We start from the raw sequence: 115,343 nt of genomic DNA, 5'->3' as shown, positions 1-115,343 counted from the left end.
CATTTAATCCCGCGCCGATGAATGAGTCTGTCAAGTCACTGCCCCTGGATTGCGTCGATTTGCTTATTGTGAATGAAACGGAAGCCGAAGCAATATCCGGCCAGTCCGGCACTGACGCAAACATTGCCTGGTTCAAAGAAAACTGGCAACACGGCGAAGTTATTCTCACGCTGGGCAAAGATGGCGTCATGATGATCCGCAAAAGCGGCGAAATAATCACCGTGCCTGCATTTTCCGTCGAGGCCATCGATACCACAGCCGCTGGCGATTGCTTCATTGGCTATTTCCTGTCGGCATACAGTCAGCATGCCGATGCCAAACAAGCCCTTACAAGAGGATGTGCAGCCTCCGCCATTGCGGTTACCCGCGAAGGAGCTGCACAATCTATTCCGGACCAAAAAGAAGTTGACCGCTTCCTTGCCAAACAGGGTAAATAGCGAAAGGAGCTATCATGACACATAAAATTATTTTAGATACCGACCCGGGCATCGATGATGCTATGGCTATTTTTTTCGCCTTTCAGCACCCCGAAATAGATGTGTTGGGGTTAACGACTGTATTTGGCAACGTGCCGGTTACTATGGCGGCGCGCAACGCCGTAACACTGTGTGATATTGCAGGACAGGATATTCCCGTTACCCAGGGTGTTGGAATGCCATGGGTGGGGCCTGAGTCTACCTACGCTCACTTCGTACACGGCGACGACGGCTTCGGCAACACGTTTCCTAAAGCCTCTGAAAAACCCCTCGACCCGCGCAGCTCGGCACAATTTATTATAGACATGGCAAGGCAATATCCCGGTGAAATCACACTTGTAGCCATTGGTCCACTGGGAAACCTGGCGCTGGCATTGCGATTAGAACCTGACCTGCCAAAATTGGTGAAAGGCGTAAGTATTATGGGGGGCGCGGCGTTTGTACCGGGTAATGTCACTCCCGTGGCCGAGGCCAATATCTGGAACGATGCTCATGCCGCAGCCATTGTGTTTGCGGCCGATTGGAAACTTACCATGTTTGGTCTCGACGTGACCTTGCAAACCCCTTTTTCTCCCACCTTTATGGACAAACTGGCGGATAAAAACAGTACCTTGGGCGGATTTGTGAAAGATGCCTCCCAGTTCTATATGGATTTCTATTCACAAAATCGAGACGACAAAGTGTGTTTTTTCCACGATGCTTTCCCGTTGGCACACTTAATTCATCCTGAGTTGTTCACCGTTACAGAAGGGCAGGTTCGGGTTGGCACAGGCGAACTTGACCGCGGTCAGACGGTGGTAGCCCCTGCTGGCACAACAGCGAGTCCATTGTGGACAGAAGCGCAAACAATTAACGTCGCCACCAAAGTAGAACACGATAAACTGGAACAATTGTTTATAGACGCCTACGCTTTGTAATAGTCCATTGGCATAAAAGAAGCATCGGCGGTGCTTCTTTTCACGTTGCAGAGCGCTATGATTCAACCACCGATACCACCGGAAGAAGAAGCCAGACTGGCTGAGTTACTCAGTTACAACGTAATCGACACAGAAAGCGATGCATTGCTGGACGATATTACGCTGCTCGCTTCTCAAATTTGCGATACGCCTATTGCGTTAATAAGCCTGGTAGATCCTGACCGACAGTGGTTTAAATCCAGGGTGGGCATTGACGCTACGGAAACGCACAGAAATATTTCGTTTTGCGGCCACGTGGTAGCCAATAAAACCATGCTGGAAGTCAACGATGCCCTTTCCGATGAGCGCTTTTTTGACAATCCTCTGGTTACAGAAAACCCCAATATACGTTTTTATGCCGGAGCCCCGCTGATAACCGAAAAAGGGTATGCCTTGGGCACGCTGTGCACTATTGATCAAAAACCTAAAGTACTCTCTCCCTCTCAACGTACCGCCCTTAAAACCCTTGCCGACAGCGTAATGGCGCATCTTGATTTGCGTAAAAAGAATGAGGAGCTTATTAAAATCAACAGGATGAAAACCCATTATCTGTCTGAATTAAGTCACGATCTCAGAACGCCTTTAAACGCCATTTGTACCTTTGGAAAATTACTGGAACAAGAAGCCCGAGTTGTAAAACTGCCTGCGCTGTTTCGGGATGCCCTTGGCCATATAACCACCAGCAGTAGTATATTACTCAAGACTGTGGATGCCGTACTTGGCGTTGAAGACACTGAAAAGGCGAATGCACCAGGTAAGAAAAAAGCCATTTCTACCCGCTCTTTTTTTCACCATATCTTTCACATTATCGATCAGCAGCTCCAAAAATATCACATTGAGCTCAGAAGCAACGTTGAGGACTCAATTCCCGAAACGCTCATTTTTGATGACACCCGCTTTTGCAAAGTGTTGCTTAAAATTTTAAGCCACGCTCTTATCCGAGCCGAAGGCGATGCCTTCGTTGACGTCATGATTTGTTACCAAAGCGGAAATCTTGTGGTGTTGTTTAAAGACAATGGCCCTGGCATTAGCCAAGAGCAACACCAAGCGCTGTACGACGATGACAAACAGGATGAGAACAACCCTCTCAGCGGCCTTCGAATAATGACAGATGAGCTGAACGGTCACCTGAAAGTAAAAAATGGGCCTTCGGACGGTATAATAATCATTTTCTCTGTCCCGGCTACAGTAGACACCCATGACAACACCGATGTGCCGGAGACAGGATTAACATACACAAAACAGAACCCCAAAATTCTACTGGTGGAAGACAACGAAATAAATCAGGAAGTAATGCGATCATTGTTCGGCCGCAACGGGTTGAGCATCGACATCGCAGATGACGGGGAAACCGCGCTGAAAATGGTCGACCAACAAGTCTACGACATCATTTTTATGGACATCAACCTGCCTGGCATTTCAGGGGTGGAAACAACTCGCCGTATTCGCGAAACCCAGCCCGCTATCCCTATCATTGCCGTCACTGCCGATGTTATTATTGACAAACAAGTGCTACGGGCGTCCGGCATGGATGCGGTAGTGACCAAACCAGTCGACATTAACGAGCTAAACCGCTTACTCAACCTATACTTAATTACCGACAGTGTCTTTAACTGAATTGCAAACACAACGCGCCCGGCTCAGAAAAACCTTGCGACAACGCCGCAACAGCCTTTCTGAGGCGGAACAACGCAGTGCGAAAGAACGCATCGTTGTTAAGTTACAATCGTTGTCACAATGGTCTGAAAGCAGCACGTTGGCAGGCTACTTAACCAATGACGGCGAGGTAGACTTAGCTGCGGTGATGGCCCTTGCCTGGCAACAAGGTAAAAAAACCACGTTGCCGGTGATCCACCCGTTCAATCCGCGTACCCTACTATTCTTAGATTACACCACCGACACGCAGATGCGCGTTAATCGCTTTAATATTCATGAGCCTGAACCACACTGTACAGGTGTGATACCCATTGCTACCCATGACATCATCTTAATGCCGTTAGTAGGTTTTGATGCGAGAGGTAATCGGCTGGGGATGGGCGGCGGCTTTTACGACAGAACACTGGCTGGTGTGTTGCAGAATAATAACCGTCCCCTACTGGTTGGCACCGCTCACGATTGCCAACAAGTAGACGCTATACCCATTGCCGGTTGGGATATTCCCCTGGATATAATTGTTACCCCCTCACAAACCCTGTTTCCTGGTTAAAATTTATCTGCAATAGTTGCCCGGAACGGCTACAAATCAGTTAAAATTCCCAAAAGCCTGGAGAACGAATCATGGATCAAAACGCAAAGAAAAAAGCAGTGGCCAATGCCGCTGTGAAATACGTTGAAGCAGACAGCCTTGTTGGCGTTGGCACCGGATCTACGGTGAACTATTTTATTGATGCCCTCGCTGACATTAAACATACCATCCAAGGAGCAGTGTCCAGCTCTGACGCCTCTACAGAGAAGCTCAAAGCCCATGGCATTGAAGTGTTTTCATTAAATGAAGTCGACAACCTTTCTGTATATGTTGATGGCGCTGATGAAATCACCGAACACAAACATATGATTAAGGGCGGCGGTGCGGCACTGACCCGCGAAAAAATTGTCGCGGCGGTGGCCAAGAAATTTGTTTGCATTGTAGACGACAGCAAACAAGTACCTGTGCTCGGGGGTTTTCCATTACCGGTAGAAGTGATTCCAATGGCCCGCTCTTACGTAGCCAGAGAATTGGTTAAACTGGGCGGCGATCCAGTTTACCGGGAAGGCGTGGTAACAGACAACGGCAACGTGATCCTTGATGTCCACAACCTTACAATCCTCAACCCCCGGGAACTGGAAAACACCATCAACGGGCTTGCTGGTGTGGTCACAAACGGCATTTTTGCCAACCGGGGCGCAGATACAGTGCTCGTTGCCACCAACGATGGCGTTGTAACGATTAACTAAGCCATATTAGGGGGCGCCAGTTGAGGCTAGTTGCGCCCCTCTCAGATTGAGACCGGACGAAAATAGCGCTTTTATCCACCTGTATAATCTGTTATTTTGCCCATATAGACGTCCAGATGTCTTTTCCCCAACCCCTAACTTGAGATGCGAGGCAATGAGTAAAGTATCACTACCCAAGGACAAAATTCGGATCCTTCTGCTGGAAGGCGTTCACCAAAGTGCGGTAGAAACGCTGAAGAATAATGGTTACACCAATGTCGAGTATTTGAAAACGTCACTATCGGAAGACGATTTGATAGAAAAAGTGAAAGACGTTCATTTTATCGGTATCCGTTCCCGCACGCAGATCACCGAATCCGTGGTAGATGCCGCGCAAAAACTGGTTGCTATCGGTTGCTTCTGCATCGGCACCAACCAGGTTGATTTAAAAGCCACGCAAATCCGCGGAATTCCGGTTTTCAACGCACCATTTTCAAACACCCGTTCGGTGGCAGAATTGGTGCTTGGTCAACTTATTTTGCTATTGCGTGGTGTGCCGTCTAAAAACGCTAAGGCGCACCGTGGTGAATGGGAAAAAAGTGCAGTGGGTTCCTATGAAGCCAGAGGTAAAACTCTGGGTATTATCGGCTACGGCCACATCGGTACACAGTTGAGTATTCTGGCCGAGCATCTTGGCATGCGCGTACAGTTCTTTGATATTGAAGACAAGCTGGTACTGGGCAACTCAGTGCAGGTAAAATCTCTTGATACCCTGCTTGCGACATCTGATGTTGTGTCGCTACACGTACCGGAAACCGTATCGACAAAGGACATGATTGGCAAAGCTGAGCTGGAAAAAATGAAAAAAGGCGCCATCCTTATCAATGCCTCACGGGGTACGGTTGTGGATATCGATGCCTTAGTGGAAGCCATGGAAAAAGAGCACCTCGCCGGTGCTGCCATTGATGTATTCCCGGTTGAGCCAAAGTCGAACAGTGAAGAATTTCAATCGCCTTTACGCAAATTCGACAACGTGATCCTCACGCCTCATGTAGGCGGTAGCACACAGGAAGCCCAGGAAAATATAGGTATTGAAGTAGCTGGTAAACTTGCTAAGTACTCTGATAACGGCTCTACGTTATCTGCCGTTAACTTCCCTGAAGTATCACTGCCTGACCACCCTGGCCGCTCGCGTCTGCTTCACATTCACGAAAACCGCCCAGGCGTACTGAACCAGATCAACCAGACATTTGCAGAAAAAGGCATCAACATTGAAGCACAATACCTGCAAACTACGGCAGATATCGGTTACGTGGTTGTAGATGTAGAAGCCAATAAAGCTGATGAAGGTTTAGCGCAATTGCAAAATATTAAAGGCACAATAAAAACCCGTCTGTTGCATTAATTACGCCGTTGATTAGCATAGTTTAAGCATAAAAAAGCCCGTCAATGACGGGCTTTTTGTCGTACAAGCAAAATACTCTACGCTTAGAAGAAGTTGTAAACCAGCGTAACCGCGGTAGCGGTATCCAGTTTTTCCACACCATCGTTAACACGAGAGTTATGGTCAAGACGCACAGACAGTTTCATTGACAAGTTACCGCTGATAGTTGCCGTTAACGCTGACTCTGCACGTGATTTAGTGTTCTCATTACCCACTTCCGTACTCATTGTTTGAGAGAATTTAGCAGTATCGGAAATCAACCAGCTAAATTCACCTGATGCACGAACGATGAAGCTGTTTTGCTCTTCGTCTTGCTGTGTTTCTGCCCACGAATAACCCGGACCAATTGAATACTCAAGACTCGTGGTTTCGTTGTCCCATAGCTTGTGGTTCCAACCCGCCGCCAATGTAGACTGGTAGTTATAACTGCTGAAACGGTCATCTTCATATGACGCGAATCCAAACAAGCGATAATCGGGATTTTCCAGTTTGTAGTTACCCTGAGCAGATGCAAAGAATTTCTGCGCAGAAGTGCGTTCAGTTTCACCGCCGTCATCGTCGTCTACAGTTTCTTTCTTATACAAACCTTCGAGATTGTAATCGTTGCTCCACTTTTCCAATTCCTGATGGCCAACCAAAGAAGCGTTGATAGACGTTGTCTCTGTATTACCTGAAGTGAAAATGAACCCCAGCCCACCTTCCAGAGTAAATGGCTTTTCGTTGTCCTTGGCTTGGGCCGTCGATACACCGGCAGCAGTAATAAGTGCAATTGCGAGAACTTGCTTCTTCATGTGTCTTCCTATTTGTATTTTAAATTCGTTTGTCACTTGCGCTGCGCTGCACCAGGCAACCGAGCGCTTTTTTACCCTAATTCCGGGGCGTTCCATATTAAAAATGCGCCAGGCGTTCATTTAGCCAGGCGTAATGCGCGCTGTCTGTCAGCGTCGTCAGGTTATGATTATTCTTTAGAAAAAACGATAAACGATAGATACCGTGGTTTCTGTATTGAGTCCTTTGGCGCTTTCCAGCGGTTCAGTTTCATACGCCAGGTTAAACGCCAGCTTCATAGCCAGAGAATCGAACAAACTTGCTGACAACGCAGTTTCAGACCGGGTTTTTACGTTATCCGGCCCAACTTCTGCACTCATAAACTGCCGCAATCTGGCTCCGGTGTGCCATTCGTAGTGATATTCCCCTGAAGCCCGAACGATAAAGCCATTGTTGATATTGCTTTCTGTGCCTTCTTCCGGTGCGACAAACGCATAGCCCGGCCCCACACTGTAGCGAAAGGAACTATCTTCTTCATTCCACAGTCGTTGCGACCAACCTGCTGCCAATGAGGCGCGATAATCGTACCCGTTGAACCGATCATTTTCATAATCGCCGTATATGAAAGTACGCTGTCCCGGGGTCATCAACTTATAATCGAGTTGGGCATAACTAAAAAACCGTTGTGCAGTAACCGTACTAACCTCATTGCCGTTGGCATCGTCTGCACGACTTTCTTTGTAAAATATCTCAGTAGAATAGTTGTTTGCCCAGTTTTGCGTTTCGTGTTCTGAACGCAATGCCCCTTTAAAGGTGGTGGCATTGGTATTGCCCGTTGCAGTAATAATTCCCACCTCACCATCGAGGGTAAAGCGGGGTTGGCCATTTTCACCATTCCTATCAAAATCAGAATGGTACAGGGTTTTTATCAGATTGCGGTCGGCTGCCATGGCCGGCAGTACACTGCCAAGCAGACAAACACATACCAGCAATCTCGCTTTAAACGGATTCAACATGATTCTTTTTTTTTTAAACTTTTAGCGCAGTGTTAGCCATCCATGGAGATACTTTTATATTATGTCGAAAGCTATTTTATCAGTTTCGCTATTGGCGTAACTGATAACGTTAGCCAGATCGTCTCCACTTACCTTCAGTTTATTGGCCGAATCTGACGACAAAAGTTCAATATTGCCGTAAGCGACCGGATTTTTCTCGCGAATTGTAACGCGCATCGCATATGCCAACAAACCAATATCCACATCAGCGGCCTGTTTGTCCAAATCGTGAACATGGCTCACCGGATAGAACAACGGCATTGGCAACTGCCACTTTTCCATAATCGCGCCCGAGCACTGTGCAAAGGAAAAACCGAAAACCGCTTGCTGATTTTCCCATGGCAGTAATGCCGGAGAACGTTGTATATAGTCCAGATACTTTTCCGGTGCGTGCTTCGCAATAACCAACTCGCTTAAGTTGTGAAGGATCCCCATTACAAAGAAACGTTCACTCCCCCGTATATGACAAAGTTTGGCTATATTTTTCGCCACTAACCCGTTATACACGGATTGCACCCAATGATTATCCAGCCGGATATGCTCACTGTTAAAGTGCTTGAACGCGGTGCTGGCTGTTTCTGCCATCACCAAATTGTAGAGCGCTTCACCGCCAATAACACTGATGGCTTTGGTAATGGAATCAACCTGCGCGGGAAACCGAAACAATGCGCTATTAGCCATCTTCAGAATTTTTGCAGTAAGAGATGGGTCTATGCCAATCAGTTTGGCGAGATCGTCCATGTCAGAACGGTTGTCATCGAGCACATCACGCAGCCTTATACATATATTGGGCAGTGTAAAAGACTGCGTTGCATACTCAACATACTTTTCCATGAACGTTCCCATACGCTTAATTGTTGTCGCTATCAAATAAACTGCCTTGCACTGGCAAAGCTATATTCTCGTCTCCCCCGGCACCGGGCTTTCTCAATGCCTGAGCTTTTCTGCGCTGACAGGCACGAATGATCGTTCTTTTCGCTGCGTCATCGATTTTCAGCCAGTACAGTCTTTCATCTCTGGTACGGAAGCACCCCAGACACAAACCCTTAGGCCCCGACTGACACACGCCAATGCACGGACTGGGAACATCAAAAAACTCCATCTGATCGGGATGACTAGCTTTTACCGCCATAACACCTCCTTCAGATTCGCCTACTGCACACCTGGATGCCGCCATAATAACACTGAACGCGGGGTGATTTTAATCAATCATTCGTAGGGTGCACCTGGTTACAACTGCACCTCCAGCCCGCGCTCGTCAACAACGGCACAAAATAAAGGGTTTTGTAAACAATTACCACCCTTTCACGCAGCTAATCGATAAGTGTGTACTCGATGGTAGAGACCACACGGACTTTCTTGATGTAAGGGTGGTGACCGTCCCTGTCACTAATGGAGAACTGCCCCTGATTTGCACGTTTTATTTTGCCAAGCTGACTTTGTGAGTCCCTGGCAAACTTTTCGGCCACTTCCCTGGCATTGACTGTCGCCTCTTCTATCATTTCAGGTTTTACGTCATTTAACCGACTAAACACAAACTGAGGCTTGGTATCCCACTGCTGTGCTGAAAACACAATACCTTCCTTTAGCAGGTCAGTAATAGCCGGCATTATAGCCCGCACCTTCTCCACATCATCAGAATAGACCGTAATGGTTTGACTTGCCCTGTAGCGATATTTTACGTTCTCACCACCGCCGTATTGTTGTGCCAGTTTATCGGTAACTTCCGGTTGGTTTACCGTAACTTCACCTCCGTTAACGCCGTGTTCGGTTAAAAAGGCTTTAATAGTAGCAGCGTGTCCCTCAAGGGTACGATAAAGAGCCGGCAAATCATTGCTTGCTTCTGTGTATTGAATAGGCCAAATGACATGGTCAGCGGGATATTCTCTTTCAGACAACCCTTTTACCGTTACTACCCTGTCCCATGTTTTAAAAGCAATCAATGCATCTGATAATTGCGCACCTAACAACCCCAGTGCGGCAATCAGCCCTACGCCCACAATTGCTGCTGAAGATTTCGTCATAGTGTGTACCGCCTCCTTGTTCTGTCTACGGTTTCGTTCGTGGCCGTCAAGTGTATGCCAACACAGATAAAGTAACGGAAAAATAAGGCGATATAACGGTAAATTGTGACGAATTGTGGCAAGTTATTTACCACGAGGCTGCGTGCAAAAAAAAAGCCGCTCAGAGAACAGAGCGGCTAAAGGCAGTTCCACTTGGGTCTAAGCTTGTGGGAACTGCGCCTGACCAGACTGCTTATTCGCCGTCCTCTTGCGTCTGAGCAATGAATAGAAAACCGGTGTGAGAACGAGGCCAAAAAACGTCACGCCAATCATGCCGGAAAATACCGCCACACCCATTGCCTGACGCATTTCCGCTCCGGCACCAGTGGAAATAACCATAGGAAGTACACCCATAATAAATGCTATTGATGTCATTAGAATGGGCCGCAAGCGCAATCGACAAGCTTCTTTTACTGCTTCCAGCGCCGTGCGCCCTTCTTCTTCCAACTCTTTGGCAAATTCAACAATCAAAATGGCATTTTTTGTCGCCAATCCCACCAGTACAATTAAGCCTATTTGGGTGAAAATATTGTTGTCACCGCCGAAAATTCCCACCCCAATCAAGGCACTCAACAAGGTCATTGGGACAATAAGAATAATGGCCAGGGGTAAAGACAAACTTTCATATTGTGCAGCAAGCACCAGAAATACCAGTAACACCACCAGCGGGAACACATACATCGATGCATCACCTGCCAGAATTTGCTGATATGTCAGTTCTGTCCATTGGTAGCTCATGCCAATGGGCAATGTGTCGTCAAGAATCTTCTCAATGGCCACTTTCGCTTCATCTGAACTAAAACCTGGCATAGGCGCACCGTTTATCTCTGCAGTGACATAACCGTTGTAGTGCATAACGCGATCAGGGCCTGCGGTATGCTCCACGGTAAGAAATGCACCTAACGGGATCATGTCACCCTGATTATTCCTCACTTTAAACTGGCTTATCTGTTCCGCATCCTGCCTAAAAGTTTCATCGGCCTGTACATTCACCTGGTAGTTTCTGCCAAACAGGTTGAAATCGTTCACGTACACCGAGCCAAGGTAGGCCTGGAGCGTATCAAACAGCGTATCGATATTCACACCCATGCTAATGGCCTTGGTGCGATCAACATCAATATCCAGCTGCGGAACACTGACCCGGTAACTACTGAAAGTATCCGTCAGTACAGGGTCTGCCCACGCTTTTTGTACCACTTGCTGGGTAATCGTGTTCAGCGTTTCAAAGCCGAGATTTCCCCTGTCCTGAATTTGCAGTCTGAACCCCCCAATGGTGCCTAACCCAAGGACCGGCGGAGGCGGAAACACTGCCACATAAGCCTCTTTTATCGCTGCGAATTTCATGTTCAGTTGTTGTGCTATGGCGCCTGCAGACAACCCTTTCGCTTCTCTGTCTTCAAACGGCTCAAGAGGGAAAAATACCACGCCGGAACTCGGGCTGTTGGTAAAGCCATTAATGTTCAAGCCGGGAAAGGCAACGACGTCGGACACCCCATCCTGCTCCAATGCAATGGCAGACATTTTGCGCACTACAGCTTCCGAACGCGATAGTGAAGACGCATCCGGCAATTGGGCAAACCCAATCAGATACATTTTATCCTGCGCTGGTACATAACCCGTAGGCGTGGTACTAAACTGCTGCCACGTAAGCCCAAGCATGGCCACATAAAGCACCATGATGAGACCGGATTTGCGTATTAGCGCGCCAACCCCCTTGGTGTAACTGTTGGCCCCCCGATCAAACAGACGGTTAAACGGCGTAAATAACCAACTGCCAAACAGTTTGTCCATGACCTTCGTAAGTCTGTCTTTTGGTGCATCGTGGCGCTTTAACAGCAATGCAGATAAGGCCGGACTCAACGTAAGTGAATTCACAGCCGATATTACTGTAGAAATCGTGATAGTAAGCGCAAACTGTCGGTAAAACTGCCCAGTAAGGCCAGACATAAATGCCGTAGGTATAAACACCGCAGCCAAGACCAGGGTTGTGGCAATGATTGGCCCAGTGACTTCTTTCATCGCAATCACGGTGGCATCAGCAGGCGAATGACCAGCCGCAATGTTACGCTCGACGTTTTCAACCACGACGATGGCATCATCCACTACAATACCAATTGCCAGCACCAAACCAAAAAGCGATAACGCGTTTAAGGAAAACCCCATCATTTGCATAAAAGCAAAGGTACCCACCAGCGATACCGGTACGGCAACTAATGGAATAACTGATGCGCGCCAGGTTTGAAGAAACAACACAACCACCAACACAACCAGCAGTACAGCTTCAAAAAGTGTATTTACCACCGCTTCGATAGATCCGCGCACAAACACAGTTGGGTCGTATACAATGTCGTAATCCAGCCCTTGCGGGAAACTTTTCGATAGTTCAGCCATGGCGGCACGCACATCGTCACTGATCTGAATAGCGTTAGAGCCTGGGGCCTGAAATACGGGTAATGCGGCCGCGGGTTTGTTGTTTAACAATGAACGAAGCGTGTAATAGTCGGCCCCTAATTCAATACGAGCAACGTCTTTTAAACGGGTGATTTCTCCGTTGCTTCCCGTTTTGACAATAATATCGCCGAACTCTTCTTCGTCGAGCAAACGCCCCCGAACGTTAATTAAAAGCTGAAACTCGCTGATACCCGATGGTTGTGCTCCAAGACTGCCCGCTGCTGCCTGTTGGTTTTGTGATTGAATTGCAGCAACAATATCGCCCGGATTCATATTTAGCGCGGCCACTTTATTTGGATCAAGCCATACGCGCATACTGTACTCACCAGCGCCGAAAAGGCGTACTTCACCCACACCGGTAATGCGCTTGAGTTCATCTTTAACGTTTTGATCGGCGTAGTTTGACAAATACAACATGTCGTATCGACTATCTGGCGACGTCAAGTGAACCACCATGGTGAGGTTCGGTGATGACTTCTCCGTGACTACGCCCAAACGTTGTACTTCCTGTGGCAGACGAGGCAAGGCCCGGTTTACCCGGTTTTGCACCAAGGTTGTGGCATTGTCGGGATCAGTGCCAATGGCAAAGGTAATGGTAAGCGTCATACGACCATCGGAATTGGCCTGAGACGACATGTACAACATATCTTCCACACCATTAATCTCCTGCTCCAATGGGGTTGCCACAGTTTCCGCGATTACTTTTGGATTAGCACCTGGATAATTGGCCGTTACGACAACGGTAGGTGGTACAACGTCGGGATATTCGGTTATGGGCAATTGCCACACGGCAATAGCGCCGCCGATAAAAATCAACAGCGACAATACACCGGCAAAAATCGGCCGGTGAATAAAAAAGCGCGATACATTCATTAACGACTTCCTTTTGTCGCAGTGAGTGTTGCGGCAGTTAAATCACTGTTGTCAGTGATATAGCGCTGCCAGGCCTGTAGCTGTTTGAACGCGTCGCTGTCTTGCATTGACACTTTAGTCGGCGCGATGGTGGCACCGGGGCGAACCCGTTGCAAACCGTTCACTACTACAATGTCTCCGGCAACAAGACCGGCGTTGATAAACCGCAGGGCACCTACTTTGTCACCCAATTGTACAGCGCGATAACTCAACACATTATTCTCATCTACCACCAGCACAAACTTGTTGTTCAAATCAGTGCCAACTGCGGTTTCGTCAACCAAAATTCTGTCTTTAGAATCTCCACTGGCCAAGCGCAAGTGTGCAAACAAACCGGGGACCAATCTGCCCTCAGCATTGTCAAATACAGCTCTGACTTTAATGGTGCCGGTATTCGGATTTACGCGGTTGTCTACAAAGTCCAGCTGGCCCCAGTAGCCATAATCTTCTTCATTGGCAAGTTGCATGGCAACGGGCAAACGGGCCAGTGATTTACTTGCACGTTCAGCACTGTTCACATAATTGAGGTAAGTATTTTCATCAATATCAAAATACGCGTACAAACGGTCGGTTGACACAATCGATGTCAACACACTTTGTCCCGCAGTAACAAAGTTACCTGCAGTGATGTTTGCCCGGGAAATCCGGCCAGAAATAGGCGCTTCCACCCGCGCAAATCCGCGGTTGAGTTCAGCGACATCTAATGCCGCCTGTGTAGATGCTACATTCGCTTTCGCCTGTTCAACGGCGGCGAATCGGGCATCTGCCACTTCTGATGATATTGCGTTGGTGCGGCGTAAAGATACCGCTCTGTCAGATTCCTGTTTTGCCAGGCGCAAGCGACTCTTTGCGTCTTCCAATTGCGCAGACAACCGCTCGACCTCTGCGCGAAAGGCGCGATTGTCAATGAGAAACAAGGTTTGACCTTGCTCGACCCACTGCCCTTCTTCGAAGGCTACAAAATCGATATAACCTGACACCCGAGGACGTAACTCTACAGTCTGCGGCGCTTCGAGACGACCGGTGAAGGTGTCCCATTGGGCTATTCGTCTACTGATAACTGACGCTACATCTACCGGGATCCCCGGAGGGGCATTGGCGGCCATATTTTCAGGACGGACTTCATTTCCACCACACGCCGTGAGGAAGACGGTTATCCCTATAGCCATAGACAATTTAAGCAGTGATTTCATGTTTTGGCATTCTCATTCAAGTTGATTTGCGGGCATTATGCACAGCCAAAACAAATAAAAATAATTATATATTTATATACAACACATCACCCTATATTATATATTAAATGAAAGTACCGAGAGGAATACGCACGTGAAAACCCAAGATCTGAGCCTACTTATGATATTTGACGCCATTATGACAGAAGGCGCCATCACCCGGGCAGCTGACCGCTTAGCCATGACCCAGCCGGCTGTATCTAATGCGTTATCACGCATGCGTACGGCTTGGGGCGATGAGCTATTTGTTAAAGATGGGCGAGGAATTCAACCCACTACGTTTGCAAGAAACTTATGGGGGCAAATCCAACATCCGCTCAGCGAACTGGAAAATGCGGTGAACCCAGCCATATTTGAACCCGGCACATCCCGTCGTACGTTTCGCATTGCTGCCACAGATACACTAGTCAATATGGTATGGGGGCCGTTGCGTCAAATTATCGAACGTGAAGCGCCGGGTATAAATATCCACGCGATTCCAAACTCCAACCTCGACTGTGAAAAAATCTTAAAAGACGCAGAAGCTGAGCTTGCCATTACCAAATTTGTGCAACCCAGTTCCGTGATCCGCAATGAACATCTGATAGATCCACAATATGTTGTTGTTATGCGTCCAGGTCATCCTCTAGCCAATGAACGACTTACATTGGAAGACTTTGTGAAAGCCGATCATCTGCTGGTATCAATCACTGGTGACATAAACGGGCCAACGGATCAGGTACTTAACAATCTTGGACTGAGACGGCGCATCGCCATGACCGTTAACGACTTTTACAATGTCCCCCCTCTGCTGGAACAAAGTGATCTCATTTGTGTCGCACCATCACTGGTAGTTGAAGACGATATATTTTCCGGGCGATTAGCCGTTTTTGAAACCCCGGTAGAAATTCAGCCTACACCTTTAGCAATACTATGGCACAAGCGTCAGGACATCGATCAGGGTTTGCAATGGCTTAGAAAACACGTCGTGCGCATTATTCTCGAACGCTGTGCCCAACACGAAGCGAGATTAGCCCAATGCTGCCGTAAAGGATACTGCCCGGAAACCGTTAAATCAATGAAGGCGAAACAGGTAAGCAAACAGTGTGAGAGCAACCTGACAGTTACGCCTAAACCTGTTCCAACGGCAAAAATCAACTAAAACGTGAGACATAAAAAAACGAGGCAATGCCTCGTTTTTTTATGTTAGCGTATACTTACTTTTTCTTTGCCTTGGGGTTAGGCAGGTCAGTAATACTGCCTTCGAAGATTTCAGATGCCAAGCCAATAGACTCGTTAAGTGTTGGGTGGGCGTGAATAGTTAATGCAACATCTTCTGCATCAGCACCCATTTCGATAGCAAGGCCTATTTCGCCCAGCATTTCACCGGCGTTGGTTCCTACCATAGCACCACCAATCACACGAGCGGTGTCTTTTTCGAAAATCATCTTCGTCATACCGTTCGTGGCATCAGAAGCAATGGCACGACCAGATGCAGCCCAAGGGAACACTGCTGTTTCATAGGCTATGCCCTGTTCCTTTGCTTCTTTCTCAGTTAAACCAACCCAGGCAACTTCTGGCTCAGTGTAGGCAACAGAAGGAATACAGCGCGGGTCGAAGAAGTGCTTCTTACCGGCAATAACTTCAGCGGCAACATGACCTTCGTGAACGGCTTTGTGCGCAAGCATAGGCTGACCAACTAAATCACCAATGGCGTAGATGTGGTCTACGTTGGTTTTCATTTGCTTATCAACATTGATAAAACCACGCTCATCAACGGCAACGCCCGCCGTTTCTGCGCCAACCAGTTTACCGTTAGGACGACGACCCACCGCAACCAGGACTTTGTCATAGCGAACAGGTTCTTTAGGTGCGTTTTTGCCTTCAAATGATACATACAGACCATCGTCTTTTGCTTCAACCGCAGTAACCTTAGTCTCCAGCATGATGTTGAACTTGTCTTTATAGTCTTTCATAAAGACTTTCATGATGTCTTTGTCTGCAGCCGGGATCAGTTGATCGAGGAATTCTACAACATCAATTTTTGAGCCCAACGCTTCGTATACGGTACCCATCTCAAGGCCGATGATACCACCACCTAAAACCAGCATTTTCTCTGGAATATCTTTCATTTCCAGTGCACCGGTTGAATCGATTACACGGTCATCCTCAGGAATGAAAGGCAGCGACACTGGTTCTGAGCCTGCGGCAATAATGGCCTTTTCGAAGGTAATGGTTGTTTTGCCATCTTTCCCTTCTACTTCCAGCGTATTCGCACCGGTAAACTTACCGTAACCCTGAATATGCTTGGTTTTACGCATTTTAGACATACCGCCCAGGCCACCAGTAAGTTTGGCAACCACACTGTCTTTGTATTCGCGGATTTTGTCTAAATCGATGGTCGGCTCGCCGAACGTAACACCGTGACTGGCTAAGTGCTTCGCTTCTTTCATCACTTTAGCAACGTGCAGCAGCGCTTTTGAAGGAATACAACCTATGTTAAGACACACGCCACCAAGTGTATCGCGTGAATCGACAATAACTGTCTCTATACCTAAATCTGCAGCACGGAATGCCGCTGAGTAACCGCCAGGGCCACCGCCCAGTACCACCAATTGCGTTTTAATTTCGCTCATTGTGACCTCAAATCTGTCCAAACATTTGAATAATATACGTTACCGATTGTAACGAGGGCTTGTAACCCCGTAAAGCCAACACGGCTTTATATCCAATAAATATCACAAAGGGGAGGCTTACAACCTCCCCTTTACATTATCGCTAAAGCAGCATTTGACGCATGTCTTCCAATACTGCTTTTAAGTGTACAGCAAACCTCGCTGCTACCGCGCCGTCAATAACACGATGGTCGTATGACAGCGATAATGGCACCATCAGACGAGGTTCAAACTCTTTGCCGTTCCACTTAGGCTTAATATCGCTTTTCGAGACACCTAAAATAGCCACATCAGGTGCATTTACAATAGGCGTAAACGCTGTACCACCGATACCGCCTAAGCTTGAAATGGTGAAACAACTGCCCTGCATGTCGGCAGCTTTTAACTTACCATCACGGGCTTTCACACTGATTTCCATAAGCTCTTTGGAAATCTCTATGATGCCTTTCTTGTCAACATCACGCACTACAGGTACAACCAGGCCTCCTGGCGTGTCTACTGCAATACCGATATGGTAGTATTTTTTCTGAATTAAAGACTCACCGTCCGCCGAAAGCGATGTATTAAATACAGGATAGGCTTTCAGTGCATCGGCGACAGCTTTCATCATAAATACCAGCGGCGTGATCTTCACACCCAGCTTTTTCTTCTCAGCCAGCTTGTTTTGATCCTTGCGGAAAGCTTCCAAATCAGTGATATCCGCTTCTTCGAATTGGGTAACGTGTGGAATAGTTACCCAGTTGCGATGCAGATTCGGTCCGGATATTTTCTGAATACGCGTCAGCGGCTTCTCTTCAACCTCACCGAATTTAGAGAAGTCTACTTTAGGCGGCGCAATAACCTGTAAACCGCCGCCGCTACCTTGGGCAACAGCACCTGCAGTTGCTTTCGGACGAGCCAGTTCATGTTTCACGTAAGCCTGTATATCTTCTTTCAGAATACGGCCTTTACGTCCGGTTGCATCAACCTGAGTCAGGTCGACTCCGAATTCACGGGCCAGACGACGAACCGACGGAGATGCATGTACTTTACCGCTCTTAGGCTTGTTGCCTGCAGACGGATGATGAGGAACCGGCGGCGCTTTTTGCTGTGGTGCATTGCCGGCAGGCGCCGGAGCAGCAGGCTTACTTTCAGCTTTAGGTGCAGCAGGTTTGGCCGCGCCTTTTACTTTCAGCATAATTACCGGCGTACCCTGAGAGGCTTTGTCACCCTGCTTAATCAGCAGTTTAGTCACGGTACCCGCTTTAGGGGCAGGTACGTCCATGGTGGCTTTATCCGTTTCCAGGGTAATCAAACCATCTTCCGCTTCCACGGTATCGCCTTCGGCTACCAAAATTTCAATGACGTCTACGTCAGTATCGCCACCGATATCAGGTACCTGTACTTCAATTTCTTCTTCCGCAGCTTCTTCAACCGGCGCGTCTTCTGTGACCGCTGCTGACCTGGCAGCAGGAGTTGATGCTTGAGTTGTTGCAGAATCCTCGGCTGGCGCAGCGACTTCGCCACCACCCACTTCCAGAGTTAGCACCAAAGAACCTTCGGATACCTTGTCGCCTTCTTTGACTTTCAAACTGACGACCTTACCTGCTTGCGGCGAAGGTACGTCCATGGTCGCTTTATCAGTTTCCAGTGTGATCAGGCCATCTTCCGCTTCAACGGTGTCGCCTTCGGCTACCAGAATTTCGATCACATCTACGTCAGCGGCATCACCAATATCCGGTACAGTGACATCAATCACAGAGCTACCACCTGAAGGCGCTGCAGGAGCAGCTTCCTGTTTCGGCGTTTCAGCCTGCGGCGCGGATTCTGCTGGCTTTTCCTCAGCAGCAGGCGCACTGTCAGCAGCACCCGCCGCTTCCAGTTTCGCCAGCAGATCGCCTTCAGAAATCTTATCGCCGACGCTGACATTCAGCGCAGATACCTTACCGGCAAACGGCGCAGGGATGTCCATGCTGGCTTTGTCACTTTCTACCGTGACCAGTGCGTCTTCTGCTTCTACAGAATCGCCCACTGCCACGCAAATTTCGATTACTTCTACCGAATCTTCACCCAGATCCGGTACGAGAACGTCTTTAATATCTGCCATGTTCGTTAGTCTCCCTTTCCTTAAGCGTAAAGTGGGTTAACTTTCTCGGCATCAATACCCAGATCAGTCATTGCTTTTGACAATGTCTTGGCATCAACGTCACCCGCTTTGTACAGTTCGTACAGCGCAGCGTAAGTTACGTATGCAGCATCAACCTCAAAGTGACGACGCAGGTTTGCACGGCTGTCTGAACGGCCAAAGCCATCAGTACCCAGCACGCGGTATGCACCTGGTACAAAATCACGTACCTGCTCAGCGTAGTTTTTGATGTAGTCTGTTGCCGCGATAGTCGGGCCATCGTTTCCGTCGTTCAACACTTCGGTGATGTATGGCACTTTCGCCTCTGCATCTGGATGCAACATGTTGTAACGGTCACAGTTCTGACCATCACGGGCCAGTTCGTTAAACGACGTTACGCTGTATACCTCTGCTTCTACACCGTAATCTGAAGACAGCTTCTCGGCTGCTTCGCGAACCTGTTCAAGAATGGTCCCCGAACTCAGCAGTTTCACTTTCTGCTTGCTCTTGCCAACGGTGTCAAGCTTATAGATACCTTTGACAATACCTTCTTCAACACCCTTAGGCATTGCCGGCTGCTTGTAGTTTTCGTTCATTACTGTGAGGTAGTAGAACACATCTTCCTGTTCTTCCAGCATGCGTCGCAAACCATCCTGTACAATCACAGCCACTTCATAACCGTATGTTGGGTCGTAGCTGACACAGTTCGGGATGAGCGCAGCCTGAGTATGGGAATGCCCATCCTGGTGCTGTAAACCTTCACCGTTCAGCGTGGTGCGTCCGGCTGTGCCACCTACCAGGAATCCACGGGTACGGGAATCGCCTGCGGCCCACGCCAGGTCTCCGACGCGTTGGAAACCAAACATGGAATAGTAAATATAGAACGGAACCATTGGCAAATCGTTGGTACTGTACGAGGTACCCGCTGCCAGCCAGGATGCCATCGCGCCCAGCTCGTTGATGCCTTCCTGCAGAACCTGACCTTTTTTATCTTCGCGGTAATACGCCACCTGATCGGAATCCTGTGGTTCGTATTTTTGACCTTGTGAAGAATAAATACCTACCTGACGGAACAAACCTTCCATACCAAATGTACGGGCCTCATCAGGAATAATAGGTACGATGCGCTTACCAATTTGCTTGTCTTTAAGCAGTGCAGTAAGGACGCGAACAAATGCCATAGTGGTGGAGATTTCACGATCTCCCGAGCCTTTTGTCACCGCCTCAAAGGCTTTCATCGCTGGTGCAGGCAACTCTTCTGATGCTTTGGCGCGACGCACCGGCATGTAGCCGTGAAGTGCTTCACGACGGGCGCGCAGATATTTCATCTCTTCGCTGTCTTCATCGAACTTGTAGTACGGTAAATCAGCCAGCGCTTCGTCAGATACTGGAATATTGAAACGGTCGCGATACTGTTTTACGGCCTCAGCATCCATTTTCTTAACCTGGTGGGCAATGTTTTTACCTTCACCAGATGCGCCCATACCGTAACCCTTAACAGTTTTCGCTAAGATTACCTGTGGACGGCCTTTGGTTTTTGTTGCGCGGTCATATGCCGCGTAAACTTTAACCGGGTCGTGACCACCGCGGTTCAGACGCCAGATGTCTTCATCTGACATATTCGACACCATTTCTTTCAGCTCTGGGTATTTACCGAAGAACTTCTCGCGCGTGTAGGCTCCGCCTTTCGCTTTACAGTTTTGGTATTCGCCGTCAATGGTTTCATTCATGAGGTCCAAAAGCTTGCCAGAGGTATCGCGGGCGAGCAGAGGATCCCAGTAACGCCCCCATATAACCTTGATAACTTCCCAACCAGCGCCGCGGAACGTACCTTCCAGTTCCTGAATGATTTTGCCGTTACCACGCACAGGGCCGTCAAGGCGCTGCAGGTTACAGTTAATCACAAACGTCAGGTTGTCCAGGCCTTCACGGGCAGCAAGACCGATAGCACCCAGGCTTTCCGGCTCATCACACTCACCGTCGCCCATGTAACACCACACACGTTGCTCAGAGCAATCTTTGATACCACGGTCAGTGAGATACTTTAAGAAACGGGCTAAATAAATGGCCTGCATAGGACCAAGGCCCATGGAAACAGTAGGAAACTGCCAGAAGTCTGGCATCAGTTTAGGGTGTGGGTAAGAAGAAATACCTTTACCGTCTACTTCCTGACGGAAGCCGTCCAATTGCTCTTCTGTTAAACGACCTTCGATAAACGCACGGCTGTAGATACCCGGTGCCACGTGCCCCTGATAAAACACATAGTCACCACCGTCTTTTTCGTTAGGGGCCCGGTAGAAGTGATTAAAGCCCACATCGTAAAGCATCGCCGACGACGCGAAACTGGAAATGTGGCCACCCAATTCAAGGTTTTTCTTGGACGCACGCAAAACCATCATCAGGGCATTCCAACGCAGTGCGTTACGGATTTTTCCTTCAATAGTCTGGTCACCAGGCATGGTCGGCTCTTGTCCTGGTGGAATCGTGTTGATATAGGCCGTAGTGGCGTCATACGGCAAGTGAGCACCATTTCTGCGTGCTTTTTCAATCAGTGATTCAAGTAAAAAGTGAGCACGCTCAACGCCCTCTTCTTCTAATACTGACTCTAACGACTCCAGCCATTCTTGTGTTTCTTGCGGATCCACATCTTGGTGCATCATTTCAGTCATGGTGCCATCCTATTGTTGCTGATAGTAAAAACCATCCTGACCGACGCTTATCGGTGGATGGAAAGACTAAACTAGGTTGTACTGTGTATGAGCCTAACCGGCTCACCGTTTTTCTTCTCTTACCTTTATAAACCGGCAAGTATTTCTTTGCTTAAGGCCAGGCCTTAAATCTCCAGACGTCTTAATGCGCGCTGCACACGTGTGTCGCGCTGATTAATCGCCAGGAGGGTTTTCTCAATTAGCGCAAGGTGGGCGTTACACGCCTGACGGGCGGCTTCCGGATCTCTCGAAGCAATAGCCGCCAGTATTTCCTTGCGTTGTCGCGTCACTTCGGCATTGATGTCTATCTCATCGTTTTGATGCAAGGTAAACATCTCGAAGTTGCGTTCAATATTCTCAACTAACATGGTTTGCATGGTACTCATAACGTGCAACAACACCATATTATGGGAAGCACGCGCCATCACCATGTAAAACTCACCCACAGCCTCGGCGAGGGGGCGTTTACTTTCCCCAGGGCCTGGTTGTGGCAAGTTATCAAGCGCTGCCTGCAATGCCTGATAGTCTTCCGGCTGTCCGCGAAGCGCAGCGTAGTACGCTGCCATTCCTTCCAGGGCGTGCCGAAACTCCAGTAAATCAAATTGTGTTTCAGGGCGGCGGCTAATCAGAGCCATCAGAGGGTCTGTCACGGCGGCATTGAGATTGTGGCTGACAAACGTGCCACCTCCCTGCTTACGCTCTACCAACCCCCTGGCCTGAAGGTTACCTATGGCTTCCCGAAGCGAAGGACGAGACACATCAAACTGCGTTGCCAGCTCCCGCTCGGGGGGCAGTTGCTGACCAGCCAAAAGCGTGCCGTCCAGAATCATCGATTCCAGTTGCTCGGTAATCACATCTGACAACTTTTTGCGGCCCTGGCGCATACGCGTTATGCCTCTCCACTTACGAAAAGGGGCGGCCAAATTGTAAACAACTTTGATTGCCACCCGCATATTGGTAATACCATTTTACCTATCTAGTTTAGGCCAGATCGAAATTGAGGTAAATAGTCACCCGTCGAAACTAATTTACATTTTGTCGGGTATGACTTCTAAATGTTGAATTTGTTGAAAATTTTTAACAAGTCGATCTGGTCTGATGAGCGAAATACGAATGATTTTCGCGGAAATAAACCTGCCCAAAGGAAACGTGCCACCCGCCTACAGGCCTTATGCTGCGGCGCAGCAGGTGAATAAACTGACGTCAAAGTATCCATCCGGTTATGGTTAACAAGGCAGTGACTACCAACAAAAACAGCACATTGCGTTTAGCTAATTTTACGCCAGCCAACACGTGGATACAGGCTGTCATCTTGCTACACGTTTTACAATCGTCAGGTTCTATCAATTCTGCTTGTCTGCCAACCCGCCAAAGTAATTCGTGAGCCGAAATGCGGGTTCTTGTTAACATATCAACCCAAACTGGAAATGCGCGGGTGAAATGGCCAACAACCAAATACCCCAGTGCCGTGAGCCTTACTGGTGCCCAGTCGAGAATATGCATGAGTTTTCGGGTATGAACCGTATTTTTACTGCTGTGAGGGCAAAAATAACGGTGGGTTTCCCGAGCGCATACATAAAGCAGCACGCCTGGCGCGCCCAGAAAAATAAAGAAAATAATCACCGCCGCGTAAAACTGGTAGTTTGCCAATAAAAGTAACTGCTGCATCATTGTGCCATCGTCTGGCTCTGAGGCCTTATCCTCTTTACCCAGCATGGCCAGATACAACTGACGCTGGAATAAATCGCAGGCTTCGTTGTCTTCCCGATTTGCCGCCTGCAACCAGCTTTTATACGTATCGCGTACCACAGTACAACCCAAGGCCAGATAAAGTACAGCGGTTTGAATAACAAATGTCAGTAAGTGGCCTATGACGAAGCATTCCAACATTAAAAGGATTAACGCCGGCAATACCACGGCTGACCACAGTTTCCAACTCGCGTACTGTTTAGTCCGCTTCACGGATAGTTTTATCAGCATCATGCGGGCAACCCACGCTGAACGCCATTTTTCAGGCCGGGTAAATACCCTGTCGAGGGCCAAAGCGATTAATAAACTAATTAAAATCACGATAATTCCTGTGTTAGTAACCGACGCGAAGCGCAGCAAAGGGGAATAATCAGCCCCTTTTCATTAATACAATGACAAGTTTGACATCTGCCATTGCCTTACTCAAGGATAACCCTATTATCAATAAATGAATAACGGCATAACAGTGGTGCGATGAGTAGTCATTCTAAAGCGGGAAACTGGATGTATATCCTGGCATGGATTTGTGGCCTGGGACTGCTGACATTTGTATTTAGCGACTTGCTAGACAAGCAGCACAATCCCAACTCCGAGCCCGAATCGGTTCGTATCGACAATAAAACAGAAGTGCGTTTAAAACAAAACCGCGCTGGCCATTACATCACCACAGGTACGATTAACAATGTGGCAGTGGAGTTTCTTGTCGATACTGGCGCCACCGATGTGGCCATACCCGCCCATATGCAAGGGAAACTCGGCCTCACGGTAACGGGCAGTGGGCTGGCTCAAACGGCCAATGGTGTAGTCAGGGTAGCGCGAACCGAATTGCGCAGCGTGTCTATTGGCGACATAGTCGTCAATAATGTGCGTGCGAACTTAAACCCGGGCATGACCGGCGAACAAATATTGCTGGGAATGAGTGTTTTGAAACAACTGGAGTTTACTCAGCGCGAAGATTGGTTAATATTGCGAACCCTTTGAGAAAAGACACGAAACGATGAATAACAAACCTTCCCAACTTGCGATCCGCGAGCAAGTGTTAATGGCGCTGTCGGAAGATCTCGGCGGCCAGGCCGATCCCTCTTTAGACATTACCGCCAACCTTATAAACAGAGAAACACAGGCAAGCGCCACTATCATTACACGGGAGTGCTGTATTGTATGTGGCACGCAATGGGTGGATGAAGCCTTTGCGCAAATCGACGATACCATTTCCCTCACCTGGCATGTCAATGATGGCGATAAAGTAGAAGCCAATACCGTATTGCTTTCTCTGCAAGGCCCGGCGCGGGGTATTCTTACCGCGGAACGCACTGCGCTCAACTTTTTGCAAACGCTATCGGCAACGGCAACGGTGGCAAATCACTACGCCAGCGTACTTGCCGGCAGTGGTACGCGCATTCTCGATACGCGCAAAACCCTGCCCGGTTTGCGCCTCGCACAGAAATATGCAGTGTCATGCGGTGGCGGATCAAATCATCGGTACGGTCTGTTCGATGCCTTTCTTATAAAAGAAAACCATATTTTTGCTTGCGGATCGATTCAAAAGGCAGTTGACACCGCCAGATCCCATCACCCGGACAAGCCCGTTGAGGTAGAAGTAGAAAGTCTGGAAGAGCTTGCCAGCGCACTGGCGGCGGGGGCTGACATCATTATGCTGGATAATTTTACCAACGATCAGATCCAAAGCGCAGTCGACATGAATAACGGGAAAAGTAAACTTGAAGTATCCGGCAATATCACGGAAGAAAGGTTGCGATCGTTATCAAAATTAGGGGTTGACTTCATATCTTCAGGTGCTTTAACCAAACATGTTAACGCGATAGATCTCTCTCTTCGCGTGACGATGAAAAGCTAGAAACCACTTAATAATCAATAACGTGGGTATCTTGCTCTAAACACCAAAAGGTATCCGCGTCCATCCTCTTACCCTTTTAAAACCTATTCATATGTATACTTCTGGATACTTGTCAGTTGGCTCGCTCTGCCTATACTGAGCATCAAGTACCGGGGACGTTGAAACGGACGACTCAGGTATAAATCGTAACTTTGAATGATCAAATTTAATTTAGCGCATTATACGCACACCCGGAGAGATACCATGAAAAATGTTAATACATCTAACCAAAAAGGTTTCACACTAATCGAACTGATGATCGTTGTTGCTATCATCGGTATTCTGGCCGCCGTAGCGTTGCCGGCTTATCAAACATATACTGAAAAGGCGCGCTTCGCTGAAGTAATAAACGCGTCATCTGTCGCAAAATCGTCTGTTGAAGTTTGTGCTCAAACAGCTTCGGGTGCCGACGCTGCAGCAGTGCTTGCCAATTGTGTTCAAGGAACAAATGGCATCCCTGCAACTATCGCGGCAGGCCCAGGTATTCCTGGTGTTGATACGGCTGCAGGTGGTATTGTAACAGCAGTAAAACCTACCGATTCAGCGATTCAAGGTACTGGCTCATACACTCTCACACCTTCAATGCCTAACTTTGCTGCAGGTTCTCGTCAGGTAACATGGGCAGCAGTTTGCGACCCAGCAACACTTTGCTAATAGTGTAAAATAGCCGAAAGCCCAGTTGAATCTGGGCTTTTGTGTTTTTAACATCTGTATTTTCATACCGAGAACCATTATGGCAAAAGCAGCAGAAACATTCGTTTGGCAGGGAAAAGATAAACGAGGCGCGAACAAGAAAGGTGAAATTTCAGCGCTTAACTTAGTTGAAGCGAAAAACCTTCTTCGACGACAAGGGATCTCTGCTCATAAAGTCAAAAAAATGAGTCAACCATTATTTGGTGGCCAGAAGAAAATTGACGCCAAAGATATTTGCGTAATTTCTCGACAACTTGCCACTATGCTCAGTGCAGGTGTAACGCTTATTCAATCATTGGAAATGATTGCAAAGGGGCATGACAAGCCAAGTATGCGGAAACTACTTGGCGAAATAACAGATGAAGTAAAAGCAGGTAACCCGCTTTCAACCGCATTGCGGAAACACCCACTCTACTTCGACGATCTCTACTGTGATCTCGTAAAAACCGGCGAACAATCAGGCGCGTTAGAAACCATTTACGACCGTATTGCTACTTATAAAGAAAAAGCAGAAGCACTGAAATCCAAAATCAAGAAAGCCATGTTCTACCCTATTGCTGTAGTTGTGGTCGCTTTCATCGTCACCACAGTCCTATTAGTATTTGTTGTGCCGCAGTTTGAGGAGATTTTTAGTAGTTTCGGCGCCGAACTCCCCGCGTTTACCCAATTTGTTCTCGGCATATCCAGATTTGTTCAAGATTATGGTATTTTCATCGGTGCAGGCTTAGCCGTTGCGATGTTCCTGTTTGTCCGTGCACATAGAAAGTCGCCCAAACTGAGGGATAAGGTAGACGCATTGACATTAAAAGTTGCCATTGTTGGCGACATTCTGAAAAAAGCCTCTGTCGCGCGCTTCACCCGTACCCTATCCACCACCTTCGCAGCTGGCGTACCGTTAATTGGTGCACTCGATTCGGCCGCCGGCGCATCGGGTAACGCAGTTTATCGCGATGCCATTCTCTTTATTAAAAAAGAAGTTGCCGGTGGTTTACAGATGAATACCGCCATGCGAGCGACCAATGTGTTTCCTGATATGGTAACGCAAATGGTGGCCATTGGTGAGGAATCAGGTGCGTTAGATGAAATGCTATCCAAAATCGCTACCATTTATGAAGCCGAAGTTGATGATATGGTAGACGGTTTAACCAGCCTGCTGGAACCTATTATCATGGCCGTACTGGGCGTCATCATCGGTGGCCTGATTGTTGCCATGTACCTACCCATATTCCAGATGGGTAACGTGGTATAAATCATTATACTCGCCTTTGTGTTATCACTATTGAGACAAGACTGCTTTTCAGGCAGTCTTGTTGTATTACAAGCTCAAATAAATAATAAACTCATATATGGACGCCATTATCCAACTCGTGCAGCAGAGCCTGCCGGTTTTCCTCACTGTTGTTTTTATTTTTAGCCTGCTGGTCGGCAGTTTTCTCAATGTGGTGATTTACCGCTTGCCTATCATGATGGAGCGTTCCTGGAAGGCGGAATATCAAAGCTACTTTCACGAAGATACGCCGCTTGATGGCGCGGCGCCTTTTAACCTGGTGAAACCCGACAGTACTTGCCCCCACTGTGGCCATAAAATTCGAGCCTGGGAAAATATTCCCGTTTTGAGTTACCTCTGGCTTAGGGGAAAGTGCGCCGGATGTGGCGCGTCAATCTCGGCCCGCTATCCGTTGGTAGAGCTTTTCACTGCAGCGGTGTGTACCTTTACTGCCTGGCACTTTGGTGCAGGCCCACAAGGCCTTTGGGCCATACTCATTGTTTATGTGCTCATAGCCTTGCTGTTTATTGACCTTGATAAAATGCTGCTCCCGGATCAACTCACCCTGCCCCTCATGTGGCTGGGCTTAGTCCTTAGTACACAAACTGTGTTCGTGTCGACAAACGATGCCATCATTGGTGCGGCAGCCGGTTACTTAAGTTTGTGGTCTGTGTACTGGCTGTTTAAATTACTCACCGGCAAGGAAGGCATGGGCTATGGCGATTTTAAACTGCTCGCTGCCTTAGGCGCATTCACTGGTTGGCAGGGTTTACCCATTATTATTTTGTTATCATCCGTGGTAGGGGCAATAGCGGGGATCACCATTATGCTCGTGCAGCGCAAAGGGCAGTCTTTGGCTATTCCATTCGGGCCTTATCTGGCCGTAGCAGGTTACCTTACGTTGCTGTACAAAACACAAATTATTGATGTATATCTTCAATGGGTATTTGCCTGATGTCCGTACCATTAATCATTGGGCTAACCGGCGGTATTGGCAGTGGCAAAACCGCCGTGAGCGACCTGTTTGCAGCCAAAGGTATTACCGTAGTTGATGCCGACGTCGTTGCCAGGCAGGTTGTTATGCCAGACACTCCCGCGTTGCGTGCTATTGCGGCCCATTTTGGCAGTGCGGTCTTAACAAGTGACGGCGCCTTAAACCGCCCGTTGTTGCGCCAGAAAGTGTTTGCCAACCACGCCGACAAGCAATGGCTAAATGCCCTGCTTCACCCGGCTATTCGACAGGAAATGAAGACCCAGTTGCAAGCCGCTTCCGGCCCCTATGTTATTTTATCTGTGCCTTTGCTGGTTGAAAACAAACTCGACACCATGGTAAATCGTATAGTGGTGGTAGATTGTGAAGAATCCCTTCAACTCAGCCGGGCCCTGTCGCGGGATGGCAGCAACGAACAAACTATTCAGAGTATTATGGCCTCTCAGGCAAGCCGTGAGGAACGGCTGAGTAAAGCCGATGACGTCATAGATAACAACGGCAACCGAGCGGCCCTTGCACCGCAAGTGGAAAAGCTTCATCAGTATTATCAGTCACTCGGCGCGTCGCGATCGTCCTGAATCTTGCCTAGTGAATCGCCTATTGTGCAAGGAAACCCCCTTAGGGCTTGATATTTTTGCATATTTGCGTTGTAGTGCTATGAATTGGCATAGAGAGGCAACCATGGCGACCACCATTTACGAATTTCCGCTAAAAGAAAAAGTGCGGAATTATCTGCGAATTGAGCATTTGCTATCGCAGCTTAAAACCGGTGCGTCTGTTCAAAACCCCGCGCTACAGGTCTATTTTTTCGAACAACTCTTCACCTTGATGGATTTGTTCGATCGCATCGACTTACGCACCGATCTCATCAAGGATTTAGATATCCATGAGCGAAACCTTGTGCACTGGTCACAATATCCCAATATCGATACTGATGCCTTGGAACAAACACTGCGCTCCATTGTAAAGCTAAAAGACAAGATAAAGGCAGACAGAAAATTTGGTTCCACACTAAAAGAAGATAAATTCTTAAGCAGTATCCGCCAGCGATTTTCTATCCCCGGTGGAATATGCAGCTTTGATTTGCCCAACTTACACTACTGGCTAAATCGACCGCAAACCGACATTCAGGAAAACATTAAAACCTGGCTGCATTCCCTGACCCATCTTGATGAAGGTATCGCGCTATTGCTCTCTTTTCTCAGGGAAAAAAGCGCATTTGTGCAAATAGACGCCAGCAACGGCTTTTACCAGGGGGTGGCTGATGATAAAAACGACTTGATCAGACTAACCTGTGATGCAAACCAAGGCTACTACCCGACTTTTAGTGGTAACAAATACCGCTTTACCATTCGGTTTATGTGGTTCGAACAAGAAACCGGAAAATCGCCATCGGTAGAAAATACGGTGACTTTTGCCTTAGCCGCCTGCTAGACTCAGCATCACGATAGATAGACCAAAAGGTTGGATATGATTGTTAATTGCCCGACTTGTCAGGCCGATGTTGAATGGTCTGAAAACAGCCCGAATCGCCCGTTTTGTTCAAAGAAATGCCAACTCATCGATTTAGGTGAATGGGCGACGGAAGACCGCACTATCGCCGGCGAGAAATCGGCTTCTGATACACCGGAAAACATGCCCGATATCGAAGATATCGAAGCTATGCTAAGCCAGCAGGCTGGTGATTTTTTCAAACACTGACACATCACCTCACCTCAGGGTATTTTTCGTTTATTTCATCCTCTTTATAAAGGAAGCACGTTCATTATGCTAAATTCAATTGCGCTTATTGGTGGCACCCATGGGAATGAAACCAGTGGTATTCAGCTCATTACAAACTGGCTTAATACCGGTTTACCAGAGCGATTCGAGTCATTGAATGTTACCTGTGCACTGGCCAATATGGCCGCAATTGAAGCCAACCAGCGATTTCTCGACGAAGACTTAAATCGACAATTTACCGCAGAAAAACTGGCTGCCGACAACCCCGCAAGAGAAGCTCAGCTGGCCAAAAAACTAAACGCGAAATACGGCCCTAAAGGCCACTCTGCTACTGATTTTTTCATTGATATACACAACACTACCAGCAATATGGGCGCAACGCTTATTGTGCTGGAAGCCGACGATTTCAACACAAAACTGGCACGTTTTGTTAAACACGTAATGCCAGAAGCCAATATACTGGTGGAAGACGAAAAATCTTTTGTGGAACACGGCTATTTTTGTACGGTGGGAAAAAAAGGCGTAATGATAGAAGTGGGCGCCCAGCCTCAGGGCGTACTGCGAGAAGATGTGTATCAACTCACGCTGACTATGGCAGAAGCAATATTAGACTTCTGTGTGGCGTGGAATGCGCGAAGCCAGGAACTGGCAAACCTTCCCCCATGTGAAGCATTCAGGTTAGGCCATGAAGTGAAGTTTCCCCTCGATGAAAATGGCAAACGCAAAGCCATGATCCACCACAGTCTGCAAGATCAGGATTTCACACCGTTACTGCCTGGCGCGCCCATTTTTCGAGGCTTCGACGGCACGGATTTCGTGTGGGAAGATGACAACGAAACCTACCCCCATTTTATTAACGAAGCGGCTTACCACAAACTCGATGTGGCCTTCGCTACTGCAGAGCGCATTTCGTTTTAACGATTTTGTAGGGTATTCGCCCGCACTCACCCTGTAAAAAAGGCCTCGATACACAGTGTACCAAGGCCTTACATTTAATGCAGATGTCAGGTGGATACTGACTATAAAAACGATTCCGCGCTAGCAGTACGCACGTTTTAACAACGCCGTAATTTCCCTATTGGCGACCGGAAAATCGTCGTCTTTTAACTCGGAAACCAACACCCATTTACCCTCTTGACCTTCAACGCCGCTGGGTTCGCTCGCAAAGTCGGTTACCGTATGAACATCCAGCATTACCTGCTTGTCACCATAGTCGTGGCGAATTACCGTTAGCGGTGAACTCTGCAGCACATCAATGCCGACTTCTTCATTAAGCTCTCTGATGAGTGCCTGGGTAACGGTTTCACCTGCGTCAACCTTGCCGCCGGGAAATTCCCACTTTCCACCTTGGTGCTTGTCGTCAGGACGCTTACAGATAAATACCTGATCGCCCCGAAGAATGACGCCCACTGCAACATGTACAGTCGTCATTAGGAAAGTTTACCGTGACACTGCTTGTATTTTTTACCCGAACCACACGGGCAAGGGTCATTGCGTCCTACTTTCGGCCCCTGACGCATTTCAGTGCGAACGCCTTTTTCGGCTGACGCTTCGGGCACTTGCTCTGGTGCTTCCTGATGCTGGAAGTTTTTAGGCACCTCGTCAGCCTGACGCCGTTGCGCCTCCACTTTTTCTACGTCAGATTCTGCCTGAACCTGAACGCGACTCAAAATAGTGATGACCTCCACTTTGAGCCCCTCAAGCATAGCCGAGAACAACTCGAACGATTCACGCTTGTATTCTTGTTTCGGATTTTTCTGCGCATAACCTCTTAAGTGGATACCCTGGCGAAGGTGATCCATGGCTGCCAAATGTTCTTTCCAGTGACTATCGAGATTTTGCAGCATGATGGCTTTTTCAAACTGACGCAATACCTCTGCGCCCACAATATCTTCTTTAGCCTGATAGGCATTTTCGATTTCTTCGAGTACCCGCTCCCGCAGCTTCTCTTCGTACAGCTTGTCGTCTTCTTCCAGCCATTGATTAATCGGTAGATCAACTTTGAAATCGGCCTTCAAGCGCTCTTCCAGGCCCGGCACATCCCACATTTCTTCCAGCGACTGGGGCGGAATATACTCATCTACCACGCCGTTGACAACGTCAACGCGGATCGCTTTGATGGTTTCGCTAATTTCTCCTTCATCGAGCAACTCATTGCGCTGTTCGTAAATAACTTTACGCTGATCATTAGCAACATCGTCGTATTCCAACAACTGTTTGCGGATATCGAAGTTGCGGCCTTCTACTTTGCGCTGCGCATTTTCTATGGCGCGGGTTACCCAAGGATGCTCAATGGCTTCACCGTGCTCCATGCCCAAGCGTTTCATCATGCCGGCCATTTTTTCCGAAGCAAAGATGCGCATCAACGCATCGTCTAATGACAAATAGAATCGGCTGGACCCCGGATCTCCCTGACGACCAGAACGACCACGTAACTGATTGTCAATACGTCGAGATTCGTGGCGCTCTGTACCAATGATGTGAAGACCGCCGGCATCCAGCACTGCCTGATGCTGCTTGTCCCATTCGTCTTTTAATTTTTTGATTTGCGCTTCGGTGGGGTTTTCAAGTTTTTCAACCTCCGCTTTCCAGTTACCGCCCAACACGATATCCGTTCCCCGGCCCGCCATATTCGTGGCGATGGTCACCGCGCCGGGTTTACCGGCCTGAGCAATAATATCGGCTTCCTGGGCGTGGAATTTCGCGTTCAGTACTTTATGAGGAATTTTCTCTTTTTTAAGTACCCGCGAAAGCAATTCAGAGTTCTCGATGGATACGGTACCGACTAATACCGGTTGCCCTTTTTTCACTGCTGCGCGGATATCAGCCACGATGGCGTCGTACTTTTCCTGTGCAGTAAGGTAAATTAAATCCGCCATATCTTTGCGGATCATGGGGCGGTTAGTAGGAATAACCACGGTTTCCAGGCCGTAAATATGCTGAAACTCGAATGCTTCGGTGTCTGCTGTACCCGTCATACCCGCGAGCTTTTCGTAAATGCGGAAATAATTCTGGAAGGTAATTGACGCCAGTGTTTGATTCTCGTTCTGAATTTTCACACCTTCTTTGGCTTCTACCGCCTGATGCAGGCCTTCAGACCAACGACGGCCTTCCATGGTTCTTCCTGTGTGTTCATCAACAATGACAATTTGATCATCTTTAACGATATAGTCGACGTCTTTTTGGAACAGCTTATGGGCCCGAAGCGCAGCATTAATATGGTGCAGTAAAGAAATATTTCCCGCTGCAAACAAAGACTCGCCCTCAGGCAAAATACCGTTCTTTTGCAGAATTTCTTCCACGTGGATCTGGCCGCGTTCAGTAAGGTGAATTTGCTTGGCTTTTTCGTCAACGGTGTAATCCCCGTCGCCTTCCTGCCCTTCTTCATCTTCTTTTTCCTGCTGAACCAGTTCAGGAATAATGGTATTAATGGCGCGGTATAGTTGCGAGCTGTCTTCAGCTGCACCAGAAATAATCAGCGGCGTCCGCGCTTCGTCAATCAGAATGGAGTCTACCTCATCCACGACTGCGTAATGCAGCGGGCGCTGAACTCTGTCTTTAGGGCTAAACGCCATATTGTCACGCAGGTAATCAAAACCAAATTCGTTGTTGGTACCATAGGTGACATCGGCCTGATACGCGGCTCGCTTCATTTCCGGCGATAAACCCGGAATGTTACAACCAACTGTCATGCCGAGAAACTCAAATAACTCCCGTGACCAGTCTGCGTCACGCCGGGCCAGGTAATCGTTGACTGTGACCACGTGCACGCCTTTACCCGTTAGTGCGTTAAGATAAGTGGGTAAAGTGGCAGTAAGGGTCTTACCTTCACCGGTGCGCATTTCGGCAATTTTACCGGATTCCAGCACCATACCGCCCAGCATCTGCACATCGAAATGACGCATACCGTAAACACGCTTACTCGCTTCTCTCACGGTCGCGAAAGCATCAACAAGAATATCGTCGGTTGTTTCGCCGTTCTCCAGACGGGCTTTCAACTCTGCGGTCTTGCCTTTTAGTTGCTCATCAGAGAGCGCTTCTAATTCCGGCTCAAGCGCATTAATGGCATCGACACGTTTTTTTAATTTTTTTAATAACCGGTCGTTTCGGCTACCGAAGATTTTTCTTAAGATGCTTGCAAACATTTGGTTGATGGTTCCACTGCTTTAGCGAGTGCCGGCGCCCCGGTTTGACTCGTCGATTTAAGATAAATGACAACGAACACATCATGTGTTTCATCATCACCCTATTATTTGTGCCGCTTACTTCGTGTAAACGTATCTGGCTGCTGCCTTTTTACTCTCGCCGCTTTGCAACGAAAGGCAGAGGATCGATGGGTTGCCCGTTTCTTATTACTTCGTAGTGTACATGCGCACCGGTAGACCGACCTGTACTGCCCATAACTGCAATCGCCTGACCTTTGGTCACGACATCGCCAATGGACACAGACAGTGACTTATTATGCCCATAGCGGGTCACATAGCCATCTCCGTGGTCAATTTCTACCAGTAAACCATAACCATGACGCTCACCCGACCAGGTAACAATACCAGCCGCTGTAGAAATAACGTCATCGCCCGTTTTACCCGCAAAATCTAACCCTTTGTGCATGGTCGGTTTGCCGGTAAATGGATCTTTGCGCATGCCGTAATAAGAAGACAACCACCCCGACGCTACAGGTCGGCCAGATAATTGACTCTGTTCATGGATATGATGCCCTCTTACCAGACTTTCAAGCATGTCGAGCTGTTGTTTTTTTGCTTCAACAGAATTTGCCAGCCGGTTAATTTGTTTCATGAGGGGTTCATCGTCCACGCTTAACGGCGTAGAGTCGGGCATGAAGACATCGAGGTCGTCGGGCTTCATGCCAAATTCGTTGGCAATTAATTTGCCTTGTTCGTCCAACTGAGACAAGGTGGCGTCCATTTCCGCCAATCGCTCAGCCAGCATAGTAAGTTGTTGTCTCGTCTTAACCGCCAGCTTCTCCACTTCAGAATTTTCAGTACTGTTCACTGCCTGAGCGAGTCTGATGCGGGCGATATCTTCTGAGACTGAGTCTGTTCCACGACTGGATACCAAAATAAACAAAGACGAAAGCACAGTGAAACTCACCAGTGTGCGAACACTGATGCTTTTGCGGTAACGTTTATGTTTTCCTATGAAGGATATCGTCAGTTTCATTCGTAGAACTCTGTTTAACCGGAGGCTAGTTTACCGTTGTTAACGCAAATGAACAAATACCAATGTCTACACCCGTGGGATTTTTTTCCTCCAGGTGCTGTTTTTTGCATTAATCCTGCTTTTCCAGAAATGGAACAACGTTATCATTTATCTGCGACAAGGCTTGTAAAATGTGAACCGATCCGCGCACTTCGAAATAATCGCAAGCGACCAGTCTCTCCGGCTTGCCTTTGGTCACTTTTGTCAATATGTCATCCGGTAGTGTGGACGAGGGTATTAATTCCAACCAACCCGCTTTGCCGAACCGCTTGACCAGATACATGGCTTTATCTGCCAGGATAAGGCTATGGGATGTTGTCCAGGAATCGGCTTTATTGGTCAGGTGGAAACACACACCCGCGGAACAACTTGGCTTTTTCGGCAGTTGTGCCTCAAATGGCCAGGTGGTCGAACTAATTAACGACATCAGGCGCTCCAGGAATACATCGACCGACATGCTGCCGTCAAGCAGAACAAGAAACTCTTCTCCCCCCCAACGAATGACGTGGTCAGTACTCCGTGTCGCTTTCGTCAGCAAGTGGCTAAAGTGAACCAATATTTCATCGCCTACCGCATGGCCCATCTCATCATTCAGTATTTTAAAATCGTCAATATCCAGAATAATGTAATACAGCCCAAGTTGACTTCTTTGCGTTCGGGCAATAATGTTCTCGATATACACATCCAGATAATGCCTGTTCTTAAGGCCGGTTAATGCATCTGTCATGCTAGCCGTTTCCAAACGGCGATTAGCCTCTTCTAACTTTCTATTAGCGTTGTCCAGCTCAACGGTGCGCTCGTCAACCATACGCTCAAGTCTGGCCCTAATTCGCTGTAAAGAGCGTGTGCGTATCCGAAGGACGCCCCATACAAGACACACTAACAGCAATGCGATCAGCATTCTGGTCCAGTATTGCTCAAACCACAGCGCGGGAATGGTTAGTGACAGGGTATCCGCCGCCGACCACTGTGTCTCTTCAGCTAATCTGGTCTGTAATTCAAAGGTATAATTTCCCGCGGGCAGGTTGGTATAAAATGCTTCCCGTCTCACCGACGTCTGCGTCCACGCTTTGTCATAACCGATTAAGCGATAGCGAAAGCGCACGGCACCATTGCGGTAGTAAAGAGGGCTTGAATATTCAAAACGCAGATTACGCTCGCCTTGTGGTAAACGGATATCATTGCCTCGATACCAATGTCCGTTCACCTCTACGCCCTCAATAACGGGCAATGGACGGGCGTAAGATTGTGATGTGCTATTTAGTTCCACTACACCCACGCCGTTGAGCGTTGGTAAATACAACACGTCGTCTGAGTAAAACCCTTTGCCGTTTCCAGCACCATTGCAACAACGGATCCCGTCGATAGTAGATTCAGGGCCGTGATCATCAATGATAACCGTAGGGTTCAACTCGCCGCCAGACGCTAGATCTTTCACTGGCAGGCTGTACATCCCCTTCAGGGTTGATACCAAAAGTTCATCGCGGTGTTGAGCCGCAAAGAGTGTGCCTTCTGCAGGCAGTTTTCCCGCTTCCAAAATTCGCCAGCCATCCCCTTGTTGAACGGCAAAGCCATGCTGGAACGTACCAACAATAAGACGACCGTCGTCAAGTTCATTGATATGTGTAATTGAAGCTACGCCCAGAATAGGATTGTCGGCAAAGTTGCTGACCATATCGCCTTCAATCCTATACAAACCACGCGCTGTACCCACCCATACCACACCGTATTGGTCGGTATGAACGGTACGGGTACTTTCACTGGCAAGATTAAATCGCTCTGTTTCGTTCGTCAGTGTTTCGCCGTCAAAGCGGTACAACCCCTTGAGCGTTGCAATCCATATATGGTTATTGTGATCTTCACTGAAGCCATTCACCTGCCCCCCCCGCAACGAAGGAAACCGGTTCACCACTTCAAAATCCGAGTTAAGCGTTACTGCGCCTGACCGTGTCCCCAGCCATATACTGTTATTACTATCCTGGAAAAGGCTATACACCACTTTATTAGGCAATACACTTGTATCATTGATAAGGGGGGAGAAACGACCATTTTTCAAACGGTATAAGCCGTCGTTGCCCCCAACTATCATTCCTTGTTCTGTGGCCAAAAACGACCACACATATGGTTCCCCCAAACCCGCTTCCACGCCCAAATTCCGCGTTCCGTCATAACGCAGCCGTTGCAGGCCATGGCTTTTACTGCCCAGCCAAAGATGACCGGAACTGTCTTCGAACGCTGTCACATACCACGGGCGGGTATTGTCTGGCAACTTGTCGATGCGATCGATTATCACATTGCCAGCTATCTGTAATAAGCATTGGTCTACCGATATCCACAACGCGCCGGATGCATCTTCATACAGCAACTGAATCACACCTGACGTATCTGCTCCTTCGAAGTTCCGTCGAACAAGCGTTCCATCGCTCTGTAACTCAAATAATCCACCTGTCGTTCCTATTAACAAATCCCCCTGATACCGCAGCAGTTCTGTAATTTGAGTATTATCTGGAAGGCGTAACGCTGGAACCTCATAGAGGTCTTGATGTATATCGAGGTAATACAACCGATTAGACAGGGCCACCCAGAGGCGGTCGTCATCAGACAGTAGCTGGGTAACTTGTTTTTCATCCGGGCTTAATAAGCTAACCTCTCGCTCACCTTTTTCAACTACATATAACCCATTCGCCCCAGCATATACACGTCCGTTGAAAATCGCGAGCGCCTCTACTTTTCCAATACTTCTGTTGTTGTAGTCTATGCGTGAAAACGTTTTTTCTTCTTTTACCAACAACCCGTCTGCACTGCCTACCCATAAACGATTCTCGTCATCGACTAACAGCGTACGCAATATAGGATCGGTGAAAACCGGCGATTGACTGGCGTTAAACGTAGTAAATTTATAGCCGTCAAATCGGGCTAACCCGCCTTCCGTCGCAACCCAAATGAAACCGTCCATATCCTGAGCAATACCTACCGCAGAGATCTGCGGCATATCATGGCGCGTTGTCCATGTTCGATGGTGGTAATCGCTAAAGCGAATGACATTGCTATCTTTCGACAACGGAGATGCAACAGTAATACGGAGGAAGCAAAGCGAGAGCAATAGCGATAAACCGAGCAACACGGTGCCTGCTAGCGAATACCAACAGGAAGAAAAATGACAGAGGCGAGTCTGTTTCGATTTAACTATCAATTCTAACACCATCACTGAGAAGACTAAATTGGCAGATGCGCAGAGAGCATAACGTGCATAGCACGATACAATCTGTATTTAGCATAGCATGTAGATGGCAAAAGGTCCGATGTCAGGCCTTATACTTTGGTGAGCAACAGGTATTAAAATTAATAGATAAGTACAAAAAAACCGTCTGGGGGAGACGGTTTTTCTATTAAGCCAATACAGGTTCTGCGTAACGAATGGGTAATTCATCCTGATTTTCGTACGTCACATACTCCCAACAATCCTCTTTTTCGAGAACGGCATTGAGCAGCATGTTATTCAACCCATGGCCGGTTTTATACGCTGACAACTCACCAATAATGCTGTGTCCACCCATGTACAAATCACCAACAGCATCTAAGATTTTGTGCTTGAGGAATTCATCGTCATAGCGAAGTCCTTCAGGATTCAGAATGCGAAAGTCGTCCAGCGCTACAGCGTTTTCCATGCTGCCACCCAGCGCTAAATTATTCGCATTCATATATTCCAAATCACGCATAAAACCAAACGTTCTCGCGCGGCTTATTTCACTAACATAAGAACAGCTATCAAAATCCATAACCATGTGCTGGCGGGTCTGACTGATAACCGGGTGCTCGAAATCGATTCTAAAATCAACCCTAAAGCCGTCGTAAGGGCGTAATTCAGCCCACTTATCACCATCTTCTACCCGCACTGTTTTAGTGATTCGAATAAACCGTTTTGGCGCATTCAGCTCTTCAATACCGGCAGATTGCAACAAAAACACAAACGGGCTGGCACTGCCATCCATTATTGGCAGCTCATTACTGTCGACCTCGACAATTATGTTATCAATTCCCAAGCCTGCCATGGCTGACAGTAAATGCTCTACAGTGTTAATGCTGACGCCATCATCATTATTTATGCACGTACACAATTGCGTATTTCCCACGGCGTTAGCGCGTGCAGGAATATCAACAAACGGGGTGAGGTCAATGCGACGGAACACGATTCCCGTGTTCGCAGGCGCAGGCCGGAGAGTCATGGTGACCTTTTCCCCTTTGTGCAAGCCTATGCCAGTTTCTTGCACCGATTGCTTAATTGTACGTTGTCTGATCATGTCGTTGCTTTTACCTGTTCAAAAAGCGGTCGCGCATTGTAGAGAAACTTGACCATTTTGTCAAATTTTTGACCATACGCAGCCGTGATTTCACACCACTACACCTGCCTATGACAACATTTGCGAAAATTAATTCCGCAAATATTCAGAAGTTAATCTGCCTGTTTACGCAAAAACGCCGGAATATCAAGATATTCCAAATCACTGTTAGGCTGAGCTTCATTGTCGACCTTAAGGGCCTGATTGCCATCGGTAGTGCCAACACTGCGGTTTTCCGTCGCTGATGACGTACCAAACTCGCGGGCTGAACCAGACAAACGAGCACCTTCTGAACTCACAAGAGAGATATCCGGCTTGCGCTCTGCTCCAATACCCGTGGCCACCACAGTTACGCGCAACTCGTCTTCCAACGCCATGTCGATAACAGTACCAACCACCACAGTCGCATTTTCTGAAGCAAAAGCTTTGACTGCGTTGCCCACGGTTTCGAATTCATCGATAGAGAAATCCGGGCCGGCAGTAATGTTAACCAGAATGCCCCGGGCACCCGACAGGTCAATATCCTCTAGTAACGGACAGGCAATTGCCGCTTCTGCAGCTTCTTCAGCGCGATCTGCGCCTGAAGCAACACCTGTACCCATCATGGCTGTGCCCATTTCTGACATCACGGTTTTCACGTCGGCGAAATCGACGTTAATCAGACCTGGGCGGGTGATCAGTTCAGCTATGCCTTGCACCGCACCATTGAGAACGTTGTTGGCCTCACCAAACGCCTGTAACAGCGGTGTACCCGGCCCCATGACCTTAAGCAGTTTTTCATTGGGAATGGTAATAAGCGAATCGACATTTTTCGCCAATTCAACAATACCTTGATCGGCAAAGGCTGTGCGCTTCTTGCCTTCAAACGGGAATGGCTTAGTAACCACGGCAACGGTCAAAATACCCATTTCGCGGGCAATTTTAGCGACCTCCGGTGCTGCGCCCGTACCCGTGCCACCGCCCATGCCGGCAGTGATGAATACCATATCAGCCCCTTCAAGCGACTGGCGAATGGTTTCACGGTCTTCGTGTGCCGCTTCACGACCAATGTTAGGATCTGCGCCAGCTCCGAGGCCTTTAGTTACAGAAGATCCTATTTGTAGTGTGACGTCAGCACTTGAGCTACGCAAAACCTGCGCATCGGTATTTACCGCGATAAACTCAACGCCTTCGATGTTCTGAGCAACCATGTGCTCTACGGCGTTACCACCGCCACCACCGACGCCAATAACTTTGATTACGGCTTCTTCGCCGTGGCTATCCATTAATTCAAACATACTTACTCTCCGGATTGGTACGTCTAACAACACTAAGCCAGGTCATATGATGTCGATCGAATGCTTCCGTGCGACCGTATGCCGTAGTCTTAGCGCCCCCAAAAATTAAAATTAAAACTCGCCTTTAAACCAGCTTTGCACACGTTGAAAAAAACTCTCACCGGACTTCTGCTTACTGGATTTCTTATTTTCTGATTGCATTTTCCCATAGTGGAGCAAACCCACCACAGTTGCAAAACTTGCGTCATCGGTATATTCCGATAAACCGCGCATATTTATTGGTTTACCTACTCTGACAGGCATCTGGAAGAGTTCTTCTGCGAACTCCACCGCACCTTCCATTTTAGCTGTACCGCCAGTTAAAACTAAACCGGCAGCTATTTGTTCTTCAAAACCGCTGGCACGGATCTCATTTTGTACCAGTTCGAACAATTCCTGGTAGCGAGGTTCAATGACTTCCGCCAGCGTATGTCTCGACATCGCTCTGGCCGGTCTGCCTCCTACACTGGGTACTTCGATATTTTCTTCCATGCTTACCATGTCTTTCAGCGCGCAGGCATAATTCACTTTTATTTCTTCTGCGTTGCTGATTGGGGTGCGGAAAATCTTCGCAATATCGCTGGTGATCTGATTTCCTGCAACCGGGATTACAGCGGTGTGACGAATAGCTCCGTCGGTGTAAATGACAATATCCATAGTACCGCCGCCAATATCCACCACACAAACGCCCAGCTCGCGCTCATCGTCGGTCAGTACTGCATAACTGGAAGCCAACGCCGAGAATATAAGCTGATCAGAATGCAATTCACAGCGCTCAATACACTTCACCAGGTTCTTTGCCATATCGTCAGCGCAGGTGATGATGTGCGCTTCCGCTTCCATTCTCACTCCAGACATACCTACAGGGTTTTTAATTCCCTCCTGTACATCAATGGTAAATTCCTGAGGAAGCACGTGTAACAATCGGCGTTCCGCAGCAATCGGCACTGAACGGGCGGCGTGGATCACATTGTCAACGTCTTCCTGGGTCACTTCCTGGTTGTTAATCGGCACCATGCCACTCTCGTTCTGGCATTTTACATGGCGGCCTGAAATCGACATAAACACAGAAGATACACGGCAATCCGCCATCAGTTCCATTTCGCTCACGGCACGCTGCACAGACTTAACCACCAGATTGAGGTCGTTGACACCGCCCTTATCCATACCTTGTGCCAGATGGGTTCCAACACCCACAATACTGATCTGATCGTCATCCAGCAATTCACCGACAACGGCTTTCACATTGCTGGTGCCGATATCCAGACCGACAATCAGATTACGCTCAGCGGTTTTTGACATTGTGTTCCTAAACTCTTATTAACTTTCTTTGTCTTCTGCTTCTACCCAGCCTACTGCCAGCCCGGTGTCATAACGCAGATCCACATATTTAACAGCCTTTGGCTGTTTCACCAGCAACGGATAAACATCGATAAAACGCTGCAGACGATCAATAAATTCTTTGCGGCCCAGATTTAGTCTGACGCCATTATTCAACTGGACTTCCCAGGCGAACCGCTCGCTCAACGACAACTCTGCAATGGGCATTGATGTCGTCGCCAACAACGACTGCATCGCGTTATAGCCTTCCAGTGCCGTTTTTTCACTGCCACCGGGCCCGTATAACCGGGGCAGGGTTTGCTCATCTGCACGAGCGCTGAACGTATCTCCATAGGGATTCAGCAAAAAGTCATCATTCCACTGCGCAACCGGCGTTTGCTCTACCAGATAAATCTTCAACGTGTTCGGCCACTGCTTGCGAACCGACGCTCGATAAACCCAGGGTTGCGATTCCACTAGTTTGTAGACTTCATTTACATCTAGTGCGAAAAAACTTCCCGGTTGAGATTCCCGGATTAATCTTTCCAGTCCCACAATGTTCACGTGGCTGAAGTCGCCCGAAAAATCCACTACCTGAACGGGTGCGCGCTGCGCGTCCTGCAGATAGTCGCGAATATTCTTGGCCCCCACTATCAATCCGGTGATAACCATTGCCAGGAAAATAACGCCTGACCAAATGCGGATCGGTTTGTGTTTCCCTTCTGCCATCCTATGCCCTTGTCACGAATCCGATAAGCTGGTGGCAAGTATAGCCATCGTCAATGCATCGAAATCTAATCCCGCCACATTGGCAGCCTTAGGCACCAAGCTTTTTTCGGTCATTCCAGGTACGGTATTCGCCTCCAGGAGATAGAACTCTCCTTCAGCGCCCTGCATAACATCAATACGGCCCCAGCCACTGCACGACAGCGCATTAAATGCTCTTAGTGACAGTTCAGCCAACTCGGCTTCTTTGTCTGCCGACAAACCGCTGGGGCAGTGATAAACGGTGGTATCATCCTGATACTTGGCCGCGTAATCATAAAAATTGTGTGGGGTAGACATGCGGATTGATGGCAACGCCCTGCCCTGCAAAACAGAAACAGTGAACTCGGGGCCATCAATATACTGCTCTAACAAAACCTGATTATCGTATTTAAAGGCTTCTTGAATGGCAGTTTCTAGTTGTTTAGCGCTTGTCACTCTCGCCATCCCGATACTGGAACCTTCCCGGGCCGGCTTGACCATGACTTCATTCCCCAACTCCATCATTATAGCCCCGCACGATCCAGCTTCAAAGTCACTTTTGTCGGCAATTCGATATTTTGCAGTAGATAGTCCCAGACATTGCCAAATTTGTTTGGTATGGATCTTGTCCATGGCAAGAGCAGACCCGAGTACACCACTCCCTGTATAGGGGATACCAAGCTGTTGTAGCGCTCCTTGCATGGCACCATCTTCACCACCTCGACCATGTAACATAATAAGTACACGATCAAATTTTTCTTCAATTAAATCAGTTAATTGCCTTTCTCTTGGATCGAATGCACAGGCATTTACCCCCTGCCTCAATAGTGCGTTTAGAACGGCCTTACCCGAGTTCAGCGACACAGCCCGCTCTGCTGAGTCCCCTCCGAACATAACGGCCACGCGTCCAAATTGTTGTGCATTTACCGGGTCAACCATTACAGCCACTCACGTTGAAATTTTTTTGGTTCGAGATCAAATTTTGCCAGTTTTTTTGCAATTTGACCGATATTACCCGCTCCTTGGGTCATTATCACGTCGTTTTCCTGCATCACGTTTGCCAGAATATCACCCAATGCGCTAGGGTCGCCCACATAAATCGGTTCCACCTGTCCCCGCAATCGGATAGATCGGCAAAGCGATTTGCTATCGGCTCCGTCTATGGGTTGTTCACTGGCCGCATACACGTCCAGCAGTAATAACACGTCCACCTGAGACAGTACTTCAACAAAATCTTCGTACAAATCCCGGGTTCTGGTATAGCGATGCGGCTGATAAACCATCACCAACCGTTTCTGCGGCCAGTTTGAACGAGCGGCAGCTACCGTTGCTTTAACTTCAGTGGGATGATGGCCGTAATCGTCCACCAGACACACCTGCCCTTTGCTCGTAGTATAGTCACCCAGTACTTCGAATCGCCTGCCTATTCCGCCAAAGGACGCCAGTGCCTTGACGATGGCTTCATCGTCCACGCCTTCGTCCGTTGCAACACTGATGGCAGCCAACGCATTGAGCACATTGTGCATTCCCGTAAGATTTAGCGTGACGTGTAACAGGGGCTTGTCGGGCCGAATCACTTCAAAACGCGACTGACCGAACCCCAGGCGAATATTTCTTGCGCTGACATCGTTCGACGGATCGACGCCGTAGGTTAAAATGTTTCGTCCAATCCTCGGGCGAAGTGACTGAATGACTGGATCGTCACCGCACAAAATCGCCTGTCCGTAAAACGGCAGGTTGTGTAAAAACTCTATGTAGGTGTCTTTCATTTTATTGAAGTCACCCTCGTAGGTCCCCATGTGATCCGGTTCGATATTGGTTACCACTGAGACCATGGGCTGCAAGTGCAAAAACGACGCATCACTTTCGTCGGCTTCGGCAATGAGATAACGACTTTTGCCTAATCTTGCATTAGTGCCAGCGCTGTTTAGCAACCCGCCAATAACGAACGTTGGATCGCATTTCGCCTCTGCAAATATGGTAGCGATAAGACTCGTTGTAGTGGTTTTACCATGGGTTCCTGCAACCGCAATGCCGTGGCGGAAACGCATGAGTTCCGCCAGCATTTCTGCCCGCCGAATAATAGGGATACGATGAGATCTGGCATATTGAATTTCGGGGTTTGCCTCATTAATTGCACTCGATACTACAACCACATCTGCATCGGTCACATTGTCGGCACTGTGACCAATAAACACGTCCGCCCCAAGCCCTTGTAGTCGATCGGTCATCGCGCCGGGCTGAATGTCAGAACCGGCAATATCATAACCCTCGTTCAACAGGACTTCTGCAATACCGCCCATTCCCGCACCACCAATACCGACAAAGAAGATACGTGCTACTTTACGCATTTGCGGACTTTGAAAGGGCTTCTCACCTACCATTATGCTTTATCTCCTATCAGCAGTTCGCATTGTGCGACGACCTGCTGTGTTGCCTCTATTTTGGCGGCTAACCTTGCCTGACGCCCCATGGACAAACAGGTCTGTGGCTGTCTCAACCAGGCTTCTATATACTTTACCAGTGTCGTTTCCAGTTCGTCCTGGGCAATTAATTTCGCTGCACCGGCCTCGACCAAAGAAAGCGCGTTTTTCGTTTGATGATCGTCTACCGCATGGGGCAGAGGCACGAAAATTGCGGGCAAGCCCGCAGCAGCCACCTCAGCTACCGTCAAAGCACCGGCCCGACAAACGACGAAATCGGCCCACGCATACGCGCTGGCCATGTCCTCTATAAACTCACTTACCTGTACATCCACGCTACCGTTGCCATAAGCATGCTTAACTGACTCGGCATTGCCTTTGCCTGCCTGATGCCGAATGGTTAAACCGTAAAGGTTTTTACAGGCTGCCGGTACGGCTTCATTCAATGCTCTGGCGCCTAAACTACCGCCTATAACCAGCATTCGTAACGGCGAGTGGCTTTCCGTTTTCACCGGCAAGGACACAATGGCATCTCTCACCGGGTTTCCCACCACCTGTACCTTCCTCGCGTGATGACCAAAGCCCCCTCTGGCCTGCTCAAAACCGAGGAATATAATTTTAGCCAAGCGACCCAGAAGTCTATTCGTCATACCCGCGGCAGCATTTTGCTCGTGTATGAGCAACGGTATGCGCTTTAACCAAGCGGCAACGCCGCCAGGACCGCTGGCATAACCGCCAAACCCCAACACTAGATGCGGCTTAACCTGATTTATCACTCTGTTGGCTTCGAACAACCCTTTGAGTAATGCCGTCACGCCGCTCACTCTTGCGCCAATACCTTTGCCACGCAGGCCCTTTACATGAATAAAATGAATAGGAAAACCGTGATGTGGGACTACCTGAGCTTCCATACGTTCCGCTGTCCCCAGCCAGTGCACTTCCCAACCTGCGTCCTTGAGTTGATGGGCAACGGCAAGCCCGGGAAACACGTGACCACCGGTACCACCCGCCATGATGAGGCAGCGCTTAGTCATTCAACGCCTCCCGCTCCACGTCTTCCAACATGGCTGTAATCTGTTCCTTTGAAGACGCAGACACCGCGTCGGTTTTCTTTTTCACGGCTTTGCGCTTATCCCCGCGGCCTAAGGCCTGAACCCCGTCTACCCGCAATTCAAAATCAATGCGCAACAGCATGGCTATCGACACCGACATCACAATCAAACTGGTCCCACCGTAACTAATCAGCGGTAAAGTCAATCCTTTGGTGGGAAGCATGCCTGCACTGGCGCCAATATTCACCGCCGTCTGAAAGCTCAGCCAGATCCCAATACTGTACGCGAGGTAGCCTTCAAAGGGACGTTGTTTTGCCAATGCCCGGTTGCCTATTTGCAGCGCCCGAACCACGAGAAACAAAATGAGCCCCAAAACAGCAATAACCCCCACAAAACCCAGTTCTTCCGCCAGAATAGCCATGATAAAATCTGAATGCGCCTGGGTGAGGAATTCGAGTTTTTGATAACTGTTACCCAGTCCCTGGCCAAACCAACTGCCGCGACCATAGGCCATTAGAGATTGCGTAAGTTGGTACCCACTCCCGAACGGATCCGCCCACGGATCTAAAAAAGATGTAACCCTTCGCATGCGATATTCTTCAAACACAATGAGAAAAACAATGGCCAATAGCCCAACAAACACAATAGCGAAAAACTGCCACAATCTGGCCCCGGCGAGAAACAGTAGCCCCATGGTTGCGGTAAACATCACTACCACGGTGCCAAAATCGGGCTGCAGCAATAACAGGCACGCCAATACGAAAAACACCACCAAGGGCTTTAAAAACCCTTTTATGTTCTCAGTGACCTCTTCGTAGCGTCGCACGAGGTACCCTGCCAGATAGGTAAAAAAGAACAGTTTGGCTGGCTCAGCAGGTTGCAGTGTCAAAGGGCCAAGTACTATCCACCGGGTACTGCCATTGATGGTGCGCCCAAGCACCAATACTGCCAGCAACAGGACGATGGCGGCTAACAACAGCCACGGATTCACAACCCGCCAAAAATTCATAGGTACCTGCATCACAACGCCAGACGCCAAAATAGCTGCCAGTAAATAGATGCCGTGGCGAATAGAAAAATAAAACGGGTTGCCATACAGTCGATCAGCCACGGGCATGGAGGCAGATGTCACGATAACAAGCCCTAGTGACGCCAGTGCCACAGCGACCAGAATCAACCCCTTATCGTAAGGAGATGAGGAAGGCACGCTACCGTGTTTTTCAGCAAATAACGCCGACAGTTTGGTGGCAGTACTGGTCATGTCCCGCTTACCTCCCCAATAGCCTGCGCGAATACCTGCCCCCGGTGCATATAGTTGTCGAACATATCAATGCTTGCACACGCCGGTGAAAGCAAAACAATATCGCCGGCAGTAGCATACTCAGTAGCCAGAGAAACCGCGGCTTGCATATCGTGTACGTAATGTGCCCCGGGCAGCAAATCAGCCATAGCTTTGCCGTCTTTGCCCATAGTAATAAGTACGTCAACGTACTTGGAAAACGCTCCTTTAAGGACGCTAAAGTCGGCACCTTTACCATCACCACCGGCAATCAGAATAAGCTTGCCAACGTTACCATTGCTCAGGCCTTCCAGTGCGGCCAGTGTGGCACCTATGTTGGTCGCCTTAGAATCGTCTATCCACCTCACTCCCCGTGTGTGAGCCACTTCAACACAGCGGTGAGGCGCAGGTTTAAATGTCCCAACTTCCATTGCTGCTTCACTGGGTTCCACTCCGGCGATAACACACAGCGCCAGTGCCACTTGAATATTGAGGATATTGTGCTGGCCAACCAGCGCCACATCATTCATATTCAGTATTGCCTCACCCTGCCAGGTAATGTGATTGTCTGCATAACCAAAATCGGTTGACGAGAGGTCAAGTCCAACACTCACCCATTGTGATTTTTTGTCTGCCAGCGGGCCATTGACTGGATATGTTTCTCCGTGTCCCCGCCAGATAACCGCATACTCACTGTGTCGGTAAATACGCTGTTTAGCCGCGGCATAGGCAGCCATCGTACCGTGACGGTCAAGGTGATCATCAGTAATATTCAAGATTGTAGCCCCCAGTGCATTGAGGGAGTACGTAGACTCCAGCTGAAAACTGGAAAGCTCTAGTACCAGCATGTCCCAATGCTCACCTAAGGTGTCGAGTACGGGTTTACCAACATTTCCGGCTGCGCATACGTTACCTCTGCAGGCATTGAGTATATGGGAAGTAAGCTGGGTCACCGTTGTCTTGCCGTTGGAACCTGTAATAGCCAGAACCGGCGCGCGGTTAATGCGAGCGAATAACTCCACATCACCGATAATGTCCACTCCTTGTTCACGGGCATCGACTACGCACGGATGAAAAGGCGATATACCCGGACTCAATACCAGTGTATCAACATTCTGCCAGTACGTTGTTGGCACGGTTCCCAGACTAACAGGCACAGTAACGGTATTGGGAATATCTGCCGACTCGCGGGTATCCCACACCTTTACGCTGGCACCGCTTTCAAGGAGAAAGCGGATAACCGACTGTCCTGTCAGGCCCAGCCCGGCCACCACAAATTGTTGAGATAGCAAAAATGCGTCCATGATTTACCGTAGTTTTAATGTCGCCAAACCGACTAATACAAGGATGAGAGAGATAATCCAAAACCGCACGATTACCCGGGGTTCCGGCCAGCCTTTCAATTCAAAATGATGGTGTATTGGCGCCATGCGGAAAATGCGCTTGCCTCTGAGCTTGAACGACCCCACCTGTAAAATCACAGATACAGTCTCCATGACAAATACCCCACCCATAATGATAAGTACGATTTCCTGCCGCACGAGTACTGCGAGAATCCCCAGGGTTCCACCGAGCGCTAAGGAGCCCACATCGCCCATAAACACTTGTGCGGGATACGTGTTGAACCACAGGAAGCCCAATCCGGCCCCCACGATAGCAGTACACACAATAACCAACTCACTGGTCAGGGGAATGTGGGGAATATTCAGGTACTCAGCAAAATTAACATTGCCGGTAACATAGGCAAATATTGAGAGTGCGCCAGCGACCAGAATAGTAGGTACAATGGCAAGCCCGTCCAACCCATCGGTGAGATTGACAGCATTGGAGGTGCCCACCAAGGCAAAATACACCACTACCATGTAAAAAAGCCCTAGTTGGGGCATAACTTCCTTGAAAAAGGGCACCAACAAGGCGGTTTCAGCGGCGAGATTGGCAGACGCATACAGATAAAAAGCCACACCAATAGCAATCACTGATTGCCAGAAGTACTTCCACCTCGCGATCAAACCTTTGGCGTCTTTTCGAATCACTTTTCGATAGTCGTCAACAAACCCGATGACGCCATAGCCAATAACCACGCCCAGCGTAACCAGAACGTAGCGATTGGTGAGATCAGCCCATAACAACACGCTGGTGACAATGGCAAAGAGGATCAGCAACCCACCCATTGTAGGCGTGCCGGCCTTGGATAAATGGCTTTGCGGGCCGTCGTCACGCACGGTTTGTCCGATTTGAAGACGTTGCAACCAACGAATCATCTTGGGCCCAATGATAATTGCAATAAGCAGTGCCGTGAGGGTACTCAGAATTGCCCGTAGTGTCAGGTACGAAAAAACGAAGAACCCCGGTTCAAATTGTTTAAGCCAGTCGGCCAGCCATATCAACATGCAATGCGCTCCCGACGGCGTTCAAACTTTCCCAGGCGAGATACCTCAATGGCATCTACAACCCGTTCCATGCGCGCACTACGCGAACCTTTGACTAACACCGAAATGTCCCGCTGATCAGCCATAACCACATCACTAAGCTGTGCCACTAAACTGTCAACATCGCCGAAGTGTCCCCCTCGCTCATCGAATACAGCGCTGGCACTTTGGCTTAAGCTTCCCAAGGTAAACAGAAAATCGATGCCTTTTTGTTCGGCGTATTCTCCTACCTGCCGATGGTAAAAGCGGGCCTTTTCACCCAACTCTGCCATGTCACCTAAAATCAGTATCCGAAGGCCCGAAAAATTTGACAGGGTATCAATTGCTGCGTTCACCGACGCCACATTGGCATTGTAGGTATCATCCAGCAGCCTGAAATGCTCAGAGATCACCTTCACGTCTAAACGCCCCTTAACCTGCGCCATATCCAGCAATCCTGCTTGCACATCCTGCAGCGATGCCCCCACTTCCAGACTTAGCGCCGCCGCCAACATGGCATTGCCCACGTTGTGCGCACCCGGTACTTTTAATTGGATCGCGATCTGCCCTCGCGGAGTAACCAGATTAAATTCAGCACAGCCATCCAGACCAATGATGATGTCTTCTGCACGAAAATCTGCACTGTGCTGTTGACTGGGGGAAAAGGTTTTAACGCAGGTGCCTTTCAGTTTACCCATCCAAAAATCAGCAAACTGACTGTCAGCATTGACCAGCGCAGTACCGTCGGCTCCTAAACCTTTAAAAATCTCACTCTTGGCCCTTGCAACACCGAGCAAACTACCGAAACCCTCGAGATGAGAAGCAGCGGCATTTACGATAGTCGCCACGTCGGGCTTTACCAGTTCAGTGGTATAAGCAATTTCGCCCTGATGGTTGGCCCCCAACTCCATCACCGCATAATCATGCTCTGGTGCCAACCGCAACAGGGTAAGCGGAACTCCAATGTCGTTGTTGTAGTTTCCTGCCGTGGCCAGTACCTTGCCCCGACGAGCTAAGATAGCAGCGGTCATCTCCTTTACTGTGGTTTTACCACTACTACCTGTAATAGCGATGGTTTTTGGTGCAACATTCGCTTTCACCGCGGCGCCCAATAAACCCAAGGCCAATTTGGTATCCGTAACATTGATCACTGGCAGTGACGTATTCACTGCCTCACTGACAATCACAGCACTTGCACCCGCTTGCTCGGCTGATGCCACAAAGCGATGGCCGTTAAAATTCTCGCCACTAAGGGCAATGTAAACGTCTCCCTGCCGGAGTGTGCGCGTATCCGTGCTCACTCCGTTTACTTCCCGGTCATCCCCTTTCAGGGTGCCTTTAACATTATCGGCAATCCAGGACAGCGTAGTTTTAATCATTAGCTGTACTCCCTTTGCAAGCGCGCTACTACTGCTCGCTCATTATAATTGTTGTTTTGGTCACCGATGATTTGATAATCTTCGTGGCCTTTGCCAGCCACCAGGATCAAATCTCCCGGTGCCGCCTTGTTCAGGCAGTAGCGAATGGCCGTCTCTCTGTCGGGCTCATCCACAGCAACCGTGGATGATGTCAGTCCTGCTCGGATATCCGCCGCGATGGCAACGGGTGATTCAGATCGGCTGTTGTCTGTGGTAATAACCAGGTGATCAGCCCCTGCTTCAGCGGCGCTGCCCATCAATGGTCGTTTGCCCTTATCCCTGTCTCCACCGCAACCAAAAATACACCAAACATCACCGTTTGTATGGGCTCGCACACTTGAAAGTGCTTTTTCGAGAGCATCCGGTGTATGGGCATAATCGACAATCACATTGGCGTGGTTTTCAAATTGAAAAACTTCCATGCGGCCAGGTACGGGTTTTACCACTGGCAACAAACTCAACACATCTTCAAAACGAAGCCCCTGAACCAACATCACAGCTATCACTGCCAACAGGTTCTGCACATTGAATGCGCCCAATACGGGAACATTCACATTTCGACTTCCCCAGCTTGTTGTTAGCGTGAACTGACATCCTCCAGGATGGTATTCCACATTTGTGGCCAAACAATGGCGATGTTCTGACAATTCAGCGGGCAAAGATTGCAAGCCAAACCACACCGTTTCCACGCCATCGGGTTTATTGCGATGCCAGTTCAAACCTTCTTTATCATCGTGGTTCACAACAATGATTTTCACGCCGGGAAGCGTCATGGCCTGTCTTTTAGCCCTTGCGTACTCGTCCATGGTGACGTGATAGTCAAGATGGTCTCTGGACAAATTGGTGAACACCACTATGTCAGTTTTGACCTGGCTCAACCGCCCTTGAACCAAAGCATGAGAAGAGGCCTCAAACGCTACTTGCCGAGCGCTCTGTTGCACAAACTCTGCCAAAATGTACTGCATTCGAATGGCGTCGGGTGTGGTATTGCCACCGGGCGTGGCGTCCCACTTTGTATTCTCACCAAGGTAAATTCCCGCACCCAGGGTGCCGACCGCACCACATCGGGTACCACTGCGAGTGGTAAGTTGCGAAAGCATCTGTACCACTGATGTTTTACCGTTTGTTCCGGTCACCGCTATGGAGCGCATTTTCGTACCAGGGTAATCGTAAAACGCCCCTGCCAACGAAGACAAAATGTCTCTTAATTCATACAGATGAACAATAATGGTATTGCCGCGCATTTCCATGCGACCATGCTCGCGAACCTTTTCCGTTTGCGCGAGAATAGCCTTAGCACCTAAACTGATGGCTTGGGGAATGAACGCACGTCCGTCCTGGCTGTGTCCATTTACAGCCACAAAGGCAAGTTTTGGCGTTACTTCGCGACTGTCCAGCGTAAGGCCTTGAATTCGAACATCAGGTGCATTAATACCGAATTTCGCCAGCAAAACGCCTAAACTTTGCTCAAAGGCACTAACTACCATTACGACCTCCATCCAACCACTTGGTTGACGTAACCTGTTTGTCATCTGGTGGAATGTTCAGCAGTTGTAGCGCCCCACCCATAATTTCTGAAAACACCGGCGCCGCTGTATCGCCAGCGTGATATAAGTCGCCGCCGGGTTCATTAATCAGAACCACAGTTACAATCTGCGGGTCAGACAGAGGGGCAACACCGGCAAAGATATTTACGTATTCGTCGCCGTATCCTCCGGCAATCGCCTTTCGGCTTGTACCTGTTTTACCACCTACTCGATATCCTGGAACCGCGGCTTTAGTAGCGGTTCCGCCCCGCTGCGTAACACTTTCCATCATGGTAAGTACGGCACGGGCATGTTCCGGTGACACCACTTGCAAAGGCTCGGGCTTATAACCTGTACTTTGTGGTTTTTTCACAATATTTAGCGGGACACTTACCCCGCCATTCGCCAGAGTGGCGTACATGCGGGCAAGTTGCGCTGTGGTCACAGAGATCCCGTATCCAAATGACAATGTAGCCAGTTCAAAATCTGACCAGCGACTACGCTCGTGGAAGATACCGTTACTTTCTCCAGGCATGTTAGTACCTGTGTCACTCATCAACCCCATGTTGTAATAGGTGTCGAGCAAAAAGGGTTTAGGGACGCCTAAGGCAAGTCGAGATGTTCCCATATTGGATGAATGCTGGATAATCCCCTCTAAGGTCAGTTTGCCGTAATTGCGCGAGTCTTTTACCAGGCTGCCCCCTAAGCGCATCCACCCGGGATTAGTGTCAACAATATCGCCCACTTGTACACTGCCAAACTCAAGCGCTGACAATACGGCCAAGGGTTTCAACGAAGAACCGGGTTCAAAAGCATCGGTTAGTACCCTGTTGCGCATGCGATGGGGAGAAACGTCACTTCTGTCGTTAGGATTAAACGAAGGGGCATTGACCATCGCCAAAATGTCTCCACTGTGCGCATCTAACACAATGGCTGACGCAGAGGCCGCCTGATAGTAAATCATAGCCTCTTTGATTTCCCGATATGCAAGTGCTTGAATTCGCTGGTCAATGGTTAGTTTTATATTTCCAGCATCCTCTCCGTCCGTTGACTTGAGAATTTCCACCTGGCGTCCTTTGGCATCACGGCGGATAACCTTTGACCCTGGAGTACCGGTTAACCAATCATCGTAAAGCTTTTCCAGCCCCTCAATGCCGGTATCATCCACATCGGTTATACCAATTAATTGCGCTGTAACCTCCCCGTTTGGATAATAACGGCGACTTTCCCTTCGCAAGTAGATGCCCGGAATATCCAGTTTTGCCACGTAATCAGCCATGGCTGGCGACACCTGTCGCTGTAGATAAACAAATCGTCGTTTTGGGTTTTGCACCTTGCTGCGCAATGTTTCTACATCTCGTCCCAACACATCGGCCAGCGCTTCCCAGCGCTCTCGTTGCTCGAGCCCACCTTGTTCGTGAATTACTTTAGGATCGGCATAAATTGCCCTTACCGGTACACTGACAGCCAACTCCACACCGTTGCGATCAGTAATAATGCCCCGGTATGTAGGCATATCGCGAGTACGCATGGTGCGGTAGTCGCCCTGTTGAATAAGATTGTCCGGCGCAATTACCTGAATATAGGCTGCGCGTGCGCCCAACCCGGCAAAAACGCCAATTACCAAAGCAATAACCAACAAAAACCGCCAACGCATCAGCGATGGCGTGATGTTTTGCTTTGCGCCTTTTGTCGTTTTATTCTCTGGCATGTTAAACGGGCTCATTTCAACTTCACCACTACTTCCTGATCAGCTGTGGGACGATACATATCGAGCTTCTTCTCTACTTCGTTTTCAATTCGGTTGTGTTCTGTCAATGCGCGCTGCTCCAGTACCAGATTGCGCCATTCCACATCCAGGTCATCCTTTTGCTGCATCAGTTTTTCCATGGCGATGTTCTGCTGACGGTTAAGGTGGCTGGCTAACACTACAGTCACAGCACTCGTCACAACCATTAAATACAACAAAACCCGCAACTTGTTGCGGGTCAAATCAGAGACCAGAATCAGCACCAGGCTGAAGTTTGTAGGGGTTGCTCCCCTGTCTTGCCGACGCTGGCTCATAACTTTTCGGCCACCCTCAGTACTGAGCTTCTGGAACGCACATTTCGCGCCACCTCCTCCTCAGAGGGTTTAATGGCTTTTCCCAACCCCTTCAATACCTTTTCAGCATCAATCTCCGCTTGGGTTACCGGCAAATTGTGGGGAACGACTTTGCCTCGGCTTTGTTCTTTAATAAATCGCTTTACCAGCCTGTCTTCCAAAGAGTGAAAGGAAATAACTGCTAATCGCCCTGCCGGTGCAAGTACTTCAACAGCCGCTTTTAAGCCCACTCGTAACTGCTCCAATTCCGCGTTGATATAAATGCGGATCCCTTGAAACGCACGGGTTGCCGGATGTTTGTATTTGTCTTTCACAGGTACTGCTTTGTCGATAATAGCAGCCAGCTCAGCAGTTCTGGTGATAGGCGAGGTTTTGCGATGTTCAACGATTGCGTGGGCTATTCGCTTACCGAATTTTTCTTCTCCGAATTCTTTGATAACCTGAGTGATGTCCTGCTCTTCAGCGCTCGCCAGCCATTGCGCAGCACTCTGCCCGCGACTGGTATCCATGCGCATATCTAACGGGCCGTCTTTCATAAAACTGAAACCCCGGCTGGCGTCGTCTAACTGGGGAGATGACACCCCCAAATCCATCAGTACACCGTCTATTTTTCCCGTCAGGGACATGCGTTCAATCACAACAGCCATCTCACCAAAAGGCTCATGGATGATGGTAAAACGGGGGTCCTGTTGATATTGCTTTGCGGCTTCAATGGCCTGAGGATCCCGATCAAATGCAATAAGCCGACCTTCGCCACCTAAATTTTCGAGAATTTTTCCCGAGTGACCGCCACGACCAAAAGTGGCGTCAATGTAGATACCGTCTGGTTTAATGGCCAAAGCTTCAATGCACTCGTTAAGCAACACCGATACATGGCTGAATGGGTTGTTACTCATAGTGAAAATTCCTGCAGGCGGTCGGTCAGTTCAAAGGCACCATCGCGCTCAGTTTCCATATCAGCGTCGATTTGTTTCGCCCAAACTTCTGCGTCCCATATTTCAAATTTGTTAAGCTGTCCAACAAGCATCACTTCTTTGCTGAGGTTAGCGTGCTGGCGCAATGGGGCAGAAAGGAGAAAACGGCCGCTCTTGTCCATGTCACCTTCTGTGGCATAGCCCAGAAGCAGCCGCTGCATCCGGCGCTCAGCCGGAATCATACTGGAGAACTTGCTCAACTTGAGTTCGATCTCCTCCCATTCGGGAAGCGGATAAAGCAGCAAACAGCTTTGTTGTGTATCGATCGTGCAGACCAGCTGTCCATTACAATCATCCAGAAGTGACTGGCGGTATTTTGTTGGTATAGCCAGTCTACCTTTGGGATCCAGATTGATTGCATTAGCGCCGCGGAACATTCCCCTAGCCTTTTATTTTGTGCTCTTATTGTTCTTGTTTTCTGAGTACCGACCTGCAAATGTTGATGATGCGATCCACAATTTGCCACTTTTACCCACTTATTGGACAGTTTGGTCTCTACATTCCCCACTGTCAAGTAAAAACAGGGCTGCAACCCACGTATTTTCTGGCCTTAACACTGTTTTTATATACAGCTACACTGGCAAAACCTATGAAAAGATGACAAAAAAGGCATGGGTAGGGAGGAAAATTAATTTCAGGTTGTGGCGATTCACTGTGGAAATAAAAGCTAAAACAGGGAGACTGAAAAGAGAAAACCGGGAATCACCCCGGTTTTCATACTATTTAGCCGGGTTGTATTGGGTCATATCTAATACCCGGTTTACTCCAGCAATGCGATCTTCCCGGTGATGGTTGACGTATAACAATGTGCTCTCTCCTCCGTTGGCAATGATCCCCAACAGAGCCAGGACTTTTAGCCGATTAATTTCGTCCAAACCATTACAGGGTTCATCGAGAATGAGCAGTGCAGGATGCTTTACCATCGCGCGGACAATCAGTAGTAAACGCTGATCGCCAAAAGACAACGACTGAAACGGCGTATTTATTCTGTCATTCATTCCCGCCAACGCAAGCCACTCTCTTGCAAGTTGCTTCTGTTTAACCGTGGGTTGTTCATATAAGCCAATACTGTCAAAAAAACCCGACAACACCACGTGTAAGGCGGAACAATTTACCCGGTACTGCAAGTGAAAACTATTCGACACTAAACCTATATGCTGTTTGATATCCCAGATACTTTCCCCACTGCCCCGCTGAAATCCGAACACCATAAGATCGTTGGTGTAGCAATGCGGATCGTCGCCCGTAATCATAGACAACAAACAAGTTTTTCCAGAACCATTCGGGCCCACCACTTGCCAGTGCTCTCCCTTGTTAATCTGCCAGGTAAGGCCGCTGAAAATAGTTCTGCCGTCATAGTTCACTTTACCGTCGCGCAGGCGAATCAGTACTGGTTCACCAGCTGCCATGTTGGGCGCGAATCGGTCCAGGTCTTTTAATGGCAGCGCCTTAGGCACACTTTCCAGGTGAAGTAAGTGACGAAGATGATTTTTATCGTCGTCTGTCAACGCATCACCATAAGACTGCCCGGCTATACTGCCTTGCTTCATGACGATAAACCGGCACATGTACTGTGGAATTTCACTCAAGCGATTAATGGCCAGAACCTGGGTACAGCTATGATGAATTCTTTCTAGATACGCACAAAGAAAGGCCGCAGATTCGGCATCTAACCCGTCCCAGGGTTCATCCAAAATAAGCACATCAGGGGTCTCCAACAAGGTTTTCACCAGTAGAACCTTGCGGGTTTCGCCCGTGGACAAGCCCAAAAAGCTATTGTTGAGGAAATGCGACATACGCAGGCCCTCGGTAAGGGTGCGGAAACGAGCTTCCTGTTGCATCGTGAGAGAGGGATAGTTGCGAAAAATCACCTCCCTGGCAGAACTGGGCACGGGCACAACATCGAGAATATCAGCATCGTCCTTTTTCTTTTCTTCTGCAATTAACGCCAATTGCTGAGCAGTACTCACCCAGCCCACTGTCCCTTCAATTCGTCGCTCTCCTAGCTGACATTCCCCTTCTCCTGCCAGCGCTGCAATTAGCGCAGATTTGCCGCTACCATTGGCGCCAACCACCACCACGTGTTTACCCAATTCGATATGGCAGGCATCCACATAAAATGAAAAGTCGGGGTTAAAAGCCACGGTGCATTGATTAATTTCTATCATCTGACTCTCCTGCTATAAGTGTATTATGCAGCAACGCGAATAATAAATAAGAACGAATGCGATAATGTATTGTTTTTTAGCCACAGCGGACAGCCGCAACAACAGAGGATGGCTCCCCGTGGTGTAACGTCAACTGAGATAAGTCAGCACAATGGGAATGGGATTGGTGAAATAATGTGTGAACTTTCAGCGGATAACAAGACACAATGGAGGCGTCATTTACAGCCTTGGCAATGAATTAGCAGGCCCCGCGCACCTCAGGCACCACGGTGTGGATAGCCTGAGACAGCCGACGGGCCTGAGCGAACAATATTACGCTTTTTCAGCAGGCTGCGCGTGAGCAGAGTCTGCGACGATTTGCATATTCACAATTGGGTTGTCAGTACTGTTTGACAGTTCAACTAAGCGATTCAGCTGTCCCATAGACAGCATCATTGCGTACAAGGCGCCCAGGAAACCCTGCTTGTGAAGTTCGATAACTTTCTCTTCCGGCAGCTCAATTAAACGTTTTTCATTAATGCTGAACATACCAGTTACATTGCGTTGCTGTGCGTCTTTGTATGTCACGCGGATTTGAATGGCATCGAGGAGTTCCAAATCAATCACAGCTTTGATGAAACGCTGAGTTAGCATTTCACTATTCGCCAAATCACCCAAGAATTTTTGACGATTTTCGAGAAACTCTGAAGGAGACCCATCTTCCTTAAACAGAGCCTGGCCTTCTTCTGTGCCGACTTGGTCACTGTTTTCGTCGATGTAGACACCGAGTTTGTCCCCGTCAGGACGAATATCAAAAGGATAACGCAAAATATTCATAGGTACTGCGGGGCCGTTCCACTTATCGCCCTGCAAAAACAGGTTTTGACCCTGGTCCATCCCCAGCATCGCTACCGAATGATAACGCTCTGTTTTTGGATCCTGAATGAATACAAGTGGCATTGACGCAGCCAGTTGTGCATATTCGCGAATTGAAGCAGCAGACAAATGCGTGTTTTTTGCAAAAGCGAATGCATTATTCACCGCTACTTTTAAGTCTTTGTGATTTTCTTTATTCAGCGGTATGTAGTTAATCGCCATAATTCTGTTCTCATTACGTTTTGTGGTGGTAATCGTTTAATTGGTATTCACCTGCTGGGATGTCCCATTGGAGAATGGCCTGTGATACCTGCATCATCCCGTCAATACAAAGTGATTTGACGCATTTTTCAAACGCAGATAGGGAAAGGATCACCACGAAGATTATTATACTAGCCTGTTGCAGCCACCTGGCTCAGACAACAGGACGCGAGGCAGTATCCCGTATTTGGAACTGTAAGTCACGCGGGAAAACAATATCAAAATTTAAACTTTTATTACAAGCTTCTTTCCCACTCGTAACAACCCAGGGGCAAAAAGCAAGTCACCGTCTCTGTTTAGCTTCTTTTTCAGGTAGTTGGCCTATGCAAATAGCGGAGTGCGTTGTGGCGCAAGGGGAAATTTCGTAGTCTAACAGGTAAGAAAACAAAATAGACACACACAACACAACAATAAACACAAAAAAGGAAATAGAATGAGACGATTAAAAAAGGCGCCCCTGGCATTCCTGCTCCCAGCTGTATTCGCCATGGGAAGTGCTCAGGCGCTTGCTGAAGGTATTGCTCCTCCGTCAAAAGAAGCCAAAGCCATTGCACAGGAAACCATAATTGTAGATGGTCATATCGATGTGCCCTATCGGGTTCACCGCAAATGGGAAGACGTAAGCATTGCCACAAAAGGCGGTGATTTTGATTATCCGCGAGCAAAAAAAGGTGGCCTAAACGCCCCTTTCATGTCGATTTATGTGCCTGCTAGCCTCGATAATTCCGCAGAATCCACGGCCGTTGCTCATCAGTTGATCGATCTCGTGGAAGCCATGGTATACCGGTCTCCGGATAAATTTGCCATTGCCAAAACCGTTGCAGACGTCAAAGAACAATTTAACAAAGGGCTCATTTCGCTGCCGATGGGAATGGAAAATGGCTCACCGATCCAGGGCAGCATGGAAAACCTGAAAACCTTTTATGAACGGGGAATTCGCTACATCACCCTGGCCCATTCTCTGTCAAACCACATTGCCGATTCTTCCTATGATCTGCGCAGGCAGTGGAACGGTTTAAGTCCATTCGGAAAAGAACTGATTGTCGAAATGAACAACTTGGGGATTATGGTAGATATTTCCCATGTCTCTGACAAAGCGTTTTATCAGGCAGTGGAAATCAGCAAAGTACCAGTTATTGCTTCTCATTCGTCACTGCGTAAATATACCCCTGGCTTCGAGCGAAATATGAACGACGAGATGGTGAAAAAGCTGGGAGAAAACGACGGCGTCATCATGATCAACTTTGGCTCGAGTTTTGTATCCAAAGAAACCCAGGACTGGCGTAACAATCTGACCAAACAGAAAAACAAACTGATTGAAGAGCTTGGTAAAGACAGCCCCCAAGTGAAAGCGTTTGACGAGAAATATCGCCAAGAGAACCCTTATCCATACTCCACGTTGAGTCAGGTGCTCGACCACATCGATCACGTTGTGGCGTTGATTGGCATCGATCATGTAGGAATAGGTTCTGACTATGATGGTGTGGGCGATTCTTTGCCAATAGGATTAAAAGACGTATCGACTTATCCAAACCTCGTTCAAGGGATGCTTGATCGGGGATACTCCCGTGCAGACATAGAAAAAGTGCTTAGCGGTAACTTTTTACGGGTGTGGTCAGAAGTGGAAGATTACGCAGCGAACCACTAGTAAAATCAGGAACTACTGCGGCCAACTTCTGCTGGTTGCAGTAGCCCTTACACAATGGTGGGTTAATCGGTTAATCTCGTGTACTGCACTGCGGCAGCCCTGTTGTGCCGTACCGATTGGATAACCATTTCTGCGTCAGTAGTTTTTAACACGGCCCCTTCTGAAAACGCATCGCCAAGCTGCTTTTTCAACATCACATCCAGTGATTCATCTTGATTGCCAACCAGCGTAATACCATAGGATAGCGCGATATCTTCAAGACGAGCCGTGCCCTTGAGTAACAATTCACCGGATGCCAACGCAGCCTCACTAAGCGAAGTAGTGTGAGAAAATATACAGTCGATGAACGCGCGTAACCCCGGTTTAATAACGATAAAGATGTGGTCGCCTGGCAACAGAACTGTGGAACCCCTGGGTGGAAATACAATATCATTTCTGCTCATCATAGCCACAACTGCACCTTCTGGAAGCGCCAGCTCTGCCAAAGAACGGTGTACCGCTTTTGCTGACTCACCAAGTGTATACTGCACAATATCCACATTGACATCGCCCAAAGCACTGATTTCCAATGTAGCCGACGGGGTAACCGGTGCGGGCTCAATGAGTTTTAACTTTCTGGCCATCCAGGACAAGGTCGAGCCTTGCAGCGTAGCGGAAATTAACACCACGAAGAAGACAACATTGAAAATAAGATAGGCTTGTGGGATCTCAAATAGCAAAGGGAAAATAGCCAGAATAATTGGCACTGAACCACGCAGTCCCACCCAGGAAATTAACCCTATCTCACGTCGATTGAACCCGGCAAAGCCCATAAAAGGAGCCACGGCCAGCGGTCGCGCCACGAAAATTAAAATGACCGCAATCAACAGTCCTTCCTGCCAAACTTTCAACAATGACGCAGGATTGACCAACAAGCCGAGCATTACAAACATACCGATCTGACTAAGCCAGGCTAAACCGTCGTGAAACATAAAGGTGGCACGCTTCAGTACAAACCGGTTGTTGCCGATGAACACACCTGCGATAAACGCGGCGAGGAAACCACTCCCCCCTAAGCTCGCCGATATACCGAATGTTAAGAATCCACACACCGCAACCATAACCGGATACAGTCCGGCCGCACTTAGTTTTATTTTGTTGATAAGTTTTACTGCCAACCAGCCAATTCCAAGGCCAACTGCGGCGCCTACACCAATTTGCTGAATAAACAGAACGACGAGATCCCAACCGGGCTCCATTTGCGCGGTGATCAGCTCCAACAAGCCAACCGTGAGAAATATGGCCATGGGATCGTTCGACGCCGATTCAATCTCCAGTGTGGATTTGAGCCGGGGATTAAGGTGTAGTCCAGCATTGCGCAGAATCGAAAAAACGGCAGCGGCATCGGTAGACCCTACAATCGCACCAATGAGTAACCCCACCAAAGGCGGCAGCCCAAGAATAAAGGCCGCTGTAAATCCGGTTACCCCAGCCGTAATAGCCACTCCAAAGGTAGCGAGAAACCCCGCAGGTTTCCACACTTGCCGAATGGAAGTCATCGACGTTTGCAGTCCGCCATCAAACAAGATCATTGCCAGCGCAATAGTACCTAGGGCATGGGCAGAGCTGGCATCGTCAAATGCCAACCCCAACCCGTCTTCACCGGCCAACATCCCTACCAATAGAAACAGCACCAGTAAAGGCAGCCCCAGTCTTGGCGACAACTTACTTGACAGAATACCAACAAACAGTAGCACGGCGGCTACCAGGATTTGGTAATCAATGGCGAACATGCACTTCTCCCTTAATAAATCGGATTGATACGCCTACGGAATATGTGCAAGAGACATTCTCACTTCTTCAGCCGTAGGTCTAATTTGCTTCAATCCATTTTTCTCCCGTCGCTTACCTAAATAAAACAGAATAGGTGAAGCAATAAAAATAGACGAACTGGTTCCAATTATGATGCCAAAAAGCATAGGCAGTGCAAAACTCGCGACAGACGCTCCTCCTGCAAGACCCATTGGCAACAATGCCAACATTGTGGTGACAGACGTAAATAGCGTTCTTGTTAACGTCGCTGATATACTGCTGTTAAGAACATCTTCAATGGGCTTGTCCGGCGACATGCGAAAGCCTTCCCTAATGCGGTCAAATACCACCACTTTATCGTTGATGGAATAGCCGATGAGGGCAAGCAATGCGGCCACGGCGGTTAAGTTGAATTCAAGTCCAGTTACCGCAAAGAACCCTATGGTTTTAGTTAAATCCAGGGCAATTGTAGCCGTGGCGGCCAGGGCAAAATGAGACTCAAACCGCACCCACAAATAAAGCAGAATACCCCCTCCCGCAATCAGAATAGCCAAAATAGAGGCATCAGCAAAGCCATCGCTGACTTTCGCTCCCACCATATCAACCCGCGGGAAACTCGCGTTGTCATCCAACGACGTCACCGCGCCTTTAACAAGGGCCACCTGCTGGCTTTGCGCGGCGGCCTGCTCGGTGGGATCACTTAATTCTACTGAGGGAACCCGAATCAGATAGTCGCCATTTTCACCAAACGCCTGAATGCTTGCGTCCGTTACCCCCTCGTTTGCCAGCGCTGTTCTCAGGTTGTCTAAAGACACGTCAGACGCGTTTACTTCCACTAACGTTCCGCCAGTAAAATCAACGCCATAGTGTAACCCAGGAGTAAAGAATAAGAACACTGAGGCAACAGAAAGCACAGCGGACACCGTCAAACCTATCATTCTGCCGCGCAGAAAGTTAACGCGCTTCCGACCCAATTCATTTATCCATGCAACACCTGGGAATTGAAGCGCTTCACGCTCACGTTTTCGCGTAAGCCATTGCATAAGCATTTTCGTTACTGCGATGGCAGTGAACATAGAGGTAAACAACCCAATGCCAATGGTTATGGCAAATCCCTTAACAGGCCCGCTGCCGAACAAAAATAGCAAACTGACGGCAATGAGGGTTGTCAGGCTTGAATCGAGAATAGTGGCCCACGCCTTGTTAAAGCCGGCTGAAATTGCCGCGCCTGCGCCCCGTCCTTTCCGCGATTCTTCTTTTATTCGTTCATTAATAAGAATGTTGGCGTCTACCGCCATCCCCAAAGTGAGGATGATTCCCGCTATGCCCGGCAAGGTTAGTGTCGCCCCGAATAAGCTGAGTATGCCGAATACGAGGCCCATATTAATACTCAGGCTAAGACAGGCAATGAGACCCCAACGCCGGTAAAGTGTTACCATAAACGCCAGCACCAATGCCGCACCTATCAGGCCAGTTATCAGACCCATTTTAATGGCGTCGCTTCCCAGATCAGGACCAACGGTACGCTCTTCAATTACGGTGAGAGGCACAGGTAACGCACCAGCTCTGAGCATGAGTGCTAAATCTCTAGCTTCCGACGCCGTAAACTGTCCACTGATTTCACCGCCACTCGCACCAATAACGGAGCGGATAACTGGCGCGGTAATCACCTTGTTATCGAGTACCACAGCAAGGGTTTCACCTATGTGAGAACGTGTCATGTCGGCGAATATCCTTCCACCGACACTATCCAATTTAAAATTCACTACCGGGTTACCTGTATTGGGATCAAAGGCAAGTTGGGCGTCTTTGATGTGCTCCCCCTCCATGGCTACTCGCTTTTCCAACCGGTACTGCCGCGTATTGTTGCTATCAGGTATGGTGACAGTTGCTACCTTCTCGCCAGCTTCCGCCACCCAATGAAATTGCATCTGCGCAGTAGTACCAAGCAATTCCCTGATGCGAGAGGGATCTGTCACCCCGGGCATCTGTACCAAAACACCGTCATTGCCCTGACGGGAAACGCTGGGTTCAACCAGACCAGTTTCGTCCAGCCGCCGACGAACAACCTCAACGCTGCGATCCAGAGCATCGGCAACCAAACGGGTTTCATAGGCTTCAGTAAGGCTAACTGTGTACCCTTCGCCGTTTTCAGCAACGGTATATTGTGGCTGTCCGTTTGTGTCATAGCGATAGGCAGAGATAACGTCCCACATTTGCTGACGTTGTGCAGAAGCGCCGTGGAACGACAAGACCAGAGTATGCTGTTTTGCAGATTTTACCTGATAGTGAATACCGGCCTTGCGCAGATCACTTAACAAACTCTCTTTCATATCGTTAAATGTTTTGTCGAGTAACGGCTGCGTATCAGCAGATAACAGGAGGTGTGAACCGCCTTGTAAATCGAGACCGAGGGCAAGTTGATTTTGAGTATACCATTGCGGTAACCGTTGCTGTAGAGAAGTTGGCAATACATTGGGCACTGCGCTCAACAAACCGAGCACAATCACGAGCGCGTATATCACGCCTCGCAGTGAAAAAAATTTCATTTGTTATCCTTTTAACGTTGTAAATAAGGGCAAGGCCCGTATAAAAAAACACGCGTTAAAAGCTAAGGAGATGCTCTAGACAAAGGGCGAGTGAAACGGCATTGGCGGCGGAATTCCGCTCCAATTTCAGAATTTGGCAGAACACCACAAATATGCCAGTGCGTGCTCTGCAAGAACATGTCACCAGTGGCAGTTAGCTCATCAGCCACTGTTTGTTTCGGCTGCCATGGAGCAACCAGTCGCACCCAACCTGTGTCCGCACGATTACTTAATACCGCCGGATAATCAAATGACCTGAAACTGTCTGAAAAACTGTCAGCCTGTACCTGTCCAGCACCCACCGCCGTTGCAGTTAAGACAAACCACAACAAGACAACCCCAATGCGCAATGGCATCTTGGTATGTATACTGGCAGACGGAATGGTCGTGGCAAATGAGCGCATTGGGTTTGTAAACTATTTTTTGCTTTCGTAAGTGTGAGCATAACCGTCGCGTACTTAGCGACAGTAAACAGCCACACAGATAAGTCAGTATTATGGGGGTGCTTCGCCCGCTTTCAATGTATCTGATTAAAATAAATCAACCCAGTCGCGAGAAAACAAACGATTGCCATCAAGCAAAATCAACAAGATCTACCCCGAAAAAATTATCAATAGCACATTGCCATAGGCCATCTGAATTTTTGCGAAACACATAGATGGCTTTTCTGACATGGGTACTGGTATTTTCCGCTCGGTGTTTCTCATTAACGTATAATTTGCTGATCACCAACGCCGTATCTCCGGCCTCAACCACGATGTCGTCTCCCTGGGATACCACATGCTCTGGCATATACTTCGCCTTAAACCCTTCAAGGGCATTGAGTAAGTCGGTCCGGGGAGCAACAAGGGGCTTATCAATCAACACGGCATCGTCGCAGTATAGGGTCTGTAGTGCCTGGATATCGTTACTGTTCACCGCGCTATGCATGGCGTGTAATAGTTGAGAAACCGGATGATGCATATTTGTCGCCTCCATATTTGTACCGCAAAGACGCAAACAAAAAACCCGCCTTTGCGGCGGGTTTAATTTATTTTTTACGTACTAGTTTACCCGCCACTTTTTTTTGAGAATAGCGAGTAGAATATTCAAAGCTGTGGGCATAATATTGAAAAACATTACAGACTGCCTTAGTACGTAGGCGTTGAAAGTAAGCTTAATTCACTTTGCTGTCAACAGGTTTGTCTCGTTGCTTTTCAACGTCGTCGAGGAAACTGTTTAACATCATCAGCATTTGCCTGAAAAGCGGGTTCCCTTTGGGCACGGCACACTCATCGCGCAAATCTACCGCACTTTTGTCAAAATGCATATCCACCACCATTTTGCTGTTAACCACCACATCGGCGTGGCACAACTGGTAGCTTTCATCAATAACAAACTGAGTATTGATTTTCGTTGTAGTGCGGGCCATGAGATCCTCAATGCCGCTAATTGGTGTCGTCGTATCAGCCTGAGAGTGAGCCGCAAACACAGGGACGTCAATGGTTTTACCCTCTTCGAATCGAGTGCGAATGTCTGTAATCACTTCCATTAACTCCAAACCGGTGAAACTGGCAATTGCCGGATATTTGTATGGATTTGGCCCCTGAGTAACATAGTCACCATCCAAAATAGAAGCAACCCACTGAATACCCCAAATTTTAGACAACCGTTCAACGCCACTATCTAACGCCAGTGCACCAGAAAACAACATTATTGCGTCTACGCGCTCAGGCTGTGTCAGGTAATACTGGACAGACAGTGCTCCGCCAGTAGAAAAACCACCGAGATAGACTGTTTTCCCCATGGTATGGGCCAAATCAACGATATCGCTAAGGTGCGCTGCCCATTTGTCAGACAGTTCACTGTCACTCATTTCATCACTGGCGTCTAACTGGCCGTGACCAACATTTAACGGCACAATAACCGTCAGGCCTCTGTCGTGCAGTGCTTGAGCAATGCCTCTCATATAAAATGGCGAATCGCTTAACCCATGAAGCAACACCACCACACCATCCGTGGCCTTGCCATGGTGCAATATGTAAGGGGCATTACCGTCATTTCTCAAGGCTGGCGAACACACGCTGAACCGCTGGAAGCCGCTATTCGTGCAAGCGCGAACTTGCCCAAATCTACTTTCATACAGGCTGCTGAACTGATCGAACGCAAGTTTGACGCCTGCCTGCGCCATAGATGATGTACTTAACAACGCCAAAATTACCCCGGCGAATAAATGTCTCACCACACTCTTCTCCTCTCAGCGGGTATGAAAATTGATAACGCATCAATACTACCAGATTCAATTGAAAATAGAACGACATGCCTTATCTTGCTTGGCAAAGTCGCGTGGTGGCCAGCGGCGCACTCTCGGTCTGTATCCACTTCATAGGTATATTTTTATATCCGTTAATATTGGTACACATGCGCTTAATTGCGCGCCACTGACGTATCATGCCATTGTTGACGAGCCAACTTGGAAAAACTCGTTTATTTGTTGAAAAAGGCAAAACGGTGCGAAAGCCCGTGACGCAAAGCTTCCGGTCTAAAACAAATTTATTGTCATGATAGCGGAGTTACCGAACACGATAAGCCTGCCTTCGGGCTGACTTGTTCACTTTTTCAGTCACATCCTTTAGCCGCTCTAGAGAGCGAAACCTGGAGAATGAACCATGATTGTTTTGGTTGGTGGCGAAAAAGGCGGCAGTGGTAAAAGCTGTCTCGCTCAGAACATCGCTGTATATTTACGTACGGAAAAAAACGCCAGTGTATTGATGGTTGATTGTGATCCACAGCGAACCACTTCAGACTGGGTACAGGAACGCAATGCCAATGACAGCTTGCCTTCCATTAATTGTGTGCAACTTTACGGAAAGATCCGCAATGAACTATTGAGTTTGCGGGAGCACTACGATTATGTTGTCATCGATTGCGGCGGACAGGACAACCTGGCACTTCGGTCCTCTATGGCTGTAGCCGATCATATCCTTATTCCCCTTCGTCCAAAAAGACGAGATCTAAAAACCGTGCCCCATATGGAAGATATTCTGTCGACCTGTAAAATGGTCAACCCTAACATGAACGCGGCGTTTGTCATCACGCAATGTCCTTCTCTCCCATCCCTTGCCAGTCGCATACTGGAAGCTAAAGACGTGTGTCGTTCATTCGAAGTGCCGGTACTCGATGCCGTCACATACAGTCGAAATATGTACGACGATTCCGAAGAATATGGCCAGTCGGTTATGGAAAGTGAACCAGAAGGCAAAGCATCTACTGAAATTCGGTCTATAATAAAAGAATTGTTGTCCCGACGTGAGGGGGAAACCTATGAGTCTGTCCAGCCTCAAAAAATCCAAGCCGTCAGTTGAACGCGTCTGCGCCGTCTCTGTAGATGACTTCATTGACGATGCTGTGAATTATGCCTCCGGACAAGACAGCGTAGTGCGAACACTGTACCCGTCTTTAAAGACGAATGGTAAACCACATTCCCATGGCGAGCCTATGCGCAGGGCTACCTTTACCCTAAGTGAGGAAAGCATTGAGCAATTAAAATCTCTCTCGGCACAAACGGGGATTTGCCGGTCTCGGCTGATAAGAATTTGGGCCGACTACTACTTCCAAGGGGATCACACATTACTATTTAGTAGTACTACCCCCTGAGAGGTTTACAACTTTACTATCACTAAAGTATGCATGGAAATAATTTGGAAAAGATCACATCAATCTTTGCCATCTCAAAAAATTCATATTAGGAAGATTATGAAACGTCGCCTGGCAGGCAGCTTACTTCTGCTATGCAGTATGCTACAACCTGCGACTACTTTAGCATCGCAAACGGAACTTGCGATGAATATCAGCGACATGCTGGAACGTGTTCGCCATGCATACAGCGCAGGACAAATTGACGCCGCCAGTGCACTGGCGCAAACGCTACTTACCCAAACGCCTTCAGAAGGTTTTCCCCTTCAACACGCCAAAATTCAGTTAGAACTAGGCAAAATTGCGGTACTCAAAAGTAGATTTAACCTGGCACTACAGCACTTTAATAACGCTGAACGTCTTTTTTCGGATTTTGACGACAAAGCCCTTATGGCAGCCGTTAGTGCAGAGAAAGGCCAGGTTCACTTTTTACAAGCCCGATACAAATCTGCTCTTGATTTGTTCGAACAAGCCAAACTACTTTATCAAACCCTAGAGGACCTGCAAGGCGTTGCGCTTCAACAGCTCAATATTGGTATTTTACTGCACGCCGAAGGGCGCATAACAGAGAGTTTAAGTGCATTGCAGGATGCATTGACTTTACTCAGGCAACGCAAAGACACGGCCAATATCGCCCGCGCACTGTCGGAAATTGGCAGTGTTTATGCCGACATGGATAATGTGGAAGACGCGATTAAATACCTTATGGATGCCCTTGAAATAAACACTTCTCACGGACTTGCCTACGAACGCGCGCGGAACCACAGTGTACTGGGTGAACTCTATTTAAAATCAGAACAATTCGATTTGGCCGAGCAACACCTCATCGCCGCATTTTCGTCCTTCACTATGATGAACGCATCATTGGACTCGGGTTCAGCGCAAACCACACTGGGCAAAGTGGCCATTGCAAAAGGCGAAATTGAAACCGGTTTGCGTTTTCTCCGCGACGCGCTGTCAGAAGCACGGACCAAAGGGCACGCTTCATTGGTAACCCAGATCCACATTGCCCTGTCTGATGCGTTTTTTAAAGTCAATGACTTAGAGCGCGCGGCCAAACACGCCCAATGGGCTTTTATTCAGGCAGAACGCCATGGCGAACTCAATAGCCAAATTCTTGCTCAGGACAAAGCCATTCAGGCATACCTTGCGCGGGAAAACTACAAAGCAGCCTTTGACGCCCTGACCATTCGAACCGAGCTAAGTGCTGAGCAACTAAACGCGGAAAAGCTGGTGTCTCTGGCAAGAATAAAAGCCGAGCTTGAAATGGAACGGCAGGCGCAGTCCTTCGAACTGCAGGAAAAAAACCGCACCGTTGAACTGGCCAGCGTGCGCCAGCAAAACTTGCAAAACATGCTGGCATTGGGAAGCCTGGTGTCTTTACTATTGTTCATTTTCTTAATTTGGAGCCGCTACAACCAGTACCTGCAAAACAAACGGTTAGCCAGAGAAGTTAAACACCGAACGGCGGAGCTGGAAGATAAAAACCAACAACTCGAGGAAGCCTTTCACGCCTTAGAGCAAGTGAGCATGCGCGACCCGCTCACCGGGCTCTACAACCGCAACTTCCTCAATGCCCAACTTCCAGGTGAGATACACAGGGTTCAGCATTATTACGATACCCTTGATACCACAGACTACCCGAACAATCAGGATTTGGTCTGTTTTCTGGTAGACATTGATTATTTTAAACGTATTAACGACGAACACGGTCACCTGGCAGGAGACCGCTTCCTCACTCAGTTCACAGAAATTTTACAGGAGGTATTTAGGCAAACTGACTTGCTTATACGTTGGGGTGGCGAGGAATTTTTGATTGTTTGTCGCAATACCGACCGCGAAGACGCGGTGGACCTAGCTGACAGACTGTTGTTTGCAGTACGACAACACGTGTTCACGCTACCGGGAAATATTCAGATAAACGCCACGTGTAGCATTGGTTTTTGTGCCTTACCGGTATGTAGAAAGAATCCCTACGAGCTGGACTGGCCAAAAACCTTTGCTGTCATGGATTACTGTCTCTACGCTGCGAAACTCTCCAGTAGAAACTGTTGGGTAGGTATCGTTGAAGGGTGCTGTGACAACCAAGCTAAACCGCTACCGAACAAATTAGAGGCCAAGTTTGGCTTTACCGTCACAAACCTGCGTACCTCGCTAACGAATCTCGCCAGCATTGAGTGGCCGCAGGACGGATAACGCGATTTCCCGCCATGAAAGGGCTTATACAGCCCTGCTACATCCCGGTTTTAACGTCTTCCATGTGGTATTTGTCGATTAACGAATACAAGGTAGGTCGTGTCACTCCGAGAAGCTCTGCGGTTCTGGACATATTCTTCCCGGCAGTTTGATATGCCCGGCGGATAGCTCGACTCTCAGCCTGCTCTCTGACTTCGCGAAGATTCAATGTTTCCGGCTCGCTATCGCCTTTTGCTGTCATTAAACCGAGATCTTCAGCCTGAACAATAGAGCCTTCCGCCATAATCACAGCAGATTTCAATTTGTTCTGCATCTCGCGAATGTTACCTGGCCACTTGTGAGCAAGCATGGCCTGAATAGCATCGTCGGAAAAACTCTTTGCTTTTGCACCAAATTCTTCGCGATAAATATTTAGAAACGTTCTGGCCAGCAGAATAATGTCCTGATCACGATCCCTTAACGGCGGGATGTAAATAGGAATTTCTCCTATCCGGTAATACAAATCTTCCCGAAAAGTTTCCTCAGCTACCATTTGCTGTAAATCGCGGTGAGTGGCACAAATGACTCTAATATCAACAGGTATTTCTGCCCGTCCGCCTACCCGCTCAATCACCCTCTCCTGCAGAAAACGAAGCATTTTGGCTTGCAAACCTATGGGCATATCACCGATTTCATCCAGAAACAGGGTGCCCCCCTGCGCTGTCTCGATTTTCCCCAGGGTAGTTTTATTGGCGCCGGTAAAAGCACCTTTTTCATACCCAAACAGTTCGCTCTCCAACAAGTTTTCCGGTATAGACGCACAGTTGATAGCTACAAAGGGTTTGTCTTTGCGCGGACTGTGTTCGTGAATGCTTCTGGCAAACACTTCCTTACCCGTACCGCTCTCACCTTGCAACAAGGTACTGATATCCGTGCCAGCAATTTTCTCGGCTTTACGCATTACTGCCTGAATTGCTTCCGAATTACCGATAATCCGCCCCATTGCCGGACGGGCCTTGGAAAGAATTCGGTTTTCGTGCTCAAGATTTGCCAGATTGAGTGCCCGTTGGACCAATAACTTAATAGTGTCGGAATCAATGGGCTTTTGATAGAAATCATAGGCGCCAAGGTCAATGGCCTTCAAAGCATTTTCTTTGTCGTTGTTACCCGTGACCACAATAACTTTAGTACGAGGTGCCAATGCAATGATTTCTTTAAGGGCTTTAAGCCCTTCAGAGGCATTTGCTGGATCTGGCGGCAAGCCGAGATCTAAGGTTACAACCTTGGGTTCATATCGCCGCAGTTGTGCAATAGCGGCTGACCGATCATCGGCAAATACCACATTGTAATCGGCAAAACTCCATTTTAATTGTTTCTGGATGCCGAGATCATCGTCGACAACAAGAATTGTATCCGTCATTGCATTGCTCTCATCATATGTGACTACACAAAAGGTGTACTGTTAATCCAGAGGAAAGACCAGGGTGAAACAACTGCCTTTTCCCACTTCACTTTCAACTGACAATTTTCCACCAACTGACTGCATATAGTTTTTGGCGTCATATGCACCAATACCCATACCAGCATTGCCTTTTGTTGTATCAAAAGGTTTAAACAGTCGTTGCTCAATAAAGGTCGCATCCATACCGCAACCATTATCTTCTATCTGCACAATTTGCCGCTGATTGGCCTCATCGGTTTGCAGTTGTACCCGCACATAGCCATCGTCATCGGTAGCCTGCTGAGCATTGCTGATAAGATGGTACATGACGTTGGCAAATTTTTCTGGGTCCACCACTACAGACGCTTCACTGTGGATCTGAATGGTTGGCTGTGGCAGCAACGTCTGACACCGAGATTCTATTAGTTTTGTTATTAACACTGACAGCATTTGGGCGGAAAAAGCGCCGGGTTCTTCGACTTTTTTCTCCGTGAGTTGCCGAAGCATTTTATCCATTCTCGCTTTGGTATAATGCAGTGTTTCAAACGTATCTTCAATAAACTCTGGATTATCTTTGTGTTGCTCTGCATTGCAAAGGATTAAATCAATTTGTGCCAACACGTTTTTCAAATCGTGAAGAACGAAGGCCGACATGCGATTGAAAGCTGCAAACTGCGCATTCTCGGCCACGGCATTGGCCGCTTCATGGTGATAGAGATAAGTGCCTACCTGTTCAGTGACAGCATTTAGATAATCCCGAACTTCCCAGTTTAGACTGAGTTTTTCACTGTCTTTGGTTTTTAGCAGCGCAAAGCCCCAGATTTTTTCCCTGTTCAGCAACGGTAACACCAATTGAAAGCGACATTCTTTAAGCGCACCTCTATCAAGTTGGAGTCCATCGTACTCAAAAGGCTTCGACGCATACTCTTCAATATCCACCAGCCAGGTAGTTTTCAGGCAAAATGGGGACAATTGCCGCAGAATATGCGCTTCTTCTGGCAAGAGTTTATCCATACCAATGCACGCCACCGTTTCCAGATCTTTACCCGCGCATTTCACCAGCGAGCCTGTTTCGTAATTTATTGCTCCTAATACGCCTTGCAAAGCGGAATGAAAAACACTGGCTTTGTCTTCGGGCGCTGATGACAAAGCCTTTGTGAGCTTTACCCATTCTACCCGGTAATCGAACTGGTTGGCGAAAAAGTGTTTAGTGATAAACACTTTAATGCGAGTCCGAAAGCTGTTAGACAGCACTACTGTGATAAGCAGCACCAGCGACAGTACAATTAAAATGGTTTGAATGGTAGAGCTCCATCCGCCACCGATAAAATTGACAACATAACCAGCCAGTGCCATCACCAACAGGTAAATACCGGCAACCAGCAAAAGGGAGCTGTGCAAGACCACTTCCCTTGAAATGAAAATATCTACCCCCCAGTGCTTAATGCGGCGAATTGCTACTATGAGTAAAGGCATCATTAATAAATAGATGTAACCACGGGAGATCACGTACACCAGCTCAACATTATTCACCATGGTGGCGTTGGCATACATGACAAATTCAAACAGATGCATGGCCCCTAAATACAATACCAGAGGCTTGTATGCCCACTGATTTTCCCCAGCCTGACGGTACATCACTTCCAATAAAATTAAGACCTCAAGAGAAAGTACAGTCAATGCTAAAAACAGCCAGTTTGCCGGTATTACCACTAAAGCAGGCAAGAGCAGCGCTATCGCAGGTGGCGTGAGAATTGCCAGAGTTGCGGGACGGCGAAGTACGTCCCACAAAGTGCTAAAATCATCTTGTAAACATCCGGCGATGAACAAAAGCCAAATCATTTGCTTAAGGGTGTCGGCCATAATCAAATGATGGCCTGATACCGTGCCGAATATCTCAGTAACAAAACTTAGGGACCACACCATGGTCGCCATCGTTGCCAGCACCAGCAAGTGTTTAGCCAACCCTGACTTTCGCACTGTGAACAGCAATAGCAGCAGTAACAGGTAAGCGACTGCATTCACGCCATAACCAATGTCAGAAATCATAACTTCCCTTTTTCTTTCCGCCGTCTAGCCGCTGTATTACTAGCGTTTCTGTACCACCAGGCTACCGATAGAATAACCGGCACCGAAGGAACAAAGCACACCAACGTCACCCCGTTGCAGATCGTCGTGATGTAATGCAAATGCTATCACCGAGCCAGCAGAAGCCGTATTGGCATAGCGATCTAACACAATTGGCGCTTCATCGGCTGTAGCTTCGCGACCGAGCAAACGCTTGGCGATGAGTAAATTCATGTTGATGTTGGCTTGATGAAGCCACCAGCGCCGAACGTCGGCAGGCGCAAGATCGTGTTGTTGTAAATGGGTTTCAATGTGTTCCGCAGCCATAGGACACACTTCCTTGAACACTTTTCTTCCCTCCTGATGAAACAGTTTATCCGCGCCGTATGGGTCTGCGTCGTGAGCCCGGCTCATATAGCCAAAATTCGAGCGGATATTGTTAGAAAAGCGGGTTACAGCTTTGGTACTGAGAATATCAAAGACATGTTCGGCATTCGCGGTCTCCTCAGATTCCACTACGGTGGCGGTCGCTACATCACCAAAAATAAAGTGACTATCTCTGTCGGTGTAATTTACTTGAGGAGACACCAGTTCAGGGTTGATCACCAATACGGCTCTGGCATTGCCCGCGGCAACCATTTCATAAGCCCTGTGCATACCAAACGTGGCAGCTGAGCATGCTACCAACATATCAAACGCAAAACCAGAAATGCCCAACTCGTGCTGCACTTCAATGGCCACGGCCGGATACGCCCGTTGCGTATAGGCACAAGACACAATGACGGCATCGATATCTTCTGGTTTTTTATTCGCCGCTGCTAGGGCTTTCTTCGCTGCAACGACGGCAATTTCTGCCTGATGTGACAGCTCTTCATCGGTGCGTTCCGGAATAAGCGGCCGCATGCGGTCGACATCTAACGCACCATCTTTTCGATAAATGTAGCGCTGCTTGATACCAGAAGCTTTTTGAATAAATTCGGCGCTGGAATGGGGTTTAGCGACTACGTTGCCAGCATCTATTTCCGCGGCATTCTCGGCGTTGTATTTATCGGCATAGGCATTATAGCTATCGACTAACTCTTCGTTAGTGATGACGTGCTCTGGGGTCCACAAACCGACACCGCTGATTAGGATCTTTTTAGACATGGATTTTTCTCTTTTTCAGCACTATTTTCCAATGGGGAAAATATAAGGCAACACTGCTTTCGCGACACGATGCGTTTGCTTCATGCACGCGATATGAGTGCTAGCTTAGCGTTTTCACCACTTAATGTCATGGATGAAGTGACTGTAAGAGAAGGCAAACCAACAAAAACCCGGAAGACGATATCGACTCCCGGGCCTCTACTTGAACTGTTTATCGGTGTTTACACCAGCGTGAATCAGTTAGTTGGCTGTAACCTGCCAAAGTGTAACTGAGCCGCTGATTTCATTCCCGACAACCAACAGTGCTTCACCAGTAGGACTGGCGTCAGCAGGTACAAAAACCAGCGATTCAGGCGCGAGGTCGCCGATGCCATCATCTACGTCTAATCCTTCGGTAAGATCGCGGTTGATCACGTACTCAGAAAACGTTACGTTATAAGGGTTGGTAATGTCGTAGACAAAGATCCCGCCCATGCGCTCTGTTCCGATAAAAGCGTAATTCCTGTCACCTACCTTACCTGTTGTAATCGCTTCAGGTTCAGGCCCTTTGTTTTCAGAGCGACTGTCACCTTCATTTTCATCATCACCGTTGTTAAACGCTGCACCGTGAACAGAGGCGGTAATGCGCTCAAAATCGTCTCCAGAGTCAAATACAACCTGGCCATTTTGATCCCAAATGGTAAATGACCGAGCCCCATATGTATACGCCCCGTCATATTCTCCATCACCGTCGGCATCGCCCATGCCAAGGGTTACCCGCAAGTCGTCAATTTCGCCGTTCGCTTGCAACATAGCAAGGGGGGAATTTGACTCCGCGTTGAGATCTTTTACCTTTACTTCATCGGTATACGCCAGACAATCGCCGTCGTCGAAGTCTTCACCACCTGCCGCGAGGCACGCTGCTTCGTCATCAGCATCAAAAATATACTCCCGGGCATCGCCTTCATTGGCTGTCAACAGAAACGTGGCATCTTTCCATGTGGTATGTGTAATCGTATCTGGCATATAAACACCATACAAACCATCGTACTGACCAAAACTCACCTCGCCATCTTCCTGCGCATCAATCTGATAGCCCGACCAGTCTTTAACACCCAAACCTATCAGGGAAATAGTCATGGTGGTTAAATCAACCACAGCCAGACCGTTGTTTTCCTGCAGCGTAACATAGGCGGTGTCATTGGTAGCCGTGATGTATTCAGGCTCTAAATCCATAGCGACGGTGGTATTAATTGTTACACCGTTAATAGTGCGACCGGACGGATTGGGGAACTGCATGCCCATCGCTTCCAGTTGGCTCTGCTGCGTATTGAACCCTTCAAACGTCAGGGTTGTTGCCGAATCTGCTGGCACGCCATCATTAATTGTAATAACACTAACAGACCCTTCAGGGTCGACGGTGTAATCATCTGACGGCTCACCTTCGTTGGCAGTCAATACTTTTGTACCATCCGGAGTGAATGCAACGTTATCAGGCAAGTTACCTACTTCAACGGCCTTTAAAAAAGCAGGCGTGCTGTCATTCAACCCTGTGTAAAACAACACATAACCGTTTTCACTTTTCTCATCGGCAGGTATGGCCACAGCGAGTAAATCGTCTTTCACGGCAATACTGGTAAGGCCATCAAGAGCAACACCATTCACCTCCGTTGGCAAGGTAACTGAGGTGCTGGAAAGTGTATCTGCCGACACTGGACTATCCACAGCCTCACCCGTCAAATCCGCAATTGCAATGACAGAAACCGTATCTGATTCGCCATTTGTTGCGTAAATGGTTTGTGTGGCTTTGTGATACTGCACGATTTCCGCGGCACCTTCTCCGCCGACTACCGACCGTCCGATTACAGCAAGAGATACTCCCAGGGAAGCGTCTGCGCCGTCTGCCCCAACACTACCATCTGCTCCGTCGGCACCAGCTTCACCTTGCGCGCCCTGTGGTCCTTGCTCGCCATCGTCCCCATCCAGGCTACAGCCTGATAGCGCCGCGGTAACCAAAAGTGCCATCAGACCCACTTTGAACTTATTCTCTAACATCTCGTATTTCCCTTTTTATCGTTATCTAAATTGTGCAATCACGCACAAATCCCTCTAACGTAAAGCTGCTGCATGACACCTTAAAGACATTAATGTGACGGAAATATGTCCGGATCCGCTGAGTGATGCCTCCCCCCTGACATTGATAGAAAATAACCCCTTCCTTAACTTCAAAGGGTATAAAGATAAGCCCACGGCAAAAGAATACCGCGGTGAATATGTAGATATACCGCGTGCAACGAATTACTATACGGCGTTCACGGGTAGTTACCGATAAAGGGAAAGAATATGAAAATCACACTCAAACCATTCGCTATCATAGGTCTTGTTTCATTACTAAGTGCCTGTGCCACATCACCTACAGGGCGAAATCAGGTGCTGCTTTATTCAGAATCGCAAATGGCGTCCATGGGTGACCAGGCCTTTTCCAGTATGAAGGAAGAGTTGCGCGTTTCCAGTAAACAGGTCGAGAACGCCTACGTGCAATGTGTGGCAAAATCACTCACACCTTTGGTTCCCGACAGCGTTTTTAACGGAGAATGGGAAGTGGTAGTGTTTGAAGACGAGCAAATAAACGCGTTTGCCTTACCCGGAGGTAAAATTGGCGTGTATACCGGACTGTTAAACGTTGCAAAAACCCAATCCCAACTGGCGGCCGTGATTGGCCATGAAATTGGTCACGTTATCGCTCACCACGGGAATGAACGCATGTCCACCACCACCTTAACCAACCTGGGCACGCAAGCCGTAGCACAAGTCATCGAGTCAAATGAAGTGGCATACAGTGGCGCCATCATGGCGGCAATAGGCATGGGCTCTCAGGTCGCCATTACCCTGCCATTTTCCCGTGCCCATGAGTCGGAAGCCGATCTCATTGGACTGGCCCTCATGGCGCAGGCGGGTTTCGATCCCAGAGAATCGGTGGATCTTTGGCAGAATATGGAAGCGGCAAGTGACGGACAGCGCCCTATAGAGCTCCTCTCCACTCACCCTGCTCCTCAGTCGCGCATTGAAAACCTTCAAGCCAACATGCAAGGTGCGTTGGCTGATTATCAGCGTTCCCCTAACAGGCCCGTATGCAGGCAGTAACCTGAAGACAGCTGAATCTAAAACAAAAAAAACGCCACAACAATGTGGCGTTTCGATACCAGGTGAGCTTATTCTATTCTGCTTCTGTAGTTTTGTGCAGATGCACATCCATTTGTGGAAACGGAATCGAAATGCCTTCTTTATCAAAGCGCAGTTTAACCGCTTCAGTGAAATCAAATTTCACACCCCAGAAATCTGACGACTTAACCCACGGGCGAACGACAAAATTCACGCTGCTATCGGCCAGCTCCGATACAGCAACTGTCGGCGCAGGCTCTTGTAGTATGCGCTCATCGGCAGCAACCATTTCTTGTAAAATTGCTTTCGCTTTCTTGAGATCAGCGTCGTAACCAATACCCACAACCATATCTACCCGACGAGTTTCTTTAGCAGAGAAATTTGTGATGGTATTGCTGTAAATCGCTCCGTTAGGCACAATGATTTCTTTGTTGTCAGGTGTAGTCATCGTCGTGGTGAAAATACCAATTTTATTCACCGAACCAGCGGTACCTGCTGCATCTACGAAATCACCAGCTTTAAAAGGCTTAAAGACAAGTAACATTACACCGGCTGCGAAATTCTTCAGAGAATCCTGTAAAGACAAGCCGATAGCCAAACCTGCCGCACCCAAAATCGCAACGAGCGATGTGGTATCCACACCCAGTTGGTCAAGAGAGGCAACGATGACAAACAACATTAAGATGGCGCTGATAATAGATTCCAGGAAATCAACCAGCATCTGATCGTATTTAGACTTGGCCATTACGCGACGGAAAACAGACAACAACAATCCTACTACAATACGACCAACCACATAAATTGCGACAGCCATCGCAATGTTAATGCCCCATGGTATAGCGTATGTATTTATATACCCTTCGATATCTGAAGCGGTAAACATTGATAAATTTTCTTCCATTTGTATTTCCTATTATATTTTAATGCAAACCGTTGCACAGTGCGGTATTACGATAGCAGTCATTCCCCTTGATAAGCAATAGCATCACGGCTGTTTATGCCCTATACATTGGTATAAATAACCATGATGAAAAGTTAATTCCGGCAGAATAATATTTCTGTAACGGCACATATCTACACTCGCACAATGTGATCCGCTGTAGCGCAAATCCGCTGGTTCTTTTTTAACCAGTTGATTTTAGTGCTAATAACAAAATTGAATAATGTGGTGGTCGAGAAACGCTGGTATTTGCGCCTTTTTCGGCTATAGTCGATAGCACTTTTTTGACGCCCCAGCGGCGTTACGAAACAGGAAATACTAACTTGTTTCTGGGAAAAATGAATTTTCTCTCAAAGGTTTTCATTACCAGGACTAACGTAATGGGTTTCGAAACAGGTTATTTAGCTATCGTTTTATCCGGTTTGCTAAACGAAGGGATTTTTTTTATGTTATTTCTATCTTTACTTTTCGTTGTTGTTCTTTTTCTTCTTGGATTTGCGTTAACTACGGACAAAGGTAAACACACCATTTATGCCCGTAAGGCCAACCCACCGACAAACATAAAGAGATTGCAAAAGCCAACCGGCGTCCAAATCAATCAAAACTAGTTTTTTCCACTGGAAACGGGTGTGTCGACATTGCGTCAACATGGCGGTAGTCTGTATTATTGGCAGCGATTTTAGACTACCGGTACATTTCCATGCGAATACCTCGTTTGTTTCATCCAGCGCCCGTTAATATGGATGAAGAGTTTTGCCTTAGTGATGATGCGGCCCACCATGTCGCCAATGTATTGCGCCTTAAAGCCAACCATCCGGTTGTCCTGTTTAACGGTGATGGCAATGAGTACAGTGCCGTCATCATTGCAGTAAGCAGGAAGAAGGTGGTCGTTGAGGCTGATGCCTGCCTGACAATAGGCAAAGAATCTCCCCTTACCATTCATCTGGGTCAGGGCGTGTCTAAAGGCGATCGCATGGATTTGGTACTACAAAAAAGTGTAGAGCTTGGCGTCACTGCTATCACGCCGGTTGTTACTCAACGGTGTGCCGTGAAACTCGATGAAAAACGATGGGAAAAAAAGTGGCACCAATGGCAAAAAATTATTGCCGGAGCCTGTGAGCAATGTGGTAGAAACATCCTCCCAACACTCAGCCAACCCGTCACCTTGAATCAATGGCTGGCACAATCCACTAAGGCACAACGCCTGGTTCTTGCCCCCGGAGCTCATACCGCGCTGTCGAAAACCCCTTATTCGAGCAACGGATATCGCATTCTAATCGGACCTGAAGGCGGCTTGTCCGATAGCGAAATACATCAGTGCCAGGAGAGTGGTTATACCCGTGTTAACATGGGGCCCCGAATCCTTAGAACAGAAACTGCCGCCCTAGCCTCAATAACCATTCTTCAATCTGTTCACGGCGACCTATAATCTAAGAGAAAAGGCTCAGTGACTTGTTTTGTAGGTAAAAAAGGGTTAAAAAACTAGTTAATCATTCATTAACCTGTCGTTTGCAATGAATCTTGTTTATTCGTCGACACTGCCGCAGTTAACTTCTGGTCGCATCGAACTCGACAAGATCTACGGTGCCAGTCTGGAAAAGATTCTCGAAGGTGCGCCACTGGCAAAAATAGTTGATCACTATCTGACCTTCCTCGAAACAAGCAGCTTGCCTTACCGCTACGCCGTGACCGAGTTGGTCAACGATGACAGATCCTTATCAGTTCTTGCTGCGCCGTCACTGCCCGCTGCGCTTTTAAAGTCCCTTCATCATCAACCGGTCAGTAAAACAACCGGTGCGTGCGGACCAGCAGTGTTGTCTCAGACCCCTTATTTCATTGCCAATATTGCATCCCACTGCAATTGGCGGGATTTTTCAGAAGACGTTGGGCAAAGTGGCATCTTCAGTTTGTGGTCTTTTCCATTAATCTATCAAGGGCAGTGTCGCGGTACCTTTGTTGTCGCGGGAAACCGCAAATGTGAACCCGATACTCACACCGTGTCTCATTTTAAAAGCGTTGCTACAAACCTCGCAAAGGTGTTTACTCTGTGCGAGTCGCAACAACGCAAAAGCCGTGATGCCTGGCAGCTAACCCTTCAAACACAAAGACAGCAGGAACAAATTTCTGCGTTAACGCAAAGCTGTCAAAAACTGCTGGCAAAACAGTCATTGGTAGAATCGGCGTACGTGAAACGCCCGTTGCCGAACGGTTTTCAACATATGGCCGAAGGCTTCATTGAAGATGTTCGTGATGCGTTGAATGTAGCCAGAACCACATTGTCATTTCAACAGGTGGTGACCGCTCAAAATAAACAGCAGCTTGAACAAAAAGCGCTGAACAAACAGGCTTTGCTCACGTATTACCAAAGTGTCAACCGCGCGTGTGCGGAAGGCGAGAAAATAATGTCACATGCCCAGAAACGGGTGAACGAGCTCGACCTGTATCTCGATCGGGTAACACAAAACACCACCCGCCCATTGCTGGTCTGTCAGCTAATGTCGTCGCTTATTAACACCATTGCTGCAAACGACTTTCAAGCGGTGTTTTATTGTATCGATATCCCCGTAGACCTTGAGTTTCGCTTGCCAGAAGGTACGTTTACTCAGGTTATATGTGAGCTGATTTTAAACGTATACCGGCATGCCTATCCAAACTGCAATGATGGCCGGGTGTGGTTGTCAGCACAAGTCAGTAGCAGAAATAACCGTCGCATTATGAAGCTGGTTGTTGAAGATCGCGGTGTGGGCATCGACAAAACCGTTACTGAACACGCCATGCGCCCCCTTACTGACGCCCTTTATTCCCAAGACAAAACACTGCGTGGCTTATCCGCGTGCTATCATCAGGTTACCTCTGAAATGGGAGGGACCTTTAGCTGCGACAGTCACCTTGGTTCGGGAACCCGAATGGTGATGTATATTCCTGAAGCGTCATAGTCGGCATTTACTGCTTTTCATATTGATTTTGTCAATAATGCCGCCATAGTAGGAAGTAACTATCCTCTACAACCGAGTATCAAGACATGAGTTATACCGTTGGTTTCATAATGGATCCCATTTCACAGGTGAAACCCCATAAAGACACCAGTTTCGCGATGATGCTGGAGGCACAAAAACGCGGGGCAACCATACTTTATATGGAACAGGCTGACCTGTTTCTGGACAACGGCAAACCTATGGCAACCGCGCGAGAAGTAACGGTAAAAGACCAATCCACTGATTTTTATCACCTCGCAGAAGAAAAAATTGTCGGGTTAGGCGACATCAACGCGCTGTTGATGCGTAAAGATCCCCCCTTTGACAGCGAGTTTCTGTATACCACGCAAATGCTGTCACTGGCTGAGGCTGAGGGCGCATTAGTCGTGAATAATCCCCAGGCATTGCGCGATTACAACGAAAAGCTATTCACGTCTTGGTTTCCTTCGCTGATCCCTGCGACGCTGGTAACTCGCAACGCCAAGCATGTCCGGGATTTTCATAGTAAGCATAAAGACGTTATCTGTAAGCCCCTCGATGGCATGGGCGGAACATCAATCTTTCGAATAAAAGATGACGGGAATAACCTTGGCGTTGTTATCGAGACATTGACAAAAAACGGTACCCAGCAGATGATGGTGCAAGAATTCTTACCTGCCATCAAAGACGGTGACAAACGCGTACTTATTGTCGATGGTGAAGTGATGCCCTACTGTCTTGCGAGATTGCCCAGCAAAGGGGAGAATCGAGGAAATCTCGCCGCTGGAGGTACCGGTCGACCACAACCAATCAGCGAGTCGGATCGCGCCTTGGCAGAAGCCATTGCGCCGGTTTTAACTGATAATCGAATCCTTTTTGTTGGGCTGGATGTAATTGGCGATAGAATTACAGAAATAAATATTACCAGCCCCACTTGCGTAAGAGAAATAGAAGCGCATTACGATATCAGCATCATGGGTAAACTCTTTGATGCGATTGAAAAGAAACTGGCAAACAAAGGTGGTATCGGATGACAGAACTTACTTCACTGCAGAACCATTTTCTCATTGCTATGCCTTCGCTGGATGACGCTTATTTTTCCCGTTCCATAACTTACATTTGCGAGCACAATAGTGAAGGAGCGATGGGTATTGTTATCAATCAGCCGTCGACGATGACACTTAAAGAACTATTAGAACAGACCGACAAAGACGTTTCTTATGGCGATGATACGTCTGAACAAATTATCCTGGCCGGTGGCCCAGTTGGGCAAGAACGAGGCTTTGTTTTACACTCGGGTGAAGGAGAGTGGGGTTCCAGCCTGCCTTTGGGGCCGGGAATTGTCGTCACTACGTCTAAAGATATTCTCTCGGCAATTGGCAGTAAAAGCGGTCCTGAACACGCATTGATTGCTCTGGGCTATGCTGGCTGGGAAGCCGGACAACTGGAGGAAGAAATGCAGGAAAACGCATGGCTAACCGTAGAAGCTGACGCCGAGATTCTGTTCAACACGCCGATCCATAAAAAATGGCAGGCTGCAGTGAAAAAGCTCGGTGTGGATATATGGCAACTGACGCCAGAGATCGGCCATGCCTGAGGCAAAATCACGAACCGTACTAAGCTTTGATTTTGGGACCAAAAGCATAGGTGTCGCTGTGGGGCAGGAAATTACCGGAACGGCTTCTCCCCTTGCAGCGCTAAAAGCTCAGGATGGCGTACCGGACTGGAATAAGGTTAAGGCGTTATACAGTGAGTGGCAACCGGATTTGGTAGTAGTTGGTCTGCCCCTGAACATGGACGGCACTGAACAGACAGTTACCCTCCTTGCCAAGCGATTTGCCAATCGGTTACTCGGACGCTTCAACGTCGCTGTAGAAACTTGGGATGAACGGCTTTCTACGGCAGATGCGAAGGCCATGTTGTTCGAGTTAGGTGGCTATAAAAAACTGACGAAGGACAAGGTTGACAGTGTATCTGCCTGCGTTATTTTTACCAGTTGGGCTGAAAACCAATTCCAGTAAGCGACACCTATAACTAAGGCAATCCCCTGCGGATACTCTTGTGTCAATTGCCACTGTCAGTTGCTTCCTGGGAAGTCTGACAGTTCCAGCACAATGGAAAATGCCCTTCGATTACTTCCCCACATTCACCACATTGCCACGCAAACTTGTCGCTGCGTTTAGTCACAAGGTCGTTAACAATAGCTTTCGCTTTTTCGTACCATTGCTCATCCATGAGCCAAAGCTCTAGCTGCGTCTCCTGCCACGGCAATTCGCCCATGGCACCACCCGCATACTCGTTTTTTACCAAATAAGGGATACACACGGCATCCAGTTCCGTCCGCAACTGCTGAAACAGAAACCGGTCGTCGTGAGAAAAAAGTTTGCGCATGGCTTTTTAGTCATCCATGTCGATGGATACACCCGACAACGACCCGAGTTCAGAACCTTCGCTGGCCTCGAGTTTTATCATTAATCGCAAATCGTTGGGAGAATCGGCATGATGAATAGCCTGATCATAGCTAATGCGATCTTGCCGGTATAACTCGTACAATGCCATGTCAAAGGTTTGCATGCCTAACTCTTTGCCTTTTTTCATCGCATCTTTGAGCTCACCGGTGCGATTGCTCTGAATGAGCTCTGCCACAAAAGGTGAATTCAGCAACACTTCAATAGCAGCAACCCTTCCCTTGCCATCTTTTTTGGGAACCAATTGCTGAGCCACAATAGCACGCAAGTTCAAGCTTAAATCGAACAAGAGTTTATTGTGCATTTCTTTAGGCGCCAAATGCATGATGCGCTCGATGGCCTGGTTGGCGTTGTTCGCGTGCAGTGTCGCGACACAAAGGTGCCCGGTATCGGCAAACGACATGGCGTATTCCATAGTCTCCATTGAGCGGATCTCGCCCAGCAAAATAACGTCAGGGGCCTGACGCAAGGAGCTTTTAAGGGCATCGTCAAAGCTCATTGTATCAATACCCACTTCACGTTGAGTTACCACACACTGACCGTGTTTGTGAATAAACTCGATGGGATCTTCAATGGTTAAAATATGGCCTCGACTACTGTGGTTGCGGTGGTCAATCAAGGCAGCCAGAGAAGTAGATTTCCCCGTCCCTGTTGCACCAACCATAAGCACCAAGCCCCGCTTACTCATGATGATATCTTTGAGCACACCGGGCAAACCCAGTTCATCGACTTTAGGAATTTCGGTTACAATTCTTCTGGCCACCATTCCAATGGAGTCACGTTGCCAAAATGCACTGCAGCGAAAGCGGCCGACATTAGTAATACCAACGGCAAAATTACTCTCTTTGAGTTCATTCAGCTCGCGAATATAGCGCTCTTCCATAACGCTTTGAACCAGTTCTTTGGCCTGAAATCGCGAGAGCGGTTCATCGCCTAACGGCGTTAGCTGACCATCTATTTTTGCACTCACCGGAAAACCTACGGTGATAAAAATATCTGACGCGCCACGCTCAGTGGCCATTTCAAAGTAAGACTGCAGTTTCACGCAGCGCTCCTACATGTGTTTGTTTTTATCAATGGATTTTGCGGCCGCGTCTTGCTGGCTTATCACGCCAAGGGCGACCATTTTTTGTAATGCCTGTTCCATGGTTTGCATACCATGGGCCTGACCAGTCTGTATTACTGAGTACATCTGCGGAACTTTATCTTCGCGGATCAGGTTTCTAATGGCAGGAATGCCCACCATTATTTCGTGAGCAGCCACCCGGCCTCCCCCGATCTTCTTCAATAAGGTTTGCGAAATAACCGCGCGAAGGGATTCCGATAACATTGATCGTATCATGGCTTTTTCTTCTGCGGGAAACACGTCGATGATCCTGTCGATGGTTTTAGGTGCAGAGTTGGTGTGCAAGGTGCCAAACACCAGGTGCCCGGTTTCCGCCGCCGTCATTGCCAAACGAATGGTCTCAAGGTCGCGCAGCTCACCTACAAGAACCACATCAGGGTCTTCCCGCAACGCTGAACGTAAGGCGTTGGAAAAACTGTGGGTGTCCCGGTGTACTTCCCGTTGATTGAGTACACTTAGTTTGTTGTCGTGGACAAACTCAATGGGGTCCTCGATAGTGAGAATATGGTCGCGCTTGGTATTGTTTATGTGGTCTATCATCGCTGCAAGCGTGGTACTCTTACCTGAACCGGTTGCCCCCGTTACCAATACCAGTCCCGTGGGCTGGTCTATGATACTGCGAAATATCTCGGGCGCTCCTAGATCTTCCAACGACAAGACTTTACTTGGAATAGTCCTGAGCACGGCAGCGGCACCGCGATTCTGCACAAATGCATTCACCCTGAAACGCGACAAATCTTTAACTTCAAAAGAAAAATCCACCTCAAGATTTTCTTCGTATTCCTTGCGCTGTTTGTCATTCATTATTTCATATATCAGCGCATGCACCTGTTTGTGATCCAGCTCTGCGACGTTGAGGCGGCGCATTTCACCGTCAACGCGAATAATAGGCGGCAGTCCTGCCGATAAGTGCAAATCTGAGGCTTTATTTTTAACACTAAATGCCAAAAGTTCGGTAATATCCACAACCACTTCTCCAAACACAGGTGACTAATGCAAACAATAGCAGAACGACTGAAATCCGCACACTTGCGAATGGAACGCGCCACTGCCAATGCGCATCGTCCACCAAAATCCGTTCAATTGCTAGCGGTGAGTAAAACAAAACCGGTATCTGATATCACCCAAGCGTATGAAGCAGGACAACGTTTATTTGGTGAAAACTATGTGCAGGAGGGAGTAGAAAAGATCCAAGCCCTCACCCATCTCAAAGACATTGAGTGGCATATGATTGGTCCCATTCAGTCAAATAAGACCCGTATCGTGGCCGAACATTTTCACTGGGTCCAATCAGTAGACCGGGAAAAGACTGCCCGCCGCCTCAACGACCAGCGTCCGGCCACCATGTCAGCACTGAATGTATGTATTCAACTGAATATAGATGGCGAAAGTAGCAAATCGGGCATCGGCGAGCAGGAACTCCCCGCGTTAATTGAAACGATAGCCGCCATGCCAAACTTGCGTCTACGCGGATTAATGGCGATCCCCGAAGCCACAACTGATACCGTTAAACAAGCAACAACGCTGGGTAAACTGGCAGAATTATTTACCCAATATCACACAAAGCTGAGCGATTTTGATACCCTGTCCGTAGGAATGAGTGGCGATCTCGAAGCCGCCATCGCCCATGGTTCCACCATGGTCAGAATAGGTACGGCCATTTTCGGCAGTCGAAACAATGGCTAACTCATTTTTCGGATATTTTTTCCACTGAATCTAAAGGGTTTTCATGCAACAGAAAAAACTAGCTTTTATTGGCGCAGGTAACATGACTCGCAGTATTATCAGCGGGCTAATTCAATCGGGTTACGACAAAACACGCATTCTCGCCAGTAACCCGTCCATGCCAAAGCTGGAGGCACTAAGCGAAGAATTTGGTATTCAGGTAACCCAATCAAACGACGAAGCGTGTCAGTTTGCTGAAGCCATTGTACTGGCAGTTAAGCCACAAATTATGGCAGACATGCTGGGCGCGTTGACAGCTAACAACGATCTTGAAGGCAAGTTGTTTTTGTCCATCGCCGCAGGCTTACCCGTTGCCCGCTTGCAGACAATGCTCGGAGGCGAATACCCGATAATTCGCATTATGCCTAATACACCGAGCCTGATCGGCAAGGGGATGTCGGGATTATATGCCGATGATACCGTTGACCGCGACGATAAAGATTATGCCGACAGCGTTATGGGGGCAGTAGGTGAAACCGTGTGGGTTGACCGTGAAGACGGCATTAATGGTGTCATTGCCGCAGCCGGCAGCAGTCCGGCTTACTTTTTCCTGTTTTTGCAGGCGATGGAAGAAGAAGCCGTTAGTATGGGCTTTGACAAATCCGTAGCCCGATTAATGGTGCAACAAGCCATGTTAGGCGCAGCAGAAATGGTTTGTCACAATCCAGAGATTGAATTAAGTCAATTGAGATCCCACGTTACATCTAAAGGTGGTACAACAGCGGCAGCTGTAAATACCCTGATAGAAGAAGGCCTGCAGGAAACCGTCAGCAAAGCCATGCGCGCTGCCGTCGCTAGGGCTGAAGAAATGGCCACACAGTTTTAATTTATACAGGAAACGTTACATGAACGACGCATCGGTATTTTTAGTCAATACCCTCTTCGATTTATATCTGATGGTAGTGATTTTACGATTGTGGTTACAATTGGTAAAAGCGGATTTCTACAATCCTGCCAGTCAGTTTATCGTCAAAGCCACGCACCCCATTGTCGGTCCGCTGCGTCGGGTCATTCCCTCTATAGGCAACTTCGATACAGCCACTCTTGTTCTGGCAATAGCTGTTGCTGCATTAAAGTTTGTGGCCCTCACCTTACTCTTTGGTTCAGGTATGATAAACCCGGTGGCCATCATCATTCTGGCGCTAATTACCGTTCTCAAGCAAGCTTTGTCGCTAATGTTCTGGATGTTGATCATTCGCGCCATACTCAGTTGGGTCTCACAGGGACAAAATCCCATTGAATATGTGCTTTATCAACTCACCGAACCCTTTCTCGCGCCCATCAGAAAAGTGATCCCCCCGATCGGCGGGCTCGATTTGTCAGTGCTCATCGCCATTATTGCATTGCAGTTTATTCAGATACTGCTGCAAAACACTTTCGGGATTTACTGAGCCTTTTTTATTTAGTGTTGGAGAAAAACCATGACGTATCGCCCGAGTTATATCACCTGGTTAATGGGCTGCCTACTCGTGTTACTCAACAGTCATGCATCAGCAGAACAGATGGAAAAGCTGGGTAAATGGGATGTGCATTACATTGTGGTTAACACTACGTTTTTCACTCCCGAAATTGCTAAGCGCTATGGCATTATACGCAGTAAGTACAATGCCATTGTGAATATTTCTGTGCTCGATAGTCAGACAAAAAAACCGCTCAGTACCGCCGTTTCCGGTACTGCGCGAAACCTCTTAGGTACCACCAGGCCCCTCGCCTTTAAGCGCATCACAGAGCAGGATGCTATTTATTACATTGCACCTGTGTCGTTTAATGACAGGGAAACATTTCGCTTTTCTATTGACATTCAGCAGGGCAACCAAACCCAAACACTCAAGTTTCAGCAAGAAATGTTTGTCGATTAAGCCGCTCGCGCTTAACCCACTTACGCCGGAAGATGAGCAACTTCATTTTTCCATGCCCGTTGGTAGGCCGGTCTTCCCAATACACGCTCTGCGTAGGTGGTGACATTGTCATAGGGCCAGGTCATTTTGCTGCCCTTGGCCCATGCGAGAATATGACCTGCAACGATGTCCACACCGGTAAACAATGCGCCGGTTAAATAGGATTTATCGCCGAGCATAGCTGAAAATGTAGCCATAGCGGAGGCAAATTCAAACTCTGCCACCCGCTGCATCCCGTCGAGGCGATATTCCTCCGCTAACGCAAATTTGTGCTTCGCCATATTCCACAAAGGTTGTTCAAGTTCTGTGGTTAAAAATATCATGGCCTCTTCGTAACGCATTCTTTCCGGCGAACCTAGCACGGGCATAAACTCCTGTTGGCCATGCTTGTCTAGCAACCAGGTTACAATGGCCGCAGACTCCATCATTGTGCCAATTTCGCCTGCTAGTGCCGGTACCTTTCCAGCCGGGTTTCGCTGTAGGAAAGCTTCTGATTTTTGCTCTCCCGTGCGCAAGTTTACCAGTTGGTACTCGTAGGGCAGTCCGAGTTCTTCCAACGCCCAGGCAACGCGCACTGAGCGTGTACGGGGGAATCCGTATAGAGTGTACACAATTCTTCTCCTGTTGCGGTTTACTGCGGAAAGACATTGGCCGGTGACCATAAATTTGTCCATTGCGGCCATCAATATCACGCATTCAGCCGTATAACCGTTGCAATAAATAAAAACATCCCAACCTCATTCGTACAGCAATACCAATAAGGAGACAATATGTCCACATATAAAGAAATTGCGTTAGTGAAACGCCCTGACGACGGAAAAATTGGCCCGCATTTATTCGAAACCCGGGAAAAAACTATTCCATCGGCAAAAGACGGTGAGATAGTCATCAAACAAACCCATATGTCCTTGGATCCTGCCATGTTGGGGTGGATGAGTGACGACAGAGAAAGCTACATTCCACCGGTTGAATTAGGTGATGTCATGCGCTCCAGCGGCGTTGGGGAAGTCGTCGAATCAAAAAATGGGGATTTTGCCGTCGGCGACAAAGTGATGGGAATGACGGGCTGGAGTGAATATGTAGTCAGTAACGGTAGAGGATTTAATAAACTGCGGGCAGGTATTAGCGAAGAAATGGCGCTGTGCGTGTTTGCGTTACCCGGATTAACAGCCACCACAGGTCTGTATAATTTTGGCAAACCGAAACAGGGTGAAACCCTCATCGTTACCGGGGCCGCGGGTTCTGTGGGTTCGATTGTTGGTCAGTTAGCAAAAGCAGATGGACTGCGTGTCATCGGGGTTGTGGGCAGCGACGACAAAGCCGAGTGGATAGTAAATGAACTCGGTTTTGATGGTGCTATCAACTATAAAACTGACGATTTAAAAGAAAAGCTAAAATCCCTGACCCCAGATCGCATTGATGTATTTTTCGAAAACACCGGTGGCCCTATCCAGCACCACATAGTGAACCGTATGAATGAGCACGGCCGCATTGTTGTCTGCGGTATGATTGCCGATTATCAGGCTGAAAAACCTTCTCCAGGACCCAATTGGATACCGCTGATCAAAAAACGTATCACAATCCAAGGTTTTGCCATGCCGGATCACTGGAACGAGATACCGCAATTATTGGAAAAACTCACCCCTTATGTTCAACAGGGAAAAATCAAATATCGCGCGCATATCATTGAAGGCTTAGACCACGCCTGTGAAGGGCTGAACATGCTTTTCGAAGGAAAAAACACGGGAAAAATGATATTGAAATTGTAGGTTGGTTCGGCAGGCCCGGCGGGGCTTGTCTCCAAAATATGTCCCCAAAATAGTTCAACGCACCATACCAAGGCATTTCTATTGTCCTTAGATACAGGCTTCCGACCAGTTTTTATGGGCTGACTGGCCGTTTGTCGCAACTGAGGTGCAGATTATCCCCTTATTTCGAGCCCATCGCGCCAGATTATCTATTTGGAATGCCAGTTGCATTGACGTTGTCTGTGACCGAAACCAACGGTATTACCTCACCGTCGAATTAAACAGAGAAAAACAGCATCACTCAACCATTCAAGAGAAGAGAAAAATCATGGCAGCAAATCGAACAGAAAGCATGAGCACATCGGGTATTTCAAGACGCAAATGGTTAAAAACAGTTAGCGTAGGCGCAGGCGCTGTGGCCCTCACCGGCTGTTTTGAAAGCGGCGTTAAAGAGCTTCAGGCGGCCGGGATGAAAACCGCACATTTCCCATCAGCAACCCCGAATGTCAACGATGGATTGGTGCGGCTCTCTTCCAACGAAAATGCCTTTGGACCTTCACAGAAAGCGGTTGATGCAATGCAGGGTGAACTGTTTAATCTTGCTCGCTATACCGATGCCACGGTTGACGTGTTAAAACAAAAAATTGCCCGGCAAGAAGGAGTATCGGCAGATCAAATTGTCGTAACAAACGGCTCCTCACCTATTCTGTTTGGCTATGCAGAGTGGATAACCGAAAACGGCAATAAGTTGGTAACTTCCATGGCAACCTACGAAGGTATTCCCCGAGGTGCCGAATTCATGGGTGCTGATGTTACCTATGTTCCTCTAGACGCTGAAATGGGCTTTGATCTCGACGCCATTGAAGCTGCAGTAACTGACGACACAACTGCCGTGTACATATGTAACCCCAATAACCCAACAGGAAAAATAGTAGATCCGGCGAAACTCACCGCTTTTGCCAAACGGGTGTCAAAGAAAGCACAGGTTTTCATCGATGAAGCCTACATAGAAATGTCAGACGCTTATCCGGCAAATGTACAATCACAATTAGTAGCTGACGGCCACAACGTGGTTATTTGTCGCACTTTTTCCAAAATACATGCCATGGCAGGCCAGCGTTTAGGCTATGCCATCATGCCTGCAGATCAAGCCAAACAATTGGGCAGAAAACTGCGCATGGGTGGAGTGAACTACCTGGCTTTAGTTGCCGGTATGGCCAGTATGGACGACCACACTAACCTCGAGACTATGCGGAAGCGTATAAGAGTCGAACGCAATAAACTCACCGCTGCGGCTGAAGCCCTTGGTCGTCCTTACGCCAAAAATCCGCAGGGTAATTTCATTTACGTGGATACGGGTATGCCCCACGATGCGTTTGCTGAAAAAATGAAAGCAAAGGGAATCAAAGTCGTGGGCAGAACCTGGCCCGGCTTTGACTCTTGGTCGCGAATAAGCGTAGGTACGCCAGAAGAAACTGATGCCTGTGTTGCCGCCTTACAAGAAGTATTGGCGTAATTTATTTGTCAGCGCGCGGAGTGATTTCTGTGCGCTGACCTCAGTAAATGCCATTGACTCGCTAAAATACGACACATGCCGGCGAGATAAACGAGGTCACAACGGGCTTCATCGCCAAACTGCCGTCTTCGGCCAGCTTGTATGCATGCACCTCGTTAGAATCTAAGAGCCCAACGACCAACCACTGCCCGTCTGGTGAAATTGAAAAATCCCGGGGATTACAGCCATCGCAGTAGAGCACATCCGTTAAGACTAGATCGTCCTGGTTTAGCGCCATCGTATATATAGCATTTTCACTTCGGCTTCCTGCGTAGCAAAGCCGTTTGTAGGGGTGCCTTTTTATTGTGGATGCGCCGTGGTCAGGTAAAGTCACATCAGGCTCCAGCTCCAATTGCCCCGAGAGAATATAACGACTGCCATTCCAAGTATATTGATAGACGCAAGCAGACAATTCACCTAAGACCAGCAGCCGATTACCCTCGTCAAAATCCACAAGGTGTCTTGGCCCACTGCCTGCAGGCAAATTCAAATCCAAACCAGGTTGTGGGATCAGCCGACATTGTGAAATCGAATATGCACAGACTTTGTCGAGCCCCAGATCTGGCACCAGGAAAATCCCCTTTGTCTGCAACGGATAAATTTGGTGTGGATGAGGGCTTCCCTGGCGCTGCGGGTTAACACTGTGCCCGCTGTGTCTGATGACACATCGCAACGGGCCAATGGCGCCACCAGCCAGTATTTCATAAGCCAGCAAAGCACCTGTGCCGTACAATGCCACAATCAATACGCCTTCAAACTCTGCCAGATGGCAGGCGTAATCTCCAGGAATGCGCTGACTCGACAGCACCGAATAGCCATCGCCCTTTCCCCTTGTAAGTGCGCTCACCCGGGGCCCTGCACTTTCCTTGTCTTCGCTGATTGCGTATATCACTGGATGATTCTGTCCCCTTGCAAGAAAGCTCGGATTGGGAATAATGACATCGTCGTGCTGTATCAGTTGCCCGGTAATTAAATTCAGCTTCGCACAATATACTCCGTGCCCTTCACCAATCAGGTTGTCATCGATATACGATGTGTAACTTCCCAAAAAGACGTGTACACAGTGTTTCATTTTATCATCATCGCATATTCGTGATTCAGGTGCCGGATGACGGTGAGTTCGTCTCCCGGTTTTCTTAAAAATTCGTTGACAACATCGCCTACATGGCGCTGAAATGACGGCCACCAAGGATACTTTGGACGAACCCATGCGTTGGCAAGTGTTTTCCCGGTATTCGAGAAAAAATGGCCAGCCACCGTGTTTACATTTTCGTCAGACCAAGCCCGAATGTGAGCAGGCTGCCCATTCTCGGCGAAATACAGCCCTTTTTGCTGTTGTTCAGAGCACAACCATAACGCAAATTTTGCAGCAGCCTCCGGGTGCTTGCAATAAGCTGAAATAGCGAAGCCAGCGCCGCCTAAAATGGCTGAATAACTGTGCTGGTGCTTATTTATTGGCATAGGGACATCGTGAAATGACAGTGCGTGGCGACTAAAACCAGACCGTGAATAGTTGTTATAGCCAAAGATTAACGGAGCATACACTACGTCACTTTCTTCAGACATATAATCGAGAAGGTCTATGGGGTTCCAGTTAATCCCGTCCGGATGGCAAACTTTTTTTAACCGTAACAAGAAAGCGAGAATATCCACGCCCACGGATTCATCAATAAATGTCAAACCATCATGCATTTGCTTTACCTGAGCTCTTTGCGCAGCGAGCGACAAGAAAGAACACATCGCATCTGTGGGGCACAGTGCCATACCAACGCCCTTCATGTCGAAAACTTCTTGCCATGTTTGTGGTGCAGTCCTTTTGTGCAAGTCAGGCCGTAAGACGGCGATTTGCGTAGCTGCGTCTACAGGCATAGCCCACTGTTTGCCCTGATAGTGATAACTGGAATAGCTTGGCTCACCAATAGTTTTCCCTATAGACGCCAATTCTGACGCAGGCACCAGCTCATCTAACGCCAACAGACAATTCTCTGATACCGCCAGGGGTATGTGCGGATGATCGATAACCAGCAAATCATAATTGCGTGACAATGAAGTAAGCGATGCGTCACCAAAATCTTTAAGTGAGCGCTTACTCCAGTTGATCTTTACGCCTTCGTTCTGAGCATACTCACGTGAGCAGGCTACGAGGGGGTCGTAACCGCGACTGTGATCCCAGGTACTGCCTGCGAACTGAATGTCGGTCATGACTACTTAGCCCCCTTGTTGACAAACTCGGCGATGCGTTTTTTGCTTTCCTGCCCATTGTAAAATTGTGCTAACAAGCGCTGTTCGGCCATTAACTGAGAACCCTTGACGTCGCCAGAAGCGGCCAGCGTTAGTTGTTTGATTGCCGTCAGGCAGTCCGGATTTGCTTCTTGCAACGGAGCGACAAATCTTTTCACTTGATCCATAAAATCTTCGGATTTAGGCACAACGGTATTGACCAGCCCCCGTTCGCACAACCAATTTGCGTCTACCGCCTTTCCCGTCATTAGTAGTTCGTTTGCGAGATTGCGACCCAGCTTCATTGCTAATCGCTGAGTACCGCCCCCGCCTGGAATTAAAGCAAGTTTGATTTCAGGCAAAGCAAACTTGGCCCACTCAGATGCCACTATCATGTCGCACGCCAAGGCTATTTCAAACCCACCACCAAACGCATAACCATTCACTGCCGCGACGACCGGCTTAGTATTGTTCTCAATTGCACTGTAGAGTGCTTTACCTTGCGCCTGAAAAGCACTGAATTCCTGTTCTGTTTGAGCGGCATATTCCTTGATGTCTGCCCCGGCCATAAAAGCTCTTCCAATCCCCGTGACTACACACACCTTGATTTCGCTGTGCTGGGCCCCGTTAACAACATTCAGCGCATGGATAATTTCGTCCATCATGGCACTATTCATCGCATTCAACTGTTCGCTACGGGAAAACGAGATGAATGCTACGGTATTTTCCGTTTCCAACTGAATATGACGGTATTTCACAATGCGTTTTCCTCGTTCTGGCTATAGACAACACCGCCTTTGAACAGAGCAGCGATTTCCTCCTCCCGATAACCGACTTCAGACAGAATTTCCTTCCCGTGTTGCCCCAACAGAGGCGCTGGCTTATCGATTTTCCCTGGTGTTTTACTCAGTTTTACCGGTACATTCGTCACTTTTACGCGCCCGGCTTTGGGATGCTCAACATCGACAAAGGTCTCATTGTGTATCACCTGAGGGTCATGCTCTACAGCGCACTGCTGATTCACACGTGATACCCACAAATCAAAGCTAAGCAGGCGTTCGATCCACGCTTCGGTGCCCTTGGTTTTGGTTATTTCCTCAATTTCAAAGAAAATTTCATCTCTTTTTTCAAATAAAATCTTCGAATCAGCATATTTTTCCAGATGTGGCGCTTCTAAGGCTTCAACCAGTGTATGCCAGTCACCCATCGCAATCACAATATACCCATCAAGGGTTTTATAAGTGCCAAACGGTGCACCATTCCCCGGGTGAGCAATACCTGATTGTGGGCGTTCAAACTGTCGCCCCATATTTTGGATAGTGAAAAAATCCTGCATTTGAAAGGCGATGGCAGACGAGAGAAGGTTGACTTCCACAAGCTGCCCTTGCCCGGTTCTTTGGCGATGAAACAACGCAGCCAGGATCCCATATACAGCATTGAGCGCACTTACCTGATCGCAAAGTGCAGTACCAATAGCAACAGGCCCGTCACTTGCTCTGCCAGATGTCGTCATCGCCCCGCTGACCCCTTGTACCAACAGGTCCTGACCCGGCCTGGAGACGTAAGGACCGCTGGTTCCCCAGCCTGACGCCGAACAGTAAATTATATCCGGCTTGATAGTTTGTACATCTTCATAGCTGAACCCTAAGCGCGCCATTACGCCTGGGCGAAAATTTTCAACAATCACATCAGCTGATTGAATGAGCTTGCGAAGCACCGCCTTTCCATCATCGCACTTTAAGTTCAATGAAATAGACCGCTTGTTCCGATTCCACGGCATAAAGCAAGGCGATTCAGTACCTTCAATCCACTCGTCAAAGAAGGTCATACTGCGATAAAGGTCGCCGCTGCGAAAGCGTTCAACTTTGATCACATCTGCCCCTAAATCACCAAGCATCTGCGTAGCATACGGCCCCTGCAGCAACTGTGTTAAATCGATAATCCGAATTCCGTCCAGTGCGGCAGTCGGAGTGTGTTTGTTATTACTCATCACGTGTGTTCCTCATATCTGGGGACGGTTGACAGTCCACCATCAACTTTTATGTCTGCGCCATTGACGAATGCAGCATCATCTGAAGCGAGAAAAACAGCGGCAGATGCTACTTCAGACGTTCTTCCCAAGCGGCTTGCCGGACTCATTTTTTTACTCTGCGCCAAAAATGCTTCCCCCTCCTCTTTTGCCCTGTTTTCATTCATTGGTGTCAGAATGGCACCGGGCGTAATCGTGTTGAATCGCACATTCATGTCGCCAAACTGTCCGGCTAATTGAATAGTCATTGAGCGAATGCCGCCCTTTGCTGTCGCATAGGCTGTCCAGTTGCGCCATGATCGACTGGCCTGTACTGATGAGATGTTGATAACGCTGCCACTTTTGCGCGTTAGCATGGAGGGGAGAAAAGCCTGAATGGTGCGATAAACGCTGCTCAGATTAGTATTAATCACCGATGACCAATCGGCTTCGCTCATGGAGACGATATTCCCTGGAATAGCCACCGCAGCGTTATTAACTAAAACATCTATTTGTGAGTGGTCTCTTAGCACCTGTTTTGCCATTTGCTTGACACTATCGCTGCAACCAACGTCACAGGTTACCGCGTCAACAGAATCGTAATCTCTAAGAAGTAAGTCCTTTTCCAGGTGTAATTTATCATTGTCGATATCTGTCATGACAACAGTGGCGCCGCACTCCGCAAACCCTTGGCTTATAGCTAAACCGATACCGTTTGCCGCGCCCGTGACAACCGCCACTTTTCCTACGAGTGTATTCAACATTGTGACCCTATTTTCGTAACCAGTATTCTTCGATTTCTTCCAGCGACATGCCTTTGGTTTCCGGGAGAAAACGATTTGCAATGAAGTAAGTCGGCACACAACAAAGCGCAAAAATCCAAAAGATACCGGCTTCGCCTAAATGACTTCTCATAAATGGAATTAATTGCCCTACCAGGGTATTTGCAATCCAGAGTGCCAACACAGCAACTGACATGGCCCTGCTTCTGATATTGGTGGGAAATAATTCGGAAAGAAGAACCCAGATAACAGGTCCATAAGAAAACGCATAGCAAGCGACAAAAGTCAGAATAAAGGTCAATTTAAGTGACGAATGTGCATTGGTGTAAAACATAATACCGGTAAGGGTAAGAGAGAGAATTATTCCCGTGACGCCAATGTACAAGAGCCTTTTTCGACCAATAATATCAATGGTAAAAATGGCAATAAATGTAAAAAGCACATTGATAGAGCCAACGAATACCTGGCCAATAAAAGCGCTTTGGGTATCCATCCCGCCCTTGGATAAAATACTGTTCCCGTAGTACATGATGGCGTTTATACCACTTGTTTGCGTGGAAATTGCCAGCAAAGCACCTGCGAGGATCGCTAGCTTTATCTTGCCACTAACGGGGCGGGACGTTTTTGTGTGTTCAGGGCCGTTAACAACGGCGTCGAAATCGGAAATCCCAAACCGCTCGACAATTTCAGCCGCCTGTTTTGTCCTTCCTTTCGTCCATAACCAACGAGGACTTCTGGGAATGAATAACAACAAAACGATGAAAGCCAACGCCGGAATGACCTCTACGGCAAACATAAGTCGCCATGCTTCATCCGCTTTATCATCGACAAAGGGGGTTAACGCAGACTCGGAAAATGCCTGCAACTCGGCGCCGACAAAGGCATTGGATAAAAAGGCACTTAAAATTCCCACAGTGATGGCCAATTGATAAAGCGACGTCAACCGGCCGCGTATCTTTTGCGGCGCTATCTCAGAGATATAGATGGGGGAAAGCATAGAGGCTACACCGACACCTACACCACCTACAATTCGGAATATCACCAGCCAGGAAAAAGTAGCTGCCATGGCACATCCCAACGCGGAAACAGTGAACAGCACGGCGCTAAATAGCAAAGAGGGCTTCCGTCCGTATAAATCACCAACAATCCCCGCCATAAGTACGCCCAGCACGCACCCAACTAAGCCAGAACTAACGAACCACCCTTCCTGAAAATCGTCCAGCTGATATTGTTGTTTCACCATATCAGTTGTGCCGGAAATCACTGCCGTATCGAACCCAAACAGAAACCCGCCTAAAGAAGCGATCAGTGCGAGCTTTAAAATTTTGTTTTGCATGAAATTGCCTTAAGGATTAAGGGTATCACCTCATCACCGGCCCCCAGAACGGGGGCGGTAAGGGTGCCTAAAACCGAAGCTTCTGTTAGAACCTTAAGTTCATACCCATGTAAAAACGGCGGCCTGAGTAAACACTGCTTACAAATCTGTCTTTGGTATCCTCACCAAGATAGGCGTATTGTTCTGACTTGGTTAGATTTACCACAGACGCGTTCACGGATAAGTTCTCCGTAATAGAGTAAGACGCGTTAATATCAACCTGATCGTAAGCATCGGTGTAAAGCGTCAACCCTGAATTCAGACCTTGCACCTGCTCAGATGTGTAGTTGTACGACGCTCTTACACTGTAGTTGTCCTGCTCGTAAAACACAGAGAAATTGAAAGATTGATCAGCAGTACCAGGCAGCGTTGACTTTCCGAGCGTCTGGCCATCCAGCGAAACGTCAGTTTGTTCGGAGTCAAGTAGGGTAAGGTTAGCCACCACACCTAAACCCAGATCCGTATTGTAATTACCAAAAATTTCAAACCCGTTAACGGAGGCTTCCGACCCATTGGCAACAGTGGAATAAGGGTCTACATCAACGATTTCCCCATCGATGTTCCGGGTAGTGGGGATAACGGCATTGACGATGAAATTATCGACTTCTTTGACGAAATAGAATATCCCCAGAACAGATGCCTCGTCGTAATACCACTCGACACCTGCATCATACTGCCAGGCTTCAAAAGGTTTTAGGTTTTTGTTACCCCCAGAGCCAGACCAACCCAGTTCTGCACCAAAGTCCTTTCTGTCATCATAGTATTCCTGCGTAACCAACGTCAGACGTTCCATGCTGCCAATCTGACCATAGCCAGGTCTAGAGATCACTTTCGCTACCGCACCGCGGAACACGATATCTTGGATCGGCTCCCATGAAATATTCAGGCTCGGCAACACATCCGTTGTTTTTTTGGTTTGGCGTACCGTTTCCAGTGTTTGGGTATAGCCCACGCCTTCAATGTTTTCTATGTAAGCACCGGTCTCATCGTCGGTGTGATCAAGCCGGGTTAAGAAGGTATCCGTCGATTGTCCAGATTGTTCTGTCTCAACAACTCTGACACCCACATTACCTCTGAAGTCGTTGTATTGAAAATCGCCTTGGACATAGTACGCAAGTGACTTTTCGCCCACATCGTAAACAAAATCATCTTCGATTCGGGTGTATTTTTCATAATTGCTATTGAGATAATCTCTGTATTTATTGATATCAACAGCAGGAAAAATATTGGTAGAAAAACCGCCCGTAATGTTGTCAATAGGCTGATCTAACAAAACGTCCGCCAGGGCTGGGATCCCACCATTATTTACATAACTTTGTTGCTGAAGCTGGGAACCGTCGCTGCCTTTAACCAGGTAAAAAGTATTTCCCGTTTCTCTGTGAACTTCTGCATCTCTGTGTTTAACACCCACACGCAGCATTTGAAATGGGCCCCAATCGACATCGATATCCGCATCTAACTGAAGAAAGGTTTCTTCCTGTTCACTTCGAACAAAACTGGAGTTTGTTGAGCCCGGATCGATACCACCACCTACACCGTTAGCGAGGTTATTGTGAAAATCGGAGTCTAGATTAAACGCCAGACTTTCACCGGTGAACTGCCACGTTGTAAACGTACTGGCATTTTCTACCCGCGCCGGATCCTGCTCTGGCCAGTTACTGCCGTAATATGCTAGATTGAAGTTTTCTTCAGGGCCGCCTTTCGCTTTAGTACGTCCGCCCACAAATCTGAGCGTATAAAAGTCGCCCTCATAATCTGCAAAAATATCGAAGGTATCTGAGGTAGTTTCTTCTTTATTAAAATTCGCCCGGAGCCAGGGGTGTATGGTATTTCCTATAGTCCCACCAGCGTCCTCAACTACGTTAACACCGGTAAGAATAGCGCCTGGTTGTGAGGCATCTCCGGCGAAAGTGACGTCTTCAACCATGCCCCTGCCATTGTTAAAACCAAGAGACCACTCAGGAACCTCCAACGAATTGGTTAGCGAATCCAAGCCGAGTGTGAAACCGAAAAAATTAGCGCCAACAGTAAGGTTCTCGGTTGGTCGCCACTGGACTGTGGCCTGCACACCTTCCCGCTTCCTCGTTTCATCAAAAACCACGCCTTTTACTACTTGGGGCCCCCAAAATCCCTGTCCGTATCGCGTACCGTCAGCAAGAGAAGTTCCACCAAAAAGTGGCACATCTGCAACTTGCGCAACCACGTTTCCGTTGGTATCTACCGGTAAAGGAGCATTTCCGTTTTCATCGTTATCTCTCCACCAGCGCCAGGTTTCAGTTTGGCCAGACAAGGTTCTGTTTTGTCTTTTCTGATAGGTGTAACCCACCAAAAAGCCGTAAGTCTCATCCTCGTCTTTCCAGGAATACAAGGCTGAATAGTGAGGATCTGTGCCTTTCGTGACATCTGCGTACGTGCCCTCAATAGAAAGCATAGTCGTATTCGCATCCAGATCGAATGGCTTTCTGCTGAAGGCGCGTATGGTTCCACCTACGCCCCCTTCGTCATACCTTGCCTCCGGTGATTTAACAACTTCAACACGTTGAATCATAGTTGATGGCAGTAAATTAAAATCAAATTGCCGGGTAGGTTCTCCTGGTGTAGAAGCAATGTAGTTTCCGTTTAATTGCGTAAGTGTCAGCCCGGCGCCTAATCCGCGAATACTTACGGCAGAACCTTCGCCACCATCCCGGGTAATAACGACCCCAGGCACACGCTGCAGTGAATCAGCTACGTTTTTATCGGGGAATTTACCAATATCTTCCGAGGTGATGGCATCTACTATACTGTTTGATAACCGTTTTATGGCAAGGTTTTCAGCCTGACTAGCCAAAATTCCCCGTATTTCAATAACTTCCATTGTATCGCTTTCATTCTCTTGCGTGACGTCCTGCGCAAATGCCGGATTCAATGCAAAAGCCACAGCCAATGACACGCCGCTTTTAAAGGGGAGCCCATAGAGTTTCCCAGCTTTTCTTGTACTGTCTTTTTTCATTTTTCTGTTCCTGTTGTACCCATCGGTGAGGTTGCTTTAAAACAGTTAGCTTGCACTGCAACCGGTTGCATAGACCGGCAAAAAAACTTACTGCAATCGATTACAATTTATTTAAACGTATATCATATGTCAACGAAAAGTTAACATCTAAATTGACTAAGTTCATTCTCAGAATAACCACAAAAACACACAAATAGTTGTTTTGTATAAAAAAATACAAAGCAATCAACCAGCTAATGGAAACCAGACCCTATTCTATTGACATGACATCGTGTTTCCAAACACAAAGCAACCGGTTGCAAATTGATAACTTTGTAGGTAGATTCACTCGCAAATGTATTAATAGAAAAAAGGTAAAACTATGAAAATGAAACAGTGGATAGCAGGAAGTATCGCTGCAACCTTCCTGTGTACGGGGTGTGTAACAGAATCGCCCAAAACCAGCGAGATATCACAACAATCCGCACTGGCAGATGTTGAACTTGCCGACCAGGTAAAAGCCGAGACCCTGCGTTCCTGGAACGCTTACAGGCAATATGCCTGGGGGGACGATGTACTGCTCCCGCTGTCCAAAAAGGGGTTTAACTGGTACGAAGACTCTCTCGGCATTTCGCCGTATGACGCTTACAGCTCACTCAAGGTAATGGGATTGGATGAGCAGGCTGATGAAATTGAGCAATATGCCCTATCCATGGACTGGAACAAAGACATCTACGTGCAGGTATTTGAAGTTAACATCCGCATATTAGGTGGTCTGCTCTCCATGTATGACTACACCCAGAACCCTAAAATCCTGGAAAAAGCCATCGACTTTGCCGATCGTATTCTGCCTGCGTTTAATTCCCCAACAGGAATTCCCTACCACTCTGTCAATTTAGTCACTGGCAAAACCGCAGGTGACAAAGGCGTTGGTAAAGGCAATGTAGTAAACGTTGCGCAAGCTGCTACCTACCTGTTTGAATTTGGTATTTTGAGTTATTACAGCCAGGATCCAAAATATTATCAGGCGGCGAAACGGGCCACCAAAGCGATTTATAGTCGTCGTTCAGACATAGGCTTACCCGGCGAAATCATCAACGTTGAAACGGGCGAGTGGGAAGGCACTAAATGGCATCACCTGCAGGCGGGCGTGGATGCGTACTACGAGTATATGTATAAAAGCTGGATGTTGTTCCCCGATCCGGAAATTAAAGCCATCTGGGACGATAGCATCGATAAAATTAACCGTTACCTTGCAGACGACTTTGAAGGTCATCGGTTTTATACTATTGTGGATATGAACACCGGCGACGTGCTGAAGCGTTCAGTATCGTTATACGATGCATTCTTTCCTGCCATACAGGCTGTATCCGGGGATATTGAAAACGCGGAAAAGAACCAGGCAACCTGGCATTGGTTGTGGAATAAATACGGACTTCTGCCAACCCGCTATCACTATGGCAATGACGAAATAGAATATCCACAGTCGGAATTGAACCCGGAAATTGTTGAGTCTGCTTATTATTTACTGCAACTAACCAATAAGCCCATATACATGGACATGGTGAAACAATACTGGCTTGACATGAATGCATGCTGCCGGAATGACGTTGCGTATAACTCAGTGAAAGACGTGCGTACCAAAGAAGCCAAAGACTATCTGGCAACGTATTTCTATGCCGAAACGCTCAAATACTTTTATGTGACATTTGCGGGCAAAGCACACTTCGATTTTGACGACTACGTGTTCAACACTGAAGCCCATACGTTTAAGCGTGCACACTTTAACCGGGAAAAAGCCCCTGTTTATCTAGGCTATGACAAGACCAACTGAGGTCTGTCCACGGCGAAGATAAAAGATAGTTAACCGGCGCCTGAATTCCTCTTCAGGCGCTTTTTTTATCGTTTTCACAAGCGATAGCTGTGCTATTGCGAATAATCAGCTCATAGGGCTTATACTGGGCACAATCATCCACAACATGGCCATTCATCAGGCCAAACAGTACCTCCATTCCTCGCTTGCCCATTTCCAACGCAGGTTGGTTGACAGTGGTGAGTGGCGGATCCACATACTCACCAAATTCCGAATTATCAAACCCAACCACGGAAACATCTTCAGGCACCCGCAAACCCAAACTTCTCAGTTTTTTCATCGCACCTATGGCGATATCATCATTAAAACAATACAGAGCCGTGGGGCGATCATCCTGCTGCATCAGCTGCTCAACGGCATTTTCGCCAGACGCTTTGCTGTACTCTCCCTGAATGAACCAGTCGTTGTTAAACGCGATACCGCGTTCTTGCAGCACTCTTTTTAGTCCACCTAAGCGATCTTTAGTGATTTGCCCGTTGTCCTGACCGGCAATGGCTGCAATTTTACGATGCCCCAGTTTAATGAGATGCAGGGCCACTTCGCGACTAGCGGCAAAGTTATCAATCACAATATGAGGATAGTTGTAGGGCTCCACAGGCGGGATACAAACACTAACAATAGGCTTGGTTGTGCCGGTTTGTAGCCAATCTGCGTCGAAGGGAAAGCGGTGATGCAGAAGGATAAGCCCGTCTGCCCTGCTGGTGTGTAGCATGTCAGCGTACATTCTTTCCCTGTTTTCATCATCGCAGGCATCTCCCAGCAAAACAGAGTATCCCAAGGGCTGCGCTGCCAGCTCTATGCCTTTGATAATTCTTGAGTAAAACGCATTGGTAATATCAGTTACCAACACAACAATGGTATTTGATTTGCCCGAATTAAAGTGTTGAGCCAACGCGTTGGGTTTGTAACCTACCTCACGCACTGCTTCATAGATTCGGTCTCTGGTTTCCTTTGACACCATCTCAGGGTTTTTTAATGCTCTGGAAACCGTGGATTTAGATACACCCGCAATTTCCGATACACGCCGCATTGTCGTCATGTTACATTCTTCTTCTGTAAAACCGGTTGCAACAGCACGCAGAATACAACCGTCGATAACCCGCAACCAGTAGAACTACCACTACGGATTGTCGCGCAAAAAGACCAGGTCAGTATCGGTACTCTGCTCTTCGCAAAAGCGGTATCCCGCACTGTCAAATGCTTTCAACCCAGCCACGTCATCAACCTGATTTTGAATAATATAGCGCGCCATCATTCCCCTGGCTTTTTTAGCAAAAAAGCTGATGACTTTGTACTGCCCGTTTTTCAAATCTTTAAAATGGGGCGTCACTACCATAGCATCAAGGGCCTTGGGCTTCACCGATTTAAAGTACTCATTTGACGCCAGGTTTACTAATACATTGTCACCTTGCGCTTGCAGGGCTTTGTTCAGGGCCAGGGTAATGTCATCACCCCAGTACTCGTAGAGGTTTTTGCCTCTACTGTTATCGAGTTTAGTTCCCATTTCCAGGCGATATGGCTGCATTAAATCCAGCGGTCTCAGCAAGCCGTAAAGACCTGACAAAATGCGCAAATGGCGCTGCCCGTAGGCCAGCGCTTCTTCGCTCAGTGAATAGGCATCTAACCCTGTGTAAACATCACCGTTAAACGCGTAAATGGCCTGGCGCGCATTTTCTGGCGTAAACGGGGTAGAAAACGAATCAAACCGGTTGGCGTTCAGTGTGGCTAACTTATCACTGATTTTCATCAGTGATGAGAGGTCAGCGGGGGATAATTTTTTGCACCGTTTAGCCAATGCTTCGGCGGCATCGAGTAAATCTGGCTGGGTAAACGTCTTTATCGGCGTTTCGGTGTCAAAATCCAAATTCTTAGCAGGTGATACCACCACGATCATAACGGGTTCCTCTACATCTAAAATATTACGATTATCCTCATAAGTAGGATAAAATCTCGTATAGCGGTGTTATTTATACCGCCAGTCTGTTATAAAATTACCAAAATCGATCTGGTTTAATCGACCGGACATACAAACCCTACATTGTGGTTCCGTTGAAAAACACAACCATCAATATCTGTCAGCTCACAACGACTATGTTCCGTGGGCTTTTCGTTTAATTAGGTCACCTATTTAGAGAGAGACGATGAGCAATCAATTAGACGCTTTGCGCGAATTAACAACCGTCGTAGCAGACACGGGCGATATCGAAGCCATAAAAAAGTATCAGCCTGTAGATGCCACTACCAATCCGTCATTACTCCTAAAAGCCGCGGGCATTCCCGAATACGCCGGCTATATTGATGATGCTGTCGCGTGGGCGAAATTACAGTCTCAGGACCCCGCTCAACAGCTTATCGATGCGTCTGACAAACTCGCTGTAACAATCGGCAAAGAAATCTCTGCACTGATTCCGGGCCGCATTTCAACAGAAGTTGACGCCCGTTTGTCTTTCGATACGCAAGCCACCATCGCAAAAGCCGAACGCCTGGTCGAACTGTACAACGATGAAGACATCGACAAGTCGCGTATTCTAATCAAAATTGCCTCTACATGGGAAGGCATTAAAGCGGCTGAGATTTTGGAGCAGCGTGGCATTCAGTGCAACCTCACTTTATTGTTCAGTTTTGCCCAAGCGCGGGCATGTGCCGAAGCGGGAGTGTACCTTATTTCTCCGTTTGTAGGCCGTATTCTCGACTGGTACAAAGCGAATACCGACAAAAAAGAATACAGTGCTGATGAAGATCCTGGTGTTATCTCGGTAACACAAATCTACAACTACTACAAAGAACACGGTTATGACACTGTGGTGATGGGCGCAAGTTTCCGCAATATTGGTGAAATTCAGGCACTGGCAGGCTGTGACAGACTGACCATCAGCCCGCAGTTGCTGGAAGAGCTTAAAAATACGACTGCTCCATTACCTGTTAAACTACAGGACAAAGGCGCTACGGCAACACCGGGCGCGAAGCTCGACGAAGTGGCTTTCCGTTGGGACATGAACGAAGACGCCATGGCTACACAAAAGCTTGCAGAAGGTATTCGCAACTTTGCCGCCGATCAGGAAAAACTGGAAGTTATGCTCAAAGAAAAACTGGGCCACTAATCTACCCTATTTATTTGTAACACTGGAAAGCTTATGACTGATTTAACACACCAGCCAGCCTGGGCGAAATTGCAAGCCCTGGCGTCTGAAATCAAAGATGCCCATATGCGAGATTGGTTTGCTGCCGATCCCAGCCGAGCAGAGAAAATGCAGGCCGAAGCCTGTGGTCTGTTTGTAGACTATTCAAAAAACCGCGTCAACGACGAAGTAATGGCAGCGCTGTTTGATCTTGCAAAAGCACAGGGCGTGGAGCACCATCGTGAAGCCATGTTCGGCGGTAAGGCCATAAATACCACAGAAAATCGCGCGGTACTGCACACCGCACTTCGCAACTTCAGTGGCGAGCCAGTAATGGTTGACGGCGAAGACGTCATGCCAGAAGTACTTGCCACCCTTGAGAAAATCAAAGCCTTTACGGCATCTGTACATTCAGGCGAACACAAAGGTTATACCGGTAAAGCCGTTAAACAAATTGTCGCCATTGGTATTGGCGGTTCCTTCCTCGGTCCCAAAATCATGACCGAAGCGCTGAAACCGCACACTCACCATGCGGTCAAAGTACACTTTGTGGCAAATGTCGATGGTTGCCATATCCACGATGTACTCGCCTCTGTGGACCATGAAGAAACCCTTGTAGTAATGTCTTCCAAGTCTTTTTCTACTCAGGAGACACTTCAGAACACCCTTACAGCTAAAGCCTGGTTCCTCGGGCAGGGTGGCAAGCAGGAAGATATTGCCAAGCACTTTGTTGCTGTTTCATCGAACGTTAAAGCTGCCACCGAGTTTGGTATTGCCGAAGAAAATATTTTCCCCATGTGGGACTGGGTTGGCGGTCGCTACTCCCTTTGGTCAGCCATCGGTCTGCCAATTTCTCTGGCCCTTGGCTTTGACAATTTCAAAGGTTTACTGGAGGGTGCCCACGACATGGATAAGCACTTCCGCGATGCACCTTTTGAGAGCAATTTGCCCGTTATTCTGGCAGTGTTGGGCGTTTGGTACCGCAACTTCTTTGACGCGCAGTCTCACGTTATGCTGCCTTATTACCACTATCTCAGAGGCTTGCCTGCGTATGTACAGCAGTTGGATATGGAAAGCAACGGCAAACAAGTAACCCAAAACGGCGATGTCGTTGATTGGCAAACCGGTCCAATCATTTGGGGAAGTGAGGGTACCAATGGACAACACTCTTTCCATCAGTTGATACACCAGGGAACGTCGGTGATCCCCGCAGACTTTATGCTGCCACTGAACGTGCCAAATCAGAACGATACGCATCACGCTATGCTCGCTTCAAACTGCTTTGGCCAGACGCAAGCGCTAATGCAGGGCAAAACCTTCGACGAGTGCTATGCCGACCTCAGCGACAAGGGGTTGGACGAGGACGCACGCAACGCACTGGCACAACACAAAACCATGCCGGGAAACAAACCCAGCAATACAATATTGTTTGATTCTCTCACGCCACAAACACTTGGCGCGTTGGTTGCAATGTATGAACATAAGGTCTTTGTCCAGGGCGTTATCTGGCAAGTAAACTCCTTCGATCAATGGGGTGTAGAACTCGGCAAAGTACTTGGTAATCAAGTACTTGATGGGATTCAAGGAAAAGCAGAGAGCGAATCGTTCGACGCATCCACACAACATCTGATTCGTCGCTTCAGGAACGCCAATGCACCAAGTTGAGGAAATAAGGCTGCCCTGGCAGCCAAAACTGTGCATCTGACTAACGGCCAGTTTTTACTGGCCGTTTTTGCCTGGGCAAAACCACAGCGTGTCATACAACTGTCACAAATTGTTAATGAAAAGTAAATTTTACTGTTTTATTCTTGCGACGGCTGTGATACAAAAGAGCCTGAAGGATGAAAAACATTCAATTCTGGCACTGAGTTAAGTGGTAAACGAAAGGAGATCCTAGTGGATAAGTCAGATCTGTTTGCGATGTTAAATATTGAAGAAACTCCGGCTAAAACGAAAAGTAAAAAGAGAAAATGGAGAGAAATAGAAGCCCTTCAAGACCGCTTCAAATTAGAAAAAGAACTAGCTGAAATTGATTGCGGGTTCGAATACGAACTCGAAACAATGGAAAGATAATACACAAACGGCCGTCTGCTCTCAGACGGCCGTTTTGTTTATTGACAGCAGAAAATCATTTGTAGTACGGGCGCTCGTTACCAGTTGATGGTTGCTTTGTTGTGCGCCTGCAACCATTGATTTGTTTGGCTAAAGTGATGACAGCCAAAAAAACCTCTGTGGGCAGACAACGGCGATGGATGTGGTGCGCTCAGGACTAAATGTCGTTGACGATTTATATTTGCACCTTTCTTATGGGCATGACTACCCCACAACAAGAACACTGCGTTTTCTGTATGAACGTTAATTACCTGCACGACTGCATCGGTAAAGCGCTCCCAGCCTAAATGCGCGTGGCTATGTGCCTTCCCCTGCTCTACGGTCAGCACTGTATTTAACAACAATACCCCTTGGCGAGCCCAGTGCGACAAATTGCCGTGTTCCGGAATGCAAAAGCCAGGAATATCATCAGCCAGCTCTTTGTAGATATTTCTTAGCGAAGGAGGTGTTTTAACACCCTTTGGAACGGAAAAGCATAGCCCGTGCGCCTGATTGGGACCGTGGTAAGGATCCTGACCTAAAATAACCACTTTCACACTCGCCAAAGGAGTAAGGGCAAAAGCGTTAAAAACATCTTTCTCAGGCGGATAAACCACCGCGTGCTGACGGGCTTCCGCTACCTTTGCCAACAACGCTTTAAAATAGGGCTGGGCCTTTTCCGCGCCCAGCACATCACCCCATGTCATTACTTTAATACTGAGAACATATGCGCTTTGAGTGCATCATAGCTCGCAGGTAATGTTACGGCCTGGCTTTCTTTACTTGAGCAGTCTACCAGAGGTTGAGGCAGGCTCAATGGCTGACCCAAAACGTTTTCCACGGTTTCTCTGAATTTTGCCGGATGAGCAGTTCCCAGGAACAATCCGTACTCACCTTCAGCCAGATCATGGCTTACCGCTCGGTAAGCAATCGCAGCGTGTGGTTCACTGGTGTAACCTTGTTGTGCCAGTTGACGCATGGCAATCTGCGTGTAATCTTCATCTACGCACTCACCGCGAAGACATGCTTTGTCGAGAAAACCCCGTTCGATCAATGCTTCGATGCGCGGCCAGTTATTGGGTTGGCTCACATCCATTGCATTCGACATAGTAGCAACCGTTTGATTCGGAGCCCACTCACCCGTTTTTAGGTAGCGTGGAACTGTGTCATTCAAGTTGGTCGCCGCTACAAAGCGTTTGATTGGCAAACCCATGGCCTTGGCTATCATACCAGCGGTAAGGTTACCAAAATTACCACTGGGTACAGAAACCACCAATTCCTTGCGCTGGGTGTCGCTAAGTTGACTCACGGCTTCAAAGTAATAGCACACCTGAGCAAGCAAGCGGCTGATATTAATAGAGTTCGCAGAGTTAAGGTGCAGCCCTTCTCTCACGTCCGGATCATCAAACGCCTGCTTCACCATGGCCTGACACGCATCGAAATCACTTTCGATGGCAACGGTGTGAATATTGTCACCGAGGGTGGTAAACAGCTTTTCCTGCAACTGGCTTATCTTGCCTTTGGGGAACAAAATAACCACATTGATGTTTTCAATACCGTGGAAAGCGTGAGCAACCGCTGCGCCAGTATCGCCCGAGGTGGCAGTGAGAATAGTAATGGGTTCACCATTACTAATACGGGAAAGGCACTGGGCCATAAAGCGACCACCAAAGTCTTTGAACGCCAATGTCGGGCCGTGGAACAATTCCAGTGTCGCCACGTTGTCGCTCACACTAACGACAGGTGCTGGAAAGGTAAACGCGTCTTTTACAATACTTTCCAACGTGCCGTCACCCAGTTCATCACCAATCAAGGCTTTAAGTACGTGAATACTGCGTTCCACAAAGGGCATGGCTAACACGTCATCAATATTGGCCAGTGTCGGAACACTGGTTGGAAAATAAAGGCCCTGTTCCTGACCCAACCCACGCTTTACTGCTTGAGAAAAAGACGCGGTGTCAGATGCTACTTTTAAATTAACTAATTCCACTTAACTTACCTTATTCTTTTACTTGCTGCTCAACCACACCGCGGTGTGGTATGCGACAAACGTGGCTAAAGCCATCTTCATTTTGTACGTAATTGCGTTGTAACCACTGACGAATCGCTTCAGCTTTTTCAGCATCATCGCACACGGCAAACACAGTCGGCCCGGAGCCGGATATACCAAAGGCCAGCCCCCCGTTTCTCATACTGAACGCCCTGGCTTCATCAAAACCAGGCAAGAGCGCTTTTCGGTACGGTTCAGCAATAACATCGTGCATTACACTGGCCGCAAGCGCGTGGTCTCCACAGTGTAGTGCGTGAGTAAACACGCCCAATTGGCGACCAAAGGTCAGAGCATCAGCCATTTCCACCTTTTTGGGCAGCGCATCCCGTGCCGCAGCTGTAGACACACTGATTCCAGAATAACAAATGACCCAATACCAACTATCGACAACCGGCAACTGAATAGCAACCTGTTCTTCCTGGCCTGTCATTAACGTCATACCGCCGAAATAACATGGCGCCACGTTGTCGTAGTGGATACTACCACTGATTTGCCCCTCCATTTCTCCCATCATAAGCAACATAGTGTTGTTGTCGAAAGGCTCGTCAAAGTGAACGTTCAATGCGTGTAGTGCTGCAACAATTGAACTGGCACTAGACCCCAGGCCACTGCCAATTGGCAGGTTTTTATGCAGCGTCATGGCCACGTGACGTGTGGGCTTGCCCACCTTCACCAGAGCTTCGAGAAAGTGCGCATAGCATAAGGTTACGATATTATTATCTGTGCCCGGTGGCAATTTATGGGCAAAAGCCCCCGTAGTATGAAGCGAAAAAGTATCGGCGTCTTTTACTTCCACTACATCGCCAAACTCACTGCCATCAACTGGTATCAGGGCTGCTCCCAGAACATCGAACCCCAAACTGACATTTCCTATTGATACCGGAGCAAAAACCCGGGTAATACTATTACTGCTCATCGATGTTATCCCGCCATTTGCTTCCAGGGCATAGTGCGAAGGATATCCGCAAAAACACCCGCCGCGGTTACTGTTCCACCAGCTCCATAACCCCGAATTACATAAGGAATGGGCTGATAATAATCACTGTTGATAGCCAGCGCGTTTTCGCCGTCTTTCACTGCAGCTAACGGATGATTCACCGGCACCGCCTGAATGGTTACTTTGCATTTATCACCTTCAATACTGCCGATATAGCGCAGTACACTGTTATTCGCCTGAGCGGCGTTTATCCGTTCACCGAAAGCGGCATCAAGGGTTGGTAATTGTTGCATGAACGCTTCAATTGAGGCGCCTTCAGCAAATCCTTCTGGGAGTACAGACTCAATTTCAATATCAGACAATTCCAGCGACAGCCCAGCCTCACGAGCCATAATAAGGAGTTTACGCGCCACGTCCATGCCACTCAAATCATCTCTCGGATCAGGCTCTGTATAGCCGTTTTCCTTTGCCGCAGACGTTGCTTCAGACAAACTCATGCCTTCTTCCAACTTGCCAAATACATAGGACAAGCTACCGGAGAGAATACCTTCAAACCGGTGCAATACGTCACCGGCGGCAAACAATTTTTGCAGGTTGTCTATAACGGGCAACCCCGCCCCTACTGTTGTTTCATAAAGATACTGTCGATTCGTACTCTGCGCGGTTTTGCGCAACTGACGATAATAAGCCATGGTGTCGGTGTTAGCTTTTTTATTCGGCGTAACCACATGGAAGCCTTCTTCCATCATATCTACATACTGAGCAGCAACAGACTCGTGACTGGTACAGTCCACAATAACCGGATTCACCAGACTGTTGTCGTTGACAAAAGCCTTTAGCCGCGAAATAGAAAAGGTATCCGATGCCTCTTGAAGTGAAGTTTTCCAATCGCCATTCACATCGATGCCTTTTGAATCGAGTAGCAACGTGCGACTGTTGGCAATACCGTATACACGCAGCTGAATATTACGCTTGAGCAACGCGGGTTGCTGACGGGCAATCTGACTAAGCAATTCTGTACCTACATTGCCACATCCCACCAAAAAAACATCGATGGTATGACGATCTGAAAAGAAGTTCTGGTGAATAACCTTCACAGCTTTCTTCGCCTTTTTGGCTTCAATGACCGTTGAAATAGAACGCTCTGATGACCCCTGTGCGATGGCAACGTTATTTACCCGGGCCTGGGCGAGTGAAGAAAAGAACCGCGCTGCCAAACCTTTAGTGTGACGCATGCCATCGCCAACAAGGGTAACAATGGCTAAATCAGAACGCACTTCAATTTGATCGAGTAACTGGTTTTGCAGTTCCAGAGCAAAAGCATCCTCGAGTAGCGACTGGGCTCGCACAGCGTCCTTTTCCTGAATACAAAAACTAATGCTATATTCCGAGCTCGACTGAGTAATTAGGCTTATGGAAATATTTGCATTACTCATAACCTCAAATACCCGGCTTGCCATTCCCACCATGCCTTTCAATCCGGGGCCAGCCACGTTGAACATAGTGATATTGTCGAGCTGAGAAATGCCCTTCACAGACGTCCATTTCTCACTGGCCTCGTTACTGATCAACGTGCCTGGCGCAGCAGGGTTCAGAGTATTTCGAATTAAACAGGGAATATGGTGTTGGGCGATGGGACCAATGGTTTTTGGATGCAACACTTTGGCGCCAAAATAAGACAACTCCATCGCTTCCTGATACGTTAGCTTGTCCAGGAGAACCGCTCCTTCTACCTGATTCGGATCTGCGTTGTATACCCCGTCTACATCGGTCCATATTTCACAACAGTCAGCTTCGATACACGCAGCGAGAATAGCAGCGGAGTAATCAGAACCGTTGCGACCTAAGGTAACTTTCTCACCCTCCTCATTAACGGCAACAAAACCCGGCATAATGAGAAACACCGAGCCATCATTAACCACTTCACTGAAACGCGCCTTACTCATGGCAACATCGGCTATGGAGTCTAGATAGTCGCCATGGGCCAACACATAGTCCACAGGGTCTAGTATCTGGTTTGCAATTCCCTTGGTATCTAAAATAGCGCTAAATAGAGTTACGCTGATATATTCGCCAATACTTAAAATACTTGCCGATACTGAGTCCGGTGCCGTTCCCAACAACTTAATGCCTTCCAGTTGTTGCCTGAGAGCAGAAAGACGAGTGGCGATAAATGCAGTGACACGGTCGTGAGCAAAATTATCCAGTGTGGTATTTAACTCATCAGCAATGCCGTGAACAGTTTGATCCAACTTTTCAAATAACGGCTGGTAATCTTCGCCAGCAGCGGCTTGCTCACACAGAAGCGACAAGGCATTGGTCACTCCCTTTGGCGCGGAGAGCACTACTGCCGCGCCATCGGTTTG

99 protein-coding genes and 1 riboswitch (2 of these 100 running past the window's edge) are annotated in these 115,343 nt (G+C 48.1%); of the genes, 38 read left to right on the top strand and 61 right to left on the bottom strand.

Translation table 11 applies throughout. The annotated features are described in order from the left end of the window. The 6 genes from KO518_RS07030 to serA form a co-directional block, all read left to right on the top strand. On the top strand, positions 1-437 hold the end of the coding sequence (locus KO518_RS07030) for a ribokinase (RefSeq protein ID WP_216025115.1). 463 nt of this gene lie to the left of the window's left edge; only the last 437 of its 900 coding nucleotides appear in the window; its start codon lies off the left edge, out of view; the stop codon is at positions 435-437. 14 nt (positions 438-451) lie between these two features. Next, complete coding sequence (locus tag KO518_RS07025) at positions 452-1,393, top strand: nucleoside hydrolase (protein ID WP_216025114.1); 942 nt, start codon at positions 452-454, stop codon at positions 1,391-1,393. 57 nt (positions 1,394-1,450) lie between these two features. Beyond that, positions 1,451-3,049 carry a response regulator gene (locus KO518_RS07020; RefSeq protein WP_216025113.1) on the top strand — a complete coding sequence of 533 codons (1,599 nt, stop codon included), beginning with the start codon at positions 1,451-1,453 and terminating at the stop codon, positions 3,047-3,049. Next, positions 3,036-3,638 carry a 5-formyltetrahydrofolate cyclo-ligase gene (locus KO518_RS07015; protein WP_371742263.1) on the top strand — a complete coding sequence of 201 codons (603 nt, stop codon included), beginning with the start codon at positions 3,036-3,038 and terminating at the stop codon, positions 3,636-3,638. Before KO518_RS07020 ends, KO518_RS07015 begins: the two co-directional genes overlap by 14 nt. 71 nt (positions 3,639-3,709) lie before the next feature. Beyond that, positions 3,710-4,366 (top strand): ribose-5-phosphate isomerase RpiA, encoded by a 657-nt coding sequence (gene rpiA, locus KO518_RS07010; protein WP_216025112.1) that lies wholly within the window; start codon positions 3,710-3,712, stop codon positions 4,364-4,366. 154 nt (positions 4,367-4,520) lie between these two features. Further along, a complete protein-coding gene (gene serA / locus KO518_RS07005; protein WP_216025111.1) occupies positions 4,521-5,750 on the top strand; it encodes a phosphoglycerate dehydrogenase in 1,230 nt (409 codons plus the stop codon). An 83-nt stretch (positions 5,751-5,833) separates the two neighbouring features. Here serA and KO518_RS07000 read toward each other — a convergent pair whose 3' ends face one another. From KO518_RS07000 to KO518_RS06970, 7 genes are all read right to left on the bottom strand, one after another. Continuing rightward, a complete protein-coding gene (locus KO518_RS07000) occupies positions 5,834-6,580 on the bottom strand; it encodes a YdiY family protein (RefSeq protein WP_216025110.1) in 747 nt (248 codons plus the stop codon). Positions 6,581-6,754: 174 nt separating this feature from the next. After that, positions 6,755-7,573, bottom strand: coding sequence for a YdiY family protein (locus KO518_RS06995; RefSeq protein ID WP_216025109.1), 819 nt, complete (start codon positions 7,571-7,573; stop codon positions 6,755-6,757). Positions 7,574-7,627: 54 nt separating this feature from the next. Then, positions 7,628-8,446 (bottom strand): HDOD domain-containing protein, encoded by an 819-nt coding sequence (locus KO518_RS06990; protein ID WP_216025108.1) that lies wholly within the window; start codon positions 8,444-8,446, stop codon positions 7,628-7,630. Positions 8,447-8,462: 16 nt separating this feature from the next. After that, positions 8,463-8,744 carry a DUF1289 domain-containing protein gene (locus KO518_RS06985; RefSeq protein WP_216025107.1) on the bottom strand — a complete coding sequence of 94 codons (282 nt, stop codon included), beginning with the start codon at positions 8,742-8,744 and terminating at the stop codon, positions 8,463-8,465. Between the two features lie 181 nt (positions 8,745-8,925). After that, the gene (locus KO518_RS06980; RefSeq protein ID WP_216025106.1) at positions 8,926-9,636 is read right to left on the bottom strand and encodes an SIMPL domain-containing protein; all 711 of its coding nucleotides are present in this window, start codon (positions 9,634-9,636) and stop codon (positions 8,926-8,928) included. Positions 9,637-9,834: 198 nt separating this feature from the next. Continuing rightward, positions 9,835-12,999, bottom strand: a complete 3,165-nt coding sequence (locus KO518_RS06975) for an efflux RND transporter permease subunit (RefSeq protein ID WP_216025105.1) — start codon at positions 12,997-12,999, stop codon at positions 9,835-9,837. Next, a complete protein-coding gene (locus KO518_RS06970; RefSeq protein WP_216025104.1) occupies positions 12,999-14,231 on the bottom strand; it encodes an efflux RND transporter periplasmic adaptor subunit in 1,233 nt (410 codons plus the stop codon). The genes KO518_RS06975 and KO518_RS06970 overlap by 1 nt, the downstream gene beginning before the upstream one ends. Positions 14,232-14,391: 160 nt before the next feature. Here KO518_RS06970 and KO518_RS06965 point away from each other — a divergent pair, with 160 nt between their 5' ends. Further along, positions 14,392-15,411 carry a LysR family transcriptional regulator gene (locus tag KO518_RS06965; RefSeq protein ID WP_252736045.1) on the top strand — a complete coding sequence of 340 codons (1,020 nt, stop codon included), beginning with the start codon at positions 14,392-14,394 and terminating at the stop codon, positions 15,409-15,411. A gap of 55 nt (positions 15,412-15,466) precedes the next feature. Here KO518_RS06965 and lpdA read toward each other — a convergent pair whose 3' ends face one another. The 5 genes from lpdA to ampE all read right to left on the bottom strand — a co-directional run bounded on the left by lpdA (position 15,467) and on the right by ampE (position 23,806). Next, positions 15,467-16,885 (bottom strand): dihydrolipoyl dehydrogenase, encoded by a 1,419-nt coding sequence (gene lpdA / locus KO518_RS06960; RefSeq protein WP_216025102.1) that lies wholly within the window; start codon positions 16,883-16,885, stop codon positions 15,467-15,469. Between the two features lie 142 nt (positions 16,886-17,027). Continuing rightward, a complete protein-coding gene (gene aceF, locus KO518_RS06955) occupies positions 17,028-19,010 on the bottom strand; it encodes a pyruvate dehydrogenase complex dihydrolipoyllysine-residue acetyltransferase (RefSeq protein ID WP_216025101.1) in 1,983 nt (660 codons plus the stop codon). A 20-nt stretch (positions 19,011-19,030) separates the two neighbouring features. Continuing rightward, positions 19,031-21,697 (bottom strand): pyruvate dehydrogenase (acetyl-transferring), homodimeric type, encoded by a 2,667-nt coding sequence (gene aceE / locus KO518_RS06950; RefSeq protein ID WP_216025100.1) that lies wholly within the window; start codon positions 21,695-21,697, stop codon positions 19,031-19,033. Between the two features lie 164 nt (positions 21,698-21,861). Continuing rightward, complete coding sequence (locus KO518_RS06945) at positions 21,862-22,620, bottom strand: GntR family transcriptional regulator (RefSeq protein WP_216025099.1); 759 nt, start codon at positions 22,618-22,620, stop codon at positions 21,862-21,864. 319 nt (positions 22,621-22,939) lie between these two features. Then, positions 22,940-23,806 (bottom strand): regulatory signaling modulator protein AmpE, encoded by an 867-nt coding sequence (ampE, locus tag KO518_RS06940; protein WP_216025098.1) that lies wholly within the window; start codon positions 23,804-23,806, stop codon positions 22,940-22,942. Positions 23,807-23,959: 153 nt separating this feature from the next. On the opposite strand from ampE, the gene KO518_RS06935 reads away from it, so the two are divergent. The 9 genes from KO518_RS06935 to KO518_RS06895 all read left to right on the top strand — a co-directional run bounded on the left by KO518_RS06935 (position 23,960) and on the right by KO518_RS06895 (position 30,973). Further along, positions 23,960-24,466 (top strand): TIGR02281 family clan AA aspartic protease, encoded by a 507-nt coding sequence (locus KO518_RS06935; RefSeq protein ID WP_252736005.1) that lies wholly within the window; start codon positions 23,960-23,962, stop codon positions 24,464-24,466. A gap of 16 nt (positions 24,467-24,482) precedes the next feature. Continuing rightward, positions 24,483-25,343, top strand: coding sequence for a carboxylating nicotinate-nucleotide diphosphorylase (nadC, locus tag KO518_RS06930; protein ID WP_216025097.1), 861 nt, complete (start codon positions 24,483-24,485; stop codon positions 25,341-25,343). A gap of 243 nt (positions 25,344-25,586) precedes the next feature. Further along, a complete protein-coding gene (locus tag KO518_RS06925; protein ID WP_216025096.1) occupies positions 25,587-26,036 on the top strand; it encodes a prepilin-type N-terminal cleavage/methylation domain-containing protein in 450 nt (149 codons plus the stop codon). 79 nt (positions 26,037-26,115) lie between these two features. Further along, positions 26,116-27,324, top strand: coding sequence for a type II secretion system F family protein (locus KO518_RS06920; protein WP_216025095.1), 1,209 nt, complete (start codon positions 26,116-26,118; stop codon positions 27,322-27,324). 97 nt (positions 27,325-27,421) lie between these two features. Further along, positions 27,422-28,297 (top strand): A24 family peptidase, encoded by an 876-nt coding sequence (locus KO518_RS06915; protein ID WP_216025094.1) that lies wholly within the window; start codon positions 27,422-27,424, stop codon positions 28,295-28,297. Beyond that, positions 28,297-28,911 carry a dephospho-CoA kinase gene (coaE, locus tag KO518_RS06910; protein WP_216025093.1) on the top strand — a complete coding sequence of 205 codons (615 nt, stop codon included), beginning with the start codon at positions 28,297-28,299 and terminating at the stop codon, positions 28,909-28,911. Before KO518_RS06915 ends, coaE begins: the two co-directional genes overlap by 1 nt. A gap of 103 nt (positions 28,912-29,014) precedes the next feature. After that, positions 29,015-29,767, top strand: a complete 753-nt coding sequence (gene zapD / locus KO518_RS06905) for a cell division protein ZapD (RefSeq protein WP_216025092.1) — start codon at positions 29,015-29,017, stop codon at positions 29,765-29,767. Positions 29,768-29,803: 36 nt separating this feature from the next. After that, complete coding sequence (yacG, locus tag KO518_RS06900) at positions 29,804-30,034, top strand: DNA gyrase inhibitor YacG (RefSeq protein WP_216025091.1); 231 nt, start codon at positions 29,804-29,806, stop codon at positions 30,032-30,034. A 66-nt stretch (positions 30,035-30,100) separates the two neighbouring features. After that, positions 30,101-30,973, top strand: a complete 873-nt coding sequence (locus tag KO518_RS06895) for an aspartoacylase (RefSeq protein ID WP_216025090.1) — start codon at positions 30,101-30,103, stop codon at positions 30,971-30,973. Between the two features lie 120 nt (positions 30,974-31,093). Here KO518_RS06895 and mutT read toward each other — a convergent pair whose 3' ends face one another. The 22 genes from mutT to KO518_RS06785 all read right to left on the bottom strand — a co-directional run bounded on the left by mutT (position 31,094) and on the right by KO518_RS06785 (position 59,426). Then, positions 31,094-31,486 (bottom strand): 8-oxo-dGTP diphosphatase MutT, encoded by a 393-nt coding sequence (gene mutT, locus KO518_RS06890; protein ID WP_216025089.1) that lies wholly within the window; start codon positions 31,484-31,486, stop codon positions 31,094-31,096. After that, entirely contained in the window at positions 31,486-34,200 is a 2,715-nt protein-coding gene (gene secA, locus KO518_RS06885) for a preprotein translocase subunit SecA (RefSeq protein WP_216025088.1), read from the bottom strand. Before secA ends, mutT begins: the two co-directional genes overlap by 1 nt. A 151-nt stretch (positions 34,201-34,351) precedes the next feature. Then, the gene (locus KO518_RS06880) at positions 34,352-35,236 is read right to left on the bottom strand and encodes a M23 family metallopeptidase (protein WP_216025087.1); all 885 of its coding nucleotides are present in this window, start codon (positions 35,234-35,236) and stop codon (positions 34,352-34,354) included. 109 nt (positions 35,237-35,345) lie between these two features. Beyond that, positions 35,346-38,468: a ligand-binding sensor domain-containing diguanylate cyclase gene (locus KO518_RS06875; RefSeq protein ID WP_216025086.1), complete on the bottom strand. Its 3,123-nt coding sequence runs from the start codon at positions 38,466-38,468 to the stop codon at positions 35,346-35,348. A 196-nt stretch (positions 38,469-38,664) separates the two neighbouring features. Next, positions 38,665-39,576: a UDP-3-O-acyl-N-acetylglucosamine deacetylase gene (gene lpxC / locus KO518_RS06870; protein WP_216025085.1), complete on the bottom strand. Its 912-nt coding sequence runs from the start codon at positions 39,574-39,576 to the stop codon at positions 38,665-38,667. A gap of 152 nt (positions 39,577-39,728) precedes the next feature. Then, positions 39,729-40,892, bottom strand: a complete 1,164-nt coding sequence (gene ftsZ, locus KO518_RS06865; protein WP_216025084.1) for a cell division protein FtsZ — start codon at positions 40,890-40,892, stop codon at positions 39,729-39,731. Positions 40,893-41,003: 111 nt separating this feature from the next. Beyond that, on the bottom strand, positions 41,004-42,233 hold the full coding sequence (ftsA, locus tag KO518_RS06860; RefSeq protein ID WP_216025083.1) for a cell division protein FtsA: 1,230 nt from the start codon (positions 42,231-42,233) through the stop codon (positions 41,004-41,006). 18 nt (positions 42,234-42,251) lie between these two features. After that, a complete protein-coding gene (locus tag KO518_RS06855; RefSeq protein ID WP_216025082.1) occupies positions 42,252-42,980 on the bottom strand; it encodes a cell division protein FtsQ/DivIB in 729 nt (242 codons plus the stop codon). Positions 42,981-42,992: 12 nt separating this feature from the next. Next, entirely contained in the window at positions 42,993-43,937 is a 945-nt protein-coding gene (locus KO518_RS06850; RefSeq protein WP_216025081.1) for a D-alanine--D-alanine ligase, read from the bottom strand. After that, positions 43,937-45,382, bottom strand: a complete 1,446-nt coding sequence (murC, locus tag KO518_RS06845; RefSeq protein ID WP_216025080.1) for a UDP-N-acetylmuramate--L-alanine ligase — start codon at positions 45,380-45,382, stop codon at positions 43,937-43,939. Before murC ends, KO518_RS06850 begins: the two co-directional genes overlap by 1 nt. Continuing rightward, complete coding sequence (gene murG / locus KO518_RS06840) at positions 45,382-46,455, bottom strand: undecaprenyldiphospho-muramoylpentapeptide beta-N-acetylglucosaminyltransferase (RefSeq protein WP_216025079.1); 1,074 nt, start codon at positions 46,453-46,455, stop codon at positions 45,382-45,384. Before murG ends, murC begins: the two co-directional genes overlap by 1 nt. Then, complete coding sequence (gene ftsW, locus KO518_RS06835; protein ID WP_216025078.1) at positions 46,448-47,734, bottom strand: cell division protein FtsW; 1,287 nt, start codon at positions 47,732-47,734, stop codon at positions 46,448-46,450. Before ftsW ends, murG begins: the two co-directional genes overlap by 8 nt. Next, the gene (murD, locus tag KO518_RS06830; RefSeq protein ID WP_216025077.1) at positions 47,731-49,056 is read right to left on the bottom strand and encodes a UDP-N-acetylmuramoyl-L-alanine--D-glutamate ligase; all 1,326 of its coding nucleotides are present in this window, start codon (positions 49,054-49,056) and stop codon (positions 47,731-47,733) included. The genes ftsW and murD overlap by 4 nt, the downstream gene beginning before the upstream one ends. A 3-nt stretch (positions 49,057-49,059) precedes the next feature. Further along, positions 49,060-50,142, bottom strand: a complete 1,083-nt coding sequence (gene mraY, locus KO518_RS06825) for a phospho-N-acetylmuramoyl-pentapeptide-transferase (RefSeq protein WP_216025076.1) — start codon at positions 50,140-50,142, stop codon at positions 49,060-49,062. Beyond that, positions 50,136-51,539 (bottom strand): UDP-N-acetylmuramoyl-tripeptide--D-alanyl-D-alanine ligase, encoded by a 1,404-nt coding sequence (gene murF, locus KO518_RS06820; protein WP_216025075.1) that lies wholly within the window; start codon positions 51,537-51,539, stop codon positions 50,136-50,138. Before murF ends, mraY begins: the two co-directional genes overlap by 7 nt. Further along, positions 51,539-53,065 (bottom strand): UDP-N-acetylmuramoyl-L-alanyl-D-glutamate--2,6-diaminopimelate ligase, encoded by a 1,527-nt coding sequence (locus tag KO518_RS06815; protein ID WP_216025074.1) that lies wholly within the window; start codon positions 53,063-53,065, stop codon positions 51,539-51,541. The genes murF and KO518_RS06815 overlap by 1 nt, the downstream gene beginning before the upstream one ends. Further along, positions 53,055-54,830: a penicillin-binding protein 2 gene (locus tag KO518_RS06810; protein WP_216025073.1), complete on the bottom strand. Its 1,776-nt coding sequence runs from the start codon at positions 54,828-54,830 to the stop codon at positions 53,055-53,057. Before KO518_RS06810 ends, KO518_RS06815 begins: the two co-directional genes overlap by 11 nt. Then, positions 54,827-55,168 (bottom strand): cell division protein FtsL, encoded by a 342-nt coding sequence (gene ftsL, locus KO518_RS06805; RefSeq protein ID WP_216025072.1) that lies wholly within the window; start codon positions 55,166-55,168, stop codon positions 54,827-54,829. The genes KO518_RS06810 and ftsL overlap by 4 nt, the downstream gene beginning before the upstream one ends. Next, positions 55,165-56,103, bottom strand: a complete 939-nt coding sequence (rsmH, locus tag KO518_RS06800) for a 16S rRNA (cytosine(1402)-N(4))-methyltransferase RsmH (RefSeq protein ID WP_216025071.1) — start codon at positions 56,101-56,103, stop codon at positions 55,165-55,167. Before rsmH ends, ftsL begins: the two co-directional genes overlap by 4 nt. Beyond that, entirely contained in the window at positions 56,100-56,558 is a 459-nt protein-coding gene (mraZ, locus tag KO518_RS06795) for a division/cell wall cluster transcriptional repressor MraZ (RefSeq protein ID WP_216025070.1), read from the bottom strand. The genes rsmH and mraZ overlap by 4 nt, the downstream gene beginning before the upstream one ends. Positions 56,559-56,900: 342 nt before the next feature. After that, positions 56,901-58,349 carry an ATP-binding cassette domain-containing protein gene (locus KO518_RS06790; protein ID WP_216025069.1) on the bottom strand — a complete coding sequence of 483 codons (1,449 nt, stop codon included), beginning with the start codon at positions 58,347-58,349 and terminating at the stop codon, positions 56,901-56,903. Between the two features lie 312 nt (positions 58,350-58,661). Further along, positions 58,662-59,426, bottom strand: a complete 765-nt coding sequence (locus tag KO518_RS06785; protein WP_216025068.1) for a SapC family protein — start codon at positions 59,424-59,426, stop codon at positions 58,662-58,664. Between the two features lie 472 nt (positions 59,427-59,898). Here KO518_RS06785 and KO518_RS06780 point away from each other — a divergent pair, with 472 nt between their 5' ends. Further along, positions 59,899-61,113, top strand: a complete 1,215-nt coding sequence (locus KO518_RS06780) for a dipeptidase (protein WP_371742261.1) — start codon at positions 59,899-59,901, stop codon at positions 61,111-61,113. A 62-nt stretch (positions 61,114-61,175) separates the two neighbouring features. Here KO518_RS06780 and KO518_RS06775 read toward each other — a convergent pair whose 3' ends face one another. The 5 genes from KO518_RS06775 to KO518_RS06755 form a co-directional block, all read right to left on the bottom strand. Continuing rightward, positions 61,176-62,885, bottom strand: a complete 1,710-nt coding sequence (locus KO518_RS06775) for a potassium/proton antiporter (protein ID WP_216025067.1) — start codon at positions 62,883-62,885, stop codon at positions 61,176-61,178. 33 nt (positions 62,886-62,918) lie between these two features. After that, positions 62,919-65,453, bottom strand: a complete 2,535-nt coding sequence (gene secD, locus KO518_RS06770) for a protein translocase subunit SecD (protein WP_216025066.1) — start codon at positions 65,451-65,453, stop codon at positions 62,919-62,921. A gap of 62 nt (positions 65,454-65,515) precedes the next feature. After that, positions 65,516-65,896, bottom strand: a complete 381-nt coding sequence (locus KO518_RS06765) for a hypothetical protein (protein ID WP_216025065.1) — start codon at positions 65,894-65,896, stop codon at positions 65,516-65,518. Positions 65,897-66,065: 169 nt separating this feature from the next. After that, positions 66,066-66,470 carry a DUF4440 domain-containing protein gene (locus KO518_RS06760; RefSeq protein ID WP_216025064.1) on the bottom strand — a complete coding sequence of 135 codons (405 nt, stop codon included), beginning with the start codon at positions 66,468-66,470 and terminating at the stop codon, positions 66,066-66,068. Between the two features lie 178 nt (positions 66,471-66,648). Then, positions 66,649-67,716: an alpha/beta hydrolase gene (locus tag KO518_RS06755; protein ID WP_371742259.1), complete on the bottom strand. Its 1,068-nt coding sequence runs from the start codon at positions 67,714-67,716 to the stop codon at positions 66,649-66,651. A 247-nt stretch (positions 67,717-67,963) separates the two neighbouring features. Then, a riboswitch (cyclic di-GMP riboswitch) is annotated at positions 67,964-68,052 on the top strand. An 88-nt stretch (positions 68,053-68,140) separates the two neighbouring features. Between KO518_RS06755 and KO518_RS06750 the strand changes: the two genes are divergently transcribed. The 3 genes from KO518_RS06750 to KO518_RS06740 all read left to right on the top strand — a co-directional run bounded on the left by KO518_RS06750 (position 68,141) and on the right by KO518_RS06740 (position 71,363). Beyond that, entirely contained in the window at positions 68,141-68,836 is a 696-nt protein-coding gene (locus KO518_RS06750) for an AAA family ATPase (protein WP_216025063.1), read from the top strand. After that, the gene (locus KO518_RS06745; protein ID WP_216025062.1) at positions 68,796-69,128 is read left to right on the top strand and encodes a ribbon-helix-helix domain-containing protein; all 333 of its coding nucleotides are present in this window, start codon (positions 68,796-68,798) and stop codon (positions 69,126-69,128) included. Before KO518_RS06750 ends, KO518_RS06745 begins: the two co-directional genes overlap by 41 nt. Positions 69,129-69,227: 99 nt before the next feature. Continuing rightward, on the top strand, positions 69,228-71,363 hold the full coding sequence (locus KO518_RS06740) for a diguanylate cyclase (RefSeq protein WP_216025061.1): 2,136 nt from the start codon (positions 69,228-69,230) through the stop codon (positions 71,361-71,363). A gap of 37 nt (positions 71,364-71,400) precedes the next feature. Here KO518_RS06740 and prsR read toward each other — a convergent pair whose 3' ends face one another. From prsR to KO518_RS06720, 4 genes are all read right to left on the bottom strand, one after another. Further along, positions 71,401-72,762 carry a PEP-CTERM-box response regulator transcription factor gene (gene prsR, locus KO518_RS06735; protein WP_216025060.1) on the bottom strand — a complete coding sequence of 454 codons (1,362 nt, stop codon included), beginning with the start codon at positions 72,760-72,762 and terminating at the stop codon, positions 71,401-71,403. A 42-nt stretch (positions 72,763-72,804) separates the two neighbouring features. Next, the gene (gene prsK, locus KO518_RS06730; protein WP_216025059.1) at positions 72,805-74,832 is read right to left on the bottom strand and encodes an XrtA/PEP-CTERM system histidine kinase PrsK; all 2,028 of its coding nucleotides are present in this window, start codon (positions 74,830-74,832) and stop codon (positions 72,805-72,807) included. A gap of 39 nt (positions 74,833-74,871) precedes the next feature. Then, a complete protein-coding gene (locus KO518_RS06725) occupies positions 74,872-75,996 on the bottom strand; it encodes a beta-ketoacyl-ACP synthase III (RefSeq protein ID WP_216025058.1) in 1,125 nt (374 codons plus the stop codon). Between the two features lie 240 nt (positions 75,997-76,236). Beyond that, positions 76,237-78,030: a choice-of-anchor I family protein gene (locus KO518_RS06720; protein ID WP_216025057.1), complete on the bottom strand. Its 1,794-nt coding sequence runs from the start codon at positions 78,028-78,030 to the stop codon at positions 76,237-76,239. Between the two features lie 94 nt (positions 78,031-78,124). On the opposite strand from KO518_RS06720, the gene KO518_RS06715 reads away from it, so the two are divergent. Together KO518_RS06715 and KO518_RS06710 are read left to right on the top strand one after the other, a co-directional pair. After that, positions 78,125-78,307, top strand: a complete 183-nt coding sequence (locus KO518_RS06715) for a hypothetical protein (RefSeq protein WP_216025056.1) — start codon at positions 78,125-78,127, stop codon at positions 78,305-78,307. An 11-nt stretch (positions 78,308-78,318) separates the two neighbouring features. Continuing rightward, complete coding sequence (locus KO518_RS06710; protein ID WP_216025055.1) at positions 78,319-79,119, top strand: M48 family metallopeptidase; 801 nt, start codon at positions 78,319-78,321, stop codon at positions 79,117-79,119. Between the two features lie 73 nt (positions 79,120-79,192). On the opposite strand, the gene KO518_RS06705 is transcribed toward KO518_RS06710, so the two are convergent. After that, positions 79,193-80,038, bottom strand: coding sequence for a mechanosensitive ion channel family protein (locus tag KO518_RS06705; protein WP_216025054.1), 846 nt, complete (start codon positions 80,036-80,038; stop codon positions 79,193-79,195). A 419-nt stretch (positions 80,039-80,457) separates the two neighbouring features. Between KO518_RS06705 and KO518_RS06700 the strand changes: the two genes are divergently transcribed. From KO518_RS06700 to ruvX, 6 genes are all read left to right on the top strand, one after another. Further along, positions 80,458-80,685, top strand: coding sequence for a hypothetical protein (locus KO518_RS06700; RefSeq protein WP_216025053.1), 228 nt, complete (start codon positions 80,458-80,460; stop codon positions 80,683-80,685). 92 nt (positions 80,686-80,777) lie between these two features. Further along, positions 80,778-81,506 carry a 16S rRNA (uracil(1498)-N(3))-methyltransferase gene (locus tag KO518_RS06695; protein WP_216025052.1) on the top strand — a complete coding sequence of 243 codons (729 nt, stop codon included), beginning with the start codon at positions 80,778-80,780 and terminating at the stop codon, positions 81,504-81,506. Between the two features lie 85 nt (positions 81,507-81,591). After that, a complete protein-coding gene (locus KO518_RS06690) occupies positions 81,592-83,013 on the top strand; it encodes an ATP-binding protein (protein WP_216025051.1) in 1,422 nt (473 codons plus the stop codon). Positions 83,014-83,099: 86 nt separating this feature from the next. Beyond that, positions 83,100-84,065, top strand: a complete 966-nt coding sequence (gshB, locus tag KO518_RS06685; RefSeq protein ID WP_216025050.1) for a glutathione synthase — start codon at positions 83,100-83,102, stop codon at positions 84,063-84,065. Beyond that, positions 84,062-84,628: a YqgE/AlgH family protein gene (locus KO518_RS06680; RefSeq protein WP_216025049.1), complete on the top strand. Its 567-nt coding sequence runs from the start codon at positions 84,062-84,064 to the stop codon at positions 84,626-84,628. Before gshB ends, KO518_RS06680 begins: the two co-directional genes overlap by 4 nt. Further along, entirely contained in the window at positions 84,621-85,052 is a 432-nt protein-coding gene (gene ruvX / locus KO518_RS06675) for a Holliday junction resolvase RuvX (RefSeq protein ID WP_216025048.1), read from the top strand. The genes KO518_RS06680 and ruvX overlap by 8 nt, the downstream gene beginning before the upstream one ends. A 43-nt stretch (positions 85,053-85,095) precedes the next feature. Here ruvX and KO518_RS06670 read toward each other — a convergent pair whose 3' ends face one another. The 3 genes from KO518_RS06670 to KO518_RS06660 are packed head-to-tail and all read right to left on the bottom strand — an operon-like array spanning position 85,096 to position 87,591. After that, positions 85,096-85,422, bottom strand: coding sequence for a DUF2007 domain-containing protein (locus KO518_RS06670; RefSeq protein WP_216025047.1), 327 nt, complete (start codon positions 85,420-85,422; stop codon positions 85,096-85,098). Positions 85,423-85,428: 6 nt separating this feature from the next. Then, a complete protein-coding gene (locus tag KO518_RS06665; protein WP_252736043.1) occupies positions 85,429-86,520 on the bottom strand; it encodes a PilT/PilU family type 4a pilus ATPase in 1,092 nt (363 codons plus the stop codon). Positions 86,521-86,553: 33 nt separating this feature from the next. Next, positions 86,554-87,591, bottom strand: coding sequence for a type IV pilus twitching motility protein PilT (locus tag KO518_RS06660; protein ID WP_216025045.1), 1,038 nt, complete (start codon positions 87,589-87,591; stop codon positions 86,554-86,556). A 27-nt stretch (positions 87,592-87,618) separates the two neighbouring features. Between KO518_RS06660 and KO518_RS06655 the strand changes: the two genes are divergently transcribed. The 4 genes from KO518_RS06655 to KO518_RS06640 are packed head-to-tail and all read left to right on the top strand — an operon-like array spanning position 87,619 to position 90,209. Continuing rightward, entirely contained in the window at positions 87,619-88,311 is a 693-nt protein-coding gene (locus KO518_RS06655; protein ID WP_216025044.1) for a YggS family pyridoxal phosphate-dependent enzyme, read from the top strand. Between the two features lie 43 nt (positions 88,312-88,354). Continuing rightward, a complete protein-coding gene (gene proC / locus KO518_RS06650; protein WP_216025043.1) occupies positions 88,355-89,176 on the top strand; it encodes a pyrroline-5-carboxylate reductase in 822 nt (273 codons plus the stop codon). Between the two features lie 19 nt (positions 89,177-89,195). Continuing rightward, on the top strand, positions 89,196-89,741 hold the full coding sequence (locus KO518_RS06645) for a YggT family protein (protein WP_216025042.1): 546 nt from the start codon (positions 89,196-89,198) through the stop codon (positions 89,739-89,741). 30 nt (positions 89,742-89,771) lie between these two features. Continuing rightward, a complete protein-coding gene (locus KO518_RS06640; RefSeq protein ID WP_216025041.1) occupies positions 89,772-90,209 on the top strand; it encodes a DUF4426 domain-containing protein in 438 nt (145 codons plus the stop codon). A gap of 20 nt (positions 90,210-90,229) precedes the next feature. Here the strand turns inward: KO518_RS06640 and KO518_RS06635 are convergent, their stop codons facing one another. Next, entirely contained in the window at positions 90,230-90,859 is a 630-nt protein-coding gene (locus KO518_RS06635) for a glutathione S-transferase family protein (RefSeq protein WP_216025040.1), read from the bottom strand. Positions 90,860-91,018: 159 nt separating this feature from the next. Here KO518_RS06635 and KO518_RS06630 point away from each other — a divergent pair, with 159 nt between their 5' ends. Both KO518_RS06630 and KO518_RS06625 read left to right on the top strand, forming a co-directional pair. Then, a complete protein-coding gene (locus KO518_RS06630; protein ID WP_216025039.1) occupies positions 91,019-92,017 on the top strand; it encodes an NADP-dependent oxidoreductase in 999 nt (332 codons plus the stop codon). Between the two features lie 307 nt (positions 92,018-92,324). Beyond that, positions 92,325-93,512, top strand: a complete 1,188-nt coding sequence (locus KO518_RS06625) for a histidinol-phosphate transaminase (RefSeq protein ID WP_252736004.1) — start codon at positions 92,325-92,327, stop codon at positions 93,510-93,512. A gap of 61 nt (positions 93,513-93,573) precedes the next feature. On the opposite strand, the gene KO518_RS06620 is transcribed toward KO518_RS06625, so the two are convergent. The 7 genes from KO518_RS06620 to KO518_RS06590 all read right to left on the bottom strand — a co-directional run bounded on the left by KO518_RS06620 (position 93,574) and on the right by KO518_RS06590 (position 102,928). After that, on the bottom strand, positions 93,574-94,623 hold the full coding sequence (locus KO518_RS06620; RefSeq protein ID WP_216025038.1) for a beta-propeller fold lactonase family protein: 1,050 nt from the start codon (positions 94,621-94,623) through the stop codon (positions 93,574-93,576). Then, positions 94,620-95,753, bottom strand: a complete 1,134-nt coding sequence (locus tag KO518_RS06615; RefSeq protein ID WP_216025037.1) for an ABC transporter substrate-binding protein — start codon at positions 95,751-95,753, stop codon at positions 94,620-94,622. The genes KO518_RS06620 and KO518_RS06615 overlap by 4 nt, the downstream gene beginning before the upstream one ends. A 2-nt stretch (positions 95,754-95,755) precedes the next feature. Continuing rightward, a complete protein-coding gene (locus KO518_RS06610) occupies positions 95,756-96,529 on the bottom strand; it encodes an enoyl-CoA hydratase/isomerase family protein (RefSeq protein ID WP_216025036.1) in 774 nt (257 codons plus the stop codon). Continuing rightward, positions 96,526-97,761, bottom strand: coding sequence for a CaiB/BaiF CoA-transferase family protein (locus KO518_RS06605; protein WP_216025035.1), 1,236 nt, complete (start codon positions 97,759-97,761; stop codon positions 96,526-96,528). Before KO518_RS06605 ends, KO518_RS06610 begins: the two co-directional genes overlap by 4 nt. Next, positions 97,761-98,543, bottom strand: coding sequence for an SDR family NAD(P)-dependent oxidoreductase (locus tag KO518_RS06600; protein ID WP_216025034.1), 783 nt, complete (start codon positions 98,541-98,543; stop codon positions 97,761-97,763). Before KO518_RS06600 ends, KO518_RS06605 begins: the two co-directional genes overlap by 1 nt. Before the next feature lie 7 nt (positions 98,544-98,550). After that, entirely contained in the window at positions 98,551-99,897 is a 1,347-nt protein-coding gene (locus tag KO518_RS06595) for a sugar porter family MFS transporter (protein ID WP_216025033.1), read from the bottom strand. An 85-nt stretch (positions 99,898-99,982) separates the two neighbouring features. Continuing rightward, positions 99,983-102,928: a TonB-dependent receptor gene (locus tag KO518_RS06590; protein ID WP_216025032.1), complete on the bottom strand. Its 2,946-nt coding sequence runs from the start codon at positions 102,926-102,928 to the stop codon at positions 99,983-99,985. A 361-nt stretch (positions 102,929-103,289) separates the two neighbouring features. Here KO518_RS06590 and KO518_RS06585 point away from each other — a divergent pair, with 361 nt between their 5' ends. Further along, positions 103,290-104,741, top strand: a complete 1,452-nt coding sequence (locus KO518_RS06585; RefSeq protein ID WP_216025031.1) for a glycoside hydrolase family 47 protein — start codon at positions 103,290-103,292, stop codon at positions 104,739-104,741. Between the two features lie 52 nt (positions 104,742-104,793). Here the strand turns inward: KO518_RS06585 and KO518_RS06580 are convergent, their stop codons facing one another. Together KO518_RS06580 and yaaA are read right to left on the bottom strand one after the other, a co-directional pair. Further along, positions 104,794-105,819 carry a LacI family DNA-binding transcriptional regulator gene (locus KO518_RS06580; RefSeq protein ID WP_216025030.1) on the bottom strand — a complete coding sequence of 342 codons (1,026 nt, stop codon included), beginning with the start codon at positions 105,817-105,819 and terminating at the stop codon, positions 104,794-104,796. Positions 105,820-105,900: 81 nt separating this feature from the next. Continuing rightward, on the bottom strand, positions 105,901-106,674 hold the full coding sequence (gene yaaA, locus KO518_RS06575; protein ID WP_216025029.1) for a peroxide stress protein YaaA: 774 nt from the start codon (positions 106,672-106,674) through the stop codon (positions 105,901-105,903). 247 nt (positions 106,675-106,921) lie between these two features. On the opposite strand from yaaA, the gene tal reads away from it, so the two are divergent. From tal to KO518_RS06560, 3 genes are all read left to right on the top strand, one after another. Continuing rightward, positions 106,922-107,881: a transaldolase gene (gene tal / locus KO518_RS06570; RefSeq protein ID WP_216025028.1), complete on the top strand. Its 960-nt coding sequence runs from the start codon at positions 106,922-106,924 to the stop codon at positions 107,879-107,881. Between the two features lie 33 nt (positions 107,882-107,914). Beyond that, positions 107,915-109,564, top strand: a complete 1,650-nt coding sequence (gene pgi, locus KO518_RS06565; protein ID WP_216025027.1) for a glucose-6-phosphate isomerase — start codon at positions 107,915-107,917, stop codon at positions 109,562-109,564. Positions 109,565-109,795: 231 nt separating this feature from the next. After that, positions 109,796-109,972: a DUF3545 family protein gene (locus KO518_RS06560; protein WP_216025026.1), complete on the top strand. Its 177-nt coding sequence runs from the start codon at positions 109,796-109,798 to the stop codon at positions 109,970-109,972. Between the two features lie 77 nt (positions 109,973-110,049). Here the strand turns inward: KO518_RS06560 and ung are convergent, their stop codons facing one another. The 4 genes in view from ung to thrA are tightly spaced (at most 10 nt apart) and all read right to left on the bottom strand, a layout consistent with a single transcriptional unit that may run on beyond the window. Continuing rightward, a complete protein-coding gene (ung, locus tag KO518_RS06555; protein ID WP_216025025.1) occupies positions 110,050-110,697 on the bottom strand; it encodes a uracil-DNA glycosylase in 648 nt (215 codons plus the stop codon). Beyond that, a complete protein-coding gene (thrC, locus tag KO518_RS06550; protein ID WP_216025024.1) occupies positions 110,697-111,980 on the bottom strand; it encodes a threonine synthase in 1,284 nt (427 codons plus the stop codon). The genes ung and thrC overlap by 1 nt, the downstream gene beginning before the upstream one ends. A 10-nt stretch (positions 111,981-111,990) precedes the next feature. Beyond that, positions 111,991-112,956, bottom strand: coding sequence for a homoserine kinase (gene thrB / locus KO518_RS06545; protein WP_216025023.1), 966 nt, complete (start codon positions 112,954-112,956; stop codon positions 111,991-111,993). Positions 112,957-112,961: 5 nt separating this feature from the next. Next, positions 112,962-115,343, bottom strand: partial view of a bifunctional aspartate kinase/homoserine dehydrogenase I gene (gene thrA, locus KO518_RS06540; RefSeq protein WP_216025022.1) — the 3' portion only. 84 nt of this gene lie beyond the right edge of the window; the window shows 2,382 of its 2,466 coding nt (coding positions 85-2,466); its start codon lies off the right edge, out of view — the gene reads right to left on this strand; the stop codon is at positions 112,962-112,964.

Source organism: Aestuariibacter sp. A3R04 (assembly GCF_018860805.1).
Taxonomy (GTDB): Bacteria; Pseudomonadota; Gammaproteobacteria; order Enterobacterales; family Alteromonadaceae; genus Alteromonas.
The sequence above is the reverse complement of the archived record's forward strand: the minus strand, read 5'-3'. Positions and strand labels throughout refer to the sequence as shown.

Bases quoted from the DNA above. Each gene is read 5' to 3' on its own strand.
- KO518_RS07025 (WP_216025114.1), top strand. From the start codon at position 452: ATGACACATAAAATTATTTTAGATACCGACCCGGGCATCGATGATGCT.
- KO518_RS07020 (WP_216025113.1), top strand. From the start codon at position 1,451: ATGATTCAACCACCGATACCACCGGAAGAAGAAGCCAGACTGGCTGAG.
- rpiA (WP_216025112.1), top strand. From the start codon at position 3,710: ATGGATCAAAACGCAAAGAAAAAAGCAGTGGCCAATGCCGCTGTGAAA.
- serA (WP_216025111.1), top strand. From the start codon at position 4,521: ATGAGTAAAGTATCACTACCCAAGGACAAAATTCGGATCCTTCTGCTG.
- KO518_RS07000 (WP_216025110.1), bottom strand. From the start codon at position 6,580: ATGAAGAAGCAAGTTCTCGCAATTGCACTTATTACTGCTGCCGGTGTA.
- KO518_RS06995 (WP_216025109.1), bottom strand. From the start codon at position 7,573: ATGTTGAATCCGTTTAAAGCGAGATTGCTGGTATGTGTTTGTCTGCTT.
- KO518_RS06990 (WP_216025108.1), bottom strand. From the start codon at position 8,446: ATGGAAAAGTATGTTGAGTATGCAACGCAGTCTTTTACACTGCCCAAT.
- KO518_RS06985 (WP_216025107.1), bottom strand. From the start codon at position 8,744: ATGGCGGTAAAAGCTAGTCATCCCGATCAGATGGAGTTTTTTGATGTT.
- KO518_RS06980 (WP_216025106.1), bottom strand. From the start codon at position 9,636: ATGACGAAATCTTCAGCAGCAATTGTGGGCGTAGGGCTGATTGCCGCA.
- KO518_RS06975 (WP_216025105.1), bottom strand. From the start codon at position 12,999: ATGAATGTATCGCGCTTTTTTATTCACCGGCCGATTTTTGCCGGTGTA.
- KO518_RS06970 (WP_216025104.1), bottom strand. From the start codon at position 14,231: ATGAAATCACTGCTTAAATTGTCTATGGCTATAGGGATAACCGTCTTC.
- KO518_RS06965 (WP_252736045.1), top strand. From the start codon at position 14,392: ATGATATTTGACGCCATTATGACAGAAGGCGCCATCACCCGGGCAGCT.
- lpdA (WP_216025102.1), bottom strand. From the start codon at position 16,885: ATGAGCGAAATTAAAACGCAATTGGTGGTACTGGGCGGTGGCCCTGGC.
- aceF (WP_216025101.1), bottom strand. From the start codon at position 19,010: ATGGCAGATATTAAAGACGTTCTCGTACCGGATCTGGGTGAAGATTCG.
- aceE (WP_216025100.1), bottom strand. From the start codon at position 21,697: ATGACTGAAATGATGCACCAAGATGTGGATCCGCAAGAAACACAAGAA.
- KO518_RS06945 (WP_216025099.1), bottom strand. From the start codon at position 22,620: ATGCGCCAGGGCCGCAAAAAGTTGTCAGATGTGATTACCGAGCAACTG.
- KO518_RS06935 (WP_252736005.1), top strand. From the start codon at position 23,960: ATGAGTAGTCATTCTAAAGCGGGAAACTGGATGTATATCCTGGCATGG.
- nadC (WP_216025097.1), top strand. From the start codon at position 24,483: ATGAATAACAAACCTTCCCAACTTGCGATCCGCGAGCAAGTGTTAATG.
- KO518_RS06925 (WP_216025096.1), top strand. From the start codon at position 25,587: ATGAAAAATGTTAATACATCTAACCAAAAAGGTTTCACACTAATCGAA.
- KO518_RS06920 (WP_216025095.1), top strand. From the start codon at position 26,116: ATGGCAAAAGCAGCAGAAACATTCGTTTGGCAGGGAAAAGATAAACGA.
- KO518_RS06915 (WP_216025094.1), top strand. From the start codon at position 27,422: ATGGACGCCATTATCCAACTCGTGCAGCAGAGCCTGCCGGTTTTCCTC.
- coaE (WP_216025093.1), top strand. From the start codon at position 28,297: ATGTCCGTACCATTAATCATTGGGCTAACCGGCGGTATTGGCAGTGGC.
- zapD (WP_216025092.1), top strand. From the start codon at position 29,015: ATGGCGACCACCATTTACGAATTTCCGCTAAAAGAAAAAGTGCGGAAT.
- yacG (WP_216025091.1), top strand. From the start codon at position 29,804: ATGATTGTTAATTGCCCGACTTGTCAGGCCGATGTTGAATGGTCTGAA.
- KO518_RS06895 (WP_216025090.1), top strand. From the start codon at position 30,101: ATGCTAAATTCAATTGCGCTTATTGGTGGCACCCATGGGAATGAAACC.
- mutT (WP_216025089.1), bottom strand. From the start codon at position 31,486: ATGACGACTGTACATGTTGCAGTGGGCGTCATTCTTCGGGGCGATCAG.
- secA (WP_216025088.1), bottom strand. From the start codon at position 34,200: ATGTTTGCAAGCATCTTAAGAAAAATCTTCGGTAGCCGAAACGACCGG.
- KO518_RS06880 (WP_216025087.1), bottom strand. From the start codon at position 35,236: ATGAAACTGACGATATCCTTCATAGGAAAACATAAACGTTACCGCAAA.
- lpxC (WP_216025085.1), bottom strand. From the start codon at position 39,576: ATGATCAGACAACGTACAATTAAGCAATCGGTGCAAGAAACTGGCATA.
- ftsZ (WP_216025084.1), bottom strand. From the start codon at position 40,892: ATGTTTGAATTAATGGATAGCCACGGCGAAGAAGCCGTAATCAAAGTT.
- ftsA (WP_216025083.1), bottom strand. From the start codon at position 42,233: ATGTCAAAAACCGCTGAGCGTAATCTGATTGTCGGTCTGGATATCGGC.
- KO518_RS06855 (WP_216025082.1), bottom strand. From the start codon at position 42,980: ATGGCAGAAGGGAAACACAAACCGATCCGCATTTGGTCAGGCGTTATT.
- KO518_RS06850 (WP_216025081.1), bottom strand. From the start codon at position 43,937: ATGGTTGACCCGGTAAATGCACAACAATTTGGACGCGTGGCCGTTATG.
- murC (WP_216025080.1), bottom strand. From the start codon at position 45,382: ATGGTAGGTGAGAAGCCCTTTCAAAGTCCGCAAATGCGTAAAGTAGCA.
- murG (WP_216025079.1), bottom strand. From the start codon at position 46,455: ATGACTAAGCGCTGCCTCATCATGGCGGGTGGTACCGGTGGTCACGTG.
- ftsW (WP_216025078.1), bottom strand. From the start codon at position 47,734: ATGACCAGTACTGCCACCAAACTGTCGGCGTTATTTGCTGAAAAACAC.
- murD (WP_216025077.1), bottom strand. From the start codon at position 49,056: ATGGACGCATTTTTGCTATCTCAACAATTTGTGGTGGCCGGGCTGGGC.
- mraY (WP_216025076.1), bottom strand. From the start codon at position 50,142: ATGTTGATATGGCTGGCCGACTGGCTTAAACAATTTGAACCGGGGTTC.
- murF (WP_216025075.1), bottom strand. From the start codon at position 51,539: ATGATTAAAACTACGCTGTCCTGGATTGCCGATAATGTTAAAGGCACC.
- KO518_RS06815 (WP_216025074.1), bottom strand. From the start codon at position 53,065: ATGGTAGTTAGTGCCTTTGAGCAAAGTTTAGGCGTTTTGCTGGCGAAA.
- KO518_RS06810 (WP_216025073.1), bottom strand. From the start codon at position 54,830: ATGAGCCCGTTTAACATGCCAGAGAATAAAACGACAAAAGGCGCAAAG.
- ftsL (WP_216025072.1), bottom strand. From the start codon at position 55,168: ATGAGCCAGCGTCGGCAAGACAGGGGAGCAACCCCTACAAACTTCAGC.
- rsmH (WP_216025071.1), bottom strand. From the start codon at position 56,103: ATGAGTAACAACCCATTCAGCCATGTATCGGTGTTGCTTAACGAGTGC.
- mraZ (WP_216025070.1), bottom strand. From the start codon at position 56,558: ATGTTCCGCGGCGCTAATGCAATCAATCTGGATCCCAAAGGTAGACTG.
- KO518_RS06790 (WP_216025069.1), bottom strand. From the start codon at position 58,349: ATGATAGAAATTAATCAATGCACCGTGGCTTTTAACCCCGACTTTTCA.
- KO518_RS06785 (WP_216025068.1), bottom strand. From the start codon at position 59,426: ATGGCGATTAACTACATACCGCTGAATAAAGAAAATCACAAAGACTTA.
- KO518_RS06780 (WP_371742261.1), top strand. From the start codon at position 59,899: ATGAGACGATTAAAAAAGGCGCCCCTGGCATTCCTGCTCCCAGCTGTA.
- KO518_RS06775 (WP_216025067.1), bottom strand. From the start codon at position 62,885: ATGTTCGCCATTGATTACCAAATCCTGGTAGCCGCCGTGCTACTGTTT.
- secD (WP_216025066.1), bottom strand. From the start codon at position 65,453: ATGAAATTTTTTTCACTGCGAGGCGTGATATACGCGCTCGTGATTGTG.
- KO518_RS06765 (WP_216025065.1), bottom strand. From the start codon at position 65,896: ATGCGCTCATTTGCCACGACCATTCCGTCTGCCAGTATACATACCAAG.
- KO518_RS06760 (WP_216025064.1), bottom strand. From the start codon at position 66,470: ATGGAGGCGACAAATATGCATCATCCGGTTTCTCAACTATTACACGCC.
- KO518_RS06750 (WP_216025063.1), top strand. From the start codon at position 68,141: ATGATTGTTTTGGTTGGTGGCGAAAAAGGCGGCAGTGGTAAAAGCTGT.
- KO518_RS06745 (WP_216025062.1), top strand. From the start codon at position 68,796: ATGAGTCTGTCCAGCCTCAAAAAATCCAAGCCGTCAGTTGAACGCGTC.
- KO518_RS06740 (WP_216025061.1), top strand. From the start codon at position 69,228: ATGAAACGTCGCCTGGCAGGCAGCTTACTTCTGCTATGCAGTATGCTA.
- prsR (WP_216025060.1), bottom strand. From the start codon at position 72,762: ATGACGGATACAATTCTTGTTGTCGACGATGATCTCGGCATCCAGAAA.
- prsK (WP_216025059.1), bottom strand. From the start codon at position 74,832: ATGATTTCTGACATTGGTTATGGCGTGAATGCAGTCGCTTACCTGTTA.
- KO518_RS06725 (WP_216025058.1), bottom strand. From the start codon at position 75,996: ATGTCTAAAAAGATCCTAATCAGCGGTGTCGGTTTGTGGACCCCAGAG.
- KO518_RS06720 (WP_216025057.1), bottom strand. From the start codon at position 78,030: ATGTTAGAGAATAAGTTCAAAGTGGGTCTGATGGCACTTTTGGTTACC.
- KO518_RS06710 (WP_216025055.1), top strand. From the start codon at position 78,319: ATGAAAATCACACTCAAACCATTCGCTATCATAGGTCTTGTTTCATTA.
- KO518_RS06705 (WP_216025054.1), bottom strand. From the start codon at position 80,038: ATGGAAGAAAATTTATCAATGTTTACCGCTTCAGATATCGAAGGGTAT.
- KO518_RS06700 (WP_216025053.1), top strand. From the start codon at position 80,458: ATGGGTTTCGAAACAGGTTATTTAGCTATCGTTTTATCCGGTTTGCTA.
- KO518_RS06695 (WP_216025052.1), top strand. From the start codon at position 80,778: ATGCGAATACCTCGTTTGTTTCATCCAGCGCCCGTTAATATGGATGAA.
- KO518_RS06690 (WP_216025051.1), top strand. From the start codon at position 81,592: ATGAATCTTGTTTATTCGTCGACACTGCCGCAGTTAACTTCTGGTCGC.
- gshB (WP_216025050.1), top strand. From the start codon at position 83,100: ATGAGTTATACCGTTGGTTTCATAATGGATCCCATTTCACAGGTGAAA.
- KO518_RS06680 (WP_216025049.1), top strand. From the start codon at position 84,062: ATGACAGAACTTACTTCACTGCAGAACCATTTTCTCATTGCTATGCCT.
- ruvX (WP_216025048.1), top strand. From the start codon at position 84,621: ATGCCTGAGGCAAAATCACGAACCGTACTAAGCTTTGATTTTGGGACC.
- KO518_RS06670 (WP_216025047.1), bottom strand. From the start codon at position 85,422: ATGCGCAAACTTTTTTCTCACGACGACCGGTTTCTGTTTCAGCAGTTG.
- KO518_RS06665 (WP_252736043.1), bottom strand. From the start codon at position 86,520: ATGGCCACTGAGCGTGGCGCGTCAGATATTTTTATCACCGTAGGTTTT.
- KO518_RS06655 (WP_216025044.1), top strand. From the start codon at position 87,619: ATGCAAACAATAGCAGAACGACTGAAATCCGCACACTTGCGAATGGAA.
- proC (WP_216025043.1), top strand. From the start codon at position 88,355: ATGCAACAGAAAAAACTAGCTTTTATTGGCGCAGGTAACATGACTCGC.
- KO518_RS06645 (WP_216025042.1), top strand. From the start codon at position 89,196: ATGAACGACGCATCGGTATTTTTAGTCAATACCCTCTTCGATTTATAT.
- KO518_RS06640 (WP_216025041.1), top strand. From the start codon at position 89,772: ATGACGTATCGCCCGAGTTATATCACCTGGTTAATGGGCTGCCTACTC.
- KO518_RS06630 (WP_216025039.1), top strand. From the start codon at position 91,019: ATGTCCACATATAAAGAAATTGCGTTAGTGAAACGCCCTGACGACGGA.
- KO518_RS06625 (WP_252736004.1), top strand. From the start codon at position 92,325: ATGGCAGCAAATCGAACAGAAAGCATGAGCACATCGGGTATTTCAAGA.
- KO518_RS06620 (WP_216025038.1), bottom strand. From the start codon at position 94,623: ATGAAACACTGTGTACACGTCTTTTTGGGAAGTTACACATCGTATATC.
- KO518_RS06615 (WP_216025037.1), bottom strand. From the start codon at position 95,753: ATGACCGACATTCAGTTCGCAGGCAGTACCTGGGATCACAGTCGCGGT.
- KO518_RS06605 (WP_216025035.1), bottom strand. From the start codon at position 97,761: ATGAGTAATAACAAACACACTCCGACTGCCGCACTGGACGGAATTCGG.
- KO518_RS06600 (WP_216025034.1), bottom strand. From the start codon at position 98,543: ATGTTGAATACACTCGTAGGAAAAGTGGCGGTTGTCACGGGCGCGGCA.
- KO518_RS06595 (WP_216025033.1), bottom strand. From the start codon at position 99,897: ATGCAAAACAAAATTTTAAAGCTCGCACTGATCGCTTCTTTAGGCGGG.
- KO518_RS06590 (WP_216025032.1), bottom strand. From the start codon at position 102,928: ATGAAAAAAGACAGTACAAGAAAAGCTGGGAAACTCTATGGGCTCCCC.
- KO518_RS06585 (WP_216025031.1), top strand. From the start codon at position 103,290: ATGAAAATGAAACAGTGGATAGCAGGAAGTATCGCTGCAACCTTCCTG.
- KO518_RS06580 (WP_216025030.1), bottom strand. From the start codon at position 105,819: ATGACGACAATGCGGCGTGTATCGGAAATTGCGGGTGTATCTAAATCC.
- yaaA (WP_216025029.1), bottom strand. From the start codon at position 106,674: ATGATCGTGGTGGTATCACCTGCTAAGAATTTGGATTTTGACACCGAA.
- tal (WP_216025028.1), top strand. From the start codon at position 106,922: ATGAGCAATCAATTAGACGCTTTGCGCGAATTAACAACCGTCGTAGCA.
- pgi (WP_216025027.1), top strand. From the start codon at position 107,915: ATGACTGATTTAACACACCAGCCAGCCTGGGCGAAATTGCAAGCCCTG.
- ung (WP_216025025.1), bottom strand. From the start codon at position 110,697: ATGACATGGGGTGATGTGCTGGGCGCGGAAAAGGCCCAGCCCTATTTT.
- thrB (WP_216025023.1), bottom strand. From the start codon at position 112,956: ATGAGCAGTAATAGTATTACCCGGGTTTTTGCTCCGGTATCAATAGGA.